Origin of the sequence: Burkholderia sp. ABCPW 111 (genome assembly GCF_000773065.1) — a bacterium.
GTDB lineage: Bacteria > Pseudomonadota > Gammaproteobacteria > Burkholderiales > Burkholderiaceae > Burkholderia > Burkholderia savannae.
Genome location: NZ_JPWT01000051.1, coordinates 1 through 97,781 on the forward strand (window position 1 = coordinate 1; position 97,781 = coordinate 97,781).

A 97,781-nucleotide genomic window follows, 5' to 3' on the forward strand; every position below is an offset into this window, starting at 1 on the left:
GCATCGCGCATCGCGCATCGCGCATCGCGCATCGCGCATCGCGCATCGCGCATCGCGCATCGCGCATCGCGCATCGCGCATCGCGCATCGCGCATCGCGTTTTGCGTTTTGCGTTTTGCGTTTTGCGTTTTGCGTTTTGCGTTTTGCGGTTCGACGTTCGCGGTTCGACGCTCGCGTTTCGCGCCACGTCCATGTGCGGCGCTGAGCGCCGAACGCCTCACACCTCACGCCTCACCGGCTACGTCGCGCGCCGCGCTTCACGCTTCATGCGTCACGCCTCACACGTCGGGCATCCCCTGCCGTGCCTCGCCTTCACGCTCGTGACGAAGCTCAAATATCCGAAGCCCGGAATCGTCTCGATCGACGTGAAGCCCGCGTCCGCCAGCATCGCCGACAACTCGCGCGACGTGTACTGCTCGCCCTGGGTCCAGCCGATCACCATCCGGCTGTACGCGGCGGCGGCGAGCGGCCCGCTCTTGTCGTCGCGATAGAACATCCCGTGCGGCACGCTGCGCCAGCGCCGCATTCGAATCGAGCGCGCGCAGTCGCGCGTGCCTCACGCGCCGACACAACGATGCGAAGATTAATTTCCTCGATGAATGTCAAGCGGGCGCTTACGCGGCGGCGCGCGCCGCGCAAGCGATGCATGAAGCGGCGCACGCATCGCGCCCGTCGTGCAACGGGGCGGCATCGCACGCCGCCGGCGGCGCGACGAACGCCGCGCCGCACGCGTCACCACCAGCGATCGAAGCGCCGCGTGTAGTTGAGGTCGACGCCCTGGAACGTGCCGCCGTACGCGGAGATCGCCCAGAATCGGGTCAGGTTGACCGTCGCCTTGAACGCGTTGCTCGCCGACTGCAGCCCCTGCTCGTAGCCGAGCACGAAGCGCTCGTTGATCGCCTTCGACACGAGCACGACCTGCGGATCGGTCAAGCCCACGTCGCTGCGGCCGACCGACACTTCGTCGAGCCCGACCGTCTGCGCGACGCGCTTGCCGGTCGCGCTGCCGAGAAGCGCGAGCGCCGTCGTCATCGCGTTCTGCTGGCCGAGGTTGTTGCCCTGATCGGTGCCGTGGCCGAACAGGAGCCACGACAGCTTCTCGTTGTCGTTGACGTTCGGCTCGGACACGAGCCTGACGGCGGGCGACTGCACCGTGCCCGTCACTTGCACGCCCGCCTCGACTTCCTGGTTGCGTCGCATCGCGAGAATGTTGATGCCCGGATTCGACACCGGCCCGTTGAACGTGAAGAAGCCGTTCTCGATCGCGAGCCTGCGGCCGAACGACGTGTAGGTCGAGCCTTCCGTCACGCGCACGTTGCCGACCGCGCGCAGCGGCACGCCGGGCGCGCTCATCACCGTCACCGTGCCGGCGAGCCGCAAATCCGCGCCGTGGCCCTTGAAGCGGAAGTCGCGGCCGAGCCCGATGTCGATGTTCGCGCGCGGCGCGAGCGACGGCGCGGGCTTCTCGGTCGCGGGCGCGGGCTTCGCGATCGCCGTACCCGTCTTCGTCTCGCCGCGCTCGAGGCTGCCCGGGCGCACGATCACGACGTCGTCCGACAGATGCGGCGCCGCCTCTTCCGGCAAATCGAACAGCGCGCGATCGACGGCGAACTTGCCGTTGATCGCGATGCCGCCGCGCGGCGCGTCGTTCTCGACGACCGCCTTGCCCGACAGCGACAGCTTACGGTCCGGCGCGGCGAAAATCTCGAGCCTGTCGGCGACGATGCTCGCCGTCAGGTCCGGCTCGCTGCCGTCGAGCCGCACGCGGCCGATCGCGCGCAGCGTGCCGTCGCCGCCGTGGAACTCGACCTGCTGGAACTCGACGAGGTTCTCGGTCAGCTTCACGCGCACGATTCCGCCCTTCAACTGCACGCCCTGGTCGACGAGCGTCGCCGACAGGTTGTCGCCCGTCAGCGTGCCCGAGAGCTTCGGCTTCGCGGGCGTGCCCGCGACGGTCAGCTTCAGCGCGGCGCGGCCGTCGAGCAGATAGCTCGGGCCGAACAGGCCGCCCGTCGATTGCAGCGCCGGCACGTCCGCGTCGACGCGGCCCGTGAGCGGTCCGTCCTCGGCAATGCCGAACACGCCGTCGCGCAACGCGAACGGCACTGTGACGTTCGCGTCGAGCGTGCCGATGCGGCTCGCCTTCGCGTGAGCGGTGGCGCTCAGCCGGTTGCCCGGCACGAACGTCGCGCGCGCCGACAGATCGCCGATGCCGAGCGACGCGACGCCGCGCCCGGTCTCGATCGTCACGTCGCCGCTTCGGCGCCGGATCTGCGCGTAGCCCGCGGCGGTGTCGCCGAGCGTCACGTCCCAGTCGCCATCGAGGATCAGGTCGGTACGCAGCGGCGAACGCTTGCCCGTGAGCTCCGCGCGAATCTCGAGCGCGCGTGCCACCGACAGGTTCGTGATCGCGCCCGCCGTGCGCAGCCGGCCGCGCTCGAGCGCGAACGATTTCAGATCGAGCGTCGCGCCTTCGACGGACAGCTTCGCCGCGCTCAGCGTCAAGCGCTGCGCGCCCGCCGAGATCGCGAGCGGCGAATCAAGCGAGATCGACGGCGTGCCGCGGTTCGACAGCCGCGTGACGGTGCCGTCCCAGCGCATCCCGTCGCGCGCTTCGACGACGCCGCCGTTCGCCGCGACGGCGAGATTGATCACGCGGCCTTCGGCGATACCGACCGCGGTCGCGTCGAACGCATGCTTCGCGCGCGTGCCGTTCAGATGCGCGGACAGCGTCTTCAGGCTGATCGAGCCGAGCGCGATGTCGTTCGCGTCGGCGGTGAACACGAGCGCGCCTTTCGCGCCGTCGCGAATGTCCGCGCGGCCTTGCGCGGAACCGATCCGGTTCGCGCCGAACACGACGCCCGTCGCCGTGTAGTCGGCGACGACATTCGGATGCGCGAACGAGCCCGTCAGCTCGCCGTTCGCGCGCACGAGGCCCGCGAGGCCGAAGCCGAGGCGCTCGAGCTGCGGCGCGTCGACGTTGAAGCGCAATCGGTCGCCGGGCGCGCCGAAGCTGCCGCGCAAATCGACCTGGTTGCCCGCGATCGAAAGATTCGCGTTGCTCGGCAGTATCCGCGCGCCCGCCATCTGCACGGTGCCCTCGCCCGTCATCGGCAGGCCGTCGTAGACGCTGTCGCCGAGCTTGAACTGCGCCTTCGTCGAGAAGCCGGGCGCGAGCGCGCCCGTCGCGGCGAGCGTGCCGCTCACGCGCGCCGTGCCCGCACGCGGGCCCGCGGCCTGCGCGATCTTCGCGCCGCCGCCCTTCGCGGCTTGCGCGCCCTTTGCGGTCTGCGCGCCTTTGCCGCCGCCCGCCTTCGCGCCGGCCGCCGCCAGCGCGAGCGGATCGAAATCGACGAGCCTCGCCTTCAGGTCGTACGTCGAGCGCGCGTCGTGCTCGAGCACGCCCGCGAGCTCGACGCGCCCCTTGCCCGCCGTCACGCGCGCGTCGGCGATCGTCGTCTGCTTCGCATCGAGCTTGATCTTCGCCTTCGCGCCGAGCGCGAGCTTCGCGTCGGCGAGGTCGAAGTCGATCGTCTGCACGCCCGGCTCGAGCGCGACGCCGACGGGGCCCGCGAGCCGCGTCGGCCGCAGCGCGGCGACGAACGCGTTCAGATCGAGATTCGCGACCTTCAGGTCGAACTTGCCGCGGCCGTTCGCGAGCGCGCCGCCGCCCGTCACGCTGCCGTCGCGGATCGTGCGCACGGCGAGCGCGTCGATGCGCTGTGCGTGCGCGTCGAGCCGCACATTCGCGTGCGCGTCGACGAGCGGCAGCAACTCGTCGGCGAGCGCGCCGGGCTTCGCGTTGACGATCGACACCGGGCCCGCGACGACGAACGCCTTCGGCGTGTTCGCATCGGGCGTCGCGGGCTCGAGCTGCGCGCGCACCGCGAGATCCGCGACGGGCGCGCCCGGCGACAGCGCGCGCGGATTCACGTGATCGAACACGATCGACGCGCGCGTGAGCGGCACGTCTGAAAACGGCGCGGCCTCGACGTGCGCGCGGCCCGCGAGCTTCATCCCCGATGCGTCGAGATCCGCGACGAGCGCCTCGAGCGAACCCGACACGCGCGCGCGCGCGTCGACCGGCTCGCCCGAGAACTTGCCCGCATAGGTCGCGCCGCCTTCGATCGCGAACGGCCGCACGCCGTCGAGCCGCGCGTTCGCGGTGAGCGAGCCGAACGGCGTGTCGAGCCGCTCGAGCGTCGCGTCGTGATGTCGGCCGTCGCTCGCGCCGCGGAAGATGAGGCTGTCGAGCTCGGTCGTGGAGCCGGCTTCGCGGATCAGCAGCTTGTCGAAGCGCAGATCGTCGATCGCGAGTTGCAGCGGCAGTTGCAGATCCTTCGGCATCACCGTCGGCGAAGGCGGCGACGGCGCGACGCGCACGTCGATCGTGCCCGCGCGCAGCGACGCGATCGTGAAGCGCCACGGCGCGCGCGCGAGCGCCCAGCGTCCGGCGACGCGATCGATCCTTACTTCGGTGCCCGAGCCGTCGGGGCTCGTCCACGCGAGTTGTTCGAGCCGCACGCCGGCCGCGAGCGTGCCGCCTTCGAGCGTGCCCGCGAGCCGCCCGCCGAGCAGCTTGACCGCCGCTTGCCACGCGAGCTGCGTGCCGCGCTCGGTCGTCGCGGCGGCGAAGAGCGCGCCCGCCGTCGCGACGACGAGCACGACGGCGACGAGCGCCGCCCATCCGAGCGCGGCGAGCGCGCGCCGGCCGGGCGAGCGCCGCCGCTTCGGCTCGGGCGCGCGCCCGCCGCCGGGCGCGCCGCCGTCCGGTGCGTTGGGAGGAGTCGGTTCGGATACGTCCTTCGTCATGCCAAATGAAAAAAATCAGAATGCGATGCCGAGCGTCAGATACGGACGCACGCTCTTGTTCTTCAAGCCGTAAGCGAGATCGAAATTGACCGGGCCGACCGGGCTGCGCCAGCGCACGCCGAGCCCAGCGCCCGGATAGAACACCTTCTCGCCCCACGCGTCGGTCGCGGTGCCGATGTCGAAGAAGGTCGCCGCGCCCCAGTCGCGATTGAACCAGTGCTGGTATTCGGCCGTGCCCGACACGAGGTATTTGGTCGGCAGCACCGAGCCGTCGACCGAGTTGCCGATGCTCTGATAGCCGTAGCCGCGCACCGAGTTCGAGCCGCCCGCGCGGAACAGCAGCGACGCAGGCACGCCCGAGGAGCTGCCGCTCGTGAACACGCCGCCCAGCTCCGCGCGAAACACGAACAGGTCGCGCTTGCCGATCGGCACGTACTGCTGGCCGCGCGCGTAGCCGCGGATGAACGTCTGGTCGGTCAGCACGCCCTTCACCGCGAAGCTGGCTTCCGCGTGGATCAGGTTGCCCGAGCGCGGGAACAGCGGATCGTCGACGTTGCGGCGCGTCCACGCCCATTGCGGCACGAGCGCGCGGCTCGTGGTCGGGCCGGCGCCGTTCTGGTCGAGCCGGTCCTGATAGAGCATCAGCGAATACGAATAATCGATGAACTGGGCGTTGCGCGTGCGCTGCGCGCCCACGCGCGCGCTGTAGATCCGCGTGTCCGACACGTTCGTGTTCGTGTACGACGCGAGGATGCTGTTGGTCCACGCGCGCGAGCCGGGCGGCATCGACAGCTGCACCTGCCCGTACTGCTGGATCTGGTCGACCCGCCCCGACACCGACAGCGGCCACGCGGCGCCGAACGTGTCGAGATACGTGTACGAGCCCTGGATGTGCGGCCCCGTGTCGGTCGCGTAGCCGATCCCGCCGCGCACGCTGTTGTACTGGTATTCGCTGACCTTCACGTGCACGGGCGTGTCGAGCGGGCGCGCGGCGTCGTCGGACACGTCGATCGCGACGCTCGCGTAATACGGCGTGTTCTGCAACTGGCGCTGCAGCTCGGCGATGCGCTTCGCGTCGTAGATCTCGCCCGGCGACAGCGGATTCACGTTGCGCACGATCTTCTCCGGATAGCGGCGCGTGCCGGACACGTTAAGCTCGCCGATCGTAAACGTCGGCCCGCTGGCGAACGTCACCGCGAGCGTCGCCTCGCGCGTGCGCGGATCGATGCGCGCCTCCGACGCGGTGATCTTCGCGCCGAGATAACGGCGCGACTGCAGTTGCCTGAGCGCCGCGTTCTTCGCGTCGTCCCAGCCGGACTGCGTGAACGCGTCGCCCGGCTTCAGCGAGAACGCGAGGCGCGTCGCGGTCTCCTGCTTCGGGTCCTCGCTCTCGACCGGGCCGTCGAATTTCAGATCGACCGCTGACACCACCGTCTGCGCGCCCGGATCGACCGACACCGTCACGCGGCGCTCGCCGCCCGTCGTGCGCACGTCGGTACGCACGACGGGCGAGAAGTAGCCGGCCGTCGCGGCGAGCTCGCGCACCTGCTGCGGCGTCGCTGTCACGAGGAAGTCGAACTGGTCCTCGCTCAGGTCTTCGCGCTTCGCGAAGCGGGCGATGTCGAGATGCTGCTTGAGGAGGCTCCTGACCGCGCGCGGCGCGTCGATCTCGACCGCGTACTTCGCGAACGCGGGCGCGGCAAGCGCGGCCGCGCAGCCGGCGAGCAACGCGCGCAGGCCGCGCCGCGCAAATGCGCGCCATCCGGGCGAGCGGCTCGGCGCGCCGCGCGCGGCGCGCGTGGATGCATGCTGTCGTGGTGCCCGCCCTGCCAAACAAGACCTCCGCTGTAAGAATTTCGTCGGACCAAAGCCGTCATTTGAACACAGTGCGATGCGCGCAGAACGCGCGTTCGACCACGCCGACGCATGGCGCCCGCGCATTCGACGCCGCTTTACCGCCGGCTGTTCCCGGCGTTGCGGTAAAATCTCGTCGATCGAACCCGCGGGCGCGCCGCGCCCGGCTCAGAACGGAAAGCCAAGCCATGCCGTACCAGTCCGACATCACGCAATTCCTGAATCAGTTGAAGCAGCAGAAGCCGACGCTCGAAGAAGAACAGCGCAAGGGCCGTTCGCTGCTGTGGGACAAGCAGCCGATCGACCTCGAGGAGCGCGACGCGCAGCGGCAATCGCGCGTGCGCCAGACTTCGTACGTCTACTATCAGAACTTCTGACGCCGTGAGCGCCGCCGACGAGGCCAGCGCCAGCGCGCAGCCCGAAGACGCGATCGCCGCGCCCGCCGGCGCCGATTCGACGCCCGACACGGTCGACGGCGTCGCGGCGTTCGCGCGCCTGTACGGCGAGCCGCTCTTCAAGCTGCCGCAGGATCTGTACATTCCGCCGGACGCGCTCGAAGTCTTTCTCGAAACGTTCGAAGGCCCGCTCGATCTGCTGCTGTACCTGATCCGCAAGCAGAACTTCAACGTGCTCGACATTCCGATGGCGGAAGTCACCGCGCAGTATCTCGGCTACGTCGACCAGATCCGCGAATCGAATCTGGAGCTCGCGGCCGAGTACCTGCTGATGGCGGCGATGCTGATCGAGATCAAGTCGCGGATGCTGCTGCCCGTGAAGAAGGTGGACACGGGCGAGGACGCGGAGGACCCGCGCGCCGAGCTCGTGCGGCGCCTGCTCGAATACGAGCAGATGAAGCTCGCCGCGCAGCGTCTCGACCGGCTGCCGCAGCTCGGCCGCGACTTCCTGCGCGCCGAGGTGTACATCGAGCAGAGCATCACGCCGCGCTTCCCCGACGTGAACTCGGACGACCTGCGCGCCGCGTGGGCCGACGTGCTCAAGCGCGCGAAGCTCGTCCAGCATCACAAGATCTCGCGCGAGGAGCTGTCGGTGCGCGAGCACATGAGCCTCATCCTGCGCAAGCTGCAGAACGCGCGCTTCATGGAGTTCGCCGATTTGTTCGACACGTCGCGCGGCGTGCCCGTCGTCGTCGTCAACTTCATCGCGATGCTCGAGCTCGCGCGCGAATCGCTCGTCGAAATCACGCAGGCCGAACCGTTCGCGCCGATCTACGTGCGGCTCGCTTATCTGCCGGCTTGAGCGCGTTTCGCGCGGCGCCCGGCGCTGCGCGCAAACGCCGCGGCCGGGCGCGGATGCGCTTGCCGTGCGCCCCCCTCTTCTTCCGCGTCGTCGCTTCGGTTCGTCGCGCGCGCGGACATGGCGCGAAATCAACCGTGTTCGCGCGTGCCGGCGCGCGCGCCGCGCCATTTCATCCGACGATTCCAGGCGTCACGTGTAACGGCGGCCAACCGCACGCCGACATGTAACGATACGTGACGACGCGTGAAGATCAATGCCGTGCAGGCCGTCGAAGCGGTGACGCGCGCCGGCGTACGGCGGATGCGTGGGTTCCGCGTCTGCGGATGCGCGAATTCGATTCCGCCGCCGACCTTGGCGAAGCCGCACCGCCGCCGCCAATTCGGCTTCCCCCATTTGATCCACGCGCCCGCGCCCCGTGTTCGCCGATTAAAGTGAACGATCGTGCTTTTATCGATGCGCTAAAGCGGCAAATCCTCTACAATCGCCGACGCTCGACGCCCTGCGCGGCGTTCCGGCCACGACGATCCCGACCACGCCGCCTCCGCGCGGCCAACGCGCCCGCCGCGCGAGGAACCGCCCACTCATGAAAGTCATCAGCTCGATCCAGGAACTGCGCGACCAGTTGCGCGGCCAGAACCGCACGGCGTTCGTGCCGACGATGGGCAACCTGCACGAAGGCCACCTGTCGCTGATGCGGCTCGCGCGCCAGCACGGCGACCCGGTCGTCGCGAGCATCTTCGTGAACCGGCTCCAGTTCGGCCCGAACGAGGACTTCGACAAGTACCCGCGCACGCTGCAGGAAGACATCGAGAAGCTGCAGAAGGAAAACGTCTACGTGCTGTTCGCGCCGACCGAGCAGGGCATGTACCCCGAGCCGCAGGAATACCGCGTGCAGCCGCCGCACGATCTCGGCGACATCCTCGAAGGCGAGTTTCGCCCGGGCTTCTTCACCGGCGTGTGCACGGTCGTCACGAAGCTGATGGCGTGCGTGCAGCCGCGCGTCGCCGTGTTCGGCAAGAAGGACTATCAGCAGTTGATGATCGTGCGCCGGATGTGCCAGCAGCTCGCGCTGCCCGTCGACATCGTCGCCGCCGAAACCGTGCGCGACGCCGACGGCCTCGCGCTGTCGTCGCGCAACCGCTATCTGAGCGAGGCCGAGCGCGCGGAGGCGCCCGAGCTCGCGAAGACGCTCGCGCGAGTGCGCGACGCGGTGCTGGGCGGCGAGCGCGACCTCGCGGCGATCGAGAAACGCGCGCTCGGCCACCTCGCCGCGCGCGGCTGGAAGCCCGACTACGTGTCGATCCGCCGGCGCGCGAACCTCGTCGCGCCGACTGCGGCGCAAACCGAGGCGGGCGAGCCGCTCGTCGTGCTCACGGCCGCGAAACTCGGCCCGACGCGCCTCATCGACAATCTGGAAATCTGACGGCCGGCCACGCAGCCGGCCGCTCTTCGTCTGGTAGCACCAAGGGAGCCCATCATGCAGCGCCACATGCTGAAATCGAAGATCCACCGCGCGGCGGTCACGCACTGCGAGCTGCATTACGAAGGCTCGTGCGCGATCGACGAGGATCTGCTCGAAGCCGCGAACATCGTCGAGAACGAGCGGATCGACATCTGGAACATCAACAACGGCGAGCGCTTCTCGACGTACGCGATCAAGGGCGAGCGCGGCAGCGGAATGATCTCGCTGAACGGCTCGGCCGCGCGCCGCGCGCAGCTCGGCGACCTCGTGATCATCGCCGCGTTCGCGATGATCGACGAGGCGGAGCTGAAGGCCGGCTGGAAGCCCAATCTCGTGTTCGTCGGCGACGGCAACAAGATCAAGGGCAGCCGCGATCACGTGCCGACGCAGAACTGGACCTGAACCGCGTCCGGGCGGCTGCGCGGGCGGCTGCGCGGGCGGTATCGGGCCGTTTCGGGCCGTTTCGGACGGTATCAGGCGGTGTCAGGCGGCGTAGGCCATGTGGCCATGTGGCCGTGTGGCCGTGTGGCCGTGTGGCCGTGTGGCCGTGTGGCCGTGTGGCCGTGTGGCCGTGTAGCCGTGTAGCCGGTGACGGTATGGCGGCGTAGGCGGTATCGCACGGGCCGCGCCGCTGGTATGACGAATCCGGGGCGCGGCGCACGGCGGCGCAATCGAGGCGTGTCGCGCCGAAATCCCGGTGCGGCGCTTCGCGCGACTTCCATGGTGCCGGCACTCGCGATTGCTGCCGACGCCGCCGGCGTTTCGACACGGACGGTTTGCGCGAAGCCGATGCCGGCGCGTGCACGAAGCGGCTCGGCAACGCATCCGACATGCGAGATGCGGCACGCGACATGCAACGCCCCCGCCATTCCGGCCGCCCTTTCCCCGACTATCGAATACGGGCCGATCGCCCGTCTCGGCCCGGTATGTCGCCTCGAGATGTTGCCTCGAGATGCCGCCGCGAACGCGCGACGCGCGCAAGCCGCGCGCAAGCCGCGTGCGACGCCGTCAGCCGCCGCTCCCGGCGCGCCACCGCCGCCGGCACGCTACGCCTTCAACGCCCACTCGACGATCGGCTCCCACTGCTCGAGATCCTTCTCGACGCGGCTTTTCGCGACGTCCCACAGCGTGAGGCCGTGCGCGGCGAGCTGCACGTAGTTCTGCGTGTCGCGCAGATAGCCGAGCACCGGCAGATCGAGCCCTTCGACGAAGCGGTGCAACTGCTCGGCCGAACGCGTGCGCGCGTCGACCCGCATCCCGACGATCCCCACCTCGATCGCGCCCTTCTTCACGGCCTTCTCGCTCGCGAGGCGCTGGAGGAATTGCTGGGTCGCGAGGATATCGAACATCGACGGCTGCAGCGGCACGATCACCTTGTCGGCGAACTCGAGCGCGACGTTCATCCGGTTGCCGTGCAGGCCGGCCGGCGTATCGACGATCGCGTATTCGAGACCGCGCGGCGGCTTCGACGGCGAATCGGGATCGAGCGCCCAGGTCTCGATCGCGGGCAGCGCGGCCGGCCGCAGATCGAGCCACGCGTGCGCGGACTGCTGCCGGTCGAGATCGGCGAGCGCGGCCCATGCGCCCTGCGCCGCGAAATACCCAGCCAGATTGGTGGACAGCGTGCTCTTGCCGACGCCGCCCTTCGGATTCGCCACCACGATCACCGTCATGAATTCCCCCGAAGAAGCCGCGCGGCGCGACGCCTGGCACAGGCGCCGCGCCGCGAAAAATGCGGATACAGGGAGCGATGATATCGGCAAATGCGCCTGCACCGAAACGGGTTCGTCCGCACTTGGGCGAACGGACGACGGCGAAGCGGCGCTCGCGCGGCCCAAACGACGCTCGCCGCGCCGCCACGGCCCCCGGCGCGGACGGCCGCTCCAAGCCGCCGCGAACGGGCGGCCGCAGCAGCCGGAACGCCGCTTACGCGGCCCTGCCGGCCAAGCCGCGCGCGCCGCCGAGCGCGAACGCGCCGGCCCCGAGCAGCGCCTGGACGACGAGCGTGAGCGCCCAGAACGCCGGATATTCCCAGCCGCCGTGCGGCGCGGCGAAGCTCCAGCCGTTCGGCAAGTGCGTCATCGTCGCGCCGAGCATGAACGGCAGCAGCACGAGCGACGCGAGCCGCACCCGCACGCCTGCGAGAAGCGCGAGGCCGCCGACGAGCTCGACGACCGTCGTCACGTAGGCGAGCCAGCCCGGCAGGCCGAGCGACGCGAAGAACTGCGCGGTGCCGGGCAGCGTGAACACGAAGACCTTCTGCGCGACGTGCGCGAGGTACAGCACGCCGAGCGCGACGCGCAGCAACGCCGCGCCGACATCGTTCAAACGGTTCGAATCCATGTTGGGGTTCCCTTTCGTCGAAGTTTGGATGGAATGCACTTTATTCGAACCAAATTCGGCAAAAAACAGCTGATCAGACTTATATTATTTCCTATTTGGAATTAATTACGCCAAGGGTACGACGAGGCAATCCGACGAGCCGCCGCCGACATCACGCGAACGCCGCAAACACGCGATCGAGATCGAGGTGCGCCGCGAGCGTGTCCGCAAGCCGCTCGAGCGACGCCTCGCGCAACGCCGGATAGTCAACCGGCTCCGCGCCGCCGAGCCCCGCCCATTCGAGCAGCGCCGCGCACGCGTCGGGCGTGTCGAAGAGCCCGTGCAAGTAGGTCGCGAGGATCTGCCCGTCCGCCGACACCGCGCCGTCCGGCCGCTCGCCGTCCGCCCCCGCGAGCACGAGCGCCGGCGACGCGAGCGCCGGCCCATGCGTTTGCCCCATGTGGATCTCGTAGCCGGACACGCGCGCGCCGCCCGCGAACGCGAGCCGCCCCGTCGCGTTGACGAGCGTCTTCCGCGGCGTGAGCGTCGTCGCGTAGTCGAGCAGGCCAAGGCCCGCGCTCGCCGCGCCCGCCGCGCCTTCCACCCCGTGCGGATCATCGAGCGCGCGGCCGAGCATCTGCATGCCGCCGCAGACGCCGATCACCTTGCCGCCGTAGCGCAAATGGCGCTTGATCCGCGCGTCCCAGCCCGCGTCGCGCAGCCATGCGAGATCGGCGAGCACGTTCTTCGAGCCGGGCAGGATCAGCAGATCGGCGTCGGGCACGGGCCCGCTCTTCCAGTACGTAAAATCGACGCGCGGATGCACGCGCAGCGCGTCGAAATCGGTGTGGTTGCTGATCCGCGGCAACGCGGGCACGACCACCCGCAGCACGCCCGCGTCGCGCCGCGACGCCGACGTGCGCGCGCTCGCGGGCAGCATGTCTTCCGCGTCAAGCGTGAGCCCGTGCAGGTACGGCAGCACGCCGAGCACGGGCTTGCCCGTCTGCGCTTCGAGCCAGCGCAGCCCCGGCTCGAGCAGCGCGGGATCGCCGCGAAAGCGGTTGATCACGAAGCCGCGCACGCGCGCGCGCTCGCTGTTCGACAGGCACGCGAGCGTGCCGACGAGATGCGCGAACACGCCGCCGCGATCGATGTCGGCGACGAGCACGACCGGACAGTCGACCGCCTCGGCAAACCCCATGTTCGCGATGTCGCCTTCGCGCAGATTGATCTCGGCGGGGCTGCCCGCCCCTTCGACGATCACCGCGTCGTACGCGGCGCGCAGCCGGCCGTACGATTCGAGCACCGCCCGCATCGCGACCGGCTTGTAGTCGTGATAGGCGCGCGCGTTCAGATTCGCGCGCGCCTTGCCGTGGACGATCACCTGCGCGCCGCGGTCGCCCGTCGGCTTCAGCAGCACGGGGTTCAGATCGGTATGCGCGTCGATGCCCGCCGCGAGCGCCTGCAGCGCCTGCGCGCGGCCGATCTCGCCGCCGTCCGCCGTCACCGCGCTGTTGAGCGCCATGTTCTGCGGCTTGAACGGCGCGACGCGCACGCCCGCGCGGCGCGCAAGCCGGCAGAGCCCGGCGACGAGCGTGCTCTTGCCCGCGTCGGACGTCGTGCCCTGAATCATCAGCGCGCCGCGCGGACGGGCGGCGTTGGCGTTGGCGTTGGCGTTGGCGTTGGCGTTGGCGGTCATCGTGAGCGAAGTGCGCGACGAATGGCGCGCGACGAATGGCGAAGGCCGCATTATCGCGCGGCCCGTTACAATCACGCGATGACTCCGCGCGATCTCACCTTCGTTCTCGGCGGCGCGCGCTCGGGCAAGAGCGCGCACGCCGAACGGCTCGCCGCCGCCGGCGGCCGGCCCGTCACGTATATCGCCACCGCCCGCGTCGCCGACGACGAATTCGCCGAGCGCGTCGCGCATCATCGCGCGCGCCGGCCGGCCGACTGGGCGCTCGTGGAAGCGCCCGTCGAGCTCGCGCGCGCGATCGCGCAGCTCGACGACCCGCGCGCCTGCGTGCTCGTCGATTGCCTCACGCTCTGGCTCACGAACCTGCTCTGCCCCGCCGACGGCCCGGGCGTCGACGACGCGCTGTGCGACGCGCGCGTCGCCGAGCTCGAAGCGGCGCTGCGCGCGAGCCGCGCGCAGGTGATCGTCGTCAGCAACGAGATCGGCTTCGGCGTCGTGCCGCTCGGCGCGCAAACGCGCCGCTTCGTCGATACGCTCGGCCGCGTCAATCAGCGCGTCGCGGCGCTCGCGACACGCGTCACGCTGTGCGTGGCCGGCCTGCCCGTCACGATCAAGCACGAGGGCGAATCGCGATGCTGATGCTGTCGCTGCCCGCCGTCGCCATCCTCGCGGTCGCCGGCTGCATCGTCGACAAGCTCGTCGGCGAGCCGCGCACCGCGCATCCGCTCGTCGCATTCGGGCGGCTCGCCGCGCAGCTCGAGCGCGCACTCAATACCGGGCGACGCGGCCGGCTCGCCGGCCTCGCCGCGTGGCTCGCCGCCGTCGCGCCGCCCGTCGCGCTCGCCGCATGGCTCGTCGCGGCGCTGCCGTGGCCGCTCGCCGCCGCGCTGCACGTCGCGCTGCTGTGGTTCGCGCTCGGCGCGCGCAGCCTCGCCGAGCACATCGCGCCGATCGCCGCCGCGCTGCTGCGCCGCGATCTTCCGGCCGCGCGCACGCTGACCTCGCGCATCGTGTCGCGCGACACGAGCGCCGCCGACGAAGCCGCGCTCGCGCGCGCGGCGGTCGAATCGGCGCTCGAGAACGGCAACGACGCGATCTTCGGCGCGCTCTTCTGGTTCGTGATCGCGGGCGGCCCCGGCGCGCTGCTGTTCCGGCTCGCGAACACGCTCGACGCGATGTGGGGCTACCGGACGCCGCGCTTCGCGCGCTTCGGCTGGGCGGCCGCGCGCATCGACGACGCGCTCAACTGGGCGCCCGCGCGCCTCACCGCCGCGAGCTACGCGCTGCTCGGCGACACCGCGAACGCGTGGCGCTGCTGGCGCGCGCAGGCGCGCCACTGGGACAGCCCGAACGCCGGCCCCGTGATGGCGGCGGGCGCAGGCAGCCTGAACGTCGTGATCGGCGGCCCCGCCGTCTATCACGGCGCGCTCGAGGATCGCCCGGTGCTCGGCGCGGGCGAGCCCGCGGCGCCCGTGCACGTCGCGGCCGCGCTGTCGCTCGTCGCGCGCACGATGATTCTCTGGCTCGCGCTGCTGATCGCGGGCGCGGCGCTCACCATTGCAACGCACCATGGCTGACGCACCGGCGATCACGCACGGCGGCAACCTGCATGAGGCCGCGCTCCGCTACGGCATCCCGCGCGACGCGTGGCTCGATCTTTCGACGGGCATCAATCCGCACGGCTATCCGGTGCCGCCCGTGCCCGCCGACGCATGGCGCCGGCTGCCCGAGGACGACGGCGTGCTCGCCGAGCACGCGGCGCGCCACTACGGCGCGCCGAGCGCCGCGCACGTGCTGCCCGTCGCGGGGAGCCAGGCGGCGATCCGCGCGCTGCCCGCGCTGTTCGAGCGCGGCACGGTCGGCGTCGCGCCGCTCGCATACAGCGAGTACGCGCCCGCGTTCGCGCGTCACGGCCACGCGGGCGCGCCGCTCGACTGCGGCAGCGACGCGCTGCCCGCGGCGCTCACCTACGCGATCGTCGCGAATCCGAACAATCCGACCGCCGAGCGCATCGATCGCGCGCGGCTGCTGCGGTGGCACGCACAGCTCGTCGCGCGCGGCGGCGCCCTCGTCGTCGACGAGGCGTTCGCGGACGCCGACGCGCACGCGGGCGCGTCGCTCGCCGCGCATACGCATCGCGACGGCCTCGTCGTGCTGCGCTCGGTCGGCAAGTTCTTCGGTCTCGCGGGCGTGCGCGCGGGCTTCGCGCTCGCCGCGCCCGCGCTGCTGGAGCGGCTGCGCGACGCGCTCGGCGCGTGGACCGTCAGCGGCCCGGCGCGCCACGCAGTGCTCGCCGCATTCGCGGACGACGCATGGCAGCGCGCGACGCGCGAGCGGCTCGCTCACGACGGCGCGCGCCTCGCCGCGCTGCTGCGCGCGAACGGCTTCGTCGCGCACGCGACGCCGCTGTTCAGCTGGACCGCCGATCCGCGCGCGCATGCGCTGCACGAGGCGCTCGCCGCGCGCGGCATCTGGACGCGCTACTTCGCACACGCGCCGAGCGTGCGGATCGGGCTGCCCGCTCTCGAGAACGAATGGCGGCGGCTCGAACACGCGCTCGCCGATTGCGTGCCGGCGCTGCCGGCCACGTTGACGAACGCCGCCGGAGCGGCGCAATAAATCGATGCCCAAGCTCGCCCCTGTCCTTCGTATCGCCGTCGCGTGCGCGAGCGCGCTCTGCGTCACCGCCGCGCACGCGAGCATCGCCGTCACCGACGACGCCGGCCACACGATCACGCTCGCCGCGCCCGCGCAACGAGTCGTCAGCCTCGCGCCGCACGTGACCGAGCTCATCTATGCGGCGGGCGGCGGCGCGAAGCTCGTCGGCGCGGTGTCGTACAGCGACTACCCGCCCGCCGCGAAGGCGCTTCCGCGCGTCGGCTCGAACAAGGCGCTCGATCTCGAACGGATCGCGGCGCTCAAGCCGGATCTGATCGTCGTCTGGCGCCACGGCAACGCCGAGCGCGAGACCGAGCGGCTGCGCGCGCTCGGCATCCCGCTCTACTTCAGCGAGCCGCGGCACCTCGACGACGTCGCGACGTCGCTCGACAAGCTGGGCGCGCTGCTCGGCACGCGCGAGCGCGCGGCGGCGGCGGCCGACGCGTACCGGCAGCGGATCGCGCAGCTGCGCGCGCGTTACGCGAACCGGCCGCCTGTTACGGTGTTCTTCCAGGCGTGGGACAAGCCGCTCATCACGCTGAACGGCGACCACATCGTCAGCGACGTGATCGCGCTGTGCGGCGGACGCAACGTGTTCGCGCAACTGAAGCCGGTCGCGCCGTCCGTCACCGAAGAAGCGGTGCTCGCCGCGAATCCGGAAGCGATCGTGACGACGGCGGCCGGCGCGACCGCGACGCGCGACGCGCTGCCCGATTTCTCGCGCTGGCGCGCGTGGCCGAAGCTCGCCGCGGTCGCGCGGGGCAATCTGTTCGCGATCGACGGCGATCTGCTGACGCGGCCCGCGCCGCGCATCGCGCAAGGGGCCGAAGCGCTGTGCCGGGATCTCGACGTCGCGCGCGCGCGGCGGCCGAGGCCGTGACGCGGCGCGACGCACGCTGCGTCGCCCGGATACGAGCGCATGCGCAACTCGTTGCGCACGCAAGCATGCAGGCCGGACCATAACGGCGGCCGCAATCTGCCTGCGCACGCGCGCGACGTCGTTCGTCGACGCCTGAACGCAGCAATGCGCCGCACGACGCCGATCGCGTCCGATCGCGGCGCTGCCATGGCGCAGCTCCGTTTGTACTGAATCTTCTTCGCCGTGTTCGCGATTTCGTGGGCGGCATTCCTGATGAGCAGCGACGTCTGCCGGCAATTCAGCAAGCGCATGCCGCCTTCTCTCCATGACTGGAACGCAGGCGCATCGTGGCCGCGTCGAATCCGCCAATCCGAACCGATGCGCTCGCCGTCGCCCCGGCAAGCGTCGAGCGCCTCATTGGCCCACTGCGAACACGAAGCGCGGCGCGCGCTCACGCACGCGTCACTCGTCCCAATGCACGAGCCGCCAGCCGCCCGCGTGGCCGACGCGTCGCAGCCACACGACGCCGCCCATCGCGATCGGCCGCGCGAGCATCGCTTCGAGCGGCGCATCGAGCGCGTGCGACGCCAGCGCGCGCATCACGCCCGCATGCGTGACGGCCCAGCTCGCGCGCGCCGCATCGGCGAGCGTCGCCAGCGCCGGCCGCACGCGCGCGACGAACTGCGCGGCGCTCTCCCCGCCGTGCTCGCGCGCATGCATCAGATCCGCGCTCCATCGATCGAGCGCGTCGCGCCCGATCGCATCCCAGCGCTTCAGCTCCCACGCGCCGAAATCGATCTCGCGCAGCCGCGCGTCGCATTCGAGCGGCGCGCCGGCCTCTCGCGCGAGCACGCGCGCGACGTCGGCGCAGCGCGCGAGCGGGCTCGACCACACGTTGCCCGCCGCGCCCGCGCCGAGCGCGCCGAGCGCGCCGAGCACGCGGAGCCGGCGCAGCACGTCGGCCGCGCCCGTCGCCGCGTCGGCCGCGAGCGGCACGTCGCTGCTGCCGTAGCAAACGCCCGCTTCGACGGCGACGGCCGGATGGCGAATCAGGACGAGATCCATCCGAGCATCACCAGATAGATCGCGAGCTCGAACGCCTGCTGCGCGAAGCCGAGACAATCGCCGGTGTAGCCGCCGATGCGCCTGTCGAGATAACGCGCGATGCACGCGCGCAACGCGAGCGTCACCGCGAGCGCGAGCGCGCCCGCGCGCCAGTCGGGCCAGAACAGCCACGGCAGACCGAGCGCGGCCGCGAACATCAACGCGCTCGCGCGCATCCGATGGGCGACCGGCTGCGCCTTGCCTTCGGCGCGCGCGTAGTCGAGCGTGACGAGCAGGCTCGCGGCGAGCGTACGGCTCGCCGCATGCGCGGCGATCATCGTCCACGCGGCGCGCGCGGGCGGCATCGCGGCGAGCGCCTGCCATTTCAGCGCGAGCGCGATCACGAGCGCCGCCGCGCCGAACGTGCCGATCCGCGAATCGCGCATGATCCGCAGCACGTCGTCGCGCGTGTAGCCGCCGCCGAACGCGTCGCAACTGTCGGCGAGGCCGTCCTCGTGCAGCGCGCCCGTCGCGACGAGCGTCGCCGCGATCGACAGGAGCGCAGCGACGCCCGTCGGCCACACGCGCGACGCGGCGAGATGCACGGCCGCCGCGAGCGCGCCGACGCACACGCCGACAAGCGGAAAGTAACGCGCCGCATGCGCGAGATCGACGGCCGCGCCGCTGATCGCGCGCGGCACCGGCACGCGCGTGAAATACCCGAGCGCGACGACGAAGTAGCGCAGTTCGGCGAGCGGATTCATCGCGCGTCACGCATCGCGGTTCGCGACGCCCGCCGACTCGAAGCTCGCCATCTCGTTGACGAACGCCGCCGCCGCGCGCACGAGCGGCAGCGCGAGCGCGGCGCCCGTGCCCTCGCCGAGACGCAGATCGAGCGCGAGCAGCGGCTCGCCGCCGAAATGCTCGAGCATGCGCCGATGCCCCGCTTCGTTCGACACGTGCGAGAACACGCAGTATTCGCGCACCGCGGGCGCGAGCGCGTCGGCGACGAGGAGCGCGGAGGTCGCGATGAAGCCGTCGACGAGAATCGCCATTCGCGCGCGCGCCGCCTCGATGAACGCACCCGCCATCATCGCGATCTCGAAGCCGCCGAACGTCGCGAGCACGTCGAGCGGCTCGATCGCGTCCGCGTGCCGCGCGAGCGCGCGCCCGAGCACCGCGCGCTTGTGCGCGAGCCCCGCGTCGTCGAGCCCCGTGCCGCGGCCGACGCACGCGTCGATCGGCACGTTCAGCAGGCGGCTCATCACGCACGCGGCCGCCGACGTGTTCGCGATCCCCATCTCGCCGAAGCCGATCACATTGGTGCCGAGCGCCGCGTGATGCCGCACGCGCGCGGCGCCCGCGGCGAGCGCGGCGAGCGCTTCGTCGCGCGACATCGCGCGCTCGTGCGCGAAGTTGCGCGTGCCGCGCGCGATCGCCGCGCCGACCAGTTGCGGCGATTCGGGCAGCGGCGACGCAACGCCCGCGTCGACGATCTCGAGCGCGAGGCCCGCGACGCCCGAAAACGCGTTGATCGCGGCGCCCCCCGCCACGAAGTTCGCGACCATCTGCGCGGTCACCGCCTGCGGATACGGGCTCACGCCTTCGGCCGCGATCCCGTGGTCGCCCGCGAACACGATCATGACGGGACGCGCGACGCTCGGCGCGGCGGTGCGCTGGATCAGGCCGAGCTGCAGCGCGAGCGCTTCGAGGCGGCCGAGACTGCCGGGCGGCTTCGTCTTGTGATCGATCGTGCGCGTGAGCGTCGCGCGCAGCGCGGCGTCGTCGAGCGGGGCGATGTGCGGCAGGGAGTAGGTGGAGGTCATCGGTTCGCCTCGTGGGTGGAATGGGTCGCGCGATGCGCGTCGGTCAGATGATGCGGCCGGGCGCGCCGGGCCATGCGGGCACGAGCGCCTCGTGGCCGTCGCGCTCGATCAGCACGAGCGGATAGCCGAACGCGCGGCTCGCGAGCTCGGGCGTCAGCACGTCGCGCACCGGGCCCGCGTGCGCGGCGCCGTTGCCGTCGAGCAGCAGCGCGTGCGTCGCGAAGCGGCGCGCGAGATTCAGGTCGTGGCACGAGAAGATCGCCGTGCGTTCGCCCGCGCGCAGCCAGTCGGCGAGCGCGACGAGACAGTCGATCTGATGATGCAGGTCCAGGTGCGCGAGCGGTTCGTCGAGCAGCAGCAGCGGCGCGTCCTGGCACAGCGCGGCCGCGAGCGCGACGCGCTGCCGCTCGCCGCCCGACAGCGACAGCACGTCGCGCGCGGCGAACGATTCGAGCCCGAGCCGCGCGAGCGCCGCGTGCGCGGCCGCGCGATCGTCGGGGCGCTCCCAGCCCCAGCCTGTCAGATGCGGAAAGCGGCCAAGCAGCACAGTGTCGAACACGCTCGCGCTGAACGCGTCGTAAAGCGTCTGCGCCATCACCGCGCGCCGCCGCGCGAGCGCTTCGGGCCGCCAGTCGGCGAGCGGCACGCCGTCCGCCTCGACATGGCCCGCCGCGGGCTTCGCGAGCCCCGCGAGCGTCGTGATCAGCGTCGTCTTGCCCGCGCCGTTCGGCCCGGCGACGCACCACAGCTCGCCCGGATAGAACGTATGCGTGAAGTCGTCGAGCAGCGTGCGCGCGCCCGCCTTCAGCACGACGCGCAGCGTGCCGTAGCGGGCCGAGCGCGACGTCGGCGCGCGGTGCGTCGTCATCGCGCAGCCCTCCGCAGCAGCATCCACAGGAACAGCGGCACGCCGATCAGCGCGGTCATCACGCCGACCGGCAATTGCGCGGGCGCGATCGCCGTGCGCGCGAGCAGGTCCGCGGCCATCACGCCCGCGCCGCCCGCGAGCATCGAGGCGGGCAGCAGCATCCGCTGATCGTTGCCGAACGCGAGCCGCAGCGCGTGCGGCACGACGAGCCCGACGAAGCCGATCGTGCCCGCCGTCGTGACGGCCGCGGCCGCCGCGAGCGACGCGATCAGATAGATGCGCAAACGCAGCCGCGCGACCGGCACGCCGAGCGCGGCCGCCGCCGCGTCGCCGCGCAGCAGCACGTTCAATTGCGGCGCGACCGGCAACGCGACGAACGCGGCGAGCGCGAGCGCCGCCAGCGCGAACCACGGCGACGCCGCGCCGCTCAGGTCGCCCGACAGCCAGAACAGGATGCCGCGCAAGCGCTCTTCGGGCGCGATCGCGAGCATCAGCGTGATGAGCGCGAACCAGCCCGCCGAGATCACGACGCCCGTGAGCAAGAGGCGCGGCGATGCGTCGCGCGGCTCGCCGCGCCACAGCTCGCGGCGTGCGAGCCCGAGCACGAACGCGATCGACGCGAGCGCGCCCGCGAACGACGCCGCGTCGACGATCCACCATGCGCCGCCCGCGATCATCGCGACGAGCGCGAACGCGGCCGCGCCGCCCGACACGCCGAGCACGTAAGGCTCGGCGAGCGGATTGCGCAGCAGCACCTGCAGCAATGCGCCCGCGAGCGCGAGGAGCGCGCCGCAGCCGAAGCCCGCGAGCGCGCGCGGCAGCCGCAGCGTGCGGACGATGTCGGCCGCGAGCGGATCGGCGCTCGCGCGATGAGCGAGCGCCGCGAGCGCGTCAAGCGGCGTCACCGGCACGCTGCCGAGCGTGAGCGACGCGACGAACGCCGCGCATGCGACGAGCGCGAGCGCGGCCCAGATCGCGGCCGCGCGCGCGGCGTGCATGCCGGCGCCGCGCGCGTCGGCTCTCATGCCGCCTCCCGCGCGCGAAGGCGCGAGCGGCGCGCGCGGCACCGACTGCGCCGAAGCCGCGGCCGGCCGTCAGCGCTGCTGCCAGCCGAGCGTGACATAGGCGCCGCGCCGCGGCGTGTTGTATGCATATGCAAGCTCGTAGTCCTTGTCGAACAGATTGTCGATGCGCGCGCTCACGTACCACGACTTCGTGATGTCGTAGCGCGCGGACAGATTGACGATGCCGTATCCGCCCAGACGATTGCCGTAATCGTCGCGCGGGCCGCTCACGAGCCACTCGCCGCCGACGCGCCAGCCGCCGAGCGAGCGATTCGCCGACACCGACGCGAAGCGCCGCGCGCGCCGGTTCAGATCCTGGCCGGCGGTTTCATCGACCGGGTTCTGCAGCGTCGCCGCAACGCGCACGTCGGTCTTGCCGACATGCCCCTGCCACGATCCTTCGACACCCTGCACTTTCGCGCGGCCGACGTTCTGCGCCACATAGTACGGGCCGCTCGCGCCGGGGCGATAGTCGATGAGATTCGTGTAGCGCGTCTGGAACGCGGTCACGCGCACGACGCCCGCCGCATCCGACGCATACTGCACGGCCGCCTCGACCGAATGGCTGCGCTCGGGCCGGATCGACGGATTGCCCGCGTTCGGATAGTACAGATCGTTGAAGCTCGGTGCGCGAAACGCGCTCGAATAGCTCGCGGACACCTTCCAGCGCTCGGTGACGTCGAGCCCGTAGCCGAGATAGTAGCTGTTCGCGCCGCCGAAATCGGAGTATTGATCGCGGCGCACGTTCGCCTGGAACTGGCTGTCGCCGATGCGGCCGGTATAGCCGAGCCAGCCGGAATTCACGTGGCGCTCGGGCGCGGCGAACACGTTCGATTCGAACGACTGGTCGAGCCGTTCGTAGCCCGCCTGAAGCTTGTGGCCGCGCGCGATCGCGAAATCGTTCTGCCACGTGTACTGGCGGTTGTCGGTATTGAAGTGGTCGGTGTATGCGCCGTTCAGCGCGGACTGGCTGCGGTCCTTGCCGCTCGACACGTTCACGCGCGTCGTCCACCAGTCGGCGAGCTTGCCGTTCGCGAACGCGGACACCTGCTGGACACGGCTGTACAGATCATTCAGATCGGTCGGCGCGCCGTATGCGTCGTCGAAGCTCGCCTTGCCGTTCGCCTGGAAGTACGTGACGCCGGCGTCCCACCTGTCGTCGAACCGGTGCCGCAGCGACGCGGACGCGCTTTCGTTCAGATAGCCGTTCGCGTTCGGATTGGCCTGCGGCTTGAGCGCGGGATCGAGCGACGAGAAGCCGTCCGTCTTGAAGCGCGCGAGCGACACGCTGAACGTCGTCCGGCCGTCCGCATCGAGCCGGCCCGATGCGCCCGCGCTTTGCGTCTGCGTGTGATAGCTGCCGTAGCCCGCCGAGAAATCGAAGCGCGGCGGATGATCGCCGCCCGTCTTCGTGAACACCTGCACGACGCCGCCGATCGCGCCGGACCCATACAGCGACGACACGTTGCCGTTCACCACTTCGACGCGATCGATCTGGTCGAGCGGCAGCTGGCTGATCTGCGCCTGCCCGAGGCTCGCCGAATCGACGCGCACGCCGTCGACGAGCACGAGCGACTGTGTCGGCTGCGCGCCGCGCAGGAAAAGGCTCGCGCTCGCGCCCGGCCCGCCGTTGCGCACGATCTGCGCGCCGGGCGCGAGCGCGAGCAGGCCGGGCAGATCGGTCGCGCCGCTGTCGGCGATGTCCTGCGCATCGAAGAGCGTCGTCTGCGGGATCGCGTCGGCAAGCTTCTGCGGCGCGCGCTGCGCGGTGACGACGATCGGCGCGAGCTGCGCACCGGGCGTCGAACGCGAAGGCGCTGTCGCTGTCGCTGTCGCTGTCGCTGTCGCTGTCGATGTCGATGTCGATGTCGATGCCGATGCCGATGCCGATGCCGATGCCGATGTCGCTGACGTTGCCGACGCCGACGCCGGTTCGGATGCGAAAGGCGGCGGAGCCGCGGACGACAAGGAGTCCGCTGGAATCGCAGACGATGAAGAAGAAACGGAAGAATCAGCTGAAGCAGGCTGAGCAGCCGCGGCGCCTTGCGCGAGCGCGACGCACGGCAGTCCGGACAGAGCGGCGAGCGCTGCGCGGACGAAACGGGTACGCATGAACGACATCCTGTTGAGCCACAGCGGGGCCCGCTTCCCCGCAGGCCCTGCATCACGGAGACGGGCGCGCCCGTCTCCCCGCCGCGGCCGGTATCCGGGCTCGCGACGTCACCGCCTCGCCTTCCCGCGCGAAACGCGCAGTGGCACCACGCCGGCGGCCGGCCGAGCCGGCCGTGCCGACGCATCGAGAGTGCGGCTTGCATCGGATTCGATGCGATCGCTTACCGTTGCGGGGGCAGCGCAGGTTGGCTCGGTCCCGGCGGACGTCGCGCCCTGCTTCCCGTTTAACCGCGCGCGAAGCGCGCGAGCACCGAGGCGGCGCCAGTTTAGGAGCGCGCGCGCCGCAGCGTCAAGAAAGCGCGACGACGCAGCGCAAGAAACGTCGCGCCGTGTGTCGTCGACACGATCGACATCAACGAACGACGAAGAGATTTCGCGGCGAGAAGCAGGGGTGTTACGTCTAGAAACGTTACAGATATCGGAAAGTCGCTTATTCCGCGCTAAAATGCTGGGTCTTTAGAGGACGCAGCACATGCTCAACGAACTCGAAACCCTATCTCAAAACATCGGCCGTCTGATCGCGCTGAATCAACGCCATCAAGCGGAACGGCTCGCGCTCGAGGAGCAGGTCGCGCAATTGCGCACGCAGGCGCAAACGCTGCGCTCGGAACTCGAGCAATTGCGCGACGAGCGCAACGCGCTCGCAGCGGAGCGCGACACGCTGTCGGCGAAGATCGACGACGCGCAAGTGAAGCTCAACGCGATTCTCGAAAAATTGCCGCGCACGAAAAGCGTGCCGGATGCGGAAAACCAGCTCGACCTGCTCGCGCCGCAGGCAAGCGATGAAGCCGAAGGCACGGCGAGCCACGGAGAACAGGCATGAGCACCAAGCAGATCGAAGTGTCGATTCTCGGCCAGGCGTATCGCCTCGCCTGCTCGCCCGAAACCGAAGCGGCGCTCGTCGAGGCGGTCGCGCGCGTCGATGCGGAAATGTCGAAGATCCGCGCGAACAGCTCGGTGCGCGGCACCGATCGCATCGCCGTGATGGCCGCGCTGTCGCTCGCATCGGAGCTGCTGAGGCTGCAACAGAGCGTGCGTCACGGAGAAGCGTTCCCTGCGGAAGAAATCCGGCGTACAATGCATCAAATGAATGAACAACTCGGTGCAGTGCTCGCACAGCACGAGGTGCAGTAAAATGCTTCACCAGGTTCGGCCACTGCTTGATCTATCGCGTTCAAGCCGCTGAATTCAAAGGTGATTCGAACAGTTAAGTCAGCTTCCCTGCCTGGTTCGCCAAGGTCATATATTCCTTGAACCAATGCCATGTGCACGGTTGCGGAAATTTGTAGCACGGGCGCGCGCGTCACTCTGTCTGATGTACCCGAAGTGCTGCTAACTGCGACCAATTCTGAACCTCAGGTTCAGGATGCCGGCCTAGCGGCCAAGGCGGGGGCCTATTCGACGGCATCGGGCAAAGCCCGATGCCGTTTTCTTTTGTGCAGCCTTTTCATTGCGTCGAGTCGTTGCGATCCATGCGCTACTGGCTGATGAAATCCGAACCGGACGAGGCGAGCATCGACGACCTCGCCGCCGCCGCCGACCAAACCTTGCCGTGGACCGGCGTGCGCAACTATCAGGCGCGCAACTTCATGCGCGACACGATGCGGATCGGCGACGGCGTGCTGTTCTACCACTCGAGCTGCCCCGAGCCCGGCATCGCGGGGCTCGCGGAAGTCACGTCGACGCCCTACCCCGATCCGACGCAATTCGATTCGCAAAGTCCGTACCACGATCCGAAGTCGACTCAGGAATCCCCGCGCTGGGTGCTCGTCGACGTGCGCTTCGTCAAGAAGACGCCGCTCGTTTCCCTCGGCGCATTGCGCGAGCACGAGGAACTCGCCGACATGCGCGTGCTCGCGAAGGGCAACCGGCTGTCGATCACGCCCGTCACGCCCGAAGAATGGCGCTTCATCACGAAGCGCCTGATGAAGTGACGCGGCGGCCACGTCAAACATTGTCAGACCCGGCGCGCGAAGCCGCGCCGGCCGGAACCTCGGCCCGCTTTCGACAGCCTAACGGGCGCTCGACAGATGCAGTGCCGCATCCGCCGGGCGTTTCGAAAGAAGCGCGGCGTCCGTCCGCGCCCCGCACGCCGCATGTCACGTGCGCGCTTACGCTCAAGGAGTCAACAATGACGAAAAAATCCGCTCTAGCCGTTGCCGTCACGCTCGCGGCGGCGCTGCCGATCGCCTTCGCGCTCGCCCCGTCCGCGGCGCGCGCGCAAAGCATGGGCCAGATGCAGCCGCCCGCGGGCGTGCTGTCGCTGTCCGCGCAGGCGAGCACCGATGTTCCGCAGGACGTCGTCGACATCACGCTGTTCTACGAACAACAGGCGAAAGATCCGGGCACGCTGACCGCCGAGCTGAACAAGCGCGCGGACGCGGCGCTCGCGCAGGCGCGCGGCGTATCGGGCGTCACCGCGCGCACGGGCGAATTCTCGGTGTCGCCGAGCATCGACCGTGACGGCAAGATCTCCGCGTGGCGCGGCCGCACCGAGGTCGTGCTCGAGTCGCACGACTTCGCGGCCGCGTCGAAGCTCGCGGGCCAGTTGAGCCCGATGATGCAGGTGGCCAACGTCGCGTTCTCGCTGTCACCCGAAGCGCAGCGCGCGGCCGAGCAAAAGCTCACGTCGGAAGCGATCAAGGCGTTCCGCACGCGCGCCGAGGAAGCGACGCGCGCGTTCGGCTACAGCAACTATTCGATCCGTGAAGTGAACGTCGGCAGCGGCCGCAACGTGCAGCCGTATCCGCGGATGTTCGCGATGGCCGCGCCCGCGATGGACAGCGCGAAGGCGAGCGCGCCGATCGCCGTCGAAGGCGGCAAGACGACCGTGACCGTCAACGTGAACGGTTCGGTGCAGATGAAGTGAAATGAAGCGGCGCGGGCGGCAATGTGGCGCGCCGCCCGCCGTCGACGAAACGCCGGCTTCTCTCCGGCGTTTTTTATTGCGCTTCGTGCATGTCGGAACTTGCGATCGCATGTCGCAGGTTGTTCGATTGCTCGCGATCACGATCTCGAGCGCTGGCCGCACGTTGCGCGCGTGAAAGGCAGGCCCGGCGTTCCGCGTATCGGCACGGTGCGCATCGTACGCCGCGCGTCATGTGCCGTCTGCCGTGCCCGTCGTGCGCCGTGCGCCGTGCGCCGTGCGCCGCAATCAGCGTACGCGCAAGCGCGGCCCGCCGCCCACGCCGTTCGCGCCGGGCCGGCGGCCGCGCGATCGCACGCAGCCGCGCGGCGCCGCTCGATCAGGCCGTCTTCGCGACGCCCCCGCGCCGATACGCCCAGACCATCATCAGCACGCCCGCGATGATCATCGGCAGCGACAGCCACTGCCCCATCGACAGCCCGAACGTCAGCAAACCGAGGAAATCGTCCGGCTCGCGCGCGAATTCGACCGTGAAGCGCGCGAGGCCATACCCGATCAGGAACAGCGCCGAGATCGCGCCCATCGGCCGCTGCCTGCGCGAGAAGAACCACAGCACGATGAAGAGCGCAATGCCCTCGAGCGCGATTTCGTACAACTGCGACGGATGCCGCGGCAGCATCTGGTGCGACAGGAACACCTCGTTCAGATCCCACTTCGCCGCGAGATCCTGATGCGCGGCGAGCCACGCGGCGTCGTCGCGCGACGCGCCCGGGAACAGCATCGCCCACGGCGCGTCGGGGCTCGTCACGCGGCCCCACAGCTCGCCGTTGATGAAATTGCCGAGACGCCCGGCCGCGAGCCCCGTCGGCACCATCGGCGCGACGAAGTCGGTCACTTCGAGCCAGTGGCGCTTGCGCTGCCACGCGAACAGCGCCATCGCCAACGTGACGCCGAGGAAGCCGCCGTGGAACGACATCCCGCCCTCCCACACCCGGAAGATGTCGAGCGGATGCGAGAAGTAGTAGCCGGCCTTGTAGAACAGCACATAGCCGAGCCGGCCGCCCAGCACGACGCCGAGCACGCCGTAGAACATCATGTCGTCGATGTCCTTCGCGCTCCAGCCTTGCGCGGCGACGTACGGCAGCTTCAGGCGCAACCGCCCGACGACGATCGCGAGGATGAAGCCGACGAGATACATGAGCCCGTACCAGCGCACGGCGAGCGGGCCGAGGTGAATCGCGACGGGATCGAAATTCGGATGAATGATCATGAGTTAGCGTTGATGGTTCTGAATCGATGCGGCACGCACGGCGACGCCGACGTTCGAGGCGACGCGCATGCGGCAACCGCGGTTCGACGGGCGCGCCGCGCGAACGTTCACGGGCGCGCCGCGAGCCTGCCCGCGCGCGCCCGGCCAGGCACGCCGGCCGGCGGATCGGAGGGCGACACCCGCTGCGCGTCGCCGCGCACGACGTCGATGAAGCCCGCGAGCACCGGGCTCACGTCGCCCGTGCGCCACACGAGGCCCGTCTCGACGACGGGCGCCGGAGCGGCGAGCGCGCGATAGACGACGCCCGTGCGCCGCAGGTTACGCAGCGATTGCGGCACCAGTGCGACGCCCATGCCCGCCGACACGAGGCTCACGATCGTCTGCATCTGGATCGCCTCCTGGCCGATGCGCGGCGCGACACCCGCCGCGCCGTAGCAGCCCGTAATGATGTCATAAAAGCCGGGCGCCAAACGACGCGGGAAGATGACGAGCGGCAGCGACGCGATGTCGGCGATCCGCACGGGCGCGTCGCCCGCCGCCTCGCTCGCGTCGGCCGGCATCGCGACGACGAGCGGCTCGCGCAGCACCGGCAGATACGACAGCGACGCCGCATGGCGCGGCGGCACGGGCGGAATCACGAGCCCCGCGTCGATGCGGCCCGCGACGAGCTCCTCGATCTGCACGTCGCTCGTCGCCTCGGTCAGTTGCAGGCGCACGTGCGGATAGCGCGCGCCGAACTCGCGCAGCAGCTGCGGCAGCAGCCCGTAGTCGGCTGTCGACACGAACGCGAGCGCGAGCGACCCCGCCTCGCCGCGCGCGAGGCTCTGCGCGAGAGGCGGCAGCGCGTCGGCCGCGGCGATCAGCCGCCGCACGTCGGGCAAAAGCGCCGAGCCGACCGCGGTCAGCTCGACCGAGCGCTTCGTGCGCGCGAACAGCGCGACGCCGAGCGCGTCCTCGAGCGCGCGAATCGCCTGCGACAGCGGCGGCTGCGTCATCGAGAGCCGCTCGGCGGCCCGGCCGAAGTGCCGCTCGTCGGCGACGGCGACGAAATAGCGCCATTGGCGTAAATCAGGGGTCACATCGCTCTCCACGTCCTTGTCGACCGACGGATTAATATGAAAATCGACCTAATAAGTGATGAATAATATATTGGACATTCTCTAAGAGAAACTGCATTCTTGCCCACCTGAGCCGGACCGCGCCGATGCAGCGCGCCGCCCCACAGTCAACCAGTCGATGGATGGAGTCCCCATGTCGTACAACCGCCGCTCGAAGAACATCACGCAAGGCGTGGCCCGTTCGCCGAATCGCTCGATGTATTACGCGCTCGGCTACCAGAAGGACGATTTCGACAAGCCGATGATCGGCATCGCCAACGGCCACTCGACAATCACGCCGTGCAATGCGGGCCTGCAGCGCCTGTCGGACGCAGCCGTCGCGGCCGTCAAGGCCGCCGACGCGAATCCGCAGATCTTCGGCACGCCGACGATCTCGGACGGCATGTCGATGGGCACCGAAGGGATGAAGTACTCGCTCGTGTCGCGCGAGGTGATCGCCGACTGCATCGAGACCTGCGTGCAGGGCCAATGGATGGACGGCGTCGTCGTCGTGGGCGGCTGCGACAAGAACATGCCGGGCGGCATGATCGCGCTCGCGCGAATCAACGTGCCGGGCATCTACGTGTACGGCGGCACGATCCGCCCCGGCCACTGGAAGGGCCGCGACCTGACGATCGTGTCGTCGTTCGAGGCGGTCGGCGAGTTCACCGCCGGGCGCATGTCGCAGGAAGATTTCGAAGGGGTCGAAAAGAACGCGTGCCCGACGACGGGCTCGTGCGGCGGCATGTACACCGCGAACACGATGAGCTCGTCGTTCGAGGCGCTCGGCATGTCGCTGCTGTATTCGTCGACGATGGCCAATCCTGATCAGGAGAAGGTCGACTCGGCGGCCGAATCGGCGCGCGTGCTCGTCGAAGCGGTGAAGCGCGACCTGAAGCCGCGCGACATCATCACGAAGCAGTCGATCGAGAACGCGGTGTCGGTGATCATGGCCACCGGCGGCTCGACGAACGCGGTGCTCCACTATCTGGCGATCGCGCACGCGGCCGAGATCGAATGGTCGATCGAGGACTTCGAGCGCATCCGCAAACGCGTGCCGGTGATCTGCGACCTGAAGCCGTCGGGCCAGTACGTCGCGACCGACCTGCACGCGGCGGGCGGCATTCCGCAAGTGATGAAGATCCTGCTCGACGCGGGCCTGCTGCACGGAGATTGCACGACGATCACGGGCCGCACGATCGCCGAGGAGCTGAAGGACGTGCCGAGCGCGCCGCGCGCCGACCAGAAGGTGATCTACCCGATCGACCAGGCGCTGTACAAGGAAGGCCATCTCGCGATCCTGAAGGGCAACCTCGCCGAGGACGGCGCGGTCGCGAAGATCAGCGGCCTGAAGAATCCGGTCATCACCGGCCCGGCGCGCGTGTTCGATGACGAGCAGAGCGCACTCGCGGCGATCCTCGACGACAAGATCAACGCGGGCGACGTGGTCGTGCTGCGCTACCTCGGCCCGCAGGGCGGCCCGGGGATGCCGGAGATGCTCGCGCCGACGTCGGCGATCATCGGCAAGGGCCTCGGCGAATCGGTCGGCCTCATCACGGACGGCCGCTTCTCGGGCGGCACGTGGGGGATGGTGGTCGGCCACGTCGCGCCGGAAGCGTTCGTCGGCGGCACGATCGCGCTCGTGCAGGAGGGCGATTCGATCACGATCGACGCGCACAAGCTGCTGCTGCAACTGAACGTCGACGACGCCGAGCTGGCGCGCCGCCGCGCCGCATGGAAGCAACCGGCGCCGCGTTACACGCGCGGCGTGCTCGCGAAGTATGCGGCGCTCGCCCGCCCGGCGAACAAGGGCGCGGTGACGGGCTGACGCGCGAGCGCGCGCCGCCACGGCGGAACCACAAAAAGCGACAAGATGACGAAGGGGGCGCGACGTACTCGCGCCCCCTTTCCTTTTATAATGCGCGCACCGCCAAGCCGGACGCTGTGCCGGCGGAGACCAGCATGAAGAGAACGACCTTGCGCCTGATGGCAATCGCGCTCGTTGCCGCGGCCGCAAATGCGCATGCGCAGCAGTCCGACGGGCTCGCGCTCGCGCAACGCAAGAACTGCATGGCGTGCCATGCGATCGACAAGACGTTGATGGGGCCGTCGTTCCGCGCGATCGCCGACAAGTACGCCGCGCGCGGCGACGCCGCCGGCTATCTCGCGCAGACGATCGTCAAGGGCAGCGTCGGCGTGTGGGGCGGCGTGCCGATGCCCGCGAACACGCAATTGACGAGCGCCGAGGCCGGCACGCTCGCGCACTGGGTACTGACGCTCAAGTAAGCCGCATGGAAAGACAAGACGCCGACGACGGCGTCTCGCGCATGATTGCGCGATGGCGGCGCACGCAGCGCGTCACCTGCGCGCCGCCTCTCACGCCCCGTGCGGCGCAGCGCGGCCGACGAGCCGCCCCGGCCCGCCGTCATGCGGCGGCGTTGCCGTTGCCGTTGCCGTGCTCGTTGCGACGGGCGAGCGCCGCGCCGACTTCCTCCGTTACCCAGCCCGCCACCGCGGTTTCCAGCGCAAGCGCGACTTCGCGCGCGATCTGGCCGACGAGCCAGCCCGCATGGTCCTGCAACGCGTCGCGGCATCGCGCCTCGATGAGGCCGCGCCCCTCGCCCGTCAGATAGTTGGTCATCCGGCTCTTCAGCCGCTCGGCGATCTGCCGCGCCTCGAGGTCCGCGGCGAGCGACGGCGCGGCATACGGCGGCGCGGCGCGCGCCGCATCGGGCGTCGACGACGGCAGTGCAGCGGGCGGCGCGAGATCCGCCGCAAAATGCGCGGCTGGCAATTCGTCGGCGTACGCCGCGGGCGCCGCATACGCGGTCGGCAGCTCGGCCGCGAGCGCATCCGGCGTCGGCACGAACGGCGGCTCGACGTGCGTCGGCGCGCGCAGCTCGTCGACGAGCCTCGGCGACGCGTCGCGCGCCGCGGGCTCGGCCGCGCGGGCCTCTTCCACGGTGCCCGCCGCACCGGCCACTGCATCGGCCGCCGCATCGGCCGCCGCGTCCGCCTGCACGCGCCCGGCGACGGGCGGCCGCGCGAGCGCGGGGTTGCCGGGCACGAGCACGTCGGTCAGCACGGGAATCGACGATTCGTTGGCTTCGACCACGGTTGTCCTCCGTCTGCGCGGGCTAGCCGCCCTGCTTGTGGTTGTTGAGCGCGTAGCCGCGGTCGCGGTAGAACCGGTACCGCTCGCGTCCGGCCGCGAGCTCGTCGGGCGCGTTGCCGACCACTTCGAGCAGCCGCTCGAAGCGCGCGAACTGCGCCGGCACATCCGCGCCCAGGTTCAGCAGGATGCCATGATGCGACGCGCGCTCGAGATCCGCGGTCAGCACGATCGGCGTGGTCGCCGCGTGCGCGTTGTCGATCGCGCAATGCGGAATGAAATCGAGCGGCGAGAACGTCCACAGCCGCTCGTCGAGCGCGCGCAGCCGCGCGGGCTCCGCGCACACGACGACGGGCTGCCCCGCCTGATACGCCTTGCGCAGCAGCCGGCACGCGTACGCGAGCGAATCGCCGACGTTGGTATGGAAGTCGATGCGCGTCATCGCTCGCCGCGCCCCGCCGCGCCGATCGTCGAACCCCGCGCCATCACGCGCCGGCGCGATCGATCAGGAACTGCGCGAGCAGCGGCACGGGACGGCCCGTCGCGCCCTTCGCCGCGCCGCTCTTCCACGCGGTGCCGGCGATGTCGAGGTGCGCCCACGGGTAGTTCTCCGCGAAGCGCGACAGGAAGCACGCGGCCGTCACGCTGCCGGCCGGACGCCCGCCGATGTTCGCGAGATCCGCGAAGTTCGACTTCAGCTGATCCTGGTATTCGTCGTCGAGCGGCAGGCGCCACGCCGGATCGCCCGCCTCGCGCGACGCGTCGAGCAGCTCGCCCGCGAGCGCGTCGTCCTTCGAGAAGAGGCCCGTGTTGTGATGGCCGAGCGCGATGATGCACGCGCCCGTCAGCGTCGCGACGTCGATCACCGCGGCGGGCTTGAAGCGCTCCGCGTACGTGAGCGCGTCGCACAGGATGAGGCGGCCTTCCGCGTCGGTGTTGAGCACCTCGATCGTCAGGCCCTTCATGCTCGTGACGATGTCGCCCGGCTTGTTCGCGTTGCCGGCCGGCATGTTCTCGCAGGTCGGCACGATCGCGACGACGTTGAGCTTCAGGCCCATTTCGGCGACCGCGCGAATCGTGCCGAGCACCGAGCCCGCGCCGCACATGTCGTACTTCATCTCGTCCATGCCCTCGCCCGGCTTGAGCGAAATGCCGCCCGAGTCGAACGTGATGCCCTTGCCGACGAGCACGACGGGCGCCGCCTTCGCGGCCGCCCCCTGGTATTGCAGCACGATGAATTGCGGCGGCTCGACCGAGCCCTTCGCGACCGACAGGAACGAGCCCATCTTGAGCGCCTGGATCTGCTTGAGGCCGAGCACGTCGGCCTTCAGGCCCCAGTCCTTCGCGAGCTTCTTCGCGGTGTTCGCGAGATAGCTCGGCGTACAGACGTTGCCCGGCAGGTTGCCGAGATCGCGCGTCAGGTCCATCCCGTTCGCGAGCGCGACGGCCTGCTTCGCGGCGACCTTCGCCGCCTTGTCGGCGGCCGGATCGACGCTGAACACGACGCGCTTGAGCGGCTGCGCGCTCGCGTCCGGCTTGCTCTTCATCTGCGTGAACTTGTACGTCTCGTTGCGCAGCGCGAGAATCGCCGCGCGCACGCCCCAGTCGGACGCGCGATCGGGCACGGGCAGCTGCGCGAGCGTGAAAGTAATCTGGACCACTTTCGTGCCGAGGAGCGCGCGCCACGCGGCCTTGACTGCGTCGTTGTAGGCTTTCTGGCTGAAAGCATCCTGCTTGCCCAGGCCGACGAGCAGCACGCGCGACGCGCCGATGCCGGAAACCTCGTGCAAAAACAAGGTCTTGCCGAGCTTGCCGTCCATGTCGCCCGCCTTGATCACGCGAGAGACGAGCCCCTTCGTCGCTTCGTCGATGTCGAGCGCCGCGCCGGACAAGGTTTGCGCCTCGAACACGCCGAGCACGATGCAGTCGGATTTCCCCGTCAGGAAACCCTTCGCCGCGCCTTTGCTCCAATCACAGCCTTTTATGCTAAAGTCCATCGCGCTTGTCCTCGGATAAAATCTGGGCTAAGGATGAAAGCCGCAATTATCCGCTATTTTTCCCGTGCGGCGTGAGCGCCCCCCACTCGTGCGCTGTTTCCCGCCCTCTTCGCATCAATAATGATCTTCGAACGCTCCCTCCAGCGCGAGCTTGCGTACACCGCCGGCGCCGTCTTCATGGTGCTGCTCACGATCATGCTGACGTCGATGATGATTCGCATCGTCGGCTACGCCGCGTCCGGCGAGGTGAACCCGAAGGACGTGCTGGTCCTGATCGGCCTCACCGTGATCGGCTATCTCGCGATGATCCTCGTCGGCACGCTGTTCGTGTCGATCCTGTTCGTGCTCACGCGCTGGTACAAGGATTCCGAGATGGTCGTCTGGCTCGCGTCCGGCGTGAGCCTCACGCGGCTCATCAAGCCGATCGGCGTGTTCGCGACGCCGATCGTGCTCCTCATCGCCTTCTTCGCGTTCGTCGGCTGGCCGTGGTCGAACCAGCAGAGCAAGCTCATCAAGGCGCGCTTCCAGCAGCGCGACGAAGTCTCGCTCCTCGCGCCCGGCCAGTTCCGCGAGTCCGCCGCGAACAATCGCGTGTTCTTCATCGAGAAGATGTCGCCCGACCAGGCGAAGGTGCAGAACGTGTTCGTCACGACGACCGAGCACGGCAAGGTGAACGTCGTCGTGTCGCAGACGGGCCACACCGAGACGATGAAGAACGGCGACCGCTTCATCGTGCTCGAGGACGGCCGCCGCTACGACGGCGTGCCCGGCCAGCCGAACTTCAAGATCATGGAGTTCGAGCGCTACGGCGTGAAGATCCAGAGCAAGCAGATCGTCAGCCAGCCGACCACGACGGGCACCTCGACGCCCGACCTGCTGCGCAATCCGACCAACCAGAACCTCGCCGAATTCGCGTGGCGCGCGGGGCTGCCGCTCATCGCGATCAACCTGATGATCCTCGCGATCCCGCTCGCGTACCAGAACCCGCGCCGCGGCCGCACGGTGAACCTCGTGATGGCCGTGCTGATCTACCTCACCTATTCGAATCTGCTGAACGTCGTCCAGTCGCAAATGGAACGGGGCAAGATCCCGTTCGGCGTCGGGCTCGTCGGGCTGCACGTCGTGGCCGCCGGCGTCGTCGCGTTCCTGTTCTGGCTGCGCGTGCGCAACCGGCCACTGTTCTCGCGCGCCTCGCTCGGCCGCTCGCAGGGAGCCTGACCGATGCGCCTCTACGAGAGATACTTCGCGCGGCAGATCTACGTCACGTTCATCTTCGTGCTGTTCGCGTTCTCCGGACTGTTCTTCTTCTTCGACCTGATCAGCGAGCTGAACTCGGTCGGCCACGGCAACTACAAGTTCGGCTACGCGGTGCTGCGCGTCGCGCTGCAGGCGCCGTCGCGCTTCTACGAAATCATCCCGGTCGCGGCGCTGATCAGCTCGATCTACGTGTTCGCGCAGATGGCCGCGAACTCGGAATTCACGATCTTCCGCGTGTCCGGCCTCGCGACGAACCAGGCGCTGCGCTCGCTCCTGAAGATCGGCGTGCCCATCGTCATCGCGACCTATCTGATCGGCGAATTCATCGGCCCGTATTCGGATCAATTGTCCGAGCGCGTGCGGCTCGAGGCGCTCGGCTCGTCGGTGTCGACGAACTTCGCGTCGGGCGTCTGGGTGAAGGACACGCTGACCGCGCGCGACAACGGCGAGCCCGTCACGCGCTTCGTCAACGTCGGCCAGCTGTCGCCCGATTCGACGATCCGCGACGTGCGGATCTACGAGTTCGATTCGAAGTTCAACCTGCAGAACGTGCGGATCGCGAAGAGCGGCCGCTATCAGCCGCCCGGCCACTGGCTGCTGACGGACGTCACCGACACGCAGCTCACGAACCTGCCGGGCGCCGGCGGCGGCCAGCCGGCCGATGCGCTGAACCCCGTCTACCGCGCGCAGCAGGTCACGCTGCCGCAGTATTCGCTGCGCTCGGACCTGACGCCGCAGATCCTGTCGGTGCTGCTCGTGTCGCCCGAGCGGATGTCGCTCTTCAACCTGTTCCGCTACATTCAGCACCTGAAGGAAAACCAGCAGGACACGCAGCGCTACGACATCGCGCTTTGGCGCAAGCTGCTGTATCCGTTCGCGGTGTTCGTGATGCTCGTGCTGTCGCTGCCGTTCGCGTATCTGCACACGCGCGCGGGCGTCGTGGGCGTGAAGGTGTTCGGCGGGATCATGCTCGGGATGAGCTTCCAGCTCTTCAACACGCTGTTCTCGCACATCGGCACGCTGAACACGTGGCCCGCGCCGCTGACGGCCGCCCTGCCCGGCTGCATCTATCTCGCGCTCGGCCTCTTCGCGCTGAAGTGGGTCGACCGGCACTGAGCGCGCGCATGCGTCGTCATGGGAGAGCGCGATGAACACGATGAACAAACACGGAATCGTCCTGTTCGGCCACGGCGCGCGCGACGCGCGCTGGGCCGAGCCGTTCGAGCGCCTCGCGGCGAAGCTGCGCGCGGCGCGCGGCGCCGATGCGCCCGTCGTGCTCGCGTTTCTCGAATTGATGGAGCCGTCGCTCGTCGCCGCGACGGCCGAGCTCGCCGCGCAAGGCTGCGGCGCGATCACCGTGATCCCGGTGTTCTTCGGCCAGGGCGGCCACGTTCGCCGCGATCTGCCGCAACTGATCGACGCGTGCCGCGCCGCGCATCCGGCAATCGACATTCGCTGCGCGACGGCGGTCGGCGAGGACGATGCGGTGCTCGATGCGATCGTCGGATATTGCCTGCAGCAAAGCGCCGACCGCGCGCCCTGACCGCCTTTCCCGTTCAGACGCGGCGACCGACGCCACGGTGGCGGCAATGCGCCGGCCAACCTGATCACCGAGCCGCCGCATGGCGGATACCCGCAACGCCGCTTGACAGCGGACAAGCCGCTCAAGCTCCGTTCGCGCATCCGAATCGATTCGGATGCCGGCTCGACGTTCCGTTCGCCGTCGACGGACGTTGATGCGTTCGCCGCCCCCTGACGATCCCGACAGGATGCGCCTGCCCGGCGACGTCGTGTTCACGATCGGCGCGCTGCTGATGGCGTGGGATTTCCTCGCGAAACTGATCGGCTGGCGGCCCGCGGCCCGCATGGCGTCGGCCGCGGCCGACATGGCGCCGAATCGGAACGAGTAGCCGGGCGAAGTCGTCGGTTGTGCGTCGCCGACGAGGCCGGCTTCTTCGCGGCCTCGCCTGTGGCCGGCGAGCGGGTGGATCATGCAGAGACTTGCGTCGTCGGGCGGAACGAAGCACCCGGCCGACGAGTCTACGCGCATCGCGCATCGCGCATCGCGCATCGCGCATCGCGCATCGTTGCCGCGCTGCGGCGCGGCAGCCGCGGCCGAGATCAGGCCGCGTCGCGCATCCCGTTCTTGCGCGCATCGTCGTCCGATGCGTCGCCCGCGAGCCGCCCGCGCTCGGCGAATGCGTCGCCGATCATCAACAGGCTCGGCTGCGCCGGATCGAGCCACGCCTGCGCCGCGCCCGCCGCCATCTCCGCGAGCGTAAGCGTGAGCGTGCGCTCGCGCGGCGTGCTGCACGCCTCGACGATCGCCACCGGCGTCGCGCGCGCGCGCCCCGCGTCGATCAACTGCTGCGCGATCCCGGGCGCGCTGTCGCGGCCCATGTAGTAGACGAGTGAATCCGCGTTCACCTGCTCGCGGATCTCGTCGCTGCCCGGCGCGCGGCTTTTCGTCGCGAACGCGACGCTGCGCGCCACGCCGCGCAGCGTCAGCGAACGCTTGAGCGCGGCGGCGCTCGCGAGCGCCGCGGTGATGCCCGGCACCACTTCGTAATCGATGCCGGCCGCTTCGAGCGCGCGCATCTCCTCGTCCGCGCGGCCGAACAGCATCGGATCGCCGCCCTTCAGCCGCACAACGACCGCGTGCTCGCGCGCCGCGTCGACGATCTGCTTGTTGATGAAGTGCTGCGCGCTCGAGCGCTGCCCGCAGCGCTTGCCGACCGCGATCTTGCGCGCGCGCGGCGCATAGTCGAGCATCGCCGGCTCGACGAGCGCGTCGTGCAGCACGACGTCGGCGCCGGCAAGCAGGCGCGCGCCGCGCACCGTGATGAGGTCCGCCGCGCCCGGCCCTGCGCCGATCAGATACACCTTACCCATTTGCATCGATCCCCTTCGTGCGCACGCGCCGGCGGGCACCGCCGATGCGGCGCGCGACGTCACGCGGAAAACGCACGAATCATACCCGCTGCGACCGTGTGATGGGTCGCCTCGTCGATCAACACGAACGCGCCCGTGCCCGGATGCGCGTCGTACGTGTCGCAGACGATCGGCTTTTGCAGCGTCAGCGCGACGCGGCCGATGTCGTTCATCTTCAGGTCGTGGCGGTCGGTCGCGTGCGACAGCGTGTGCACGTCGAGCACCTGCTTGACCGCGCCGATCTTCGCGAAGACGGTGCTCGTCGTCTGCTTCAGCAAATACTTGCGTTGCGGCGAAAGCGGCGCGTCGTCGAACCAGCAGAGATCCGCTTCGAGCTTCTTCGCCGGCTCCACGCTCTCGCCGCGCGGCACGAACGTGTCGCCGCGCGACACGTCGACGTCCTCCGCGAGGCGGATCGTCACCGTCTGGCCCGCGAACGCGCGCTCGACCGCCGCCGTGCCGCCCGGCACCGGCGCGACGATCTCGGCGATCGTCGCCGTGCGGTTCGACGGCAGCACGACGATCTCGTCGCCCACCTTCACCTCGCCCGCTTCGATGCGGCCCATGTAGCCGCGGAAATCGTCGGCCGAGCTGCCGTCCTGGCGCGCGACCCACTGCACCGGGAAGCGCAGCGCGTCGTGCGCCTGCGTCTCGACGGGCAGCGCCTCGAGCACGTTCAGGAGCGGCTCGTCCGCGTACCACGGCATGCGCTCGCTCGCCGCGACGATGTTGTCGCCCTTCAGCGCCGACACCGGCACGAAGCGCACGTCGGTCAGGCCGAGCTGCTGCGCGAGCTTCACGTACGCGTCGCGGATTTCGTTGAAGCGCGTCTCGCTGTAGTCGACGAGATCCATCTTGTTGATCGCGACGATCACGTGCTGCAGGTCGAGCAGCTTGACGATCGCGCTGTGGCGCTTGGTCTGCGGCAGCAACTGCGCGAGGCCGCCCTCGAACGTCACACGCGTCGCGTCGATCAGGATGATCGCCGCGTGCGCCGTCGACGCGCCCGTCACCATGTTGCGCGTGTACTGCTCGTGGCCCGGCGTGTCGGCGATGATGAACTTGCGCTTCGCGGTCGCGAAATAGCGGTACGCGACGTCGATCGTGATGCCCTGCTCGCGCTCGGCTTCCAGCCCGTCGGTCAGGAGCGCGAGGTCGAGCTCGTCGCCCACCGTGCGCTTGTTCTTCGCGCGCGACAGCGCGGAAAGCTGGTCGGACAGCACGGCCTTGCTGTCGTACAGCAGGCGGCCGATCAGCGTGCTCTTGCCGTCATCGACGCTGCCCGCGGTGATGAAGCGCAGCACGCCGAGGTCTTCGTTGTTCTCGATGATGCTCATGATGTGGATGTCCTCGCGTGCGTCAGAAATAGCCCTGCTTCTTGCGCTGCTCCATCGCGGCCTCGGACGTCTGGTCGTCCATCCGGGTCGCGCCGCGCTCGGTGATCTCGGTCACGGCCGTCTCGGCGATGATCTTCTCGACGTCGTCCGCGTCGCTCTCGACCGGGCACGTGCACGAAATGTCGCCGACCGTGCGGAAGCGCACTTGAGCGATTTCGCTCGTCTCGCCCTCGCGCATCGGCGTGAGCGGCGTGACGGGCACGAGCAGGCCGTTGCGGCGCACGATCTCGCGCTGGTGCGCGTAGTAGATCGACGGCAGCTCGAGCTTCTCGCGCGCGATGTACTGCCACACGTCGAGCTCGGTCCAGTTCGAGATCGGGAACACGCGCAGGTGCTCGCCCTTGTGCAGGCGTGCGTTGTAGAGGCTCCACAGTTCCGGGCGCTGCGCCTTCGGGTCCCATTGGCCGAATTCGTCGCGGAACGAGAAGATCCGCTCCTTCGCGCGCGCCTTCTCCTCGTCGCGGCGCGCGCCGCCGATCATCGCGGTGAAACCGTGCTGCTCGATCGTCTCGAGCAGCGTGACGGCCTGCGCGGCGTTGCGCGAATCGGTTTCGCGGCGCAGCACGACGGTGCCGCGCTTGATCGAATCCTCGACGTGGCCGACCACGAGCTCGGCGCCGATCTCCTGCGCGCGGCGATCGCGGAAGTCGATCACTTCGCCGTAGTTGTGGCCCGTGTCGATGTGCACGAGCGGGAACGGCAGCGCCGTCTTGCGGTTCGCGCCGAGCCCGAACGCCTTCAGCGCGAGGTGCAGCACGACGACCGAATCCTTGCCGCCCGAGAACAGCAGCGCCGGCTTGCTGCATTCGGCGACGAGCTCGCGCAGGATGTGGATCGACTCGGCCTCGAGCCAGTCGAGATGGCCCATGCGGGCGGCGTCACCGGCGGGCGGGGCAAAGGCGGATTGCTCGAGCGTCGTGCTCATGATTTCAGTCCTTCTCTCTTCCGGGTTTGGGCCGCCCGCAGTCGCGGGCGGCGCAATATCAGTATTTTGTAAGGTGCTCAGTGCGCGTCGCCGGCCTCGGCGCTCGCCGGAATCGGCGTGATCGAAATGTGCAGCCCGCACTCCTTCGTATCGCGCGACTCCCACCACCAGCGGCCCGCGCGGCTATCCTCGCCGGGGCGGATCGCGCGCGTGCACGGCTCGCAGCCGATGCTCGGGTAGCCGCGCGCATGCAGCGGGTTCACCGGCACGTCAAACGCCGTAAGGTACGCCCACACGTCGCTTTCCGTCCAGTCGGCGAGCGGGTTGTACTTCGCGATCCCGCGCGCGTCGTCCTGCTCTTGCTCGTGCAGCTCCGCGCGCGTGACCGACTGCTCGCGCCGCTGGCCGGTTACCCATGCGTCGACGTCCGCGAGCGCGCGGTTCAGCGGCTCGACCTTGCGGATGTTGCAGCACGCCTTGCGCAGCTCGACGCTCTCGTAGAACGCATTCAGGCCGTGGTCGGCGACGTACGCGTCGACCGCGTCCTGCCGCGGATGGAACTGCTCGATCTCGTAGCCGTAGCGCTCGCGCACGCGCTCGATCATGTCGAGCGTCTCCGCATGCAGGCGGCCCGTGTTCAGCGAGAAGACGCCGATCGCCACGCCCTTCGACAGGATCGCGTGCGTGACGAGCATGTCTTCCGCCGCGAGGCTGCTCGCGAACTTCACCTTCGGATGGCGCTCGGCGATCTGCGCGAGCAGCGCGTCGAGCCGTTCGATCTTCGCGGCAAGCGCCGGGGGCAGCGTCGTGGCGTCGGCGGCGCTCATGCGCTCACCTTCGCGTCGGCCGCCGCGGCGCGGCGGCGGAACAGCGGCGCCGGCTCGTCGAATGCGCCCTGGTAGCGCTGCGAGAACTCGCCGAACGCGTTCAGCGCGTCGCGGATGTCCTTGTCCGCGCGCACCGCGAACGCATCGAAGCCGCAGCGCGACATGTAGAGCAACTGGTCGCGCAGCACGTCGCCGATCGCGCGCAGCTCGCCCGTCCAGCCGTGGCGCTCGCGCAACAGGCGCGCGATGCTGTAGCCGCGGCCGTCCGCGAAACGCGGGAATTCGACGCCGATCACCGCGATGCGGTCGAAATCCGCCGCGAGGTCGGCGGGTTCGCTGTCGGGCGCGAGCCACACGCCGAGCTCGTCCTTGCGCTTCGCGGCGACGAGCGCGTCGCGCCCGGCCTGCCACAACGCGAGCGGCACGAGCACCTTGCCGGCCGGCAGCGCGTCGACGGCGGGCAGCGCGCCGTCTTCGGCCGCGCGCACGACTTGCCAGGCGTCGTCGGCCACTTCGCGATTCTTGATAATCAAAGCCATCTGCTGATTCCTCTACGCTGGGTTACGCGTGCGCGGTCTGGCGCGCCGCGTAGACGCGCTCCTTGAACGGCGCGATGCCGATGCGATCGTACGTGTCGATGAAGCGCTCGCCGTCGATGCGCGACTCGACGAACGTGTCGATCAGCTTCGAGATCACGTCCGGCACTTCCTCCGCGGAGAACGACGGGCCGATCACGCGGCCGAGACGCGCGCCGCCCGCGCCGGTGCCCTGCTCGCCGCCGAGCGACACCTGGTACCACTCGGCGCCGTCCTTGTCGACGCCGAGAATGCCGATGTTGCCGACGTGGTGGTGCCCGCACGAGTTCATGCAGCCCGAGATGTTGAGCGACACGTCGCCGAGGTCGTGCACGTAGTCGAGATCGTCGAAGCGCTGCTGGATCGCGAGCGCGATCGGAATCGACTTCGCGTTCGCGAGCGAGCAGAAATCGCCGCCCGGGCAGGCGATGATGTCGGTCAGGAGGCCGACGTTCGGCGTCGCGAAACCGGCCGCCTTCGCCTTCTCCCACACCGCGAACAGGTCACGCTTCTTCACGTTCGCGAGAATCAGGTTCTGCTCGTGCGACACGCGCAGCTCGCCGAACGAATACGCGTCGGCCCAGTCGGCGACCTGCTCCATCTGCTCGGCGCTCGCGTCGCCGGGCGCGACGCGGTGGTTCTTCAGCGACAGCGTGACGGCCGCGTAGCCCGGCACCTTGTGCGGCGCGACGTTGCGCTCGACCCAGCGCGCGAACGCGCGGTTTTCGAGCAGATGCTGCTCGAACGACGCGTCGGTGTCGGCGAGCTTCTCGTAGACGGGCGGCTCGAAGTACCGCGACACGCGCTCGAGCTCCTCCTGCGTGAGCGTCGACGGGCCGTCCTTCAGATGCTGCCACTCCTCTTCGACCTGCTGCGCGAACTTCGCGGGCGACAGCGCCTTCACGAGGATCTTGATGCGCGCCTTGTACAGGTTGTCGCGGCGGCCGTAGCGGTTGTAGACGCGCAGCACCGCCTCGCAATACGTGATGAGGTGCTGCCACGGCAGGTTCTCGCGGATGATCGCGCCGACGATCGGCGTGCGGCCGAGGCCGCCGCCCGCGAGGATGCTCGCGACCACTTCGCCCGCCTCGTTCCTCTTCAGGTAGACGCCGAGATCGTGGATCTGCACGGCCGCGCGGTCGGCCTTCGAGCCGGACACCGCGATCTTGAACTTGCGCGGCAGCCACGCGAATTCGGGATGAAACGTCGACCATTGGCGCAGGATCTCGGCCCACGGACGCGGATCGATCTCCTCGTCCTGCGCCACGCCCGCGAACTGGTCGGCGGTGATGTTGCGGATGCAGTTGCCCGACGTCTGGATCGCGTGCATCTGCACCGACGCGAGCTTCGCGAGGATCTCGGGCGTGTCCTCGAGCGTCACCCAGTTGAACTGGATGTTCGAGCGCGTCGAGAAGTGGCCGTAGCCGCGGTCGTGCTCGCGCGCGATGCGGGCGAGCACGCGCAGCTGGTCGCTACGGAGATTGCCGTACGGAATCGCGATGCGGTGCATGTACGCGTGGCGCTGCATGTACAGGCCGTTCTGCAGCCGCAGCGGACGGAACTCGTCCTCGCTCAATTCTCCTGACAAGCGGCGGCGGACCTGGTCGCGGTACTGCGCGACGCGCTCGTCGACGATCGTTTGATCGTACTGATCGTACTGGTACATTCGGGGACCCCAGGGTTTGCTCGATATGACCGCGCGGCGTCCTAGCCACGCCGCGCCCGAATCCTGCACCGCCCGCGCCGAGCCGGCCATCCGCCCGGCCGGTCATTTGCAAATGACGATTACAGATATCCATATTTGAAAAACACGGGGCAATCGTAATAAACTCGCTTTATATTTCAAACGACTAAAAAATTCTGTTGATATGCGGAAGGGTTATAAATGAACCTGCACCAATTTCGTTTCGTGCGCGAGGCCGTCCGCCAGAATTTCAACCTCACGGAAGCCGCGAAGGCGCTGTACACGTCGCAGCCGGGGGTCTCGAAGGCCATCATCGAGCTCGAGGACGAGCTCGGCGTCGAAATCTTCACGCGCCACGGCAAGCGCGTGCGCTCGCTGACCGAGCCGGGGCGGATCATCCTGGCGTCGGTCGAGCGGATACTCCAGGAGGTCGAAAGCCTTAAAAGGGTCGGAAAAGATTACGCCGCGCAGGACCAGGGCAACCTGACGATCGCGGCCACGCACACGCAGGCCCGCTATTCGCTGCCCGCCGCGATCGCCGAGTTCAAGAAGCGCTTCCCGAAGGTCCACCTGTCGATCCTGCAAGGCAGCCCGACGCAGGTCGCCGAAATGGTGATCCACGATCAGGCGGATCTCGCGGTCGCGACGGAGGCGATCGCCGACTACAAGGAGCTCGTGTCGCTGCCCTGCTTCCAGTGGCATCACGCGGCCGTCGTGCCGGCCGACCACCCGCTCCTCGAGCGCAAGACGCTGTCGCTCGACGATCTCGCGCAATTCCCGCTCATCACGTACGACGACGCGTTCGCCGGCCGCAAGAAGATCAACCAGGCGTTCGCGCTGCACCGCCTCACGCCCGACATCGTGCTCGAGGCGATCGACGCTGACGTGATCAAGACCTACGTCGAGCTCGGGCTCGGCGTCGGCATCATGGCGGACATCGCGTTCAATCCGGAGCGCGACCGCAATCTGCGCGCGATCCCGGTCGGGCACCTGTTCGGCAGCAACGTGACGCGCGTCGCGCTCAAGCAGGGTGCGTATCTGCGCGGCTACATCTATACGCTCGTCGAGCTGCTGTCGCCGACGCTCAACCGCAAGCTCGTCGAGACCGCGCTCAAGGGCGAGGCCGAAACCTACGAGCTGTGACGCCCGGCGCGCGGGCGGCGAAGCGCGGCGGCGCTTCGCGCTCGCGCGCCGCCTCGAACCGGCATGGAGACTTTCGGGATGAAGCCAACCCGCCTGTTGCGCCGCGCGGCCGCGTGCGCCGCGCTCGCGCTCGTCAGCGCCGCGGCGCGCGCCGATCTGACGGTCGGCGTGGATCTGTCGACGACGGGCCCCGCCGCGACGATCGGCCAGACCAGCAAGAACGCGATCCTGATGTGGCCGAAAACGATCGCCGGACAGAAGCTGCGGGTGATCGTGCTCGACGACGCGTCCGACCCGGGCATCGCCATGCGCAACATCCGCAAGCTCGTGACGGAGGACAAGGTCGACGTCGTCGTCGGGCCGAACATCACGCCGGCGGCGCTTGCCGCGCTCGATCCCGTCGCCGCCGCGCAGACGCCGATGATCACGCTGATCGGCTCCGGATCGATCGTCGAGCCGCAGCAGGGCAATCGCGTGTGGGCGTTCAAGATGGCGCAGAGCGACCGCGCGATGGCCGACGTGCTGACCCGCCACATGGCGAGCCACGGCGTGAAGACGGTCGGCTTCATCGGCTTCGCGGACAGCTACGGCGACAGCTGGCTCGACGAATTCACGCGCTTGGCCGAGCTGCGCAAGCTGAAGATCGTCGCGACCGAGCGCTACAACCGCACTGACGCGAGCGTGACGGGCCAGGCCTTGAAGCTGATCGCGGCGAAGCCGGACGCGATCCTGATCGCGGGCGCGGGCACGCCGACCGTGCTGCCGCAGCGCACGCTGATCGAGCGCGGCTACAAAGGGCCGATCTACCAGACGCACGGGATCGCGACGCCCGAGTTCCTGCGGCTCGGGGGCAAGGACGTCGAAGGCACGCTGTTTCCGACGCAGCCCGTCGTCGTCGCGCGCACGCTGCCCGCCGACCATCCGGCGAAGCAGGCGGCGCTCGCGTTCGTCGACGCGTACGAGGCGAAGTATGGGCGCGACACGGTCACGCAGTTCGCGGGCGACGCGGCGGGCGTCTACCCGCGCCTCGCGGACGCGGTCAGCCGCGCGCAGAAAACCGCGCAGCCGGGCACGCCGGCATTCCGCACGGCGCTGCGCGCCGAGCTCGAACGCGCGCACGAGCTCGTCGTGCCGAACGGCATCGTCAACACGAGCGCCGCCGATCACGTCGGGCTCGACCAGCGCGCGAGCGTGATGGGGATCGTGACGCACGGCGCGTTCGTCTATCTGAGCCGTTGAGCCGTTGAGCCGTTGAGCCGTTGAGCCGTTGAGCCGTTGAGCCGTTGAGCCGTTGAGCCGCACACCTGCGCGACGCCGTCAGCCGGATGCTTGCCCACATGGGGAATTTCAGTGATAATCCGCGTTTCCGCCGCGCGCAATCGCATGCGCGGCGCAGGTTTGCCCAGGTGGTGAAATTGGTAGACGCAGGGGACTCAAAATCCCCCGCCGCAAGGCGTGCCGGTTCGATTCCGGCCCTGGGCACCAAACAGACATCGAAGCATCGCGCGCAGCGCGCCGATGCTCATCGCGGCGCCGGCCGCCGGCGAACACGCTTTTCGCCACCGTGCCGCCGCATCGAGCCCCGCCTGACACCAGCAGCGCGGGGCTTTTTCATTCGGGCCCGCCGCTACTCGTTCCCGCCGCCGCTCGCGCGTGCGCCGTCGCACTCCCGCTCGCTCCGATTCGCCCACACCGGGCGCCACCCGTCACCGGCTCGGCGGCCATCGCCCCATCCCTTCGTCACGCGTCGCACGCGACGTCTGCGCACCGGGGGAATCTTGCGTCGCACGCAAACGTCCGAAACTGGTCCCGTTGAGCGCTGCCGGCTTCGACGCGGACGAGCCGCGCGAGCCGCTGCGGCCATCGAACGAAGACCGGACGCGCGAGCTTGCCGCAGCGCTCGACGCGCTGCGCGAGACAGGGCGCGCATCAACGGATCGGCGCGCATGCAACCCGTAAACGCCAAGCTCGACGCGCGGCTGATCGCCGCCATTGAACCGCTCGCGTGCACGCCGCGGGCGAGCGCGATCGACAAGCAACCGGCGCGCGATCGGCTTCGGCTCGGCCAAACGGGATTCGCCGGTGACGAGCAGGCCGCTCGCAAGCATCATGGCGGCCCCGACAAGGCGGTTATCGCTACGCGTTCGATCACCAGCCGTCGTGAGCGGCCGGAATCGGCATGCGCGACGTGCTCGCGCGGCCGAGCGCATTCGGCGAGAACCTGTCGACGCGCGGCATCATCGCGCGCGACGCACGCATCGGCGCCGTCTGCACGCTCGGCGGCGCGACGCCGCAGGTGCCGCAGTCGCGGCAGCCGCGCCGGAAGCTCAACGCACGCTTCGGGTTCCCCCAAATGTCCGCGCGCGCCCGGCAAAGCGGGCGAACGGGCTGGCGCTACCGCGTACTCGACGAAGGCTGGGGCGAGCACGACGGCGAGCTCGCGTTGCGCGAGCGGCCGCAATGGCACGCTGTCGAGCATGCTCGACGTGCCGTACCGGCGTCCGCCCGATGCGGGCACACTCGAAGCGCTGTCGCGCATCGACGCGCTGCCGCCGTCATGACGTCAGTTGTCCGAGCGACGGCTGAATGCGGGCGCGGTCGAGGACTGAACGAAGCGGCTCGACAGCTGACGCGCCCGCTCGACGGTCGACGGTCGACGGTCGACGGTCGACAGACGACAGACAGCAAGCAACGTGAAACGGCCACGCATCAACCGTCGCGCGCCGTCGCCCCGCCGCGCTCAGGCATCCGCGCAGAACGTCGAGATCGCGTGTGCAACCCGCGCCGCCGCCTCCCGCTGCGGAAAATGGCCGACGCCGTCGAGCACGGCGCGCTCGTAGCGTCCCGCGAAGAAACGCTCGCGCGACGCGGAACTGTCCGGGTGATTGCAGGTGTCCGCGCCGCCGTGCAGCACGAGCGTCGGCACGGACAAAACGGGCGCGGGATTCAGCCGCGCTTCGTCGTCCGCATAGGCGGCATCGCCGCTCGCGAAGCCCCAGCGATGCCGGTACGAATGCAGCACGACGTCCGCCCAGTCGGGCGCATCGAACGCGATCGCCGCCTCGTTGAAATCGCCCGGCGCGTACCAGCCGGCCGGCGCCCACGTGTCCCACATCGCGCGCGCGAACGCCCGGCGGTCGTCGCGCACCGCCCGCTCCCCGCGCGGCGTCGCCATGAACCAGTGATACCAGTAGTTGCGCGCCTGCTGCAGCGACAGCGGCTGATTCGGATCGTTCGTGCCGTAGCCGACCGACAGCATCACGAGATGCGACGCGGTCCGCTCGCGCAGCCCGCATGCGTTCGCCGCGGCTCGCGCGCCCCAGTCGTGTCCGACGAGCACCGGGCGCTCGAGCCGCAGCGCGTCGACGAAATCGAGCAGATCGCGCCCGAGTGCGGCGAGCTGCCCGCTGCGCGGCGTCGCCGCGTCGCGAAAGCGGGTCGGCGCGAAGCCCCGCAGCGCGGGCGCGAGCACGCGATATCCGGCGCGGGCGAGCGCGGGCGCGACCGCTTTCCAGCATGCCGGGCTGTCCGGCCAGCCGTGCAGCAGCACGGCGGCGCGCGCGCCGCCCGGGTTCCATTCGAGATACGCGACGTCCAGCAAGGGAGTCGTCGCAAACGCATAGTCGGGCATCGTGGCCTCCGTCGATCGTCAGGTCACGCCGATCGTAGCCCGATCGCTCATCACGATTCACAAAGAATCATCGTCTATTATTCGAATATCGCATTGAATGGGTTGCCCGCATGGATACGCCGTCGGATTCGCCGTCGATGTCGCTCGACATCGTGCTGCTGCGCACGTTCCTCGAAGTCGTCGAGCGTCGCGGCTTCGCGCCCGCCGCCGAGCATCTGGCGCTCACGCCGTCGGCGGTCAGCGGGCACATCAAGCGGCTCGAGCAGGCGGCGGGCGTCGTGCTGCTCGCCCGCACGACGCGTCGCCTCGAGGTCACGCCCGCGGGCGAGACGCTCTATGCGTACGCACGCAACATCGTCGAGATGGAACGCGAAGCGCGCGCGCGGCTGCGCGGCTCGGCGCTGCACGGGCGGCTGCGCGTCGGCGCGTCCGAGGATTTCGCGAGCGCGTGGCTGCCGCAGGTGCTGCACGCGTTTCGCCGCCGGCATCCGCAAGCGGCGATCGAGCTCAAAGTCGGCATCACCGCGGATCTGCTGCGCCAGCAGACGTCGGGCCGCATCGACGTCGTGTTCGGCAAGCGCTGCCGTCGCATCGACGAAGCCGGCGAACTGCTGTGGGAGGAGCCGCTCGTATGGGCGTGCGCGTCGGACGCCGCGCTCGACGCGGCCGACGCGCTGCCGCTCGCGCTCTTTCCGGAGCCTTGCGTCTACCGCGAAGCGGCGATCGCCGCACTCGGCGCCGCGCTGCGGCCGTTTCGCATCGTGTTCGAAAGCGCCAGCATGGCGGGCTGCGTGTCGGCGGCGCTCGCGGGGTTCGCCGTCACCGCCGTCGCGCGCAGTCAGCTGCGCGACGGCCTGCGCGAATGCGGACCGGGCGACGGCCTGCCCGCGCTGCCCGCCGCGCGCTTCTACGCGTTCTCGCAGCGGCCGACGCCCGCGAGCGCCGCGCTGATCGACGCGGTGCGCGAAACCGGACGCCGCCGCCGCTTCGAGCCGGCGAATTGACGCATCGGCACATCGGCGCGTCCACGTCGTTCGAGATGTCCGCCTCGGCAACGAATCGCCGATACGAAGCGCGCGAGGCGGGATAAACGATCGGCAACGTACCGATGAAAATCAACGAAGATGAAAATAAGAAAATCCCGCGAATGCGAAAACAAGTCGCGGATATACTAGGATTCGTCCATTTAAAGGCTCGTCAAATCGTCCATTCCATGCGCGAGGTCAATCGTTTCTCCGAGATGGCCGTCTTCGTTCAGGTAATCGAGTCGTGCGGATTTTCAGCGGCGGGACGACGGCTCGACATGACGCCGTCGGCGATCAGCAAGTTCATTCAACGGCTCGAGACGAGGCTCGGCGTGCGCCTCGTGAACCGCACGACGCGCAAGCTGCAACTCACGCCCGAAGGCGCCGCGTTTTACGAGCGGTGCGTGCGCATCCTCGAGGACATCGCCGACGCCGAGCGCGAAGCGACGCGCGGCGCGATTGCGCAGGGACGCCTGCGGATCAATTCGCACGTGCCGTTCGGCAAGCATCATCTGTTGCCGCTGTTGCCGGAGTTCCAGCGCCGCTATCCGGACATCACGCTCGACATCGTGCTGTCGGACACGGTGGTCGATCTGCTCGACGACCGCAGCGACATCGCGATCCGCGCGGGCGCGCTCGACGATTCGCGGCTCGTGACGCGCAAGCTCGGCGGCAGCCGGATGGTCGTCGTCGGCTCGCCCGCGTATTTCGAGCGCAACGGCGCGCCCGAGACTCCCGACGATCTCGATCGCCACAACTGCATCGGCCTGAGCGGCAACGCGAAGGCATGGCCGTTCGTCGTCGCGGACGGCCAGCGCCTGCTGCCGTCCGGCGGCAGCCTGCTGCTCGGCGACGGCGAGAGCATCCGCGACGCGGCCCTCTGCGGGCTCGGGCTCGCGCGGCTCGCGCGCTCTCACGTCTGCGCGGACGTCGACGCCGGGCGCCTCGTGCCGGTGCTCGAAGCGTTCAATCCCGGCGACGAGGAAGTGATCAACGCTGTGTTCGTCGGGCCGAGCGAGCATCTGCCGAAGCGCGTGCACGCGATGCTCGACTTCCTGAAAGAGCGGATACGGATCGGACCGCGCGTCGTCGGCGATCGCGGCGATGCGCCGGCGCTCGGCGCACGCGCCGTCGTCACGCGGCTGCGCTGAGCGCGTCGCGGCAGCTGCGCTTCGTTGCGCCCCGCCGCCGCACGCCCCGCCGCGCGCGCGGCACGACGGCGTTCGGCCGCGAGACATTCGGCGACGGAAAGGATGAAGAGGCTTGCCACGCGCCGTCGGGGCGGTGAGCCGCATCGTGCGATCGTTCTTCGCGTCGCGGCGGCGGTCGTCACGTTCGTCGGCATGCGTAATGCGCGAGCGATTCTTTCGAGCGAACTTCGCTCGCTTTGCGTGATTCGCCTTGAACGAGACGGCATATTTTCAAAATCGAGCGTCATTGAATCGATCCGGCAAGACGACGACCGAGCAGATCGAATCAAATTGACCGCTTCCGCGAAAACGAAGCGCTGCCGGACGATTCCGGACGGCGGATCGGGAACATCCGAATGCGCCCCATGCCGCCGCGCGTGCGAACGCCGCGGCGGTGCATCGCCGGGCGGCCGGCTTATTTCACGGTGAACCTGTAGCTGCCCTGCGTGCGGTGGCCGTCGGTTGCGACCGCCACCCACTTCACCGTGTACGCGCCCGCTTGCAGCGGCTTGAGCGCGACCGACATGCGCTTGCGATCGGTCGCGTCGACGACCGCCTTCGCGGCCTGGGCCGGCGCGCCCGCCGCGTCGACGACGACGATCGAGCTGAACGCCGGCTCGAGCGTCTCGGTGAAGTCGATCGACACGGCCTGCGGCGTGGCGACCGCCGCGTTCGCGGGCGGATCGGTCTTTTCGGGTTTCGCGTGCGCGAACGCGACGCTCGACAGCGCGAGTGCGAACGCGGCGGCGAGGCCGCGCCGCGCGGCGGAAGTCATTGTCATGGTCATAGTTTGCCTTCGTTCGAACGAGGAATGGCGGTCGCGCGAGGCGCGGCCGCGGGGCCCCGAGCTTACCAGCCCTCGCGCCCGCTTGCGCCCGAGCGCGCCGCGCGCCGTTTGCCCGATCCGCGTCCGATGCGCTTGGTACAATGCGCGCGCCATGAATCTCGAAAGCATTCTGTTCACGCAAGGCTTCGGTTCGCGCCGCCAGTGCCGCGCGCTCGTCGAAGCGGGACGCGTCGCCGTCGCCGGCGCGGCGTGCACCGACGCGCACGCGCCGTTCGACACCGCCCGGCTCGTGTTCGAAGTCGACGGCGTCGCGTGGCCGTACCACGCGCGCGCGTACGTCGTCCTCAACAAGCCGGCGGGTTACGAATGCTCGCGCGAGCCGCAACATCATGCGAGCGTCTTCAGCCTGCTGCCGCCGCAGTTCGCCGAGCGCGGCGTCCAGTGCGTCGGCCGCCTCGACCAGGACACGACCGGCCTGCTGCTGCTGTCCGACGACGGCCAGTTCGTCCACGCGTACACGTCGCCGAAGCGCAAGGTGCCGAAGACTTATGTCGCGACGGTGCGCCACCCGCTCGACGACGCACAGCTCGACGCGCTGCGCGCGGGCGTGCTGCTGCACGGCGAATCGCAGCCGCTCGCGGCGCTCGCCGCGACGGCCCGAGGAGAACGACTCCTCGAACTGACGGTCGCCGAAGGGAAATATCACCAAGTTAAACGAATGGTCGCGGCGGCGAGCAACCGCGTCGAGGCGCTGCACCGCGCGCGCATCGGCGGCTTCGCGCTGCCGGCGGATCTCGCCGAAGGCGCGTGGCGCTGGCTCGGCGAGCACGACCTGGCCGCGTTGCGCGACACAGCGAAAACCCTGTCAGGGTAAGCCCGAACGGCCGCCGTTCGGCCATCCGAGCCATGCCGCGTTGCAGCATGGCAACGTCATCAAGCCCCGCTATACTCGATACAAAACCACAATACGTTCCAGGTTTGGGGGGACATCATGACCATCAACAATCCGATCGAAATTTCGTCCGTGATCCTGGCGTTCGCCGGGCTCGGCGCGATCATCATCGGCGGGCTGCTCACCGCGATGCACCTGAAGCGCAAATATCATCCGAGTCTGATCGGTGCGCTGATCGGCGCGCTGCTGTGCTTCCTGCTGATCGAGGCGTTGCCGGCGATCACTTGATGATCGCGCGCGGCGCGGCGACCGTGCGCAGAAAGTCGTCGACGCTCGGATAGCGCAGCGCGACGCGCAATTCGCGCTTCATCCTCGCGTTCGCGAGCCGCCGCGACTCGCGCATGAACGACAGCAGCATCGGCTCGAGTTGCCGTTCGGCTTCGGCGCGCGTGATGCGAGGCGGGCTGCGCATGCCGAACGCGCGCGCGACTCGCTCGAAGTAATCCCCCATCTTCAGCTCGGTGTCGTCGCTCGCGTGGACGACCCGCGCAGGCTTGCCGCGCGCGGCGGCGCGCAACAGGATCGACGCGAGATCGTCGGCATGGATATGGTTGGTGTAGACGTCGTCGGCCTCGACGAGGGCCGGCGTGCCCTTCTCGAGCCGCGCGAGCGGCAGCCGGTTTGCCGCGTAGATGCCCGGAATCCGCACGATGCGCGCGGACAGCGCGCCGCGCGCGGTCGCGCGGCGCAGTTGGCGTTCGGCCGACACGCGCCGTCGCGCGCGCGGATTCGCAGGCCGCACGGCACGCGTTTCGTCAACCCGCGCGCCGCCGCAATCGCCGTAAACGCCGCTCGTGCTCGCGTAGACGACGACGGGACGCGACAGGGCGTCGGTTACAATACGCGCTGCCCGAAAAGGCGGCCGAGCCGATCTGGCAGCGGCCCGCCCCGCGCGCAGCCTGCCGTACGCCGGCGCGAGCTGACGCGACGGCCGCCGCGGCGACGCGAGCGCGGCGACGAGCGCCTGCGTCCTGCGATCGGCATCGCCGGTGGCCTGAGGCGGCGCGAGATGCAGCACGACGTGCGCGACGCGCGCGATCCGCTTGAGCGTCGCGCGCTCGTCCAGATCGCCGACGACAGGCACGACGCCCGCCGCCCGCAGTTCGGCGCAGCGCGAGCGCCGGCTCGTCAGCGCGACGAGGCGCAGGTTCTGGCGCCGCGCGCGCAGCTGAGCGGCGCAGCGCATGCCGACGTCGCCGCAGCCGACGATCAATACGCGCGGCCGGCGCAGGATTCGTGTCGCAATCATGGTGTATCGATTGATCCGTAGGAATGCATTGTAGCCGCCGTGCGCGCGTTGCACGGTCCCCACTTTTTGTTCTCAACGACTTATGGCTTTTAACGTAACCCTCAAGCAAAGCGGCCGGCAGTTCCAGGTCGAGGCCGACGAAACCGTGCTCGCGGCGGCGCTGCGTCAGAACGTCCATTTGCCCTACGGCTGCAAGAACGGCGCGTGCGGCTCGTGCAAGGGCACGGTCGTGCAAGGCCAGTTCGAGCAGGGGCCGCACTCCGCGTCGGCGCTGTCGAACGACGAGCGCACGCGCGGCCTCGCGCTCCTGTGCTGCTCGAAGCCGCAGAGCGACCTCGAAGTCGACGTGCGCGAGATCGCGGGCGTCGACGGCGTCCAGGTGAAGAAGCTGCCGTGCCGCGTCGCGGCGCTCGAGCGCCGCGCGGACGACGTGATCGTGCTGAAGCTGCAACTGCCCGCGAACGAGCGCCTGCTGTATCTCGCCGGCCAGTACATCGAGTTCATCCTCAAGGACGGCGCGCGCCGCAGCTACTCGATGGCGACCGCGCCGCACGAGGAAGGCCCGATCGAGCTGCACATCCGCCACATGCCGGGCGGCAAGTTCACCGATCACGTGTTCGGTGCGATGAAGGAGCGCGACATCCTGCGCTTCGAAGGCCCGCTCGGCACGTTCTTCCTGCGCGAGGATTCGGACAAGCCGATCGTGCTACTCGCGTCCGGCACGGGCTTCGCGCCGATCAAGGCGATCATCGAGCACGCGCATCACGCGAAGCTCGAGCGCCCGATGACGCTCTACTGGGGCGCGCGCCGCAAGAAGGATCTGTATCTGCTCGACATCGCCGAGCAATGGGCGAAGGAGATCCCGAACTTCAAGTTCGTGCCGGTGCTCTCCGAGCCGGACGCGAGCGACGCGTGGACGGGCCGCACGGGCTTCGTGCACCGCGCGGTGATCGAGGATCTGCCCGATCTGTCCGGCTACCAGGTGTACGCGTGCGGCGCGCCGGTGATGGTCGAATCCGCGCAGCGCGACTTCACGCAGCACCACGGCCTGCCCGCCGACGAGTTCTACGCGGACTCGTTTACGAGCGCCGCGGACCTCGCGCACACGGTCTGAGCGCCGCGCGGCCCCCGGAGAGAACCGCCGCGACATCGAATTGTCGCGTCGCAGCGGTTTACTTGGGGCCGCGTGATGCCTTATGCTTGCGCACATGAACCGCTCCCAGTCCGCTCTCCGACGTCGCCGCTCGCCGCTCCGCACGGATGCCGCCGGCTCGTCACGGACTCGCGCGTAACCGCTTCCCCGTTACGCACAAGCTGTTCGAACCACCAAGCCACGGCGTACCGTGGCTTTTTTTATTGCCTTTTCGCCGACTGCACCCTGGAGCCTGCCGCCATGCCGCTGAACGACTACCCGATCGACTCGCTGATGTACATCACGAACCGCCCCGACATCGTGTTCACGCACGGCAAGGGTTCATGGCTCTACGACCACACCGGCAAGCGCTATCTGGATTTCATCCAGGGTTGGGCGGTCAACTGTCTCGGCCATTGCAACGACGGGCTCGTCCAGGCGCTGCAGGCCCAGGCTGAGAAGCTGCTGAACCCGTCGCCGGCGTTCTACAACGAGCCGATGGCGAAGCTCGCGGGCCTGCTCACGCAGCACAGCGTGTTCGACAAGGTGTTCTTCGCGAACAGCGGCGCCGAAGCGAACGAAGGCGCGATCAAGCTCGCGCGCAAATGGGGCCGCAAGTTCAGGAACGGCGCGTACGAGATCATCACGTTCGACCACAGCTTCCACGGGCGCACGCTCGCGACGATGTCGGCGAGCGGCAAGGCGGGCTGGGACACGATCTATGCGCCGCAGGTGCCGGGCTTCCCGAAGGCCGAGATCAACGACATCAACTCGGTCGAGAGGCTGATCAACGACAAGACCGTCGCCGTGATGCTCGAGCCGATCCAGGGCGAAGGCGGCGTGATCCCGGCGTCGCGCGAATTCATGCAGCAGCTGCGCGCGCTGACGAAGCAGCACGGCCTCCTCCTCATCGTCGACGAAGTGCAAAGCGGCTGCGGCCGCGCGGGCACGCTGTTCGCGTACGAGCTCGCCGGCGTCGAGCCGGACATCATGACGCTCGGCAAGGGCATCGGCGGCGGCGTGCCGCTCGCCGCGCTGCTGTCGAAGGCCGACGTCGCGGTGTTCGAGGCGGGCGACCAGGGCGGCACCTACAACGGCAACCCGCTGATGACCGCGGCGGGCCATGCGGTGATCTCGCAGCTCGTCGCGCCGGGCTTCCTCGAAGGCGTGCGCGCGCGCGGCGAATACCTGAAGCGCAGGCTGCTCGAGCTGTCGGAGGAGCGCGGCTTCGAAGGCGAGCGTGGCGAAGGCCTGCTGCGCGCGCTCCTGCTCGGCAAGGACATCGGCCCGCAGATCGTCGAGAAGGCGCGCGAGATGCAGCCGGACGGCCTGCTGCTGAACGCCGCGCGCCCGAACCTGCTGCGCTTCATGCCGGCCCTCGACGTGACGAACGACGAGATCGACCAGATGATGGCGATGCTGCGTTCGGTGCTCGACTCGCTCTGATCGCCATGTCGACCGGAACCGTCGCGGAGGGCGTCGCGATCCGAACGTTCGAGCGCGGCGACACCAGCGCCGTGCTCGCCGTATGGCGCGACGCGTTTCCGTCGTACTCGGACACGAGCACGCCGCACCGCGATCCGCAGCGCGCGATCGAGCTCAAGCTCGCGACGCAGCCCGAGCTGTTCTTCGTCGCGATCGCCGGCGAGCGCGTCGTCGGAACCGTGATGGCCGGCTACGACGGCCATCGCGGCTGGCTGTATTCGCTCGCCGTCGAGCCCGGCGCGCGGCGGCTCGGCGTCGGCCGCGCGCTGCTCGCGCATGCGGAGGCGGCGCTCGCCGCGCGCGGCTGCCCGAAAGTGAACCTGCAGGTGCTGCCGGGCAACGACGGCGCGTGCCGGTTCTACGAAGCGCTCGGTTACCGCGCGGAAGAGCGGATCTCGTTCGGCAAGCGGCTCGCGGCGGACTGACGTCGCAAGCGATGGCCGCGCGCCGCCAGCCCGCGCGGCATGCGTCGCCCGCCTTCGGCCGCCGCGCATCGCGCAGCATGGGCCGTCGCTCACGCCGGTTCGCCCGCGCCCCGGTTCGCCCGCGCTGGCCAGCCCCGTTTCGGCCGTTTAGAGCCGATGCGAGCCGCCGCGCATCGGCGCGCCGGCTCGTGCGCGCGCCGCGCCCCCAGCCCACGCGGCGCGCCGCCGCTCGTGTCTCGCTACGAAATCGGCCCCGCGCCCGGCAGCGGATTGCCGAGGCTGTCCGTCGGCACGGCCTGCTGTTCGAACGCCGCGAAGTACGCGGCCCACTGCGCACCGCCGAGATCGACGAGGAGCGCGCCGTCCTGCCACACGTCGTTGTGATCGTTCGCGTCGTCGCCCAGCTGATGCAGGAAATGCGGGCCGGCCGACCCCTGGTTCATGTGCGTGTCGTGAATGCCGTTGCCTTCGACGTACGTGCGCCCGAACACGTACAGATCGAGGTTCTGCCGGTGCGCGGCGTCGACGAGCCGCAGCACCGACGGAATCGGCTCCGGGTGCTCGGTGCCGTCCATCACGTCGCTCATGCGCCACGCGCCCGTTTCGCTCAGGATGTCGCTGCGCACGTAGTCTAGCGCCGGCAGCGCGCTGTCGTTCGTCAGGCCGGTGTAACCTTCCGCGGCTGCGGCGAGCGTCTGCGTGACGGGATGATGAAAATCGTAGACGAGCTTGTACTTGAGCAAGTCGTCCGCGTCGTTGGTGCCGACGTTGATCGCGACGTCCCAATCGCCGCCGGGCAGCGCGAGCGTCAGATGGACGTGATACTGCGTCTCGTTCGCGCGCCCCGCCGCCTTCAGGCCCGCAACCGCTTTGATCTTCGCTTTCACGAAACCGTAATCGAGGCTCATGCGCGTCTCCGTTCGATGGTGGCACGCACATTGTGCCCGAGCTGCGTGTCGGTTTTCGATAGGCCGATCGGCGAGCGCGAAACAGCGCGCTTCGAAGTCGACGCGAAGGCGCGGCATCCGTGCCGCGTGCTTTGTCGATGGCTACGCGCGGCAGTCATCCCGTCGCGCGCAGCGCGGCCGCCGCCATGCGCACGCCGAGCCGGTGCACCGAACCATCCGGATACGAACCCAAAACCAAAAGAAAAAGCCGCCACGGCGAACCGTGACGGCTTTTCGAGCACCGCGCCGCACGCCCCGCGCGCGGCCGGCATCGGTCACGCTTACTCGCCCAGATACGCGGCGCGCACCTTCGGATCGTCGAGCATCTGCTTCGCGTCGCCTTCCATCGTCACCGTGCCCGAATCCATCACGTAGCCGCGGTCGGCCGCCTGCAGCGCGAGGCGCGCGTTCTGCTCGACGAGCAGCACCGTGATGCCTTCTTTCGAGATCGTCCGCACGACTTCGAAGATCTTCTCGACCATGATCGGCGACAGGCCCATCGACGGCTCGTCGAGCAGCAGCAGCTTCGGCTTCGACAGAATCGCGCGCGCCATCGCGAGCATCTGCTGCTCGCCGCCCGACAGCGTGCCCGCGAGCTGCGTCGCCCGCTCCTTCAGGCGCGGAAAGAAGCCGAACATCCGGTCGACGTCCTTCTTGATCCCGTCCTTGTCGTTGCGCAGGTACGCGCCCATCTGCATGTTCTCGACGATCGACATCCGCGCGAAGATCCCGCGGCCTTCCGGCACCATCGCGAGGCCGCGCTTCAGGAGCTCGTGCGGCGGCACGCCCTTGATCGAATGGCCGTCGTACTCGATGTCGCCCGCCGAGTACGGCTTGAGGCCCGTGATCGCCTTCATCGTCGTCGTCTTGCCCGCGCCGTTCGCGCCGATCAGCGTGACGAGCTCGCCCTGGCGGACTTCCATGTCAACGCCCTTGACGGCCTGGATGCCGCCGTAGTTGACCTGCAAGCCCTTGATTTTCAACATTGCCGATGCCATCAGTGCACCCCTGCGCCGAGATATGCCTCAATCACCTTCGGGTTCTTCTGCACGTCATGCGGCAGACCTTCGGCGATCACCTTGCCGTAATCGAGCACCGTCATCCGGTTGCACAGCCCCATCACGAGCTTCACGTCGTGCTCGATCAGGAGAATCGTCCGTCCGTCCGAACGGATCTTGTCGAGCAGACGCGTGAGCTCGACCTTCTCGGTCGCGTTCATCCCGGCCGCCGGCTCGTCGAGCGCGAGCAGCTTCGGATCGGTCGCGAGCGCGCGCGCGATCTCCAGCCGGCGCTGGTGGCCGTACGACAGGTTGCGCGCGGTGTAGTCGGCGTACTGCAGCACGCCGACGTAGTCGAGCAGCTCGATCGCGCGCTCCTTGATCTCGCGCTCTTCCTTGCGCTCCGCGGGCGTCTGGAACACGGCGCCGAGAAGCCCGTGCTTCGTGCGCACGTGGCGCCCGACCATCACGTTCTCGAGCGCGGTCATCCCGCCGAAGAGGCGAATGTTCTGGAACGTGCGCGCGATGCCCGCCTTCGCGACCTGGTGGACCGCGGTCGGCGTGTACGTTTCGCCGTCGAGCCGGAACTCGCCGGAATCGGGCGTGTAGAGCCCCGTGATCACGTTGAAGAACGTGGTCTTGCCCGCGCCGTTCGGGCCGATCAGGCCGTAGATCTGCCCCTCCTTGATCTCGAGGCCGACGTCGGACAGCGCCTGCAGGCCGCCGAAGCGCTTGTTCACGCCTTTGACGGACAGTCGAATTTGTTCGCTCATTACCTTTTCTCCTGTGTCGACCGGCGCTGGCGCCTCAGCGCCCGACGCCGGTCCCACGTCGTTTAGGCGCGCACCGGCTTCTTGCCGCCGCGCTTCGCCAGTTTCGCGATTCGGTCCTCATGCTTCGGCGCGGGCCACAGGCCTTCCGAGCGGTACAGCATGATGATCACCATCGCGAGGCCGTACAGCGCCTGGCGGATCACTTCGGTATCGACGATGTCGTGGCCGAACAGCATGTGCTGCAGCGGGCTCATCGTCGAGCGCAGGAATTCGGGGAACACGGCGAGCAGCACCGCGCCGAGGATCACGCCCGGAATGTGGCCCATGCCGCCCAGCACGACGCACGCGAGCACCACGACCGATTCCCAGAACGTGAACGACTCCGGCGACACGAAACCCTGGAACGCGCCGAACATCGCCCCCGACAGGCCGCCGAACGACGCGCCCATCGCGAACGCGAGCAGTTTCACGTTGCGGGTGTTGATGCCCATCGCCTTCGCGGCGATCTCGTCTTCGCGGATCGCGGCCCATGCGCGGCCGATCCGCGAATGCTGCAGGCGCGTGCAGACCCAGATCACGAGCAGCGCGCAGAGCACGAACAGGTAGTAGTACATGTAGACCGACGGCAGCGAGAAGCCGAAGATCTCGTGCGTCTGCGACAGGTTGAAGCCCGCGACCCTGACGGGATCGATGCCGGTGATCCCCTGCGGCCCGTTCGTCACGTTGACCGGGCGGTCGAGGTTGTTCATGAAGATCCGGACGATTTCGCCGAAGCCGAGCGTGACGATCGCGAGGTAGTCGCCGCGCAGGCGCAGCGTCGGCGCGCCGAGCAGGATGCCGAAGAGCGCCGCGAGCGCCATCGCGATCGGCACGATCAGGAGGAACGGCACGTGCAGGCCGCCCGGCACCAGCTGAGCGATCCAGTCGAAGTGCGACGTCAGGTGCGGCGAGCTCAGGAGTGCCGCGGTGTACGCGCCCACCGCGTAGAACGCGATGTAGCCCAAGTCCAGCAGGCCGGCGAAGCCGACCACCACGTTCAGGCCGAGCGCGAGCATCACGTACAGCATCGCGAAGTCGAGCACGCGCACCCAGTAGTTGCCGCCCGCCGCGCCGATGAGCAGCGGCGCCGCGATCACGAACGCCGCGGTCAGAATGCCGATGGTGGCTGTCTTCGCGGGATGACGCTCCTCGACGAGCGAAGCCGACGATTCGATCGGTTGAATGGATGTCATGTTGTTCTCCTTACGCGCGATCGGCGACACGTTCGCCCAACAGGCCCGACGGCCGGAACACGAGCACGATGATGAGCACGATGAACGCGAACACGTCCTGGTAATTGCTGCCGAACACCCCGCCCGTCAGATTGCCGATGTAGCCGGCGCCCAACTGCTCGATGAGGCCGAGCAGCACGCCGCCCACCATCGCGCCGCCCAGGTTGCCGATCCCGCCCAGCACCGCGGCCGTGAACGCCTTCATGCCGGGGATGAAGCCCATGTAGAAGTGCACGTTGCCGTATTCGGACGCGATCATCACGCCCGCGAGCGCCGCGAGCGCGGAGCCGATCATGAACGTCGCCGAAATCACGAAGTTCGGGTTCACGCCCATCAGGCTCGCCGTGTTCGGGTTCTCGGCGATCGCGCGCATCGCGCGGCCGAGCTTCGTCTTGTGCACGAGGAGCAGCAAACCGGCCATCACGAGGAACGCGACGATGATGATCGTGATCTCGGTCATCGAAATCACCGCGCCCGGATTGTTCTCGCCCGCCTTGATCACGTTGATCGGATCGGTCGGCAGAAGCTGCGGGAACGGCAGCGGATTGCGCGACCAGATCATCATCGCGGCCGTCTGCAGCAGGATCGACACGCCGATCGCGGTGATGAGCGGCGCGAGACGCGGCGCGCGGCGCAGCGGCCGGTACGCGACGCGCTCGATCGTGAAGCCGACGCACGCGCAGACGGCCGCGGCGATCACGAGCCCGATCGTCAGCGTGGCGGCGTGGCCCAGCTCGGGGAAGTGATTCTGCAGCACCGTGATCGCGGAAAGCGCGACCATCGCGCCCACCATCAACACGTCGCCGTGCGCGAAGTTGATGATGCCGAGAATGCCGTACACCATCGTGTAACCCAATGCGATGATGGCGTAGACACTGCCGAGCACCAGTCCGTTGAGGATCTGCTGGACGAAAATATCCATTTAAAGCTCCTTGGCCCGTGCTGCTGGATGAGCGCTCCGCCACGCGGATAAGCGATGGAATCGCGCCATCTCAACGACACTGCGGGTACTAAATCAATACCGGTAAGGTGATGTCGGCCCGGCGCGGACGAAGCGGACTGTGCGACCGCGCGTCTTGCCGGGACGGATACGAAAACGGCACCGCACTGAAGCCTCGGTGCCGTCGCGAGTCCCGTCTGTAGTTCACGACTTGAGGACGGTGTGCTTGGCCTCCTTGAAGTCGTAGAGCGTCCATGCGCCAGCCTTCGCGCCTTCGACGCGACCGCGCACGACACCGGCCATCGCCTCGGGGGCGGGCACCGGCATCGGCTGCGGCACGTCGAAAGCTTCGCTCGGGTTGGCGCGCCTCGTGGTGTCGGCGGTCGCGCGCACTGCGCCGCTTGCGATCGGCGCACGCCGGAACGCCGGCGCCGCGCGAACGGCTGCCGTGCGTCGCGCGACCAGGTCGCCCGGCGCGCCAATGCCGACGGATGCAACGACGTCGGCGCGCGCACGCTTGATCTGAGTCGGCACCGCGACGAAATTCGCCGCAGGACGCCCGGCCCCGACGACGAGGACGTCGCTCGGGGAAGCGGCGGGAGCCGCCGCGGCCTGCGCCGCCGCTCCGCCGTCGCGTCCGTCGGCGGCCGCTGCGAAGAGCGCAACCGCAGCGTCGACGGGCCCGGCGTAAACCAACTCCAGATGCATCGAATAAGGTCTCCAGCGCCTTGCCAAAACCATGTTTCAAAGGCCACCAGGCCTGAAAACGGGCGCATTGTAACTCTATTTATAGGACGACCAATATTCCTGATTCGACAGGGTTTTCCTGCATTGCAACCTTTTTTGAGCACACGATTTCGAATGATATTGCAACTCAGTTGCACCGTATCGGTGCCGAATGGTTGCTCCCGAAGAAAATACGCCCAAAACAAAAGCGCGCCCTAAGGCGCGCTTTTTGCAATCCAACGGCAGTCGAAACCGGCGATCAGGTGGCGGGCGACAGGTTCAAGCCGCGCGGCAGCGGGAACGACACGTTCTCCTCGATGCCGTCGAGCGCCCGCACGTTGGTCACGCCGAGCTCGCGCAAGCGCGCGATCACCGCCTGCGCGAGCACCTCGGGCGCCGACGCGCCCGCCGTCACGCCGATCCGCCGCTTGCCTGCGACCCAGGCCGGATCGATCTGCTCGGGCGCGTCCACCATGTAGGCGGCGACGCCGCGCTTCTCGGCCACCTCGCGCAAGCGGCTCGAATTCGAGCTATTCGGGCTGCCGACGACGATCACGACGTCGCACTGCGGCGCCATGAACTTCACCGCATCCTGACGGTTCTGCGTCGCGTAGCAGATGTCCTGCTTCTTCGGCTCGCGAATCGCGGGGAACTTCGCCTTCAGCGCGCCGATGATCTCGGCCGCGTCGTCGACCGACAGCGTCGTCTGCGTGACGAGCGCGACGCGCTCCGGATCGGGCAGCTCGAGCTTGTGCACGTCCTCGACGCTCTCGACGAGATGCATCCCACGCTCGACCTGGCCCATCGTGCCTTCGACCTCCGGATGCCCCTTGTGGCCGATCATCACGATGTCGACGCCTTCCTGGCGCATCTTCGCGACCTCGACGTGCACTTTCGTGACGAGCGGGCACGTCGCGTCGTAGATGCGCAGCCCGCGCACGGCCGCCTCGTCGCGCACCGCCTTCGACACGCCGTGCGCGCTGAAGATCACCGTGTTGCCGGACGGCACTTCCTCGAGTTCCTCGACGAAAATCGCGCCCTTCTTCTTCAGATCCTCGACGACGTACTTGTTGTGCACGATCTCGTGGCGCACGTAGATCGGCGCGCCGTGCATCGCGATCGCGCGCTCGACGATCTCGATCGCGCGATCGACGCCCGCGCAGAAGCCGCGCGGCTGGGCGAGCAGAATCTCGGCGTCGGCCGCGGCGACCCGTCCGGACAGCGTATCGGTGGTGCTCATGATTACAGAATCCCGATGATTTTCACTTCGAACGTGAGCGCCTGGCCCGCGAGCGGATGATTGAAATCGAAGAGCGCGGACGTCTCGCCGATCTCCTTGAGCACGCCCGCGTAGCGGCCGCCGTCCGGCGCGTTGAACTCGATCAGGTCGCCCGGCGCGAAATCCTCGCCGACCATGCCGTTCTCGCGCAGCGTCGCGAGCGACACGCGCTGGATCATGTCCGGATTGCGCGGCCCGAACGCTTGTTCGGGCGCTAGCCGGAAGGTCGAATGGTGGCCCGCCTTCAGGCCGATCAGAATTTCCTCCAGCGACGGCGCAAGCTGCCCCGCGCCGAGAAGGAGCGTGGCGGGCTTGTCGGAGAAGGTGTTGACGATGTCGGCGCCGTCGGCAAGGGCGAGCCGGTAATGAAGCGTGACGTGCGAACCGGGCTTCACTTCTGCAAGGTCGATGAGGCTCATGTGGTACTCGTTCAATCGGCGCCCGAAAACGGCGGGCTGCGCGGCGCAAAGCCCATATTGTAAGTCACCTCGGCGGCCGAAGCGGAATGCGGACGCGATTCGCCTTGCGAGGACGCAGGATATTGGAGGTCGGCAGCATGCAGTACGAGATTCTCATCGCCCGCGAGGACATCGACGGCAAGCCGGCGCGCGAGCCGCCCGTCGCGCTTCCCGTCGCACCGCCCGTCGCGCCGGCAGGCCCTCCCGCCGCGCCCGCCGCGAGCGTCCCTGCGGCGCGCCGCGGCCGCGACCTGCCGCGCGAGCGCCTGCTCGCGCGCGGGCCCGCCGCGCTGTCCGACTCGGAGCTCGTCGCGCTCCTCCTCGGCTCGGGGCTGCCCGGCCACGACGTGTTCGCGCTCGCGCGCACGCTGCTCGCGCGCTTTGGCTCGCTGCGCGCGCTGCTCGACGCGGCGCCCGACGATTTCAAGGGCCTGCGCGGGATCGGCCCCGCACGCACCGCGATCCTCGTCGCGGTAGTCGAGCTGGCGCGCCGCGCGCTCGCCGAGAGGGCCCGCGAGCGGCCGCTCGTCGATTCGCCGGGCGCGGTCGAGGATTACCTGCGGCTCCTGATCGGCACGCGGCCGCACGAAGTGTTCGTCTGCCTTTTTCTCGACGCGCGGCATCGGCTGCTGCAATCGGAGGAAACCGCGCACGGGTCGCTCACGCGCATGGCCGTCTATCCGCGCGAAATCGTGCGGCGCGCGCTGGCGCTGAATGCGGCGGCGCTCATCGTCGCGCACAATCATCCGTCGGGCGCGGTGCGGCCGAGCGCCGCCGACAGGCGCCTGACGCGCGTGCTGCGCGACGCGCTCGCGCTCGTCGACGTGCAGCTGATCGACCACTTCGTCGTCGGCGCGAGCGACACGTTTTCGTTCGCACAGGCGGGCTGGATCTAGCGCGCCGCCGCTGGCGCGCGCCGCACGCGCCGGGCCCCCGCGCAGCCGGGGCCCGCCGACGCGCGACATCCGCCCGCGAAATTGGGTTTGATTTTCCTGAAGTTTTTCTGTTAGAATCGTCGTCTGTCTTTTTTCCAACCAGTTCTGAAGCCGCTGAAGCGGTCTCGTGGGCTTGGTCGTCAGGCCAACAACCACGGATCGGAGGCGCTTTTCCCGGCACGGCCGAAGTTCACGCGGCCATGCGAGGAAGAGAACCGTCACGGCGATCGAACCCGAATTCAGCGTATTAGGAGTGCTCTCATGGCACGCGTATGCCAAGTAACTGGGAAAGCGCCGATGAGCGGCAACAACGTTTCCCACGCCAACAACAAGACGAAGCGTCGCTTCCTGCCGAATCTGCAAAACCGCCGGTTCTGGGTGGAAAGCGAAAACCGTTGGGTGCGTCTGCGCGTCTCGAACGCCGGCCTGCGCCTGATCGACAAGAACGGCATCGATTCCGTGCTCGCTGATCTGCGCGCACGCGGCGAAGCCTAAGTCCAAGGAGCACGAACATGGCGAAAGGCGCACGCGACAAGATCAAGCTCGAGTCGACCGCTGGCACGGGTCACTTCTATACGACCACGAAGAACAAACGCAACATGCCGGAAAAGATGGAGATCATGAAGTTCGATCCCGTCGCCCGCAAGCACGTGGCGTACAAAGAAACCAAGATCAAGTAATTCTCCGGTTTCAAAGAGCCTGACGATGACGAAAAGCCCCGCAATCGCGGGGCTTTTTGCATTGGCGCGCGCACACCCGCTTCTTCGGCGCGGTATGCTCTGCCCTTTCCGCCCGCATTGCGCATGGCGGAAAAGATAAGACGAAACGCGCAAGAAACGGAGATGCAGATGAATTTCGATGTGGCGATCGTGGGCAGCGGCCTCGCCGGCTTGTCGGTCGCGCTCAATCTCGCGCAAACGCGGCGCGTCGCGCTGATCGCGAAACGCTCGTTGATGGAGGGCGCGAGCGACTACGCGCAAGGCGGCATCGCCGCGGTGCTCGATTCGGCGGACAGCGTCGAGAACCACGTGAACGACACGTTGATCGCGGGCGGCGGCTTGTGCGACGAGGCGGCCACGCGCTACATCGTCGAGCACGGCCGCGAAGCGATCGAATGGCTGATCTCGCAAGGCGTGCCGTTCACGAAGGACGACGCCGCGGAGCTCGGCTTCCATCTGACCCGCGAAGGCGGCCACAGCCATCGCCGCATCATCCACGCGGCCGACGCGACGGGCCACGCGGTGCTCGCGACGCTGTCCGAGCGCGCCCGCGCGCACCCGAACATCACGTTCTTCGAGGATCACCACGCGATCGATCTCATCACGTCCGATCGCCTCGGGCTGCCCGGCCTGCCGGGCCGGCGCTGCGTCGGCCTTTACGCGCTCGACGTGAGCACCGGACAGACGATGACGATCGAGGCGCCGCACACGGTGCTCGCGACGGGCGGCGCCGGCAAAGTCTATCTGTACACGACGAACCCCGACACCGCGACGGGCGACGGCATCGCGATGGCGTGGCGCGCGGGCGCCCGGGTCGCGAACATGGAGTTCATCCAGTTCCATCCGACGTGCCTGTTCCATCCGTACGCGAAGTCGTTCCTCATTTCCGAGGCGGTGCGCGGCGAAGGCGGCCTCCTGAAGCTGCCGGACGGCACCCGCTTCATGCCCGCGCACGATTCGCGCGAGGAACTCGCGCCGCGCGACATCGTCGCGCGCGCGATCGACTTCGAGATCAAGAAGCGCGGAATCGACTGCGTGTATCTCGACATCAGCCACCAGCCCGAAGCGTTCCTGCGCGAGCACTTCCCGACGATCTTCGCGCGTTGCCTCGAGTTCGGCATCGACATCTCGAAGGAGCCGATCCCGGTCGTGCCGGCCGCGCATTACACGTGCGGCGGCGTCGTCACGGACCTGGCCGGACGCACCGACATCGCCGGCCTGTACGCCGTCGGCGAAACGTCCTACACCGGCCTGCACGGCGCGAATCGCCTCGCGAGCAATTCGCTCCTCGAATGCCTCGTGATCGGCCGCGCGACCGCCGACGCGATCGAAAGCGCCGGCTACGATTCGGCGACGCACGGCCCGCTGCCCGCGTGGGACGAGAGTCGCGTCGCCGATGCGGACGAGGAAGTGGTCGTTGCGCACAACTGGGACGAACTGCGCCGCCTGATGTGGAACTACGTCGGCATCGTGCGCACCGACAAGCGCCTCGAGCGCGCTCAGCATCGCCTGAAGCTGTTGCGCGACGAGATCCACGAGTACTACGCGCACTTCCGCGTGAGCCGCGATCTGCTCGAGCTGCGTAATCTCGTCGACGTTGCGTCGCTGATCGTCGACAGCGCGCGGGCGCGCCACGAAAGCCGCGGGCTGCACTACAGCCGCGACTGGCCGCACGCGCTGCCCAAGGCGCTGCCGACCGTGCTCACCCCGCCGCGGCGCGTGCCGAAATAACGGCCCAACGGCCTGCCGCGCGCCACGAAGCGCCTCGAAACCGGCGCGACAAAAAAAGGCCGCCGGCGCGCAATGCGCCGGCAGCCTTTTTCCTCGGCCGAGCCGCACGTCCGGCGAGCCGGACGCGCGCCGCCATCACGTCATTCGACGATGCGCATCGAGTAGTCGGTTGCGCGCACGTCCTTCGTCAGCGCGCCGATCGAGATCCGGTCGACGCCCGTCTCCGCGATCGCGCGCACCGTGTCGAAGTTCACGCCGCCCGACACCTCGAGCACCGCACGGCCTTCGGTAACGCGCACCGCGTCGCGCATCATGTCGAGCGTGAAGTTGTCGAGCAGCACCGACTGCGCGCCGTGCGCGAGCGCCGTGCGCAGTTGATCGAGCGTCTCGACCTCGATCTGCACCGGCACGTCGGCGTTCAGCGCGAACGCCGCGTCGAGCGCCTCGCCGACGCCGCCCGCCGCCGCGATGTGATTCTCCTTGATCAGGATGCCCGCGTAGAGCGCGAGCCGCTGGTTCGCGCCGCCGCCGACGCGCACCGCGTATTTCTGCGCGAGCCGCAGGCCCGGCAGCGTCTTGCGCGTGTCGAGAATGCGCGTGCGCGTATCCGCGATCCGGTCGACGTAGCGGCGCGTCGCGGTCGCGACGCCCGACAGCAGTTGCAGGAAATTGAGCGCGTTGCGCTCGGCCGTCAGCAGCGCGCGCGCGGGGCCGCGCAGTTCGCAGACGATCGAATCCGCCGCCATCCGGTCGCCTTCGCGATACCGCCAGTCGATTTCTATCGACGAATCGACCGCGCGCATCACCGCAACGAACCACGGCACGCCGCACAGCACGGCCTCCTCGCGCACGATCACGCGCGCGCGGCGCGGCGCGCCGTCCGGCACGAGACGCCCGGTCTGATCGCCACTGCCGACGTCCTCGGCGAGCGTGTCGGCCACGTTGCGTGCGATCGCCGCGTCGAATGCGGCGCCGTATTCGCGCGAGATTTCCGCGAAGAGCGGCGACACTGCGTCGTTCGTCATGCCGCCCCCACGTTCGCGAAGAGCGACTGGTCGCGCTGCAGGTCGCCGCTCGCCTGCACGCGCTGCTTGCGTCGCGCGGCGAAATCGAGCATCCGGTCGATCGGCACGCGCGCGCGCTCGGCGATCGCGGCATCGACGAAGATCTCGTTGTGGCCGCGCTCGAGCACCTCGGCCAGGTTCGACAGCGCGTTCATCGCCATCCACGGGCAGTGCGCACAGCTCTTGCACGTTGCGCTGTTACCGGCCGTCGGCGCCTCGATGAAGGTCTTGCCCGGCGCCGCGAGCCGCATCTTGTGCAGAATGCCGAGATCGGTCGCGACGATGAAGCGCTGCGCGTCGAGCTTCACGGCCGCGTCGATCAGCTGCGTCGTCGAACCGACGACGTCCGCGAGCGCGACGACGTTCTCCGGCGATTCGGGATGCACGAGAATCTTCGCGTCCGGATAATCGCGGCGCAGCAGATCGAGCTCGATGCCCTTGAATTCGTCGTGCACGAGGCACGAGCCCTGCCACATCAGCATGTCCGCGCCCGTCTTCTTCTGGATGTAGCCGCCCAGGTGCCGGTCCGGCGCCCAGATGATCTTCTCGCCGCGCGCATGCAGATCGGCGACGATCTCGAGGCCGATCGACGACGTGACCATCCAGTCGGCGCGCGCCTTCACCGCGGCGCTCGTGTTCGCATAGACGACGACCGTGCGGTCCGGATGCGCGTCGCAGAACCGCGAGAATTCGTCGACCGGGCAGCCGAGATCGAGCGAGCACGTCGCGTCGAGGTCGGGCATCAGCACGCGCTTGTCCGGGCTCAGGATCTTCGCGGTTTCGCCCATGAAGCGCACGCCGGCCACGACGAGCGTGCGCGCGTCGTGATCGCGCCCGAAGCGGGCCATCTCGAGCGAATCGGCGACGCAGCCGCCCGTCTCGTCCGCGAGTTCCTGCAGATCCGCGTCGACATAATAGTGCGCGACCAGCACGGCCTTCTCGCGTTCGAGCAACGCCTTGATCCGCGCCTTCAGCGCGTCGCGCTCGCCGGCGGCGAGCGGCTCGGGCACCTTCGCCCACGCCTCGCCTACGCCGCAGGCCGCCCCTGCTGCGAGCGGGCGGTCGTACTCGACGGGTTTGATCGCCGATTGCATCCTCATCTCCTATCGACCGGCGTTATCGCCTCAGCGCTTGTTCCGGTTCTGTGCAAAGCTCAGCCCTGCTGATCGGCCGCCGTCGTCGAACGGCGCGCCCAAAAGAAAAAACCCCGCCAGCGCGGGGTTTGTGACGTCCTGAAATTCTAATCGATTTCGGCGCGAACGACTCAGGCGTAGCGGCGCAGGCGCGTCGCGAACTCTTGCAGCGCCTTGATGCCGCTTTGCTCGGCGCGATGGCACCAGTCCTGCAGCTGCGCGAGCAGCTGTTCGCGCGACGCGTTCGAACGCTCCCAGATCGCGGCAAGTTCCGTGCGCAACTCGAAGAACGTATGCAGCTTCTGGCTGTTCGCGAAGATCTCCGGCAGCATCCGCTTCTGCGGCTCGTCGAGGCCCGCCTCTTCCTTGTGGAACCACTTGCGCGCGCCGCGCATCAGCTGATACTTCTCGCGTGCGCCGAGCTCCTTCAGGTGCACGAGCTCCTGCTTGTACGCGCGCTTGAGCGTCTTCGCGTAACGCGCCATCACTTCGTAGCGGTTCGACAGCACGGCCTGCAGCGTTTCCTGGTCGAGCACCGTCTTGCGCGCGGCGAGGCGCGGCGTCGGCGCGATCTTCTTCACCTTCGCGAGCCCGAACGCCGACATGATGCGGATGTACATCCAGCCGATGTCGAACTCGTACCACTTGTTCGACAGCTTCGCCGACGTGGCGAACGTATGGTGGTTGTTGTGCAGTTCCTCGCCGCCGATCACGATGCCCCACGGGAACAGGTTCGTGCTCGCGTCGGCCGCGTTGAAGTTGCGATAGCCCCAGAAGTGGCCGAGGCCGTTGACGACGCCCGCCGCCCAGAACGGAATCCACACCATCTGGACCGCCCACACGGTGAGGCCGACCAAACCGAACAGCGCGACGTCGATCACCATCATCAGGCTCACGCCGAGAATCGGGTACTTCGAGTAGAGATTGCGCTCGAGCCAATCGTTCGGCGTGCCGTGGCCGTACTTGCGCATCGTCTCCTCGTTCTTCGCTTCCGCGCGATACAGCTCGGCGCCTTCGAGCAGCACCTTCCAGATGCCGCGCGTCTGCGGGCTGTGCGGATCCTCCTCGGTCTCGCACTTCGCGTGGTGCTTGCGGTGGATCGCCGCCCACTGGCCCGTCAGCATGCCCGTCGTCATCCACAGCCACAGGCGGAAGAAGTGGCTCATGATCGGATGCAGGTCGAGCGCGCGGTGCGCCTGGCAGCGGTGCAGATAGACGGTCACGCCGACGATCGTCACGTGCGTGACGGCGAGCGTGAACAGCACGATCTGCCACCACGAGAAACGCAGAAGCCCGTTGGAAAAGAAATCGAGCAGGGAATTCAACAAGGCAGTTACCTGTGAAAGTAAGGACGCCGGCTCAAATGATCCGCGTCAAGAAAATGAAAGCATACCGCGTGATAGGACGGAATTTTACTGCATCCGTTCCAAGTCTTTGTAAAAAATGAATATTTTTTGCGGCGCCGCAATACGTGCGCGGGCGTTTTCGGGCTGCGCGGGGCGCGTCGGCGCCCCGCGCGGCTACGCGTCCTGCCGCGGCCGATCGGCCGCGAAGCCTTCCGCGCCGGCCGCGGGCGCGATTCCGTCCGGCAGCCCGATCACGCGCACCTCCCGTTGCGGGAACGGGATCGAGATCCCGTGTGCGACAAAAAGCCGCCAGATGTTCCGGTTCACCATCGAGCGCACGCTCGCCGTTCCCTTCGCCGAGTCGGCGATCCAGAAGCCGAGCTCGAGATCGATGCCGTCCGCGCCGAAGCCGACGAGATAAGGCGTCGGCGCCGGCTCCTCGAGCACGCGGTCGATGCCCTTCGCCGCGTCGGCGAGAAGCGACATCGCGTGCTCGACGTCCGACGTGTATGCGATCTGGACCGCGACCTTCGCGTAACCGCGCGTCAGGTACGACGACTGGTTCTGCACGACGTCGGTGATGAGCTTCTCGTTCGGGATCAGCGTCTCGTTGCCGTCGAGGCCGCGCACGACCGTGTAGCGCGTGCGGATCTGCGTGACGACGCCCTGCAGGCCGCCCACGTTGATCGCGTCGCCGAGCCTGAGCGACCGGTCGAGCAGGATGATGAAGCCCGACACGTAGTTGCTCGCGATCTTCTGCAGGCCGAAGCCGAGCCCGACGCCGAGCGCGCCGCCGAACACGCCGAGCACCGTCACGTCGATCCCGACGAGCGACAGGCCGATCAGCACCGCCGCGAAGATGAGCAGCGCGCGCCCGACGCGCGCGAGCACGACGCGCAGGTTCGCGTCGAGCGAGCGCGCGCGCATCAGCCGCTCTTCGAGCACCGAGCCGAGCCACATCGCGACGACGAGCGTCACGCAAACCCACAGCGCGCCCGACACCACGGACAACAGCGTGAGGCGCGCGTTCGCGACGCGGAACTGGACGCTGTCGAGCCAGACGAGCACGTCGTGCTGGATGCCGAGCACCGTGAGCGCCATCGCGATCCACACGACGATCGACGCGATCTTCTCGACGATCGACAGCCACGCGTGCGTGTGGCCGTCGCGAGCGAACACGCGGCGCGCGACGAAGAACAGGATGTAGATGAGACCGATGCCGAACAGCGGCACGAGCGCGAGCTGCAGCAGCGACGTCGGCATCAGCTCGTCGAACGCCGTCTCCGCGAGCCACATGAACGCGCCCCCGACGAGCGGAAACAGCGCGCGGTTCAGGCTGAGCGCGCCCGGCCCGGGCGAGCGGCCGGCCGAGCGGCGGCGCGCGTCGATCCGCCCGCGCACATAGCGCGCGACGAGCCACGCGAGCGCGAGCGAGCCAAGAAACGCGGCCGCCTGCCAGATCATCGCAGGCTGGCCGAAGTCGTGCGCGACGGCGGCGAGCCGCCGCGTCAGGTGATTCGTGACCATGCGCGAGCCCGCCCGTTACTGCGCGCGCCGCTCGAGGACCGCGGCGAAGAAGCCGTCGGTCGCGTGGCGGTGCGGCCAGAGCGACAGGTAGTCGCCCGTGTCGAGCGAAATCCGCTGCTCGGCGAGCACGCGGCTCGCCGGCACGAGCGCGAACGCCGGATGCGCGGCGAGAAACTCGGCCACGATCGTCTCGTTCTCCGCCTCGAGCACGCTGCAGGTCGCGTAGACGAGCCGGCCGCCCTTCTTCACGAGGCGCGCGGCGCTCGCGAGAATCGACGCCTGCTTCGGCGCGAGCTCGGCGATCGTCTCGCGCGACTGGCGCCACTTGAGGTCGGGATTGCGGCGCAGCGTGCCGAGGCCGCTGCACGGCGCGTCGACGAGCACGCGGTCGATCTTGCCCGCGAGCCGCTTGATCTTCGCGTCGTGCTCGCTGTCGATGAGCACCGGGTTCACGTTCGACAGGCCGCTCCTCGCGAGGCGCGGCTTGAGCTTCGCGAGGCGCTTCTCGGACACGTCGAACGCGTACAGGCGGCCCGTCGAGCGCATCATCGCGCCGAGCGCGAGCGTCTTGCCGCCCGCGCCCGCGCAGAAATCGACGACCATCTCGCCGCGCCGCGGCGCGACGAGCGAGCACAGCAACTGGCTGCCCTCGTCCTGCACTTCGATCTGTCCCTCTTCGAACAGCTTGAGCTTCGTGAGCGCCGGCTTGCCGACGACGCGCACGCCGAACGGCGCGAACGGCGTCGCGCCCGCGTCGATCCCGGCCGCGCGCAGGCCGTCGATCACCTGGTCGCGCGTCGCCTTCTGCACGTTCGCGCGCAGATCGAGCGGCGCCGGATAGTTGACGGCGGCCGCGAACTGCGCGAGCTCGTCGGCGCCCATGCGCTCGGCAAGCGCCTGATGAATCCAATCCGGCAGGTTCGTGCGCACGCGCAGCGGCAGGCTCGCCGGATCGATCTTCGCGACGTGGTCGAGCCACGCCCATTCGGCGGCCGACACGAACGGCTTGAGCGCCGAGCGGCCGGCCGTCTGCATCAGCCCGAGCAGCGCGAGCCGCCGCGCCGGCGCGCCCGTGCCGCTCTCGGCGAGGTGCGCGTACTCCATCTTCCGCCGCAGCACCGCGAACACCGCCTCGGCGATCACGCCGCGCTCGGCGTGGCCGAGCTTCGGATGCGCGCGGAAGAAACGGCTCGTCGTGACGTCGGCCGGGCCGGCGAATTTCAGGACTTCGGCGAGAAGCGCCTCGGTCTGGCCAATCAGGAATCCGTGCAGCTTCATACGCCCTCGCTCGTCGACATGTCGATTGCATCCGCGAACAGCCAGCGCGCCTCGTCCGGCGCGACGACGGCGCGCCCCGCTTCGAGGCGCAGCTTCCCTTCGACGAACCAGCGCACCGCGCGCGGATACAGCGCGTGCTCGGCCGCGAGCACGCGCGCGGCGAGCGCGGCGGCGTCGTCGCCCGCGACGACGGGCACGGCCGCCTGCGCGACGATCGCGCCGCTGTCGAGCTCCGGAATCACGAAGTGGACGGAGGCGCCGTGCAGCGCGACGCCCGCGTCGAGCGCCTGCTGGTGCGTATGGATGCCCTTGAAGCTCGGCAGCAGCGACGGATGGATGTTCAGCATCCGGCCCTCGTATTGGGCGACGAAGGCCGGGGTCAGAATGCGCATGAAGCCGGCGAGCACGACGAGATCGGGGCCGAAGCGGTCGATCTCGGCGGCGAGCGCCGCATCGAAGCTGTCGCGGCTGTCGAACGCGCGGTGATCGACGACGGCCGTCGCGATGCCGTGCGACGCCGCGAATTCGAGGCCCGCGGCGCCCGGCCGGTTGGAAATGACGGCGGCAACCTCGGCAGGCCAGCCCTCGCGCGCGCAAGCGCGTACGATGGCCTCCATGTTGCTGCCGCGGCCGGAAATCAGGATGACGAGTTTTTTCATCCGCGGATTTTACCATTCGGCCCTGCCGTTTCCGGCATCCTGAGCCGCCTGGCCGCCCGAACGTTTATAATCTTTTGCTTTGCGGCATCCGGCCGCTCTTCCCCCACGCTGCCACCGCTATCGTGAAAGTTTTCCGCGGCCTGCCCAACGCCGAAAGCCGCGCCCCGTGCGCGTTGACGATCGGCAACTTCGACGGTGTCCATCGCGGCCACCAGGCCCTGCTCGCGCGCGTGCGCGCGGCGGCGGACGCGCGCGGGCTGCCCGTGTGCGTGATGACGTTCGAGCCGCACCCGCGCGAATTCTTCAATCCGGCCAGCGCGCCGCCGCGGATCGCGATGCTGCGCGACAAGCTCGAGGCGCTGCGCGAGCACGGCGTCGAGCGCGTGGTCGTCGAGCATTTCAATCACACGTTCGCGAGCCAGTCGCCCGAGGCGTTCGTCGAGCGCACGCTCGTCCACGGGCTGCACACGCGCTGGATCATGGTCGGCGACGACTTCTGCTACGGCGCGAAGCGCGCGGGCAATTTCGCGTCGCTGAAGGCGGCGGGCGAGCGCTTCGGCTTCGAGGTCGAGCAGATGGAAACGCTCGCCGACGCCGACGGCGCGCGGATCTCGAGCTCCGGCGTGCGCGCCGCGCTCGCGGCGGGCGATCTCGACGCGGCCGCGCGCGCGCTCGGCCACGGTTACGCGATCAGCGGCCACGTCACGCACGGCCTGAAGCTCGGCCGCGACCTCGGCTTCCCGACGCTGAACCTGCCGATCGCGCACAAGCGCCCAGCGCTGTCGGGCATCTTCGTCGTCCAGGTGCACGGCATTGGGCCCGAGCCGCTGCCGGGCGTCGCGAGCCTAGGCGTGCGGCCGACCATCGACGATTCCGGCCGCGTGCTGCTCGAAGTGCACCTGCTCGACTGGCACGGCGACGCATATGGCAAGCTCGTTCGCGTCGAGTTCCTGAAGAAGCTGCGCGACGAAGCGAAATTCGTCGACCTCGAGACACTCGCGCGCGCGATCGCGCAGGACGTCGTCGACACGCGCGCGTACTTCGCCGAACACGGCCGCGCGCCGGGCAGCCGCGCGACCGGCTTCGCGACGTCCGCCACCGACCGAATTAGCTGATCGACGCCGCGCCCGCACCGGGCGCCCCCGTCCGCCGCGCCGCCCGAAGCCGGCGCCGCGCCTCACCGATTTCACGACGCACGAGCGTCCCCAAGATTTCACAGCGATCCCGACATGAGCAACAAGAAAGCCGATTCGAAACCGCAGGCCAAGTATCCGGTCAACCTGCTCGACACGCCGTTCCCGATGCGTGGCGACCTCCCGAAGCGCGAGCCGCAATGGGTGAAGGACTGGGAGGCGCGCGGCGTCTACGACAAGATCCGCGCGGCGAGCGAGGGCCGCCCGAAATTCATCCTGCACGACGGCCCGCCGTACGCGAACGGCGACATCCACCTCGGCCACGCGGTCAACAAGATCCTGAAGGACATGGTCGTGAAGTCGCGCAACATGGCGGGCTTCGACGCGCCGTACGTGCCCGGCTGGGACTGCCACGGCATGCCGATCGAGATCCAGATCGAGAAGCAGTTCGGCAAGTCGCTGCCCGCCGCCGAGGTGATGGAGAAGGCGCGCGCGTACGCGACCGAGCAGATCGAGAAGCAGAAGGCGGGCTTCAAGCGTCTCGGCGTCCTCGGCGAATGGGGCAATCCGTACAAGACGATGAACTTCCTGAACGAGGCGGAGGAAATCCGCGCGCTCGGCAAGATCATCGAGAAGGGCTACGTGTACCGCGGCCTGAAGCCCGTGAACTGGTGCTTCGACTGCGGCTCGGCGCTCGCCGAGGCGGAAGTCGAATACAAGGACCGCACCGATCCGACGATCGACGTGCTGTTCGCGTTCGCGGAGCCCGAGAAGACCGCGCGCGCGTTCGGCCTGGCCGCGCTGCCGCGCGCCGACGGCGGGATCGTGATCTGGACCACGACGCCGTGGACCATTCCCGCGAACCAGGCGCTCAACCTGCATCCGGAGATCGCCTACGCGCTCGTCGACACCGAACGCGGCCTGCTCATCCTCGCCGAGGAACGCGTCGAGGCGTGCATGAAGGACTTCGGCCTGACGGGCAACGTGATCGCGACGGCGCGCGGCGACAAGCTCGCGAACCTGCGCTTTCACCACCCGCTCGCCGCCGCGCATCCGGGCTACAAGCGCACGTCGCCCGTCTATCTCGGCGACTACGTGACGACCGACACCGGCACGGGCATCGTCCACTCGTCGCCCGCATACGGCGTCGAGGATTTCACGTCGTGCAAGGCGCACGGCATGACCGATTCGGACATCATCAACCCGGTGATGGGCGACGGCCGCTACATCGAATCGCTGCCGCTGTTCGGCGGCCTCACGATCTGGGACGCGAATCCGAAGATCGTCGACGCGCTGAAGGCGGCCGGCTCGCTCCTGCGCAACGAGCACTACTCGCACAGCTACATGCACTGCTGGCGACACAAGACGCCGATCATCTATCGCGCGACGTCGCAGTGGTTCGCCGGCATGGACACGCAGCCGGCCGACGGCGGCAAGACGCTGCGCGAGACCGCGCTCGACGCGGTCGACGCGACCGCGTTCTACCCGTCGTGGGGCAAGCAGCGCCTGCACAGCATGATCGAGAACCGCCCGGACTGGACGCTGTCGCGCCAGCGTCAATGGGGCGTGCCGATGGCGTTCTTCGTCCACAAGGAAACGGGCGAGCTGCATCCGCGCACGCTCGAGCTGCTGGAGGAAGTCGCCAAGCGCGTCGAGCAGGCGGGCATCGAGGCATGGCAGACGCTCGACGCGCGCGAGTTGATCGGCGACGACGCGAACCTCTACGAGAAGAACCGCGACACGCTCGACGTCTGGTTCGACTCCGGCACGACGCACTGGCACGTGCTGCGCGGCTCGCACAGGGATCAACTGCAGTTCCCGGCCGATCTCTACCTCGAAGGCTCGGACCAGCACCGCGGCTGGTTCCATTCGTCGCTGTTGACCGCGTCGATGCTCGACGGCCGCGCGCCGTACAAGGGCCTGCTCACGCACGGCTTCACCGTCGACGGCGAAGGCCGCAAGATGAGCAAGTCGCTCGGCAACGGCATCGATCCGCACGAAGTCGCGAACCGCCTCGGCGCGGAAATCATCCGCCTGTGGATCGCGTCGACCGACTATTCGGGCGAGCTCGCGATCTCCGAGGAGATTCTGAAGCGCGTGACGGAAGGCTATCGCCGGGTTCGCAACACGCTGCGCTTTCTGCTCGCGAACCTGTCGGATTTCGATTTCGCGAAGGACGCGCTGCCCGCGAGCGAATGGCTCGAGATCGACCGCTACGCGGTCGCGTTCGCCGCGCGGTTGCAGACCGAGCTGCTCGCGCACTACGAGAAGTACGAGTTCCACCCGGTCGTCGCGAAGCTGCAGACGTTCTGCTCCGAAGATCTCGGCGGCTTCTATCTCGACGTGCTGAAGGACCGCCTGTACACGAGCGCGCCGGCTTCGAACGCGCGCCGCTCCGCGCAAACGGCGCTCTACCACGTGACGCAGGGCCTGCTGCGCGTGCTCGCGCCGTTCCTGTCGTTTACGGCCGAGGAAGCGTGGCGCGTGTTCCAGCCGCAAAGCGACACGATCTTCACCGAGACCTACTACGCGTATCCGGAAATCGCGAACGCCGACGCGCTCGTCGCGAAGTGGTCGCTGCTGCGCGACGTGCGCGGCAACGTGACGAAGGCGCTCGAGGAAGCGCGCACCGCGAACCGCATCGGCTCGTCGCTGCAGGCGCAAGTCGAGGTGCGCGCGTCGGGCGCGCGCTACGACGCGCTCGCGAGCCTCGGCGACGATCTGAAGTTCGTGCTGATCACGTCGGCGGCGACGGTCGCGAAGGTCGACGCGGAAAGCGAGGAAGGCGTCGACGTCGCGACGTCGACGTACCAGAAGTGCGAGCGCTGCTGGCACTACCGCGAGGACGTCGGCGCGCACGCCGATCATCCGACGCTTTGCGGCCGCTGCTTCTCCAACCTGTTCGAAAACGGCGAAACCCGGAGCGCTGCGTAAATGGCGAAGACCCTGTCGAAATCCTCGGGCGGCGCGCTCGCGCCGTGGCTCGGCATCTCGCTCATCGTGATCCTGTTCGATCAGTTGACGAAGATCGCCGTGCTGAAAACGTTCGCGTACGGCGCGATGCACCAGATCACGCCGTTCTTCAACCTGACGCTGATCTACAACCGCGGCGCGGCGTTCGGCTTTCTCGCGACCGCCGGCGGCTGGCAGCGCTGGGCGTTCACGGCGCTCGGCGTAGGCGCGACGCTCGTGATCTGCTATCTGCTCAAGCGCCACGGGCATCAGCGCCTCTTCAGCCTGTCGCTCGCGCTGATTCTCGGCGGCGCGCTCGGCAACGTGATCGACCGTCTGATCTACGGTCACGTGATCGACTTCCTCGATTTCCACGTCGGCGCGTGGCACTGGCCCGCGTTCAATCTCGCCGACTCCGCGATCACGGTGGGCGCGGTGCTCCTCATCTACGACGAGCTGCGTCGCGTGCGCGGCGCGCTCTGAGCGCATACACTTCGCGCAGGGGCCGGCGCTCGCCGGCCCCACGTGCTTTCGGAGGCCTCAGTTGGCACACGCAGAACTCGCAGGAAAACATCTCGTCCTCGGCCTGACGGGCGGCATCGCCTGCTACAAGATCGCCGAGCTCACGCGCCTTCTGACGAAGGCGGGCGCGACCGTGCAGGTCGTGATGACCGACGCCGCGACGCAGTTCATCACCCCCGTCACGATGCAGGCGCTGTCCGGCCGCCCCGTCTACACGAGCCAGTGGGACGCGCGGATGCCGAACAACATGGCGCACATCGATCTGTCGCGCGAAGCCGACGCGATCGTGATCGCGCCCGCGTCGACCGATTTCCTCGCGAAGCTCGCGCACGGCTTCGCCGACGATCTGCTGTCGACGCTGTGCATCGCGCGCGACTGCCCGCTCCTCGTCGTGCCCGCGATGAACCGCCAGATGTGGCAGAACCCGGCGACGCAGCGCAACGTCGCGCAATTGCGCCACGACGGCGTCGCGGTGCTCGGCCCCGATTCGGGCGCGCAGGCGTGCGGCGAAGTCGGCGACGGACGGATGCTCGAGCCCGAGGCGATCTACGAGGCGATCGTGTCGCACTTCCAGTCGAAGGTGCTCGCGCACCGCCGCGTGCTGATCACGGCCGGCCCGACGTTCGAGCCGCTCGATCCGGTGCGGGGCCTCACGAACCGCTCGAGCGGCAAGATGGGCTTCGCGATCGCGCGCGCCGCGCAGCAAGCGGGCGCCGACGTGCATCTCGTCGCGGGCCCCGTCCATCTGCCCACGCCGTGGGGCGTGTACCGCGAGGACGTGCAGACCGCGCAGCAGATGTACGACGCGGTGATGAACGCGGTGCCGGACGCCGACGTGTTCGTCGCGGTCGCCGCGGTCGCCGACTGGCGCGCCGCGCAGCCGGCCGAGCACAAGATCAAGAAGACCGCCGACCACAAGATGCCGGCGCTCACGTTCGTCGAGAACCCGGACATCCTCGCGACCGTCGCGGCGCTGCCCGATGCGCCCTACTGCGTCGGCTTCGCGGCGGAGAGCGGCGATCTCGACGTGCACGGCGAAGAAAAGCGCGTGCGCAAGAACGTGCCGCTCCTGATCGGCAATCTCGGGCCGCTCACGTTCGGCCTCGACGACAACGAAGTCGTGCTGTTCGAAGCCGGCGGCACGACGCGCCTGCCGCGCGCCGACAAGATGACGCTCGCGCATGCGCTCGTCGCCGAGATCGCGAAGCGGCTGCCCGATACAAGCCTCATCTGACGCATCGCCGCGGCCGTGCTCTCTCTCTCAACCTCCGTCACCGATTTTCGCCGCATGAAACTCGACCTGAAGATTCTCGACGCGCGCATGCGCGATTACCTGCCGAAATACGCGACGACGGGCAGCGCGGGCCTCGACCTGCGCGCCTGCCTCGACGCGCCCGTCACGCTGAAACCGGGCGACACGGCGCTCGTGCCGACGGGCCTCGCGATCCACCTCGCCGATCCGGGCCATGCGGCGCTGATCCTGCCGCGCTCGGGCCTCGGCCACAAGCACGGGATCGTGCTCGGCAACCTCGTCGGCCTCATCGATTCCGACTATCAGGGCGAACTGATGATCTCGACGTGGAACCGCGGCCAAACCGAGTTCGTGCTGAATCCGTTCGAGCGCCTCGCGCAACTCGTGATCGTGCCGGTCGTGCAGGCGACGTTCAACCTCGTCGACGATTTCGCGCAAAGCGAGCGCGGCGCGGGCGGCTTCGGCAGTACCGGCCGCGGCTGAAGCCGCAACGACAAAACGCGTGCGGGGGCGTTGCCGCCCCCGCACGCGCTTGCTTCCCGCCATTTACTCCACTGCCGCTTGAGCGCCGCTCACTCCTCGAGCGCCGGCGCTTTCCAGCCAAGCTGCGACTGCCGCACGCCTGTCGCCTCCTTCGCCTGCTTCGCTTCGGCGAACACCGCATAGACGACCAGCGCGATCAGCACGCCCGCGAGAATCGCCGACGAGCCGACTGTGCCGAACCCGAGGCCGCCCTTCGCGACGGGCTTCGTCAGCAGATCGCCGACCGTCGCGCCGAACGGACGCGTCAGCACGAACGCCGCCCAGAACAGGAACACCTTCGATACGTTCGTGAAATACGCGGCGAGCACGATCACCGCGAGCAGGCCGCCGATCAGGAACGCGCCGCCCGCGAAACCGAGGCCCGAGCTGTCGGCGAGAAAATCGCCGAGCGCCGTGCCGAGCGTGTTCGAGAACAGGATCGCGATCCAGTAGAGCAACTCGACCTTGCGCGTGCGGATCTCGGTGACGGCGAGCGATTCGCCCTGCAGCCGCCACACCGCGAAGATCGTCAGCAGGATCGCGATCAGAATGCCGGAGCCGGCCGCATAACCGAGGCCGAGCGTGCGGTCCATGAAGTCGGACATCGTCGTGCCGGCCGTGCTCGTCGCGACGATCACCGCCCAGTAGATCGCGGGGCGGTAGCGCGTCGTCGCGAGTTGCGCGGCGAGCGTGACGATGAAGAACGAGAACAGGATCAGCGAACTATACGCATAGCCGACGTTGAGCGTCATCGACAGCAAATCGCCGCCGGTTTCGCCGAGCGTCGTCGCGCAGATCTTCATCACCCAGAACGCGAGCGTGATCGCAGGGAGTTTGTTCATGCGAGCCTCTCGAAGGAATTCGAAACAGATCAATCGCCGCGATGCGGCACGAGACTCGAATGCTAAGGAACGTTCGCTTAAGAGAGCGTTAACCCGTATACGCGGTGCGCGAACATCCGTCTGACGGGCGCGCGCACGCCGCACGCGCTCGTCACTGCCGTCTGCGCAGGATTCCGTCGGGATTCACGCCTGGGATGAAACAATCTCGCGCGGTCACGACGAGGTAATCGCCGAGGCGCCGTACATCGAGATCGCACATGCCGTCCGACGCCTGCATCCGCGACAGCGTCGCTTCGGCGTCCGACACGCGCCGCATCCGCATCAGCATCTCGACGCGCGGCTGCGCGCCGCCCGCGCCCGCGAACGAATAGCTGACGCGATCGCCGTGCGCGATCAGCCGGCGCGCGCCCGCGCTGCTGCGCCAGTGGCCGTCCCACGCGGACTGGCGCACCGGCGTCCTCACCTGCCGCAAATGCGAGCGCACGAGCCAGCCGGACGTCGCGACGCCCGAGTCGTCGATGTACGTCGCGTGCACCATTGCGCCGAGCCACATGTCACCGTTCGGCGATTCGCTGACGATCACCTCACCGCCTTTCGGCACGGAGCGGCCGCTGTTCCTGAAGTGAAACGACACGCCCTCGGCGTCCGACTCGCGCGTGAAGAACGGGGCCTTCGGCGCCTGCACGCTCGCCAGCCACGGCGTCGTGTCGAGGAGCGGCACCGCCGCGTTGCTCGACGACGCGCGCAACGCCGATGCAAACGCGACGCCCAGCGGCTGGACGAGCGAGACACTCACGAGCGTCCCCAGCGCGACGCGCTTTGCCGCACGCGCGAACGCGGCGGCCGCCGCGCGACCGGCATCGCTTGCTTCGCCCGTCTTCCCTTTCGTCGGCATGTCGTCTCTCGCCAGAAGTGCAACGCGGCAAGCGCCGCCGCCACGCCGCCACGCCGCCACGCCACCATGACGCCGCGCCGCCGTATCCCGGTCCCGGCGTCGCGCTATTGCGCCGTCCGTGCGCTTCGCGTCGCGTCAGCGAGCGTGCCGCGCACGGTAATGCAGCCGATACGCGAGCGTCAGCAGCGCGACGAACGCAATGCCGATCATCATCGTCATTCTGAACTCCCGCGTAAATGCCGTCGTCACGAGCACCGCGCCGACGAGCGCCGCGCCGAGCAGGCTGCCCACCGGATGCAGCCGCATCCGGAACGCGGGCGCCGGGCCCCGGTAACGCGCGCGAAAGTACAGGTGCGTGACGAAGATCATCAGCCACGTGAACAACGCGCCGAACATCGCGATCGCCATCAGCAGCGTGAACGCGGTGTCCGGATACAGCGCGACCAGCACGGCCGCGACCGCGACGCCGCTCGACGACACCACGAGCGCCGCGAGCGGCACGCCGTTCGCGCCGACGCGCCCGAACATCGCCGGCGCAAGCCGCGCGCGCGACAGGCTGAACATCATCCGCGTCGTCACGTAGAGCTGGCTGTTCATCGCGGAGAGCGCGGCGACGAGCACGACGAAGTTGATGACGCCCGCCGCATACGGCACGTTCGTCGCGGCCATCACCTTGACGAACGGGCTCTCGTCGGTGCCCGCCTGCGTCCACGGCACGATCGCGAGCATCAGCGCGAGCGTGAGCAGATAGAACAGCACGAGGCGGAACACCGTCGAACGGAACGCCTGCGACACCGCGCGCTGCGGATCGCGCGCTTCGCCCGCCGCGATCGCGACGGTTTCGATGCTCATATAGCTGAAGATCGCGACGATCACCGCGACCCACGCGCCCGAGAAGCCTTTCGGGAAGAAGCCGCCGTGCGCCGAGTAATTTGCGAAGCCGATGCCGGACGAAGCGGGCGCGGTCGCGACGTAGTACGCGCCGAGCGCGATGAACGCGACGATCGCAGCGATCTTCAGCAGCGAGAACACGTATTCGACGACGCCGTAGAGCGTGACGCTCGTCATGTTCACCGCGACCAGCGCGGCGGAAAACCCGATGACCCAATACCAGCCGGGCACGCCGGGATACCAATACTTCATGAAGACGGCGATCGCGCTCACCTCGGTGCCGACCGCGAACACGACGGCCGACCAGTACGCGTAGCGGACGAGAAACCCCGCGAGCGGGCCGACGTAATGCTCCGCATATGCGCCGAACGAACCTGACGTCGGATGCGCGACCGTCATTTCCGCGAGCGCGCCCATCAGCAGCAGCGCGATCAGCGCGCCGATCGCATACGACACCAGCACGCCCGGCCCCGCGAGCCCGATTGCGAAGCCGCTGCCCAGAAAGAGCCCTGTCCCGATCGCGCCCCCGATTGCGATCATCGCCATCTGCCCCGACGAAAGCCCGCGCCGCAGGCCCTTTTCGCGCTCGACGATCGAGTCGAACGTTCGTTGTTGTTGTGTCAAACCAAACTCCTGCTTTCGTGCTTTTTTCCTGCCGCAAATAAAACGAAACGGCGCGGGAAACATCCCGCGCCGTTTGTTCGAAGCGTTCGGACGAGCGGTTATTCGACTTCGATCGCCTCTTCGTTCGGCTTGCTGGGCGGCGTCGCCGTCTTGTCGAACGACAACTGCACCTTGTCGTTCTCGTCGACGTCCACCGTCACGTGGCCGCCGTTGACGAGCTTGCCGAACAGCAGCTCGTCGGCGAGCGCGCGCCGGATCGTGTCCTGGATCAGCCGCTGCATCGGCCGCGCGCCCATCAGCGGATCGAAGCCGTGCTTCGCGAGATGCTTGCGCAGCAAGTCGGTGAAGAGCGCGTCGACCTTCTTCTCGTGCAACTGCTCCTCGAGCTGGATCAGGAACTTGTCGACCACCCGCATGATGATTTCCTCATCGAGCGAACGGAAGCTGATCGTCGCGTCGAGCCGGTTGCGGAACTCGGGCGTGAACAGGCGCTTGATGTCCGCCATCTCGTCGCCGACTTCGCGACGCGTCGTGAAGCCGATCGTCGCCTTCTGCATCGACTCCGCGCCCGCGTTCGTCGTCATGATGATGATGACGTTGCGGAAATCCGCCTTGCGGCCGTTGTTGTCGGTCAGCGTACCGTGATCCATCACCTGCAGCAGCACGTTGAAGATGTCCGGATGCGCCTTCTCGATCTCGTCGAGCAGCAGCACGCAGTGCGGCTTCTTCGTGACGGCCTCGGTGAGCAGCCCGCCCTGGTCGAACCCGACGTAGCCCGGCGGCGCGCCGATCAAGCGGCTCACCGCGTGGCGCTCCATGTATTCCGACATGTCGAAGCGAATCAGCTCGATACCGAGCGTGAACGCGAGCTGCCGCGCCACCTCGGTCTTGCCGACGCCCGTCGGGCCGGAGAACAGGAACGCGCCGATCGGCTTGTCGAGCTTGCCGAGGCCCGCGCGCGCCATCTTGATCGCGGCCGCGAGCGCGTCGATCGCCGGGTCCTGGCCGAACACGACGCTCTTCAGATCGCGATCGAGCGTCTGCAGCTTGCTGCGGTCGTCCTGCGACACGCTCTGCGGCGGGACGCGCGCGATCTTCGAGATGATTTCCTCGATCTCGCTCTTGCCGATCGTCTTCTTCTGCTTCGACTTCGGCAGCACGCGCTGCGCGGCGCCCGCTTCGTCGATCACGTCGATCGCCTTGTCGGGCAGATGACGGTCGGTGATGAAGCGCGCCGACAGTTCGGCCGCGGCCGACAGCGCGCCCGACGAATACTTGACGCCGTGATGCTCCTCGAAGCGCGACTTCAGGCCGCGCAGGATCGCGACCGTCTGCTCGACGGTCGGCTCGGTCACGTCGACCTTCTGGAAGCGCCGCGACAGCGCCGCATCCTTTTCGAAGATGCCGCGATATTCGGTGAACGTCGTCGCTCCAATGCACTTGAGCGTGCCCGACGACAGCGCCGGCTTCAGCAGGTTCGACGCGTCGAGCGTGCCGCCCGACGCGGCGCCCGCGCCGATCAGCGTATGGATCTCGTCGATGAAGAGGATCGCGTGCGGACGCTCCTTGAGCTCCTTCAGCACCGTCTTCAGACGCTGCTCGAAATCACCGCGGTACTTCGTGCCCGCGAGGAGCGCGCCCATGTCGAGCGAATACACCTGCGCGTTCGCGAGGATGTCCGGCACCTCGCCGCGCGTGATCCGATATGCGAGGCCCTCGGCGATCGCCGTCTTGCCGACGCCCGCCTCGCCGACGAGGAGCGGATTGTTCTTGCGGCGGCGGCAGAGCACCTGCACGACGCGCTCGACTTCGGATTCGCGCCCGATGAGCGGATCGATGCGGCCGTCCTTCGCCATCTGGTTCAGGTTCTGCGTGAACTGCGCAAGCGGCGTTTCCTTCTGCGTGCTCGCGTCCTCGCCCTCCGCGTTCGCGTCGGCGGGCTTCGCGGATTCGCTGCTGCTCGTCTTCGCGATGCCGTGCGAAATGAAGTTCACGACGTCGAGGCGCGTCACGCCCTGCTGCTGCAGATAGTAGACCGCGTGAGAATCCTTCTCGCCGAAGATCGCGACCAGCACGTTCGCGCCCGTGACTTCCTTCTTGCCGTTCGACGTCGACTGCACGTGCATGATCGCGCGCTGGATCACGCGCTGAAAGCCGAGCGTCGGCTGCGTGTCGACGTCGTCGGTGCCGGGAACGGTCGGCGTGTTGTCGTGGATGAAATTGCGCAGGTTCTGACGCAGATCCTCGATGTTCGCCGCACACGCGCGCAACACCTCGGCTGCCGTCGGATTATCCAGCAGGGCCAACAACAGATGCTCGACCGTAATGAACTCATGCCGCGCCTGGCGCGCTTCCATGAACGCCATGTGCAGGCTGACTTCCAATTCCTGGGCAATCATGCTTCCTCCATCACGCACTGCAGCGGATGCCCGGCCTGCCGCGCATGGGTAACGACTTGCTCGACTTTGGTCGACGCGATGTCTCGCGTATAGACCCCACAAACCCCCCGCCCTTCGCGATGCACCTTCAGCATAATCTGTGTGGCCGTTTCGCGATCTTTCTTGAAATACTCCTGCACGATCATCACGACGAATTCCATTGGCGTGAAGTCGTCGTTCAGGAGCACCACCTTGTACATCGAAGGTGGCTTGAGCTTCTGTTCCTTGCGTTCCAGGACGGTGCTGTCCTGCTTGTCCGGGATAATCGCCATACACCCATTCTAAACAACTCGGACAGGCCCGCAATCCTGTCATTAACCGACTGACCAGCCGGCGCCCTCCCCGGCTCCCCGCGTGCGGCAGCGTCCCTCTCATATCGAACGGGAGCCGGCTGCGGTGCCGGCTCCCGTTCGATATGCAAGCATGCGGCATGCCGCCCGCGCACCATGCATGGATCGAGTATCCCACAACGCGGACGACCTCGACCGCGCGTCACTCGAGCCTGGTATATGCGACGATTATGCGACTTTTCAAGCCGCCTCGCTCGCTCCGATGCTGCAAAGCAAAGCCGGATAAACCCTGAAAATGGGTTCTTTACAACGTCCCCGTATACGTCTAAAAATTCTCTTGACACTCTAATAAAGAGCGCCAACAATCAAGCTGGCACTTTTTTCAATTTGTCTTTACGACTATTGGAAGAGGCCGAGGTGAGCTTGTGAGGGGGGAACGGCTGCGTTTGCCGGTCGTTTAGCTTTTCGAGCGTGCTCGTTGTAAGTAGCGACTGTGTGACAGGGGAAGTAGGTATGGCAACTGGTATTGTCAAATGGTTCAATGACGCGAAGGGCTTCGGCTTCATCACGCCCGACGAAGGCGGCGAAGATCTGTTTGCACATTTCTCGGCGATCAACATGCAGGGCTTCAAGACCCTGAAGGAAGGCCAAAAGGTCAGCTTCGAGGTAGTGCAAGGCCCGAAGGGCAAGCAAGCGTCGAACATCCAAGCAGCTTGAGGGCCGTCTGGATCAAAATAGAAAACCCGGCTTCCAGCCGGGTTTTTTTTCGTCCGCCCGCGGCGCGCTCGAGCGCCACGACGAACCGAATATGCGCTCGATGACCGAACTCGGTCGCCGCGCATTTCAAACGACTTTCAGCACGCCCATCATCCCGAGATCCTCATGCTCGAGAATATGGCAGTGGAACATCCGCTCGCCGCGCTCGAACTGCGCCGTGAGAATCCGCACGCGCTCGCCCTGCCGAACGTTCACCGTGTCGCGCCACGCGCGATAGGGCTCCGGCGTCTTGTTTCCGTCGATCTCGCGCTCGACGACCTGGAACTGCGTGCCGTGCAGATGAAACGGATGATCCATGTCGGTTTCGTTACGAATCGTCCACAATTCGACGTCGCCGCGCCGGCTCGTCAATGTCGCGCGGTGCGGCTCGAACGTCGCGCCGTTGATCATGAAGCGCATGCCGGCCGGTCGGCCGTGCGCGGGCGAGCGCATCATCGCGTTCATGTCCATCTGCTCGCCGAACGACACGTCCTTGCGCGCGACCGGCTCGCCGAGCGAGGGCACCGCGCGCAAATGCGCGGGCAGCGCACGCGGCGCGCCGGGCTCGAACGCGACGTCGGCGAGCGGCAGCGCGGGATCGGGCGGCAGGCTGCCGTGCGCGGCATCCGACATCGACATCTTGCCGCGGTCGTACTCGAGCGCCGTCAGCACTGCGCGCGACGCGCGATCGCCCGCGCGCACGACGAGCTCGGCGCGCTCGCCGGGCGCGAGCAGCAGCGACGTCACGTCGCGCGGCGCGTCGAAGAGGCCGCCGTCGGTGCCGATGTGCGCGAACGATCGGCCGTCGTCGAACCCGATGCGCAGATAGCGCGCGCTGCACGCGTTCCATACGCGCCAGCGCTCGTCGCCGGCGAGCGAAATGCGCGGCCGTCGCGCACCGTTGACGAGCACGAACTGGCCTTGGCGGCCGTTCATCCAGTCCATCATGTCGTTCGGCGCAATCGTTCCGTCGTGTGCAAGCTTCAGATCGGAGATGAACAGATGCCGCTCGGGCCAGCCGGCGAGCGGATCGTCGGCCGCGCGCACGACGAACGGCCCCGCGAGCCCGCGAAACACCTGCTCGGCCGTCGCCATGTGCGGATGCGGGTGGTACCAGTACGTGCCCGCGCTCCCCTTCGGCAGCGTGAAGCGATAGACGCGCGTCGTGCCCGGCGCGACGAGATCGGACGGATTGCCATCCTGGTCGGGCGGCACGGGCAGCCCGTGCCAGTGAATCGTCGACGGCTGCGGCAGCCGGTTGACGAAGCGAAGCTCGACCGCGTCGCCTTCGCGCACGTCGATGAGCGGGCCGACCACCGGCCCCTGCACGCCCGCGCCGAATTGCCAGAACGTCGTCGGCGCGGCGCCCGGCAACAGCGTGCGCGCGACGGGCTGCGCGACGAGCGTCGCGCGGAACACGCCGGGCTCGCGGCTCTCGTTCGCGAGCACGCGCAACGCGGCAAGCGGCGCGCCGGCAGGCAGCGCGTCGGCGGCCGCGAGCGCCTGCGCCGCCGGCTTCGCGCGCGGTGCGCGGGCGGGCGCGGGCGACATGCCCGGCATGTCGTCCATGCCTTCCATGCCGCCCATGTCGTGCATCTCGCCGCCGGCCGCAAGTGCGCCGCGCGCGAAGAGCGACGCGACGGCCGCGGCCAGCGCGCTGGAAAGAAAATGTCTGCGCAACATCGATCGACTCCTGTGTCGCCGAAACGGAAATTCCGACGATACACCAGTCGGCGCGCGCATGGTGCGGCGCTTACGTGCGTTGCGCGCGAGCGCCGCGCCAAAACGAAACACCCCGGCGGGCACACGGCCCGCCGGGGTGTCGTTCGACATCGGCCAAGCCGACGCGCTTACTGCATGTTTTCGATCAGCACCTGACCGAAGCCCGAGCACGACACTTGCGTCGCGCCTTCCATCAGGCGTGCGAAGTCGTACGTGACGCGCTTTTGATGGATCGACTTCTCCATCGCGGCGATGATGACGTCGGCCGCCTCGGTCCAGCCGAGGTGGCGCAGCATCATTTCGGCCGACAGGATTTCCGAACCCGGGTTCACGTAGTCCTTGCCCGCGTACTTCGGCGCCGTGCCGTGCGTCGCTTCGAACATCGCCACCGAATCCGACAGGTTCGCGCCCGGCGCGATGCCGATGCCGCCGACTTGCGCGGCAAGCGCGTCGGAGACGTAGTCGCCGTTCAGGTTCAGCGTGGCGATCACGTCGTACTCGGCCGGACGCAGCAGGATCTGCTGCAGGAACGCGTCGGCGATCGAATCCTTGATCACGATCTCGTTGCCCGTCTTCGGGTTCTTGAACTTCATCCACGGGCCGCCGTCGATCAGCTCGGCGCCGAATTCCTTCTGCGCGAGCGCGTAGCCGTAGTCACGGAACGCGCCTTCCGTGAACTTCATGATGTTGCCCTTGTGGACGAGCGTGACCGACTTGCGATCGTTGTCGATCGCGTACTGGATCGCCTTGCGCACGAGACGCTCGGTGCCTTCCTTCGACACGGGCTTGATGCCGATGCCCGACGTTTCCGGGAAGCGGATCTTCTTCACGCCCATCTCTTCCTGCAGGAACTTGATGACCTTCTTCGCCTGCTCGGATTCCGCCGCCCACTCGATGCCGGCGTAGATGTCTTCCGAGTTCTCGCGGAAGATGACCATGTTGGTCTTCTCCGGCTCGCGCACCGGCGAAGGCACGCCCTTGAAGTACTGGATCGGGCGCAGGCAGACGTACAGGTCGAGCTCCTGGCGCAGCGCGACGTTCAGCGAGCGGATGCCGCCGCCGACCGGAGTCGTGAGCGGGCCCTTGATCGACACGACGTACTCCTTGAGCACCTGCAACGTCTCTTCCGGCAGCCACACGTCCGGACCGTAGACCTTCGTCGCCTTCTCGCCGGCGTAGATCTCCATCCAGTGGATCTTCTTCTTGCCGCCGTACGCCTTCTCGACCGCCGCGTCGACGACCTTGATCATCACCGGCGTGATGTCGAAGCCCGTGCCGTCGCCCTCGATGTAAGGGATGATCGGCTGATCGGAAACGTTGAGCGAGAAATCCTTGTTGACGGTGATCTTGTCACCGCCTTCCGGAACCTTGATGTGCTGATACGGCATGATCGACTCCAGTGATATGGCTGGGCTGGTGGGTATCTGGTTGTGCGCGGTCGGGCGCGCGCGGCGCCGGCCCTGCGTCCGCAAAGGCGAGCCGCTATTCTAGCGCTCTCGCGGCGGAAGGCGGCGCGAAACTGGTACGCGGGACCCGCGCAAGTCTTATATAAGACAAAAGACTTGCCGTTCCGTATTATGCATTAAGATTCCGCCATTTGCCATAGAACGCGGCCCGCGTCGCGCCGCCCGTCCCCTCGCGAGCCTTGCCCCATGCGCCTCATCGCCCTCAACAAACCGTTCGGCACGATCTGCCAGTTCTCTCCGCACGAAACCCGCGCGTCGCTCGGCGACTGGGTGAAGACGCCCGGCGTCTACCCGGCGGGCCGCCTCGACGCCGACAGCGAAGGGCTCCTTCTGCTCACCGACGACGGCGCGCTGCAGGCGAAGATCGCCGAGCCGCGCCACAAGCTCGTCAAACGCTACTGGGCGCAGGTCGAGGGCGCGCCGGACGCGGCCGCGATCGCGGCGCTGGAGCGCGGCGTCGATCTCGGCGACTACGTGACCCGCCCGTGCCGCGCGCGTTTCGTCGCGCCGCCCGACGCGCTCTGGCCGCGCACCCCGCCGATCCGCTTTCGCGCCGCGATCCCGACGACCTGGATCGAGCTCGAGATCGCCGAGGGCAAGAACCGCCAGGTGCGGCGAATGACCGCGGCGGTCGGCTTTCCGACGCTGCGCCTCATCCGAGTCGGCATCGGCGCGCTCGACGTGTTCGCGCTCGGCCTCGCGCCCGGCGAAACCCGCGAGTTGCCGCCCCGCGCGCCCTGGGAGCGCGCAAAGCGGCCTGGATGACAATGCGGTGACACGTTTCGCCGCGCGTCAACCGACTTCGAACCCGACGCGTTAAACGACGCAGATGCCACTCCCAGCTATCCGGCATTGGCGACCGAACCGCGGTCCCGTCGCTCGAGCGACACCTGCGCGAACCGGCCGCCTGCAGCGCGAAGAGATTTTTCTCGATGCGTCTGTCAACCGAAAGGTGGATGGCACGTTAGACGACATGACTCCTATGCCGGGTCATTTGGTTAATTAACTAAAGCTGAGGAACACAACATGAACAAACTGATCGCCGCTCTGGTCGCTGGTCTCTTCGCAACGGCTGCTTTCGCGCAAGCTTCGGCTCCGGCCGCTGCTTCGGCTCCGGCTGAGAAGGCTGAAGCTGCTTCGGCTCCGGCTAAGAAGGCCCACAAGAAGCACGCACACAAGAAGCACGCGAAGAAGGCGAAGGAAGCCAGCGCTGCTGAAGCCCCGGCTGCTGCTTCGAACTAAGTAAGCAAGTTGTAAGACGCAGTCAAGAACAAGTCTTTGCCGTTCTTACGGCGTTGCAAGGCAGATCCCCGCGAGGCGATCTGCCTTTTTCTTTTTGTCTCCGTTCCCCCGCCTCGCACCGTGCACGTGATCTGCGCGCGACGCCGCGCTTCGCGTACCATGCGGGTCTCGAATTCCCGATAGGAGCCCAAGCCGTGCGATTTTCCCCGCGCTCTTCGCTCGCCCGATTCGTGCGAGCCGCCGCCTTCCCGATCGCGCTCGCGCTCGCCGCGGGCGGCATGCACGCCGCGGCCGCGCAGACCGCGCAGTTGCCGCCCGGCGCGAAGCAGCCGAGCGAATTCCCGCGCGTGAAGCTGCGCGCCGGCATGTACGTGATCGACGCGGCCGTGGCGGCGAACGACGCCGATCGCGAGCAGGGCCTCATGTACCGCTCGCAGCTCGCGCCGAACGAAGGGATGCTGTTCGTGTTCAACGAGAACGCCGTGCATTGCTTCTGGATGAAGAACACGCTGATCCCGCTGTCGATCGCGTTCATCCGCGCGGACGGCACGATCACCGACATCGACGAGATGAAGGCCGAGACGACCGACAACCATTGCCCGCGCAACAACGGCGTCTACGCGCTGGAGATGAGCCGCGGCTGGTTCGCCGCGAAGGGCATCAAGCAGGGGATGAAGATCGACGGGCTGCCGCAGCCGCAGTGACGCCCGACGCGGGCGACGCGCGCCGCCCGCCTCCGCCCGTGCCACGACAGAAAGCCGGCCGCGCGCCGGCTTTTTCGCGCGCGCCGTTTTCGTGCACGGACGAGGCGCTCAAGCGTTCGCCGACGCGCGGGACTTGATTGCCGATGCATCGCCCGCATCTGCAAAAGCCCCGAGCAAGCGCTATGCTTTAAGTCTCGCAAGAGCGACGGCGCCGGCCGCACCGGCCGGGCCGTTTCCGTCCAGAACCATTAGGAGGTTCACGTGCCCCGCAAAACCCCCATCGAGCGCTATCGCAACATCGGTATCAGCGCTCACATCGACGCCGGCAAAACCACGACGACCGAGCGCATCCTCTTCTATACCGGCGTGAGCCACAAGATCGGCGAGGTTCACGACGGGGCGGCCACGATGGACTGGATGGAGCAGGAGCAGGAGCGCGGCATCACGATCACGTCCGCGGCGACGACGGCGTTCTGGAAAGGCATGGCCGGCAATTATCCCGAGCATCGGATCAACATCATCGACACGCCGGGCCACGTCGACTTCACGATCGAAGTCGAGCGCTCGATGCGCGTGCTCGACGGCGCGTGCATGGTCTACGACTCGGTGGGCGGCGTGCAGCCGCAGTCCGAAACCGTCTGGCGCCAGGCGAACAAGTACAAGGTGCCGCGCATCGCGTTCGTCAACAAGATGGACCGCGTCGGCGCGGACTTCTTCCGCGTGCAGCGGCAGATCGGCGAGCGCCTGAAAGGCGTCGCCGTGCCGATCCAGATTCCGATCGGCGCGGAAGAGCATTTCCAGGGCGTCGTCGATCTCGTGAAGATGAAGGCGATCGTCTGGGACGACGAAAGCCAGGGCGTGAAGTTCACGTACGAAGAGATCCCCGAGAACCTGCGCGCGAGCGCCGAGGAATGGCGCGAGAAGATGGTCGAGGCGGCCGCCGAGGCGAGCGAGGCGCTGCTCGAGAAATATCTGACCGACCATCACTCGCTCACGGAAGACGAAATCAAGGCCGCGCTGCGCCAGCGCACGATCGCCAACGAGATCGTGCCGATGCTCTGCGGCAGCGCGTTCAAGAACAAGGGCGTGCAGGCGATGCTCGACGCGGTGATCGACTATCTGCCGTCGCCCGCCGACGTGCCCGCGATCCTCGGCCACGATCTCGACGACCACGAAGCGGAGCGTCATCCGAGCGACGACGAGCCGTTCTCCGCGCTCGCGTTCAAGATCATGACTGATCCGTTCGTCGGCCAGTTGATCTTCTTTCGCGTGTACTCGGGCGTCGTCGAATCGGGCGACACGGTGCTGAACCCGACGAAGGACAAGAAGGAACGGCTCGGCCGAATCCTGCAGATGCACGCGAACGAGCGCAAGGAAATCAAGGAAGTGCGCGCGGGCGACATCGCGGCGGCGGTCGGCCTGAAGGAAGCGACGACCGGCGACACGCTGTGCGATCCGGGCAAGCCGATCATCCTCGAGAAGATGGAGTTCCCCGAGCCGGTGATCTCGCAGGCGGTCGAGCCGAAGACCAAGGCCGACCAGGAAAAGATGGGCCTCGCGCTCAATCGCCTCGCGCAGGAAGACCCGTCGTTCCGCGTGCAGACCGACGAGGAATCCGGCCAGACGATCATCTCCGGGATGGGCGAGCTGCATCTCGAAATCATCGTCGACCGGATGAAGCGCGAGTTCGGCGTGGAAGCCACGGTCGGCAAGCCGCAGGTCGCGTATCGCGAGACGGTGCGCACCGTCGCCGAGGATGTCGAGGGCAAGTTCGTCAAGCAGTCGGGCGGCCGCGGCCAGTACGGTCACGCGGTGATCAAGCTCGAGCCGAACCCCGGCAAGGGCTATGAATTCCTCGACGAGATCAAGGGCGGCGTGATTCCGCGCGAGTTCATTCCGGCGGTCAACAAGGGCATCGAGGAGACGCTGAAGAGCGGCGTGCTCGCGGGCTATCCGGTCGTCGACGTGAAGGTGCACCTGACGTTCGGCTCGTACCACGACGTCGACTCGAACGAAAACGCGTTCCGCATGGCCGGCTCGATGGCGTTCAAGGAAGCGATGCGCCGCGCGAAGCCGGTGCTGCTCGAGCCGATGATGGCCGTCGAGGTGGAGACGCCCGAGGACTTCATGGGCAACGTGATGGGCGACCTGTCGAGCCGGCGCGGCATCGTGCAGGGCATGGAGGACATCGCGGGCGGCGGCGGCAAGCTCGTGCGCGCCGAGGTGCCGCTCGCCGAGATGTTCGGCTACTCGACGTCGCTGCGCTCCGCCACGCAGGGCCGCGCGACCTACACGATGGAGTTCAAGCACTACGCGGAGACGCCGGCGAACGTGTCGGAAGCGGTCATCAACGCGAAGCAGGTCCGCCGCGGCTGAGCGGCCGGCTTGCGAGGCCGTGCGGCGGCGGCATCGCGCCGCGCGGCCCATGAAACGAAAGCCCGTCCGGAAACGGACGGGCTTTTTTTTCGGCACGCGCCGCCCGGGCATCGACGAGGCCACGGCGGAGCGTTCACGCCGCCCGCCTCGCGACGAGGCGTCGTCTCCCCGCCACGCTCGGCGCGGCGCTGACCGCGGTCGCGCTGCGTGACCGCTTCGACACCTTTCAACACGTTTTGCGATATAGGCGGCGCAAGCGCACCGCGCACGATATCCGTAACGTTCCCGCTCGGGCTGGCAGGCCTGAACCGCGCGATCCCGCAGAATCGCGCGGCGGCATAACCCCGCCGCACGCCGGACGCTGCGGACTCGGCCGGCACGCATGCGCATCCGCGGGCTTCTTCGCCCGCTTCTTCGCGCGCTTGGCGCGCCCGCGGCTCCGGTTCGTTTCGACTAGCCGGAACAGGTATCCGGCCGCCGTGCCGGCCGGCTCGGTTTCAATTCTGTAACCAAACCCGCCTCCTTGCGATCGACGCCACACCGGCGAGCCAGGACCTGCCGCTCTTCCGGATTCCGCCGTTTCCCGCGCGGTTCATGGCCCCAATGACGCCGATCGGCTCGACGGACGACGTGCCGATGAGCCGCGCGCGCGGCCGGGAGACGGGCGATCCGCAGCGCGAGCATCTTCACGACGCGAGCACAATGGCCGTGCCCTCGACGCGCGCATGCGCGATCGGCGGCATCCAGGCGGCCTCCCTGCTCGCCCACACGCTCTCGCCGCCGGGCGCGGAGCGCAACCCGCTCGACGCGATCGGCGAGAGGGTCGGCGCGATCGGATGGGGGATCGCCGCGCTGTTCCTGGCCTGCCGGATCGCATCGATCCTGCGCCGCCGCTCGCGGCGCGCGGCCGACGCGTCCACGCGCGGACCTTCCTCCCGACGTTTCATTTCGGAAACAAAACCGCTTCTCCGATGTTTCAGCGCCGCGTTCGCGAAGCGCCCACGCCTTGCTCGATGGGCGTGAGCGGCCGATGGCACGGTTATCGCAGTGAGGGGCGCGCACGGCGGGCCCGCGTGCCGATCGACGCGGCCGGCTGGTCTCGCACCAGTCCGGACGAGATCGGCCACTGAAACGACAACGCATCTTCCGGCCCCCGGGCAACACACGCATAAAACCGCGCGGCAACACGGACCGCGCGCTTCGGGAGACCCATGATGCACAAGACGAAACAGCCGTACCGCGCGGCGGGCCGATGCTATCGCGCGACCTTGCTGGCGGCGGCCGCATTCGCGTACTGCTGCGGCTCGTATGCGCTCGCGCAAGAAATCATGCCCGCGGGGCCGAGCGCCGCGCAGTCACGCGACGACGCGCCGCTTTCCGCACCGTTGCCGGTTGCGCAAAACGCGACGCAGGCCGGCGCGCCGGATGTGTCCGCCAATGCGGACGTCGCGATGCCGCCCGCGGAACTGGCGTCGCCCTGTTCCGCCGATCCGGCAGCGTGCGAATCCGTGCTTCATCTCGCCAACGGCGCGGGGGGCAACGGCGAGCACGGAGTCGGAACCGGCGGCAGCCCGGGCAATGGCCGTGGAAGCGGCGGCAATGGAAACAACGGGGATGGCGCCGTCGGGCCGGCGGGCATCGGGGGCGGCACGACGACAGGTTCGACCTCCGGCGGCACGACCGGCACGGGCCGCGGCAGCGGTAACTCCGCGGGCAACGCATCGGGCATCGGCAACGCCGGCGGCGGACATTCGGGTGGTGGTACGTCGGGTGGTGGTGCTGCGGGTGGCGGCACTTCGGGCGGCGGCACCTCGAACGGCGGTGCTTCGGGCGGCGGTGCTTCGGGCGGCGGCACCTCGAACGGCGGCACTTCGGGTGGCGGCGCTTCGGGTGGCGGCACTTCAAGCGGCGGCACGTCGGGCAGCGGCACCTCGAACGGCGGTGCTTCGGGCGGCGGCACTTCGGGTAGCGGCACTTCGAGTGGCGGCACTTCGAGTGGCGGTACTTCAAGCGGCGGCGCGTCGGGCAGCGGCACCTCGAACGGCGGTGCTTCGGGCGGCGGCACTTCGAGTGGCAGTACTTCGGGTGGAGGCACTTCGAGCGGCGGCACGTCGAGCAGTGGCCATGGTGGACACAGCGGCGGTAGCGGCGGCGACAGCGGTGGGGGTCACGGCAACGGCGGCGGAAATAGCGGTGGCAGTCAAGGTAGCGGCGGCAATGGCGGTGGCAACGGTAGTGGCGGCGCTAGCAACGGTGGTGGTCACGGTAACGGCGGAAGCAACGGCAATGGCAGTGGTGGTGCCGGCAATGGTGGCAATGGCGGCACCGGTAACGGTGGCGGCAATGGCGGCAGCAACGGCGGCCATGGCAACGGTGGCAGCAGTGCCGGTGGTAACGGCAACGGCGGCAGCAACGGCAATGGCGGCACCGGTAACGGTGGCGGCAATGGCGGCAGCAACGGCGGTCACGGCAACGGTGGCAGCAATGCCGGTGGTAACGGCAACGGCGGCAGCAACGGC

Annotated in this window: 92 protein-coding genes, 1 tRNA gene, 1 other RNA gene, 2 pseudogenes and 1 riboswitch; of the genes and pseudogenes, 48 read left to right on the forward strand and 48 right to left on the reverse strand. The window is 68.4% G+C overall.

The window, feature by feature from the left end:
- On the forward strand, positions 1 to 324 hold a 324-nt coding region (locus X946_RS36825; protein WP_442854588.1), incomplete at its 5' end, for an aminopeptidase.
- Here X946_RS36825 and X946_RS06820 read toward each other — a convergent pair.
- The 3 genes and pseudogenes from X946_RS06820 to X946_RS06830 all read right to left on the reverse strand — a co-directional run.
- Positions 272 to 502 (reverse strand): annotated as a pseudogene (locus tag X946_RS06820) (hypothetical protein); the annotation flags it as partial. The gene X946_RS36825 and the pseudogene X946_RS06820 overlap by 53 nt on opposite strands.
- A 230-nt stretch (positions 503 to 732) precedes the next feature.
- Positions 733 to 4,812: a translocation/assembly module TamB domain-containing protein gene (locus X946_RS06825; RefSeq protein ID WP_038745157.1), complete on the reverse strand. Its 4,080-nt coding sequence runs from the start codon at positions 4,810 to 4,812 to the stop codon at positions 733 to 735.
- Between the two features lie 15 nt (positions 4,813 to 4,827).
- The gene (locus X946_RS06830) at positions 4,828 to 6,645 is read right to left on the reverse strand and encodes an autotransporter assembly complex protein TamA (RefSeq protein WP_038745159.1); all 1,818 of its coding nucleotides are present in this window, start codon (positions 6,643 to 6,645) and stop codon (positions 4,828 to 4,830) included.
- Between the two features lie 209 nt (positions 6,646 to 6,854).
- On the opposite strand from X946_RS06830, the gene X946_RS06835 reads away from it, so the two are divergent.
- The 5 genes from X946_RS06835 to panD all read left to right on the forward strand — a co-directional run bounded on the left by X946_RS06835 (position 6,855) and on the right by panD (position 9,787).
- Positions 6,855 to 7,043 carry a DUF3460 family protein gene (locus X946_RS06835; protein WP_038745162.1) on the forward strand — a complete coding sequence of 63 codons (189 nt, stop codon included), beginning with the start codon at positions 6,855 to 6,857 and terminating at the stop codon, positions 7,041 to 7,043.
- A gap of 4 nt (positions 7,044 to 7,047) precedes the next feature.
- Entirely contained in the window at positions 7,048 to 7,923 is an 876-nt protein-coding gene (locus X946_RS06840; RefSeq protein ID WP_038745165.1) for a segregation and condensation protein A, read from the forward strand.
- 243 nt (positions 7,924 to 8,166) lie between these two features.
- Positions 8,167 to 8,358 carry a hypothetical protein gene (locus X946_RS33380; RefSeq protein ID WP_145986802.1) on the forward strand — a complete coding sequence of 64 codons (192 nt, stop codon included), beginning with the start codon at positions 8,167 to 8,169 and terminating at the stop codon, positions 8,356 to 8,358.
- 148 nt (positions 8,359 to 8,506) lie between these two features.
- On the forward strand, positions 8,507 to 9,346 hold the full coding sequence (gene panC, locus X946_RS06850) for a pantoate--beta-alanine ligase (RefSeq protein ID WP_038745170.1): 840 nt from the start codon (positions 8,507 to 8,509) through the stop codon (positions 9,344 to 9,346).
- A 54-nt stretch (positions 9,347 to 9,400) separates the two neighbouring features.
- Complete coding sequence (gene panD / locus X946_RS06855; protein ID WP_038745172.1) at positions 9,401 to 9,787, forward strand: aspartate 1-decarboxylase; 387 nt, start codon at positions 9,401 to 9,403, stop codon at positions 9,785 to 9,787.
- 644 nt (positions 9,788 to 10,431) lie between these two features.
- Here panD and X946_RS06860 read toward each other — a convergent pair.
- The 3 genes from X946_RS06860 to X946_RS06870 all read right to left on the reverse strand — a co-directional run bounded on the left by X946_RS06860 (position 10,432) and on the right by X946_RS06870 (position 13,457).
- Positions 10,432 to 11,058, reverse strand: a complete 627-nt coding sequence (locus X946_RS06860) for a ParA family protein (protein WP_038745174.1) — start codon at positions 11,056 to 11,058, stop codon at positions 10,432 to 10,434.
- 253 nt (positions 11,059 to 11,311) lie between these two features.
- The gene (locus X946_RS06865; RefSeq protein WP_038745177.1) at positions 11,312 to 11,728 is read right to left on the reverse strand and encodes a DoxX family protein; all 417 of its coding nucleotides are present in this window, start codon (positions 11,726 to 11,728) and stop codon (positions 11,312 to 11,314) included.
- 151 nt (positions 11,729 to 11,879) lie between these two features.
- Positions 11,880 to 13,457, reverse strand: a complete 1,578-nt coding sequence (locus X946_RS06870; protein ID WP_038745179.1) for a cobyric acid synthase — start codon at positions 13,455 to 13,457, stop codon at positions 11,880 to 11,882.
- 27 nt (positions 13,458 to 13,484) lie between these two features.
- Between X946_RS06870 and cobU the strand changes: the two genes are divergently transcribed.
- From cobU to X946_RS06890, 4 genes are read left to right on the forward strand one after another with little or no spacing between them, the layout of a single operon-like run.
- Complete coding sequence (gene cobU, locus X946_RS06875; RefSeq protein ID WP_038745182.1) at positions 13,485 to 14,042, forward strand: bifunctional adenosylcobinamide kinase/adenosylcobinamide-phosphate guanylyltransferase; 558 nt, start codon at positions 13,485 to 13,487, stop codon at positions 14,040 to 14,042.
- On the forward strand, positions 14,036 to 14,980 hold the full coding sequence (cbiB, locus tag X946_RS06880) for an adenosylcobinamide-phosphate synthase CbiB (RefSeq protein ID WP_038745184.1): 945 nt from the start codon (positions 14,036 to 14,038) through the stop codon (positions 14,978 to 14,980). The genes cobU and cbiB overlap by 7 nt, the downstream gene beginning before the upstream one ends.
- Positions 14,973 to 16,022, forward strand: coding sequence for a threonine-phosphate decarboxylase CobD (gene cobD, locus X946_RS06885; protein WP_038745186.1), 1,050 nt, complete (start codon positions 14,973 to 14,975; stop codon positions 16,020 to 16,022). The genes cbiB and cobD overlap by 8 nt, the downstream gene beginning before the upstream one ends.
- A 4-nt stretch (positions 16,023 to 16,026) precedes the next feature.
- Entirely contained in the window at positions 16,027 to 16,941 is a 915-nt protein-coding gene (locus X946_RS06890; protein ID WP_038745188.1) for a cobalamin-binding protein, read from the forward strand.
- Between the two features lie 441 nt (positions 16,942 to 17,382).
- Here X946_RS06890 and cobC read toward each other — a convergent pair whose 3' ends face one another.
- The 6 genes from cobC to X946_RS06920 all read right to left on the reverse strand — a co-directional run bounded on the left by cobC (position 17,383) and on the right by X946_RS06920 (position 23,834).
- Positions 17,383 to 17,985, reverse strand: a complete 603-nt coding sequence (gene cobC / locus X946_RS06895; protein WP_038745190.1) for an alpha-ribazole phosphatase — start codon at positions 17,983 to 17,985, stop codon at positions 17,383 to 17,385.
- The gene (locus X946_RS06900; protein WP_038745192.1) at positions 17,970 to 18,728 is read right to left on the reverse strand and encodes an adenosylcobinamide-GDP ribazoletransferase; all 759 of its coding nucleotides are present in this window, start codon (positions 18,726 to 18,728) and stop codon (positions 17,970 to 17,972) included. Before X946_RS06900 ends, cobC begins: the two co-directional genes overlap by 16 nt.
- A gap of 6 nt (positions 18,729 to 18,734) precedes the next feature.
- Positions 18,735 to 19,790, reverse strand: coding sequence for a nicotinate-nucleotide--dimethylbenzimidazole phosphoribosyltransferase (gene cobT / locus X946_RS06905; RefSeq protein ID WP_038745194.1), 1,056 nt, complete (start codon positions 19,788 to 19,790; stop codon positions 18,735 to 18,737).
- Positions 19,791 to 19,833: 43 nt separating this feature from the next.
- A complete protein-coding gene (locus X946_RS06910) occupies positions 19,834 to 20,658 on the reverse strand; it encodes an ABC transporter ATP-binding protein (protein WP_038745196.1) in 825 nt (274 codons plus the stop codon).
- Positions 20,655 to 21,656 carry a FecCD family ABC transporter permease gene (locus tag X946_RS06915; protein ID WP_038745297.1) on the reverse strand — a complete coding sequence of 334 codons (1,002 nt, stop codon included), beginning with the start codon at positions 21,654 to 21,656 and terminating at the stop codon, positions 20,655 to 20,657. Before X946_RS06915 ends, X946_RS06910 begins: the two co-directional genes overlap by 4 nt.
- A gap of 96 nt (positions 21,657 to 21,752) precedes the next feature.
- Positions 21,753 to 23,834, reverse strand: coding sequence for a TonB-dependent receptor domain-containing protein (locus tag X946_RS06920; protein WP_038745298.1), 2,082 nt, complete (start codon positions 23,832 to 23,834; stop codon positions 21,753 to 21,755).
- 68 nt (positions 23,835 to 23,902) lie between these two features.
- Positions 23,903 to 24,164: riboswitch (cobalamin riboswitch) on the reverse strand.
- Positions 24,165 to 24,366: 202 nt separating this feature from the next.
- Between X946_RS06920 and X946_RS06925 the strand changes: the two genes are divergently transcribed.
- From X946_RS06925 to X946_RS06940, 5 genes are all read left to right on the forward strand, one after another.
- On the forward strand, positions 24,367 to 24,717 hold the full coding sequence (locus X946_RS06925) for a hypothetical protein (protein WP_038745198.1): 351 nt from the start codon (positions 24,367 to 24,369) through the stop codon (positions 24,715 to 24,717).
- The gene (locus X946_RS06930; RefSeq protein WP_038745200.1) at positions 24,714 to 25,028 is read left to right on the forward strand and encodes a cell division protein ZapA; all 315 of its coding nucleotides are present in this window, start codon (positions 24,714 to 24,716) and stop codon (positions 25,026 to 25,028) included. The genes X946_RS06925 and X946_RS06930 overlap by 4 nt, the downstream gene beginning before the upstream one ends.
- An 81-nt stretch (positions 25,029 to 25,109) precedes the next feature.
- Positions 25,110 to 25,291, forward strand: a non-coding RNA gene (gene ssrS / locus X946_RS30480) — 6S RNA.
- 75 nt (positions 25,292 to 25,366) lie between these two features.
- On the forward strand, positions 25,367 to 25,828 hold the full coding sequence (locus tag X946_RS06935; protein ID WP_038745202.1) for an EVE domain-containing protein: 462 nt from the start codon (positions 25,367 to 25,369) through the stop codon (positions 25,826 to 25,828).
- Between the two features lie 197 nt (positions 25,829 to 26,025).
- Positions 26,026 to 26,763, forward strand: a complete 738-nt coding sequence (locus tag X946_RS06940; RefSeq protein WP_038745300.1) for an SIMPL domain-containing protein — start codon at positions 26,026 to 26,028, stop codon at positions 26,761 to 26,763.
- A 376-nt stretch (positions 26,764 to 27,139) separates the two neighbouring features.
- Here the strand turns inward: X946_RS06940 and lgt are convergent, their stop codons facing one another.
- Both lgt and X946_RS06950 read right to left on the reverse strand, forming a co-directional pair.
- Entirely contained in the window at positions 27,140 to 28,030 is an 891-nt protein-coding gene (lgt, locus tag X946_RS06945) for a prolipoprotein diacylglyceryl transferase (RefSeq protein WP_038745204.1), read from the reverse strand.
- A gap of 107 nt (positions 28,031 to 28,137) precedes the next feature.
- Positions 28,138 to 29,109, reverse strand: coding sequence for a LysR substrate-binding domain-containing protein (locus tag X946_RS06950; protein ID WP_038745302.1), 972 nt, complete (start codon positions 29,107 to 29,109; stop codon positions 28,138 to 28,140).
- 172 nt (positions 29,110 to 29,281) lie between these two features.
- Between X946_RS06950 and ilvD the strand changes: the two genes are divergently transcribed.
- The gene (ilvD, locus tag X946_RS06955) at positions 29,282 to 30,955 is read left to right on the forward strand and encodes a dihydroxy-acid dehydratase (RefSeq protein WP_038745206.1); all 1,674 of its coding nucleotides are present in this window, start codon (positions 29,282 to 29,284) and stop codon (positions 30,953 to 30,955) included.
- A 134-nt stretch (positions 30,956 to 31,089) separates the two neighbouring features.
- Positions 31,090 to 31,413, forward strand: coding sequence for a c-type cytochrome (locus tag X946_RS06960; protein ID WP_038745303.1), 324 nt, complete (start codon positions 31,090 to 31,092; stop codon positions 31,411 to 31,413).
- A 139-nt stretch (positions 31,414 to 31,552) separates the two neighbouring features.
- On the opposite strand, the gene X946_RS06965 is transcribed toward X946_RS06960, so the two are convergent.
- From X946_RS06965 to X946_RS06975, 3 genes are read right to left on the reverse strand one after another with little or no spacing between them, the layout of a single operon-like run.
- Positions 31,553 to 32,242: a DUF2486 family protein gene (locus X946_RS06965; RefSeq protein WP_038745208.1), complete on the reverse strand. Its 690-nt coding sequence runs from the start codon at positions 32,240 to 32,242 to the stop codon at positions 31,553 to 31,555.
- Between the two features lie 22 nt (positions 32,243 to 32,264).
- The gene (locus X946_RS06970; RefSeq protein WP_038745210.1) at positions 32,265 to 32,681 is read right to left on the reverse strand and encodes a DNA polymerase III subunit chi; all 417 of its coding nucleotides are present in this window, start codon (positions 32,679 to 32,681) and stop codon (positions 32,265 to 32,267) included.
- Between the two features lie 43 nt (positions 32,682 to 32,724).
- Positions 32,725 to 34,236: a leucyl aminopeptidase gene (locus tag X946_RS06975; protein WP_038745212.1), complete on the reverse strand. Its 1,512-nt coding sequence runs from the start codon at positions 34,234 to 34,236 to the stop codon at positions 32,725 to 32,727.
- Positions 34,237 to 34,356: 120 nt separating this feature from the next.
- Here X946_RS06975 and lptF point away from each other — a divergent pair, with 120 nt between their 5' ends.
- The 4 genes from lptF (at position 34,357) to X946_RS34995 (ending at position 37,403) form a co-directional block, all read left to right on the forward strand.
- Complete coding sequence (gene lptF / locus X946_RS06980) at positions 34,357 to 35,454, forward strand: LPS export ABC transporter permease LptF (protein WP_038745214.1); 1,098 nt, start codon at positions 34,357 to 34,359, stop codon at positions 35,452 to 35,454.
- 3 nt (positions 35,455 to 35,457) lie between these two features.
- A complete protein-coding gene (gene lptG / locus X946_RS06985) occupies positions 35,458 to 36,609 on the forward strand; it encodes an LPS export ABC transporter permease LptG (protein ID WP_038745215.1) in 1,152 nt (383 codons plus the stop codon).
- Between the two features lie 40 nt (positions 36,610 to 36,649).
- Entirely contained in the window at positions 36,650 to 37,036 is a 387-nt protein-coding gene (locus X946_RS06990; protein WP_038745305.1) for a sirohydrochlorin chelatase, read from the forward strand.
- A gap of 193 nt (positions 37,037 to 37,229) precedes the next feature.
- Positions 37,230 to 37,403 (forward strand): hypothetical protein, encoded by a 174-nt coding sequence (locus tag X946_RS34995; RefSeq protein ID WP_156432263.1) that lies wholly within the window; start codon positions 37,230 to 37,232, stop codon positions 37,401 to 37,403.
- A 211-nt stretch (positions 37,404 to 37,614) separates the two neighbouring features.
- Here the strand turns inward: X946_RS34995 and cobA are convergent, their stop codons facing one another.
- The 6 genes from cobA to X946_RS07020 form a co-directional block, all read right to left on the reverse strand.
- Positions 37,615 to 38,385 carry a uroporphyrinogen-III C-methyltransferase gene (cobA, locus tag X946_RS06995; RefSeq protein WP_038745307.1) on the reverse strand — a complete coding sequence of 257 codons (771 nt, stop codon included), beginning with the start codon at positions 38,383 to 38,385 and terminating at the stop codon, positions 37,615 to 37,617.
- Between the two features lie 59 nt (positions 38,386 to 38,444).
- Positions 38,445 to 39,761 (reverse strand): sulfate adenylyltransferase subunit 1, encoded by a 1,317-nt coding sequence (locus tag X946_RS07000; RefSeq protein WP_038745217.1) that lies wholly within the window; start codon positions 39,759 to 39,761, stop codon positions 38,445 to 38,447.
- Between the two features lie 22 nt (positions 39,762 to 39,783).
- Positions 39,784 to 40,746 (reverse strand): sulfate adenylyltransferase subunit CysD, encoded by a 963-nt coding sequence (gene cysD, locus X946_RS07005; protein ID WP_038745219.1) that lies wholly within the window; start codon positions 40,744 to 40,746, stop codon positions 39,784 to 39,786.
- 77 nt (positions 40,747 to 40,823) lie between these two features.
- Positions 40,824 to 41,573, reverse strand: a complete 750-nt coding sequence (locus tag X946_RS07010) for a phosphoadenylyl-sulfate reductase (RefSeq protein ID WP_038745221.1) — start codon at positions 41,571 to 41,573, stop codon at positions 40,824 to 40,826.
- Entirely contained in the window at positions 41,570 to 42,112 is a 543-nt protein-coding gene (locus X946_RS07015) for a DUF934 domain-containing protein (protein WP_038745222.1), read from the reverse strand. Before X946_RS07015 ends, X946_RS07010 begins: the two co-directional genes overlap by 4 nt.
- A gap of 22 nt (positions 42,113 to 42,134) precedes the next feature.
- Complete coding sequence (locus tag X946_RS07020; protein ID WP_038745224.1) at positions 42,135 to 43,814, reverse strand: nitrite/sulfite reductase; 1,680 nt, start codon at positions 43,812 to 43,814, stop codon at positions 42,135 to 42,137.
- A 219-nt stretch (positions 43,815 to 44,033) separates the two neighbouring features.
- Between X946_RS07020 and X946_RS07025 the strand changes: the two genes are divergently transcribed.
- From X946_RS07025 to X946_RS33385, 4 genes and pseudogenes are all read left to right on the forward strand, one after another.
- On the forward strand, positions 44,034 to 44,975 hold the full coding sequence (locus X946_RS07025; RefSeq protein ID WP_038745226.1) for a CysB family HTH-type transcriptional regulator: 942 nt from the start codon (positions 44,034 to 44,036) through the stop codon (positions 44,973 to 44,975).
- A 78-nt stretch (positions 44,976 to 45,053) separates the two neighbouring features.
- Positions 45,054 to 46,214, forward strand: a complete 1,161-nt coding sequence (locus X946_RS07030; protein ID WP_038745309.1) for an ABC transporter substrate-binding protein — start codon at positions 45,054 to 45,056, stop codon at positions 46,212 to 46,214.
- A gap of 161 nt (positions 46,215 to 46,375) precedes the next feature.
- Positions 46,376 to 46,460, forward strand: a tRNA-Leu gene (locus tag X946_RS07035).
- A gap of 461 nt (positions 46,461 to 46,921) precedes the next feature.
- Positions 46,922 to 47,584: pseudogene (locus X946_RS33385) on the forward strand (MOSC domain-containing protein).
- A 131-nt stretch (positions 47,585 to 47,715) separates the two neighbouring features.
- Here the strand turns inward: X946_RS33385 and X946_RS07045 are convergent.
- On the reverse strand, positions 47,716 to 48,606 hold the full coding sequence (locus X946_RS07045) for an alpha/beta fold hydrolase (protein WP_038745228.1): 891 nt from the start codon (positions 48,604 to 48,606) through the stop codon (positions 47,716 to 47,718).
- Positions 48,607 to 48,716: 110 nt separating this feature from the next.
- Between X946_RS07045 and X946_RS07050 the strand changes: the two genes are divergently transcribed.
- From X946_RS07050 to X946_RS33390, 3 genes are all read left to right on the forward strand, one after another.
- A complete protein-coding gene (locus X946_RS07050) occupies positions 48,717 to 49,610 on the forward strand; it encodes a LysR family transcriptional regulator (RefSeq protein WP_038745230.1) in 894 nt (297 codons plus the stop codon).
- A 209-nt stretch (positions 49,611 to 49,819) separates the two neighbouring features.
- Positions 49,820 to 50,782, forward strand: coding sequence for a LysR family transcriptional regulator (locus X946_RS07055; RefSeq protein ID WP_038745233.1), 963 nt, complete (start codon positions 49,820 to 49,822; stop codon positions 50,780 to 50,782).
- A gap of 102 nt (positions 50,783 to 50,884) precedes the next feature.
- The gene (locus X946_RS33390; protein ID WP_145986804.1) at positions 50,885 to 51,250 is read left to right on the forward strand and encodes a hypothetical protein; all 366 of its coding nucleotides are present in this window, start codon (positions 50,885 to 50,887) and stop codon (positions 51,248 to 51,250) included.
- Here the strand turns inward: X946_RS33390 and copC are convergent.
- Positions 51,237 to 51,608, reverse strand: coding sequence for a copper homeostasis periplasmic binding protein CopC (gene copC, locus X946_RS07060; RefSeq protein ID WP_038745235.1), 372 nt, complete (start codon positions 51,606 to 51,608; stop codon positions 51,237 to 51,239). The two genes, X946_RS33390 and copC, sit on opposite strands and share 14 nt — an antisense overlap.
- A 151-nt stretch (positions 51,609 to 51,759) precedes the next feature.
- On the opposite strand from copC, the gene X946_RS07065 reads away from it, so the two are divergent.
- Both X946_RS07065 and X946_RS07070 read left to right on the forward strand, forming a co-directional pair.
- Positions 51,760 to 52,482: a 16S rRNA pseudouridine(516) synthase gene (locus X946_RS07065; protein ID WP_038745237.1), complete on the forward strand. Its 723-nt coding sequence runs from the start codon at positions 51,760 to 51,762 to the stop codon at positions 52,480 to 52,482.
- A 117-nt stretch (positions 52,483 to 52,599) separates the two neighbouring features.
- The gene (locus X946_RS07070) at positions 52,600 to 52,788 is read left to right on the forward strand and encodes a hypothetical protein (RefSeq protein WP_038745238.1); all 189 of its coding nucleotides are present in this window, start codon (positions 52,600 to 52,602) and stop codon (positions 52,786 to 52,788) included.
- On the opposite strand, the gene X946_RS07075 is transcribed toward X946_RS07070, so the two are convergent.
- A complete protein-coding gene (locus X946_RS07075; RefSeq protein WP_038745311.1) occupies positions 52,781 to 53,863 on the reverse strand; it encodes an NAD-dependent epimerase/dehydratase family protein in 1,083 nt (360 codons plus the stop codon). The genes X946_RS07070 and X946_RS07075 overlap by 8 nt on opposite strands.
- 28 nt (positions 53,864 to 53,891) lie before the next feature.
- Here X946_RS07075 and X946_RS07080 point away from each other — a divergent pair, with 28 nt between their 5' ends.
- The 3 genes from X946_RS07080 to X946_RS07090 all read left to right on the forward strand — a co-directional run bounded on the left by X946_RS07080 (position 53,892) and on the right by X946_RS07090 (position 56,851).
- The gene (locus X946_RS07080; RefSeq protein WP_038745240.1) at positions 53,892 to 54,923 is read left to right on the forward strand and encodes a CDP-6-deoxy-delta-3,4-glucoseen reductase; all 1,032 of its coding nucleotides are present in this window, start codon (positions 53,892 to 53,894) and stop codon (positions 54,921 to 54,923) included.
- Between the two features lie 279 nt (positions 54,924 to 55,202).
- A complete protein-coding gene (locus X946_RS07085) occupies positions 55,203 to 56,387 on the forward strand; it encodes an acetylornithine transaminase (RefSeq protein ID WP_038745242.1) in 1,185 nt (394 codons plus the stop codon).
- A 5-nt stretch (positions 56,388 to 56,392) separates the two neighbouring features.
- A complete protein-coding gene (locus X946_RS07090; protein ID WP_038745244.1) occupies positions 56,393 to 56,851 on the forward strand; it encodes a GNAT family acetyltransferase in 459 nt (152 codons plus the stop codon).
- Positions 56,852 to 57,090: 239 nt separating this feature from the next.
- On the opposite strand, the gene X946_RS07095 is transcribed toward X946_RS07090, so the two are convergent.
- From X946_RS07095 to X946_RS07130, 8 genes are all read right to left on the reverse strand, one after another.
- On the reverse strand, positions 57,091 to 57,759 hold the full coding sequence (locus tag X946_RS07095; RefSeq protein ID WP_038745246.1) for a DUF2278 family protein: 669 nt from the start codon (positions 57,757 to 57,759) through the stop codon (positions 57,091 to 57,093).
- Positions 57,760 to 58,079: 320 nt separating this feature from the next.
- Positions 58,080 to 58,796, reverse strand: a complete 717-nt coding sequence (locus X946_RS07100) for an ABC transporter ATP-binding protein (RefSeq protein WP_038745248.1) — start codon at positions 58,794 to 58,796, stop codon at positions 58,080 to 58,082.
- On the reverse strand, positions 58,796 to 59,569 hold the full coding sequence (locus X946_RS07105; protein ID WP_038745250.1) for an ABC transporter ATP-binding protein: 774 nt from the start codon (positions 59,567 to 59,569) through the stop codon (positions 58,796 to 58,798). Before X946_RS07105 ends, X946_RS07100 begins: the two co-directional genes overlap by 1 nt.
- 62 nt (positions 59,570 to 59,631) lie before the next feature.
- Positions 59,632 to 60,801 carry an ABC transporter permease subunit gene (locus tag X946_RS07110; RefSeq protein ID WP_038745313.1) on the reverse strand — a complete coding sequence of 390 codons (1,170 nt, stop codon included), beginning with the start codon at positions 60,799 to 60,801 and terminating at the stop codon, positions 59,632 to 59,634.
- A gap of 10 nt (positions 60,802 to 60,811) precedes the next feature.
- Positions 60,812 to 61,762 carry a branched-chain amino acid ABC transporter permease gene (locus X946_RS07115; protein WP_038745252.1) on the reverse strand — a complete coding sequence of 317 codons (951 nt, stop codon included), beginning with the start codon at positions 61,760 to 61,762 and terminating at the stop codon, positions 60,812 to 60,814.
- Between the two features lie 222 nt (positions 61,763 to 61,984).
- Positions 61,985 to 62,488, reverse strand: coding sequence for a hypothetical protein (locus tag X946_RS07120; RefSeq protein WP_038745254.1), 504 nt, complete (start codon positions 62,486 to 62,488; stop codon positions 61,985 to 61,987).
- A 277-nt stretch (positions 62,489 to 62,765) separates the two neighbouring features.
- Positions 62,766 to 63,746, reverse strand: coding sequence for a 4-hydroxy-3-methylbut-2-enyl diphosphate reductase (gene ispH, locus X946_RS07125; protein ID WP_038745255.1), 981 nt, complete (start codon positions 63,744 to 63,746; stop codon positions 62,766 to 62,768).
- Positions 63,747 to 63,748: 2 nt separating this feature from the next.
- A complete protein-coding gene (locus X946_RS07130) occupies positions 63,749 to 64,204 on the reverse strand; it encodes an FKBP-type peptidyl-prolyl cis-trans isomerase (protein WP_038745257.1) in 456 nt (151 codons plus the stop codon).
- Between the two features lie 137 nt (positions 64,205 to 64,341).
- Between X946_RS07130 and radC the strand changes: the two genes are divergently transcribed.
- From radC to nadB, 4 genes are all read left to right on the forward strand, one after another.
- The gene (gene radC, locus X946_RS07135) at positions 64,342 to 65,139 is read left to right on the forward strand and encodes a RadC family protein (RefSeq protein ID WP_038745315.1); all 798 of its coding nucleotides are present in this window, start codon (positions 64,342 to 64,344) and stop codon (positions 65,137 to 65,139) included.
- A 300-nt stretch (positions 65,140 to 65,439) separates the two neighbouring features.
- The gene (gene rpmB, locus X946_RS07140; RefSeq protein ID WP_004186391.1) at positions 65,440 to 65,673 is read left to right on the forward strand and encodes a 50S ribosomal protein L28; all 234 of its coding nucleotides are present in this window, start codon (positions 65,440 to 65,442) and stop codon (positions 65,671 to 65,673) included.
- Between the two features lie 17 nt (positions 65,674 to 65,690).
- Positions 65,691 to 65,858 (forward strand): 50S ribosomal protein L33, encoded by a 168-nt coding sequence (gene rpmG / locus X946_RS07145; RefSeq protein ID WP_004185395.1) that lies wholly within the window; start codon positions 65,691 to 65,693, stop codon positions 65,856 to 65,858.
- A 168-nt stretch (positions 65,859 to 66,026) separates the two neighbouring features.
- Positions 66,027 to 67,628 carry an L-aspartate oxidase gene (gene nadB / locus X946_RS07150; RefSeq protein ID WP_038745317.1) on the forward strand — a complete coding sequence of 534 codons (1,602 nt, stop codon included), beginning with the start codon at positions 66,027 to 66,029 and terminating at the stop codon, positions 67,626 to 67,628.
- Positions 67,629 to 67,768: 140 nt separating this feature from the next.
- On the opposite strand, the gene nadC is transcribed toward nadB, so the two are convergent.
- The 6 genes from nadC to purN all read right to left on the reverse strand — a co-directional run bounded on the left by nadC (position 67,769) and on the right by purN (position 74,635).
- Complete coding sequence (nadC, locus tag X946_RS07155; protein WP_038745259.1) at positions 67,769 to 68,653, reverse strand: carboxylating nicotinate-nucleotide diphosphorylase; 885 nt, start codon at positions 68,651 to 68,653, stop codon at positions 67,769 to 67,771.
- Positions 68,650 to 69,786 (reverse strand): quinolinate synthase NadA, encoded by a 1,137-nt coding sequence (nadA, locus tag X946_RS07160; RefSeq protein WP_038745261.1) that lies wholly within the window; start codon positions 69,784 to 69,786, stop codon positions 68,650 to 68,652. The genes nadC and nadA overlap by 4 nt, the downstream gene beginning before the upstream one ends.
- Before the next feature lie 170 nt (positions 69,787 to 69,956).
- Positions 69,957 to 71,153 (reverse strand): DesA family fatty acid desaturase, encoded by a 1,197-nt coding sequence (locus X946_RS07165; RefSeq protein ID WP_038745263.1) that lies wholly within the window; start codon positions 71,151 to 71,153, stop codon positions 69,957 to 69,959.
- Between the two features lie 192 nt (positions 71,154 to 71,345).
- Positions 71,346 to 72,698 (reverse strand): mechanosensitive ion channel family protein, encoded by a 1,353-nt coding sequence (locus X946_RS07170; RefSeq protein WP_038745264.1) that lies wholly within the window; start codon positions 72,696 to 72,698, stop codon positions 71,346 to 71,348.
- Positions 72,699 to 72,713: 15 nt separating this feature from the next.
- Positions 72,714 to 73,976, reverse strand: coding sequence for an RsmB/NOP family class I SAM-dependent RNA methyltransferase (locus X946_RS07175; RefSeq protein WP_038745266.1), 1,263 nt, complete (start codon positions 73,974 to 73,976; stop codon positions 72,714 to 72,716).
- Entirely contained in the window at positions 73,973 to 74,635 is a 663-nt protein-coding gene (purN, locus tag X946_RS07180) for a phosphoribosylglycinamide formyltransferase (protein WP_038745268.1), read from the reverse strand. Before purN ends, X946_RS07175 begins: the two co-directional genes overlap by 4 nt.
- Positions 74,636 to 74,757: 122 nt before the next feature.
- On the opposite strand from purN, the gene X946_RS07185 reads away from it, so the two are divergent.
- From X946_RS07185 to dut, 5 genes are all read left to right on the forward strand, one after another.
- A complete protein-coding gene (locus tag X946_RS07185; RefSeq protein ID WP_038745270.1) occupies positions 74,758 to 75,750 on the forward strand; it encodes a bifunctional riboflavin kinase/FAD synthetase in 993 nt (330 codons plus the stop codon).
- Positions 75,751 to 75,864: 114 nt separating this feature from the next.
- Positions 75,865 to 78,702, forward strand: a complete 2,838-nt coding sequence (gene ileS / locus X946_RS07190; protein ID WP_038745271.1) for an isoleucine--tRNA ligase — start codon at positions 75,865 to 75,867, stop codon at positions 78,700 to 78,702.
- Entirely contained in the window at positions 78,703 to 79,203 is a 501-nt protein-coding gene (lspA, locus tag X946_RS07195; protein ID WP_038745274.1) for a signal peptidase II, read from the forward strand.
- Positions 79,204 to 79,264: 61 nt separating this feature from the next.
- A complete protein-coding gene (gene coaBC / locus X946_RS07200) occupies positions 79,265 to 80,476 on the forward strand; it encodes a bifunctional phosphopantothenoylcysteine decarboxylase/phosphopantothenate--cysteine ligase CoaBC (protein WP_038745276.1) in 1,212 nt (403 codons plus the stop codon).
- Between the two features lie 54 nt (positions 80,477 to 80,530).
- A complete protein-coding gene (gene dut / locus X946_RS07205; protein ID WP_038745278.1) occupies positions 80,531 to 80,977 on the forward strand; it encodes a dUTP diphosphatase in 447 nt (148 codons plus the stop codon).
- A gap of 89 nt (positions 80,978 to 81,066) precedes the next feature.
- Here the strand turns inward: dut and X946_RS07210 are convergent, their stop codons facing one another.
- From X946_RS07210 to clpS, 5 genes are all read right to left on the reverse strand, one after another.
- Complete coding sequence (locus tag X946_RS07210; RefSeq protein ID WP_038745280.1) at positions 81,067 to 81,858, reverse strand: COG4705 family protein; 792 nt, start codon at positions 81,856 to 81,858, stop codon at positions 81,067 to 81,069.
- Between the two features lie 151 nt (positions 81,859 to 82,009).
- The gene (locus X946_RS07215; RefSeq protein WP_038745282.1) at positions 82,010 to 82,753 is read right to left on the reverse strand and encodes a hypothetical protein; all 744 of its coding nucleotides are present in this window, start codon (positions 82,751 to 82,753) and stop codon (positions 82,010 to 82,012) included.
- A gap of 135 nt (positions 82,754 to 82,888) precedes the next feature.
- Entirely contained in the window at positions 82,889 to 84,268 is a 1,380-nt protein-coding gene (locus X946_RS07220) for an amino acid permease (RefSeq protein ID WP_038745284.1), read from the reverse strand.
- Positions 84,269 to 84,366: 98 nt separating this feature from the next.
- On the reverse strand, positions 84,367 to 86,667 hold the full coding sequence (gene clpA / locus X946_RS07225) for an ATP-dependent Clp protease ATP-binding subunit ClpA (protein ID WP_038745286.1): 2,301 nt from the start codon (positions 86,665 to 86,667) through the stop codon (positions 84,367 to 84,369).
- Positions 86,664 to 86,978, reverse strand: coding sequence for an ATP-dependent Clp protease adapter ClpS (gene clpS / locus X946_RS07230; RefSeq protein ID WP_009892611.1), 315 nt, complete (start codon positions 86,976 to 86,978; stop codon positions 86,664 to 86,666). Before clpS ends, clpA begins: the two co-directional genes overlap by 4 nt.
- Positions 86,979 to 87,509: 531 nt before the next feature.
- On the opposite strand from clpS, the gene X946_RS07235 reads away from it, so the two are divergent.
- On the forward strand, positions 87,510 to 87,713 hold the full coding sequence (locus tag X946_RS07235; protein WP_004196460.1) for a cold-shock protein: 204 nt from the start codon (positions 87,510 to 87,512) through the stop codon (positions 87,711 to 87,713).
- A gap of 126 nt (positions 87,714 to 87,839) precedes the next feature.
- Here X946_RS07235 and X946_RS07240 read toward each other — a convergent pair whose 3' ends face one another.
- The gene (locus tag X946_RS07240) at positions 87,840 to 89,435 is read right to left on the reverse strand and encodes a multicopper oxidase family protein (protein WP_038745288.1); all 1,596 of its coding nucleotides are present in this window, start codon (positions 89,433 to 89,435) and stop codon (positions 87,840 to 87,842) included.
- A gap of 167 nt (positions 89,436 to 89,602) precedes the next feature.
- Positions 89,603 to 90,862 (reverse strand): NADP-dependent isocitrate dehydrogenase, encoded by a 1,260-nt coding sequence (gene icd / locus X946_RS07245; protein WP_038745290.1) that lies wholly within the window; start codon positions 90,860 to 90,862, stop codon positions 89,603 to 89,605.
- A 264-nt stretch (positions 90,863 to 91,126) separates the two neighbouring features.
- On the opposite strand from icd, the gene X946_RS07250 reads away from it, so the two are divergent.
- From X946_RS07250 to fusA, 4 genes are all read left to right on the forward strand, one after another.
- The gene (locus X946_RS07250) at positions 91,127 to 91,705 is read left to right on the forward strand and encodes a pseudouridine synthase (protein WP_038745292.1); all 579 of its coding nucleotides are present in this window, start codon (positions 91,127 to 91,129) and stop codon (positions 91,703 to 91,705) included.
- 261 nt (positions 91,706 to 91,966) lie between these two features.
- The gene (locus X946_RS30505; RefSeq protein WP_081463944.1) at positions 91,967 to 92,182 is read left to right on the forward strand and encodes a hypothetical protein; all 216 of its coding nucleotides are present in this window, start codon (positions 91,967 to 91,969) and stop codon (positions 92,180 to 92,182) included.
- 194 nt (positions 92,183 to 92,376) lie between these two features.
- On the forward strand, positions 92,377 to 92,886 hold the full coding sequence (locus tag X946_RS07255) for a DUF192 domain-containing protein (RefSeq protein WP_038745294.1): 510 nt from the start codon (positions 92,377 to 92,379) through the stop codon (positions 92,884 to 92,886).
- 261 nt (positions 92,887 to 93,147) lie between these two features.
- Positions 93,148 to 95,262: an elongation factor G gene (gene fusA / locus X946_RS07260; protein ID WP_038745295.1), complete on the forward strand. Its 2,115-nt coding sequence runs from the start codon at positions 93,148 to 93,150 to the stop codon at positions 95,260 to 95,262.
- 686 nt (positions 95,263 to 95,948) lie between these two features.
- Here the strand turns inward: fusA and X946_RS36085 are convergent.
- Complete coding sequence (locus X946_RS36085; RefSeq protein WP_060822074.1) at positions 95,949 to 96,182, reverse strand: hypothetical protein; 234 nt, start codon at positions 96,180 to 96,182, stop codon at positions 95,949 to 95,951.
- A gap of 291 nt (positions 96,183 to 96,473) precedes the next feature.
- Here X946_RS36085 and X946_RS35005 point away from each other — a divergent pair.
- A partial coding sequence (locus X946_RS35005) for a hypothetical protein (protein ID WP_161788643.1) occupies positions 96,474 to 97,781 on the forward strand: 1,308 nt, incomplete at its 3' end.

Coding starts and splice junctions, on each gene's coding strand:
- X946_RS06825 (WP_038745157.1), bottom strand. CDS start 4,812: ATGACGAAGGACGTATCCGAACCGACTCCTCCCAACGCACCGGACGGC.
- X946_RS06835 (WP_038745162.1), top strand. CDS start 6,855: ATGCCGTACCAGTCCGACATCACGCAATTCCTGAATCAGTTGAAGCAG.
- panC (WP_038745170.1), top strand. CDS start 8,507: ATGAAAGTCATCAGCTCGATCCAGGAACTGCGCGACCAGTTGCGCGGC.
- panD (WP_038745172.1), top strand. CDS start 9,401: ATGCAGCGCCACATGCTGAAATCGAAGATCCACCGCGCGGCGGTCACG.
- X946_RS06860 (WP_038745174.1), bottom strand. CDS start 11,058: ATGACGGTGATCGTGGTGGCGAATCCGAAGGGCGGCGTCGGCAAGAGC.
- X946_RS06865 (WP_038745177.1), bottom strand. CDS start 11,728: ATGGATTCGAACCGTTTGAACGATGTCGGCGCGGCGTTGCTGCGCGTC.
- X946_RS06870 (WP_038745179.1), bottom strand. CDS start 13,457: ATGCGGCCTTCGCCATTCGTCGCGCGCCATTCGTCGCGCACTTCGCTC.
- cobU (WP_038745182.1), top strand. CDS start 13,485: ATGACTCCGCGCGATCTCACCTTCGTTCTCGGCGGCGCGCGCTCGGGC.
- cbiB (WP_038745184.1), top strand. CDS start 14,036: ATGCTGATGCTGTCGCTGCCCGCCGTCGCCATCCTCGCGGTCGCCGGC.
- cobD (WP_038745186.1), top strand. CDS start 14,973: ATGGCTGACGCACCGGCGATCACGCACGGCGGCAACCTGCATGAGGCC.
- X946_RS06890 (WP_038745188.1), top strand. CDS start 16,027: ATGCCCAAGCTCGCCCCTGTCCTTCGTATCGCCGTCGCGTGCGCGAGC.
- cobC (WP_038745190.1), bottom strand. CDS start 17,985: ATGGATCTCGTCCTGATTCGCCATCCGGCCGTCGCCGTCGAAGCGGGC.
- X946_RS06900 (WP_038745192.1), bottom strand. CDS start 18,728: ATGAATCCGCTCGCCGAACTGCGCTACTTCGTCGTCGCGCTCGGGTAT.
- cobT (WP_038745194.1), bottom strand. CDS start 19,790: ATGACCTCCACCTACTCCCTGCCGCACATCGCCCCGCTCGACGACGCC.
- X946_RS06910 (WP_038745196.1), bottom strand. CDS start 20,658: ATGACGACGCACCGCGCGCCGACGTCGCGCTCGGCCCGCTACGGCACG.
- X946_RS06915 (WP_038745297.1), bottom strand. CDS start 21,656: ATGCACGCCGCGCGCGCGGCCGCGATCTGGGCCGCGCTCGCGCTCGTC.
- X946_RS06920 (WP_038745298.1), bottom strand. CDS start 23,834: ATGCGTACCCGTTTCGTCCGCGCAGCGCTCGCCGCTCTGTCCGGACTG.
- X946_RS06925 (WP_038745198.1), top strand. CDS start 24,367: ATGCTCAACGAACTCGAAACCCTATCTCAAAACATCGGCCGTCTGATC.
- X946_RS06930 (WP_038745200.1), top strand. CDS start 24,714: ATGAGCACCAAGCAGATCGAAGTGTCGATTCTCGGCCAGGCGTATCGC.
- X946_RS06935 (WP_038745202.1), top strand. CDS start 25,367: ATGCGCTACTGGCTGATGAAATCCGAACCGGACGAGGCGAGCATCGAC.
- X946_RS06940 (WP_038745300.1), top strand. CDS start 26,026: ATGACGAAAAAATCCGCTCTAGCCGTTGCCGTCACGCTCGCGGCGGCG.
- lgt (WP_038745204.1), bottom strand. CDS start 28,030: ATGATCATTCATCCGAATTTCGATCCCGTCGCGATTCACCTCGGCCCG.
- ilvD (WP_038745206.1), top strand. CDS start 29,282: ATGTCGTACAACCGCCGCTCGAAGAACATCACGCAAGGCGTGGCCCGT.
- X946_RS06960 (WP_038745303.1), top strand. CDS start 31,090: ATGAAGAGAACGACCTTGCGCCTGATGGCAATCGCGCTCGTTGCCGCG.
- X946_RS06970 (WP_038745210.1), bottom strand. CDS start 32,681: ATGACGCGCATCGACTTCCATACCAACGTCGGCGATTCGCTCGCGTAC.
- X946_RS06975 (WP_038745212.1), bottom strand. CDS start 34,236: ATGGACTTTAGCATAAAAGGCTGTGATTGGAGCAAAGGCGCGGCGAAG.
- lptF (WP_038745214.1), top strand. CDS start 34,357: ATGATCTTCGAACGCTCCCTCCAGCGCGAGCTTGCGTACACCGCCGGC.
- lptG (WP_038745215.1), top strand. CDS start 35,458: ATGCGCCTCTACGAGAGATACTTCGCGCGGCAGATCTACGTCACGTTC.
- X946_RS06990 (WP_038745305.1), top strand. CDS start 36,650: ATGAACAAACACGGAATCGTCCTGTTCGGCCACGGCGCGCGCGACGCG.
- X946_RS34995 (WP_156432263.1), top strand. CDS start 37,230: ATGCGTTCGCCGCCCCCTGACGATCCCGACAGGATGCGCCTGCCCGGC.
- cobA (WP_038745307.1), bottom strand. CDS start 38,385: ATGGGTAAGGTGTATCTGATCGGCGCAGGGCCGGGCGCGGCGGACCTC.
- X946_RS07000 (WP_038745217.1), bottom strand. CDS start 39,761: ATGAGCATCATCGAGAACAACGAAGACCTCGGCGTGCTGCGCTTCATC.
- cysD (WP_038745219.1), bottom strand. CDS start 40,746: ATGAGCACGACGCTCGAGCAATCCGCCTTTGCCCCGCCCGCCGGTGAC.
- X946_RS07010 (WP_038745221.1), bottom strand. CDS start 41,573: ATGAGCGCCGCCGACGCCACGACGCTGCCCCCGGCGCTTGCCGCGAAG.
- X946_RS07015 (WP_038745222.1), bottom strand. CDS start 42,112: ATGGCTTTGATTATCAAGAATCGCGAAGTGGCCGACGACGCCTGGCAA.
- X946_RS07020 (WP_038745224.1), bottom strand. CDS start 43,814: ATGTACCAGTACGATCAGTACGATCAAACGATCGTCGACGAGCGCGTC.
- X946_RS07025 (WP_038745226.1), top strand. CDS start 44,034: ATGAACCTGCACCAATTTCGTTTCGTGCGCGAGGCCGTCCGCCAGAAT.
- X946_RS07030 (WP_038745309.1), top strand. CDS start 45,054: ATGAAGCCAACCCGCCTGTTGCGCCGCGCGGCCGCGTGCGCCGCGCTC.
- X946_RS07045 (WP_038745228.1), bottom strand. CDS start 48,606: ATGCCCGACTATGCGTTTGCGACGACTCCCTTGCTGGACGTCGCGTAT.
- X946_RS07050 (WP_038745230.1), top strand. CDS start 48,717: ATGGATACGCCGTCGGATTCGCCGTCGATGTCGCTCGACATCGTGCTG.
- X946_RS07055 (WP_038745233.1), top strand. CDS start 49,820: ATGCGCGAGGTCAATCGTTTCTCCGAGATGGCCGTCTTCGTTCAGGTA.
- X946_RS33390 (WP_145986804.1), top strand. CDS start 50,885: ATGAAGAGGCTTGCCACGCGCCGTCGGGGCGGTGAGCCGCATCGTGCG.
- copC (WP_038745235.1), bottom strand. CDS start 51,608: ATGACCATGACAATGACTTCCGCCGCGCGGCGCGGCCTCGCCGCCGCG.
- X946_RS07065 (WP_038745237.1), top strand. CDS start 51,760: ATGAATCTCGAAAGCATTCTGTTCACGCAAGGCTTCGGTTCGCGCCGC.
- X946_RS07070 (WP_038745238.1), top strand. CDS start 52,600: ATGACCATCAACAATCCGATCGAAATTTCGTCCGTGATCCTGGCGTTC.
- X946_RS07080 (WP_038745240.1), top strand. CDS start 53,892: ATGGCTTTTAACGTAACCCTCAAGCAAAGCGGCCGGCAGTTCCAGGTC.
- X946_RS07085 (WP_038745242.1), top strand. CDS start 55,203: ATGCCGCTGAACGACTACCCGATCGACTCGCTGATGTACATCACGAAC.
- X946_RS07090 (WP_038745244.1), top strand. CDS start 56,393: ATGTCGACCGGAACCGTCGCGGAGGGCGTCGCGATCCGAACGTTCGAG.
- X946_RS07095 (WP_038745246.1), bottom strand. CDS start 57,759: ATGAGCCTCGATTACGGTTTCGTGAAAGCGAAGATCAAAGCGGTTGCG.
- X946_RS07100 (WP_038745248.1), bottom strand. CDS start 58,796: ATGGCATCGGCAATGTTGAAAATCAAGGGCTTGCAGGTCAACTACGGC.
- X946_RS07105 (WP_038745250.1), bottom strand. CDS start 59,569: ATGAGCGAACAAATTCGACTGTCCGTCAAAGGCGTGAACAAGCGCTTC.
- X946_RS07110 (WP_038745313.1), bottom strand. CDS start 60,801: ATGACATCCATTCAACCGATCGAATCGTCGGCTTCGCTCGTCGAGGAG.
- X946_RS07115 (WP_038745252.1), bottom strand. CDS start 61,762: ATGGATATTTTCGTCCAGCAGATCCTCAACGGACTGGTGCTCGGCAGT.
- X946_RS07120 (WP_038745254.1), bottom strand. CDS start 62,488: ATGCATCTGGAGTTGGTTTACGCCGGGCCCGTCGACGCTGCGGTTGCG.
- ispH (WP_038745255.1), bottom strand. CDS start 63,746: ATGAGCACCACCGATACGCTGTCCGGACGGGTCGCCGCGGCCGACGCC.
- X946_RS07130 (WP_038745257.1), bottom strand. CDS start 64,204: ATGAGCCTCATCGACCTTGCAGAAGTGAAGCCCGGTTCGCACGTCACG.
- radC (WP_038745315.1), top strand. CDS start 64,342: ATGCAGTACGAGATTCTCATCGCCCGCGAGGACATCGACGGCAAGCCG.
- rpmB (WP_004186391.1), top strand. CDS start 65,440: ATGGCACGCGTATGCCAAGTAACTGGGAAAGCGCCGATGAGCGGCAAC.
- rpmG (WP_004185395.1), top strand. CDS start 65,691: ATGGCGAAAGGCGCACGCGACAAGATCAAGCTCGAGTCGACCGCTGGC.
- nadB (WP_038745317.1), top strand. CDS start 66,027: ATGAATTTCGATGTGGCGATCGTGGGCAGCGGCCTCGCCGGCTTGTCG.
- nadC (WP_038745259.1), bottom strand. CDS start 68,653: ATGACGAACGACGCAGTGTCGCCGCTCTTCGCGGAAATCTCGCGCGAA.
- nadA (WP_038745261.1), bottom strand. CDS start 69,786: ATGCAATCGGCGATCAAACCCGTCGAGTACGACCGCCCGCTCGCAGCA.
- X946_RS07170 (WP_038745264.1), bottom strand. CDS start 72,698: ATGGTCACGAATCACCTGACGCGGCGGCTCGCCGCCGTCGCGCACGAC.
- X946_RS07175 (WP_038745266.1), bottom strand. CDS start 73,976: ATGAAGCTGCACGGATTCCTGATTGGCCAGACCGAGGCGCTTCTCGCC.
- purN (WP_038745268.1), bottom strand. CDS start 74,635: ATGAAAAAACTCGTCATCCTGATTTCCGGCCGCGGCAGCAACATGGAG.
- ileS (WP_038745271.1), top strand. CDS start 75,865: ATGAGCAACAAGAAAGCCGATTCGAAACCGCAGGCCAAGTATCCGGTC.
- lspA (WP_038745274.1), top strand. CDS start 78,703: ATGGCGAAGACCCTGTCGAAATCCTCGGGCGGCGCGCTCGCGCCGTGG.
- dut (WP_038745278.1), top strand. CDS start 80,531: ATGAAACTCGACCTGAAGATTCTCGACGCGCGCATGCGCGATTACCTG.
- X946_RS07210 (WP_038745280.1), bottom strand. CDS start 81,858: ATGAACAAACTCCCTGCGATCACGCTCGCGTTCTGGGTGATGAAGATC.
- X946_RS07215 (WP_038745282.1), bottom strand. CDS start 82,753: ATGCCGACGAAAGGGAAGACGGGCGAAGCAAGCGATGCCGGTCGCGCG.
- clpA (WP_038745286.1), bottom strand. CDS start 86,667: ATGATTGCCCAGGAATTGGAAGTCAGCCTGCACATGGCGTTCATGGAA.
- clpS (WP_009892611.1), bottom strand. CDS start 86,978: ATGGCGATTATCCCGGACAAGCAGGACAGCACCGTCCTGGAACGCAAG.
- X946_RS07235 (WP_004196460.1), top strand. CDS start 87,510: ATGGCAACTGGTATTGTCAAATGGTTCAATGACGCGAAGGGCTTCGGC.
- X946_RS07240 (WP_038745288.1), bottom strand. CDS start 89,435: ATGTTGCGCAGACATTTTCTTTCCAGCGCGCTGGCCGCGGCCGTCGCG.
- icd (WP_038745290.1), bottom strand. CDS start 90,862: ATGCCGTATCAGCACATCAAGGTTCCGGAAGGCGGTGACAAGATCACC.
- X946_RS07250 (WP_038745292.1), top strand. CDS start 91,127: ATGCGCCTCATCGCCCTCAACAAACCGTTCGGCACGATCTGCCAGTTC.
- X946_RS30505 (WP_081463944.1), top strand. CDS start 91,967: ATGAACAAACTGATCGCCGCTCTGGTCGCTGGTCTCTTCGCAACGGCT.